The organism is Legionella antarctica, from assembly GCF_011764505.1.
Taxonomy (GTDB): domain Bacteria; phylum Pseudomonadota; class Gammaproteobacteria; order Legionellales; family Legionellaceae; genus Legionella; species Legionella antarctica.
Window position 1 is genome coordinate 3442672 of record NZ_AP022839.1, and the last position, 115343, is coordinate 3558014.

Consider the following 115343-nt stretch of genomic DNA (forward strand, 5'->3'; position numbering starts at 1 on the left):
TTACACGTTAACGTAAAATTATTATGCCTTCTAAAACAACATAAACTTCTTATTGATAATTTGGTCTCTTTATTGACAGATGCAAAAGACATTATTTTTGTTCATCAGATTATTGATACATTAATTTCTGCAAATTCAGGTTTACTTACTCCAGCTAATGTGGCTAAGACCTTGCAACTAAACCATCCTTATTATTTTAGTAAACTGCTTAAAGTGCTACCAGTCACCCAAGAACAATTTGATAATTTGCTGGAAGTAGAGGGTACTCTAGATAAGAGCACATGGTCTGAAGATATTATTAAACAATTTAATATCGCGGGTTGGGAACTCAAGCCGTGGTTAAAGCTGATTTTAACTCCCACTGTACATAGTTTCGAAATAGCCTCAGCTATTCAGAAATTTAAAGAAATTAAAATAAGTCCTGATCTTCTTGTCTTAAGTTTATCGCATGTTTTTAAGTATCCTCATGCAAGTAGAAATTTCGCAGAAGCAGTATCTATCATAAGTGAAGCTGGGTTGGCAGATAAAGAGCTTAATATCCTCTGTGGCGTCATTCCAAATCCGGTTCCTCTAGCAAAAGCAATTGTCGCACTTAGAAAAGAATACTCCTATCGCGAAGAGACTTTAGATGTTGTCAGGGCTTACCCTAAGCACGCGTTTGGACTAGCTTTGGGATTAATTTTCTTTGATAAAGTCAATGCCCCTGATTCGGGAGCGCGTAAATTCATGCTTCAACATCCTGAATGTGCAGAAATGACGACACGAATTTTAGAGTATTTGCGAGAAAACAATTTATGTCAAGAATCCATTACTCTCGCTGTTTGTCAGGCGAAAATATCCCAAGTTGCCTTTCTCAATCTGCTAAGAGCAATGAACAAAGCCTCTCTTTTAAATCAACCCAATCTAAAAAACCTCCTTACCAAAATAGGTTTTATTAAAACCCTGGCTAGTGCAGTAAATTGTTTGGCAAACGCGGATAAACTGGATCAGTGTAATTTTAACTCCCTAATCATCGACCCTGTTAATTCGTTATACTTAGCCCAAAACCTTGGTGGTAAGCCCTACCCTAAATCGCTTAAATTATTAACTGATACGGGAGCAAGAAGTTTTGTCAACATTCACGAAAAAGCAGTCATTCTGGCACAAGGTCAAATGCAAGGGCGCTTTTTTCCTGTGATGACCAAAGAGCAAGAGCTTTCTTTTAAAAAAGCTACCGGCAAAACCGGATCTGCAGCTCAAAATGAGTCATTAATTAAAATTGCATCATATTGCGGAAATGATAGCTTGGAGAGAGAAGCAGAACATCATATTGGGAAAACTGCCTATCTGTCCCGTCCAGGAAACTAGTTTTTCATACTAGAGCGCAAACAGATGCTCCAGCAAACTCTAAAGCTACAACAAACAAACACGCTGGGGCTGTAACTATAGAAAAAACCCTACCCAAAGAGTCTAATTTAGACTGGTAAGGTCGAAAGAAAAATGGTTTTATTGGTGCGGGGTTGTATAGACCACAGGGAGAAATATTTTTTATATATGTGTATTGTAACGCAGCAAAAAGAACATATTAAAATCATTTCAATATGAATTAATTTTATTCTTTTTTGGCAGGTAACACATCTATATCTCAAGTAGGGAAATTGAAATAATAAAGGTGGGGCTATTTTTGTTAACGATTAAAATTTAATCCGTACAATATTGGATCTGAACAAAGATATATAATGCCTTATTTGCGAAATACATAAAATAATGTTTAGATTCATATAGTAAACCATGAAGATTAATTCAATTAATACCTGGAATCGATTAGCAGTAATTTTTCGTGCCATGCCGGTTTCTTAAAAATGGCAGTATATTATGAGTCAGGAGGAGTAATGGGTTATTTAATTAAGGGGCAATGGAAAGATAGCTGGTATGACACGAGTAGTACCGGTGGCGCTTTTAAAAGAGAGTCAGCTCAATTCAGACAGGCAATAACTAAAGAAACAGACTCGTTATTTCCAGCAGAAAAGGGACGCTATCATTTATACGTTTCTCTTGCTTGCCCATGGGCGCATCGTACCGTAATCTTCAGAACATTAAAAAAGTTAGAACCCTATGTTGGACTGTCTGTTGTTCATCCTTATATGTTAGAAAACGGTTGGGAATTTAAGACCGGGATTGATGGCACAACGGGTGATACTCTATATGGACTTCGTTATTTGTATGAGCTTTATTGCAAGGCTGATCAGAACTACTCTGGCAGAGTGACTGTTCCCGTTTTATGGGACAAGAAAAAAGAAACCATTGTGAGTAACGAATCAGCAGAGATTATTCGACAATTCAATCAAGCCTTTAATCATCTCACTGACAATCAAGAAAATTTTTATCCTCAAGCCTTGGCTAAAGAAATTGATGCCATGAATGAAACTATCTACGCAACCGTTAATAATGGTGTTTATAAATGCGGATTTGCCACAACACAAGAAGCCTACGAACAAGCTTTTAACAACCTCTTCGCTACTTTGGACGAGCTTGATAAACATCTGAGTCAAAATGAGTATTTGGTAGGTGGACAATTAACCGAGTCAGACTGGCGTCTATTTACTACTTTAATTCGTTTTGACGCCGTTTATTTTGGCCATTTCAAAACCAATCAGCAGCGAATTAGTGATTATCAACATTTGCAGCCTTACGTGCTAAAGCTCTATCAACATCCAGGTATAAAAGAATCGGTAAATTTTGAACATATTAAACAACATTACTACTACAGCCATAAGAGCATCAATCCAACCCAAATTGTACCCATGGGGCCAAGGATTGATTTTCTGTAGGCGGCACTTACTGAATGAACTGAAGTTGTCGCCATGCTTCAAAAAGGATAATAGCTACTGCATTGGATAAATTCAGACTACGACTTTGCTCTCGCATAGGAATACGAATTGCCGGGTTATTTATCCAAATTTCTTCTGGTAAACCTCGCGTTTCTGGTCCGAATAATAATATATCTTCAGGCTGATACACCACGTCAGTATAAATTTGTTCACTTTTGGTAGTGCAACAAAAAATTCTACGGTTAGCAGTTTGTTCAGCAAAAGCTTGCCAGTTTTCATAATGCAACACAGAGGCCCATTCATGGTAATCAAGTCCCGCACGACGCATGCGCTTGTCATCGAGAGAAAATCCAAGAGGGTGAATCAAATGCAGCTGCGCACCACTATTGGCACACAATCGTATGATGTTTCCTGTATTTGGTGGGATTTCAGGTTGGTAGAGTGCAATATGCAACATATATTAAGTACATTTCATTGATCAAAAGTTGATTCTAGCGGATCAAAGACAGGTTAGGAAGGCTGTCGCAATCAAATGTAATTGATTAGGGGCTTGTCCTTACATATTAGGTGAAAAACTTTTTAACTGCCAAACCTCTTGCAAGTAGATTTTAAACAGTAGCTCAATTAACCCTTTGAATATAAGCGCTTTACTGTCGTGTTGATCAACATAATAATACTTGATCAATTAGAATAAACACCCTACATTTAAAAATGTCATAGGAATATTGTCATTTGATATAAAATACTCCCCCATGCCAGTGTGACCAGGAACTACATAATAGAGCGACAACTAATCGAGGATGATATCATGCTTATAAACCACACCATGAGACGATGCTTAGTCTCTTGTTTACTGCTCTTAATCTCTTTATCAGCCCAATCATCCCCACCTTCATGGAAGATAGTGCCTGCTGAAAGTCAGTTGACTTTTACTGCCACCCAAAATGGTGCCGCTGTATCGGGAGAATTTAAAACGTTTACTGGTACTATTTTAGTTGACCCCAATGATTTAAAAAATAGCAGCATTGAAATTACTGTTGATATCAGTTCAATCAGTGCGTCTTATGCGCAACTAAAAGAAATCCTGGTTAGTCCAGACTGGTTCAATGCCAAACTTTTTCCCAAAGCTGTATTCAAAGCAACTCAAGTTGAGAAAACAGGTGAAAAGGCTTTCCAGGCAAAAGGAACGCTTACCATTCGTGATAAATCAGTATCGGTTACTTTAGTTTTTAGCGGAGAACAGCCAGAGCCGAACAAAGGGATTGTATTGGGTACGACACAAATTAAACGATCTCAATTTGGTGTGGGTCAAGGAGATTGGGCGGGAACTGATGAAATCAAAGACGATGTTGCTATTAGCTTTAAGATAGTAGCGATTAAACAACAGTAACAACCTTAGATCTAATTGTTAAGGCATCAATAGATGAATATTAATGCGGCAACATGAATGTTGCCGTTGTTGCGCATTGCTTTACAGTGGGAAATGGATTAACACTGGTTTTGCAATAGTTAGGTTACCTGGGGTCAAACCGCATGCTTATTTCTTTTTGTTTGATTTTGAATGCGACTCTTTGCCTTGAGTGTTTTCTATTTTATCCTCATGATTTCCAAATTTTTCCTCTGGATGAGTTGCATTGTGTTTATCATGACGACGAGCATCTTGTGATTCATTTTTAAACTTTTTATGGTGGGTCATTTTAATATCTACTCCGTATGTAATCGTAAACGTATTTGTCTACGAGTCCTGTATTAAAGTTAGATTGGCTTTGCTTAAAAAGCAAATTTACCTATCAATCCTTACAGGAGAAATAGTGTTATTAAATTTATAAAACCAGAAAAGGAATTTTTATAACTCAACAATAAATGATTATTAAGTCCATTTGTCACTAGTAACTCTCAAAATCAGCATTTGTTTTATAAATGCGCCACAATGGCAAGATTTTCCTCTAAAATTAGGATATAATTGGCTAATTATATTTCATCTCGACCACAAATAGCCCACCAAAGATCCAGTTGATTTACCGGAGAATAAGATGACCCAGCTCAAACGTTTTCATGAAGCACAACAAAATAAAACGAGTGGCTATGCTCAGGCAAAGAAAGAAATAGCTGCCGGAAAAAAAAACCAGCCATTGGATTTGGTACATTTTTCCACAACTGCAAATACTAGGTTACAGCACTAACGCTCAATACTATGGCATTGTAAATTTTGAAGAAGCCTGTGATTATCTTCGCGATCCCATTCTTTTTGATCACTACCATGAAATGGTTCAGCTTATTGAACAACACCTTTCAAGCAAAAGTATTAATGTTCTGATGGGTACTGAGATAGATGCTTCTAAGTTAACGTCCAGTTTGACCTTATTTCGTGAAGTAGCCTCATTTCTAGACTCAGAAACAGGAGCTCGTTTGCATAACTTCACAGATCTTAAAAAGAGCTGCGACAATATCTTTGCTATGATTGCAAAACAAGGTTTCTTCCCTTGCGAGCAAACCCAATCTTATTTGGAATCGCATATGAGACATGGGCTAGCACGGACAGTAATTACACCTAGTGTGGCTCAGACTTCTCTGTTTGAACCTCCTGTTATTCTTAAAACCAACCATGACGAACCTCCTGTTACCTCCGTTGAAAATAAAAGATCCGCTGAGGTTATTTCACCTCTGATTTCTCAACTTCAGGGATATATTGATATGAGACGAAATGAATGGTCTTTTCATTATAATTTTTTAGGTGTTGTGTCGTTCATCTATTTAATTATGGATACCTTTTCAGGAACCGATCATTTCCATAAAAAAAGTCGTGACGTTAAGATAAATGCTGCTACGAAATTACAACAGCTTCTTGACCCAACAGCCCCCGAACCAAACACGAACCTTACTGATGCTGAAGTGGCCGCCCTAAAAGAAGGACGATTAGGTGTTCTGGTGGCAGGCCATGGTGAACTGGAGTCACTCATAAAAAATGCACCGAAAAAACCGATAGTTGAGGACAGCTCTGCCATGCGCTTTGGCGTTTAAGCAAAATACAGTTTAAAAATAAAGGTTGGGCCAGGAACTATAACGTGAAGTAAAGTGAAACAAATCCCGCCATTGTGAGCTTAGTAACACAGGCCTAATAGTTTCTCCTATCTTAATTTATACGATGCTTGGCTTATCCTCAACTTCCTAAATATGGCGACAATTGGAATTTCACAGTTGTTCTATTTTCTTTTCTTCCCTACTTTAATCATTTTTACCCCTTTAATCGTATTATCACTGATTTTCAAAATCTCAATACGATAATTTTCTATCATCAAACATGAATCTGCCGGAGGTATGTATCCCAGATACTCTATAATCAATCCACTTAATGTTCTTGGTCCGATTGAGGGCAAACTCCAACTCATCATTCGATTTAAATGACGTAAAGTTAAACTGGCGTCCACAATGACTGAACCATCGTCCTGAGGAGTAATATCACGGCTTAGAGCCGCAATATCTGTGGTAAACTCACCGACTATCTCTTCGAGAATATCTTCCATGGTGACTAAACCCTGAATATCACCATACTCATCGACAACGAAACAACTCCGTCTTTTCATTTTCCTGAAATTCAAAATCTGAATATTTAAAGGAGTTGCTTCTGGAATAAAATAGGGAGGATCGGCTATTTTCAATAAACTATCCAGATCCAATTTTTGTTCTAAAGCCAGGTTTAATACATCCCGCGCATGAATCATTCCAACCAAATTATCTATAGACCCACGATATAAAGGTAACCGTGTATGTTGGGCCGTCTCTAATTGCTCAAGTAGTTGCGACCAGGATTGCTCCAAATCAATACCAACAATATCAGCTTTCGGAACCATGATGTCTTCAACTGTCGCCTGCTCCAGATCCAACAGGCTGATCAGCATACTTTTATGTTCTACGGGTAAAAGCCCTCCGGCCTCATGGACCACAGAACGCAACTCTTCGCCAGTTAATGCTTCTTTTTGGATGCGATTAATCGAAATGCCAAACAAACGTAGAATTCCATTTGAAATTAAACTAATTAGATGTACCAAAGGGGCAAAAACCCACTGTAAAATTTTTAAAGGCAGTGAAGAGGCAAACGCAACTTGTTGCGGATAAATAGCCGCCAAAGTTTTGGGAGTCATTTCAGCAAATACCAATACCAGCAGGGTTAAAAGCACCGTGGCAATAGCTACCCCGGCATCGCCATAAAACCGCTGTCCAATTAAGGTGGCTATGGTAGATGCAACAATGTTGGCTAAAGTATTACCAATTAATACCACACTTAACAATCTGTCTGGTCGTGCCAGCATCTGGTTAACCCGTATTGCTTGCTTGTTTTGCTTTTTTACCAGGTATCGCAATTTATATCGATTTATAGACATCATGCCTATCTCAGAGCCTGAAAAAAAAGCTGATAATATAATCAAAAAAATTAATAGAATTAGTAGCGTAGAAAGAGGGTATAGCACTTAATTTCCTTAAGCTTTATTGCTAAAAAATAAATTATCATAAGGTGATCAAGAAAGCGAGATTGATGAAGGTCACCGTGTACAACAGCCCTTCATCAATATTAAAATTATCGGACAATTTTTGGGCACTGTTTACCTATAAACTAAATTTAGACTTAATTCTGATTGAAGCGCTTCACACTGGCCAGAATTTCTTTACGTGCCTCTTCAGGACCTACCCATCCTTCTATTTTGACCCATTTACCCTTTTCCAAGTCTTTATAATGACTAAAAAAGTGTTCTAAGGTTAACAATAAATGCTGTGGTAAATCCAAATGGGTTTGAACATCATGATACATTGTGCTTAATTTATGAGTAGGAACAGCAAGTAATTTCGCATCTACTCCTGCTTCATCGGTCATTTTTAACATACCCACGGGACGACAGGCAATAACAGCACCGCTGATTAAAGGAACAGGGGTTACTACCAATACATCTACTGGATCACCATCTTCAGATAGAGTATTAGGAATATAGCCGTAATTCGCAGGATAAAACATGGCAGTAGCCATAAATCGATCTACAAACAATGCGCCAGACTCTTTATCTACTTCATATTTTACTGGCTCACCATGCATAGGGATTTCAATAATAACGTTAATTTCATTTGGCACATCTTTGCCACTCTTAATTTCCATTAAACTCATTTATTTACCCCTAAACTAAGAAAAAAGAGCTATTATGCGAAAATTTCCGATAAAAGGCAAAGACAAGCTGTCGCTATCTAATGAAGGAAATGTATAATATCTTTTTAGTCGATTAATCAGGTTCCTTATGACTTGTTTGTTTTGCAAAATTGCTCAGGGTGAAATTCCTGCTACTGTGGTTTTTCAAGATAGTGATATAATGGCTTTTCGTGACATTAATCCACAAGCACCCACGCATGTGTTAATCATCCCCAAGCGACATATAGCCACAATTAATGACGCCAATGATGAAGACGCACAACTCTTGGGAAATATGGTTTTGCGAGCAAAGAAATTAGCTCAGGCTGAGGGCTTTAGCGAGATAGGTTACCGGTTAATTTTTAACATTAATTCTGGTGGCGGGCAGGAAGTTTACCACATTCATTTACATTTACTTGGCGGACGTCAAATGACTTGGCCGCCAGGCTAGGAGTTCTAACTATGGAACAACTATACTCTAAACTGCTTAAAGAATTAGGTGAAGATATAACTCGAGAAGGATTAAAAGATACCCCTGCACGTGCAGCTAATGCAATGCGCTATTTAACAAAAGGTTATCTTGAAAATATTGATGACATTATTAATGACGCACTGTTTGATTCCGATATGAATGAACTGGTGATTGTAAAAGATATAGAGCTGTATTCGATGTGTGAACACCATTTATTACCATTTCTTGGCAAATGCCATGTAGGGTATTTACCTAACGGTAAAGTCATCGGGTTATCTAAAATCGCTCGTATCGTTGATTTTTATGCTAGAAGATTGCAGATACAGGAGCGATTGACCAGTGAGATAGCCAATTGTATCGAATCAATAACCGGAGCCCGTGGTGTTTCCGTAGTTATTGAGGCCAAACATCTGTGTATGATGATGCGGGGAGTAGAAAAGCAAAATTCAGTCATGACAACTTCCGTAATGCTTGGAGAGATGCGTACTAACTCGAGTAGCCGCAGTGAGTTTTTGAATTTAATTCGTTAATTAATGTTCCAAATTACAGTTCCCAAAGCGCTCTGTAATATGGAACAGAATAAAAATATAGAGACATTCCTAAAGTCGACAAACCTTTTAATTGAATAAGGTAATTACCAGTATTTAATAGCGTGAAAGAAGTTCTACAAACTTGAGATATCGTTTTTAATAAGCAAAACCCGCAACAAATTGCTTCTTGCGGGTTCAAATTTATGGATAATTTGACGTATTATTCTTCTTCAGAACTATCGCCAGCGTTAGCAACTTCTTGATGTTCTTCGGCAGCAGGGGCAGCAGCTTTAGCTTCTGGAGCAGAAGGCTTATCTTTCCACTCTAATTTCACCCGACCTTGTTTATCAACACCTGCAACAAATACTTCAATATCCTGACCCTCCTTGAGAACATCTTCAACTTTTTGCGCTCTGTCATTACAAATTTGAGAGATGTGAAGCAATCCGTCTTTACCTGGTAAAAGATTAATAAAAGCACCAAAGTCAACGATTTTACTAACTTTACCTTTGTACGTTTGCCCAACTTCAACTTCAGCAATTAAAGCTTTAATTTGTTTTTGAGCTTCTTCTAAAGCGTCAATATCTGGGGAAAACAACTGGATTACTCCGGCATCATCTATATCTATAGAAACCCCTGTACTTTCAATCAGTCCTTTTATTGTAGCGCCACCTTTACCAATGATCGTGCGAATTTTATCTTCAGCTACTTTCATCGTGGTGATTCTTGGAGCATGTTGTGATAACTCAACTCTATGCTCTGCCAATGAATTATTCATTACCCCAAGAATATGTGTACGACCGGCTAAAGCTTGCTCTAAGGCCTGCTCCATAATTTGATTGGTAATACCCGTAATCTTAATATCCATTTGTAATGCAGTGATTCCGTTTTCTGTACCGGCAACTTTGAAATCCATGTCGCCCAAATGATCTTCATCACCCAATATATCAGTCAAGACTGCAAAACGATCACCTTCTTTGATTAAGCCCATCGCCACACCAGCAACTGGGGCTTTCAATGGAACTCCTGCATCCATAAGTGCCAAACTGCTCCCACAAACCGTTGCCATAGAACTTGAACCATTAGACTCAGTAATCTCAGAAACGATACGCAATACATAAGGAAAATCTGCCGTATCAGGAAGTACTGCCATTAAGGCACGTTTGGCCAGGCGACCGTGGCCAATCTCGCGGCGTTTAGGACTACCTACCATTCCTGTCTCGCCCACTGAGTAGGGAGGAAAGTTGTAATGCAGCATGAATCGATCCCGGTTCTCAACGTTGATTCCATCAAGAATTTGCGCATCTCGATCATTACCTAAGGTAGCTACGACAATCGCCTGAGTTTCCCCTCGGGTAAACAGACAAGAACCATGAGTTCGGTCCAAAAATTTGGTACGGATTGAAATAGGACGTACGGTTTTATGATCACGTCCATCAATACGAGGCTCGCCATCGAGAATACGATTACGGACTATGGAACGCTCCAAATCACCAAACATGTTGGCAATATCATCAGCCCTTAACTCACTGTTTTCTACCATCAAGGCAGCAATGGCTTGTTCTTTTAATTCACCTAGTCGTTGATAGCGTTGTTGTTTATCCCTTATCAGGTATGCCGCTTCAACTTCATGTTGCGACATATCTGCAACCCTATCTTTCAGGTTGGTGTCGACAGCCGCTGCTTGCCAATTCCAACGGGCCTTACCTGATTCTCCAGTCATTTCTTCTATGGCTTTTATGACGCTCTTCATCATTTCATGACCATACATTATCGCACCACGCATGATGTCTTCACTTAATTCTTTAGCTTCGGACTCAACCATCAAAATCGCGTCTTTAGTGCCGGCAACAACCAAATCAAGTCTTGATTGCTCGAGCTCTTTTCGACTAGGATTTAACAAATAAACACCTTCTTTATAACCTACACGGGCAGCACCAATTGGCCCATTGAAAGGAACACCAGAGATAGCAAGAGCGGCAGAAGCACCTATCATAGCGAGAATATCTGAAGAAACATCTGGATTTAAAGAAAGCACTGTAGCGATTACCTGTACTTCATTACGGAAATTTTCAGGAAATAAAGGTCGAATCGGCCTGTCTATTAAACGTGAAATGAGCGTTTCGTTATCACTCGGTCTTCCTTCACGCTTATTAAATCCACCGGGAATTTTTCCTACAGCGTAGAATTTTTCCTGATAATTTACTGTAAGGGGGAAAAAGCCATTGTTCTCACCACCCTCTTTCTTCGCAACAACAGTTACCAACACTTGAGTACCATTCATACTCACTAATACAGCACCATCAGCTTGTCTTGCCACTTCACCAGTTTCTAATACTAAGGTGTGGTCACCAAATGCTATTTCTTTTGTAATTTTAGCCACGTAATGTTCCCCATTAAGTAATCAACGAAAAAAAAGGCGCAGAAAAAACTGCGCCTTTTATTTAAACGACTGTATATGTTTAACTGTCTCTACAGAGACCATAACCTCAACAATCAATAAGAATCTCTCAATCCTAAACTTTGAATTAATGTTTGATAGCGAGGAAGATCATTCCGCTTCAAATATTTTAATAACTTACGACGTTTATTAACCAGGCTTTGCAAGCCACGTCTGGAATGAAAATCTTTTTTATGTTCTTTAAAATGGTCAGTCAAATATTTGATTCGGCCAGTAATTAAAGAAACCTGAACTTCAGGCGAGCCAGTATCTTTATCGGCACGTTTGTATTCATTAACAATTTCTGCTTTTTCCGCGCTATTTAGCGACATTATACACTCCTGGAACTAAGCTAAGTATTCATTTAAAGGGGGACATTCTACCAAGGCCTACAAAACGATACAAGTACTGGAAATTAATTTGTGCAAAAAATTTCATCTTTACTCCAAAATATAGATCAAATTAAACAATAATCCGTTTTAATCCTGGAATGCAAGCAATCGCTTTGCTTTTATATCTCCATTGGTTTGCCGCTCTCCTAATCCAATAAACTGTGACGCCTCATTATAGAGACGAACACAATCTGCTACTTCAACATTCATCTTATTTGCAATGACTTTGCCTTGACGAATAGTAAATACCTCATCTTCTGATAAGATAATCATTGTTAAATAATCAACTGCTCTGTCCATGGGGATCAAGCAATCAAGTTTTTGTGCTAATGACATTTCTTGTATTTGATCAAGTGTATACATCGGCATTTGTTCAAATCCCGAGGTATAAAGCCTATGTAATCGTGTCACATGTGCTCCAACATTCAGCTCATCGCCAATATCCTCAACCAAATTACGGATGTACGTTCCTTTACTGCATGTTACTGTTAATGAAAAATGCTTCCCATCAAACTCTTCCAATTGCAGCTGACTGATCAATACTTCTCGGGCCTGTCGCTCTATTTCTATTCCTTTTCTAGCGTAGCGGTATAAAGGAGTACCGTTATGTTTCAACGCCGAAAACATTGAAGGAACCTGTCTAATATGCCCTTGATATTTCGCCAAAATTTTATTTATCTGTTCTTCCGAAATACAAAAAGAATCAACCTGTGACATAATCTCACCAGTGGAGTCTGACGTATTGGTTTTAATTCCTAATAAACCTGTGGCTTCGTAACATTTATCAGCATCAAGTAAATACTGACAAATTTTGGTTGCCTCGCCAAAGCAAACGGGTAGCATGCCAGTGGCTAACGGATCCAGGCTACCTGTATGGCCGGCTTTTTTTGCACCAAACAAGCGCTTTGCTTTTTGTAACGCAGCATTGGATGTGATTCCCTCCGGCTTATTTAGTAATAAAATTCCGTTTATTGATGATTTAGTTTCAATTATTTTCATTATCATCAGAAGCAGGAGAATTTACTTCATCAATTAAACGACTCAAACGCTCGCCATATTCTATTGATTCGTCATAAATAAAATGCAGTTGTGGAACGGTGCGTAACGTGATGCTACGAGCCAAGGCGGTTCGTAAATAGCTTGCGGCAGCATTTAAGATATTAGCAGCCAGCTTTTTATCTTCATCAAATACAGTGAAGTACACTTTAGCATGACCTAAATCAGCAGCCACCTTGACTGCTGAAATAGTAACTAATCCATTTAAACGGGGATCTTTTACTTCCTGGGGAATAATCTGAGCTAATTTTCTTTGAATCATCTCAGCAATTCTATCAGTACGCTTAAAATTATTACTCATTTTTATAAATCACGCTTAATTTCAATTGTTTCATATACTTCTATTAAATCGCCAGGTTTAACATCGTTATAGTTTTTAACCCCAATTCCGCACTCAAATCCCTGACGCACTTCAAGAACATCATCTTTAAATCGTCTTAGAGACTCCAGAGTTCCTTCATAAATTACAACGTTAGAACGCAAGACACGAATAGGATTATTACGTTTAATTGAGCCTTCAACTACCATACAGCCAGCAATTGAACCAATTTTAGGAGATTTAAACACATCACGAACCTCAGCAATACCAATAATTTGCTCTTTAAATTGAGGCGCAAGCATACCGGTTAAAGCACCTTTAATTTGATCAACTATGTCATATATAACACTATAATAATGCAGTGATACCGACTCTTGTTCAGCCAGACGTTTAGCACCACCATCGGCTCTGACGTTAAAGCCTATTAAAATCGCACTTGATGCAATAGCCAGGTGAACATCAGATTCTGTAATGCCACCTACACCGTTCGAAATAACTTCAACATTAACTTCGTCGTTTGATAATTTGACTAATGCATCAGAAATAGCTTCCAGAGAGCCTTGAACATCAGCTTTTAATACAATATTCAATACTTTAGACTCAGTGGCAGTCATGTTTTCCATAATGCCTTCTATAGACGATTTTTGCCGTCGGGCTAATTTAACATCACGGAATTTGCCTTGACGGAATAAAGCCACTTCTCTTGCTTTCTTCTCATCAGGAACAACAACTGCTTCATCCCCTGCGTGAGGTATAGCAGATAAACCAAGAACTTCTACAGGAATTGATGGACCAGCACTATCAACCAGATCTCCATTATCTCCAACTAAAGCCCGTACCCGACCATATTGGAAACCAGCTAATAAAATATCACCTTTGCGTAAGGTTCCACTCTGCACTAATACAGTAGCAACTGGACCTCGACCTTTATCCAGACGTGACTCAATTACCACACCCTTCGCTGCACCATCGGTTAATGCGGTTAATTCCAATACCTCTGACTGCAATAAAATGGCATCAAGAAGATCATCAATACCCATACCAGATTTTGCTGAAATATTGATAAACATGGTATCACCACCCCAACTTTCAGGGATCACTTCATGAACAGATAATTCATTCATGACTTTCTCAGGATCCGCATCTGGTTTATCCATTTTATTAATTGCAACAATAATAGGTACTTTCGCTGCCTTAGCATGTTGTACTGCTTCAATTGTTTGTGGTTTGACCCCATCGTCAGATGCTACTATCAATATAACAATATCAGTTGCCTGTGCTCCACGTGCCCTCATTGCGGTAAACGCAGCGTGTCCTGGAGTATCAAGAAAAGTAATATCCCCTTTTGGAGTACTCACATGATAGGCACCAATATGCTGGGTGATTCCACCAGCCTCGCCTGCGGCAACTTTGGTGCGACGAATATAGTCCAATAAAGAAGTTTTACCATGGTCAACATGCCCCATGATCGTGACCACAGGCGCCCTGGACTCTGTAGTACTTCCTTTAGAAATCGATTCCCCTAAGCCAACCTCTATAGCATCGTCTTTTATAATAACTGCTTTATGACCCATTTCTTCGACAACAATTATAGCTGTTTCCTGATCAATAACCTGATTTATAGTTGCCATAGCACCTAAAGTCATCATTACCTTAATGACTTCAGCCACCTTCACTGACATACGTTTTGCAAGATCTGCAACTGTGATTGTCTCAGGAACAAGAACTTCTCTAATCATTGGAGTAGTGGGTAAAGCGAAACCATGGGTTAGTGATTCCTCTGCCTCTCTGTACTTATCTGACTTGTCTGATCCTTTTCGTTTTTTAAATTTGCTGCGTCCACCACGACGATGGGCATCTTGTTCGTCTTCTTCACGATTAAAAGATTGATATTTGGGTTTTTTCTTGGCTTTTTTAAACTCAGTTGACTCAGCCTCTGGTTTAGCCTGCTCGGTATGTTTCTTTTTACCGGGTTTAGGATCTTCTTTGATTGAGCTTCCAGGAGCAGGCTCTGATGCCGAACTTTCTGGGCCCTTATCAGAAAATATTGCTAATGGATCAACCGGCTCCCCTTCAGCTGCTGGACTATCCACAACTTCAGATATTATTTCATCAATGGGGGCTTTAGCCTCGGCAATACTCTCCACTTGCTCCGTTGGAGATGTTTCAGAAATACTGTCAGTAAGATTGTGTTCCTCGTCAGCAAGAACATCTGCTGCGTCAGTTGTAACTTCTTTGACCTCAGTATGTTCTACAACCGTACTGCGTTTAACAAAGGTCTTTTTCTTGCGAACCTCAATATTAACTTTCTTACCGCTGTGAACATCATGACCAACAGTAACCTGAGATACTTTACGTCTTAAGGTTATTCTTCCAGGTGCATCGGTAATATCACGCGCAGAACTACCCTTTAAATGACTGAGTAAAATTCGCTTTTGATCTTCATTCACTGTCTGTTGATCATCAGTGAAAGACAACCCTGCTTCCTGTAACTGGTTCAATAAGCGTTCAACCGGAATACCAACGACTTGAGCTAATTGTTTAACCGTCACATCCGCCATATTTTAATCCCCTTTCAGCAATTTCTTATAAAACTGCATATATTCTATTTCTACAAGCACCACATTGGTGTGTATATTATCAAAAACCTAGGTTTTAAATAAACCAAGGCTCTCTTGCTTTCATAATTAAAGCACCGGCCCTTTCTTCAGTGATACCTTCAATTTCTAATAATTCATCTACAGATTGCTCTGCTAACTCTTCCATCGAAGTAATGCCTTTACTTGCTAATTTATTAGCAAGATCATCAGTCATTCCTTCCATCGTCAGAAGTGAATCATCTGGAGAACCGGATAATCCCTTTCCAGATGTAAGCGCCATGGTAAGCAAGGTATCATTCGCTCGGTTTCTCAGTTCTTCAATAATTTCTTCGTCAAACTCTTCTATAGCGAGCAGCTCTTCTTTAGGCACATAAGCTACTTCTTCAAGAGTAGAAAATCCATGGGCTACTAGCAATGCTGCAATTTCTTCATCAATTTCAAGCGCCGAAGTAAACAGGTTCACTATTTTACCAGATTCTTCCTGATTTTTATTTTCAAACTCTTCAACGGTCATCACATTCAGAGTCCATCCGGTTAACTGGCTGGCTAATCTTACATTTTGCCCATTTCGTCCAATAGCTTGAGATAGCTGATCTTTTTCAACAGCCAAATCCATTGTGTGACTGTCTTCGTCCACAACGATAGATGATATGTCTGCTGGAGCCATAGCATTGATTACTAACTGTGCAGGATTATCATCCCACAAAATAATATCAACACGTTCCCCGCCAAGTTCGCTTGAAACTGCCTGCACACGTGCACCACGCATACCAACACAGGCACCGATAGGATCAATTCGTCCATCGTTAGTTTTAACGGCTATTTTTGCCCTGTTACCAGGATCGCGAGCAGCTGCCTTCACATCGATAATATTTTCGCCAATTTCAGGAACCTCGATACGAAATAGCTCGATTAGCATCTCGTTTCGTGTACGGCTGACAAAAAGTTGAGGACCACGAGTCTGAGGTGAAATTTCATATAAATAAGCACGTACTCTATCATTTGGTCTAAACATTTCATGAGGCAGCATTTCAGACCGAGGTAAAAATGCTTCTGCCTTTCCACCCAAATCAATAATTATATTATCTCGAGTTACTTTTTTAACTGTACCATATACCAATTGACACAGCTTGTTACGGAACTGATCGATAACTAAATCACGCTCAGCTTCTCTGACTTTTTGCATAATGACTTGGCGAGCAGTTTGCGCTTCAATTCTGCCAAATTCTATAGAGGGAATAAGCTCTTCAATTCGCCCACCAATAGTTACCGATGGATTTCGCTCTTTAGCTTGTTCTAATGATAATTGCGCTTCTGAATTCTCCAGTTCCTCTTCATCGACAACATCCCAGTATCTAAAAGTTTCATACTCTCCAGTACGAGGGTCGAGCTTGATCCTTACACCTATATCTAATCCAAACATCTTCCGGGTTGCAGACTCCAATGCGGCCTGAATGGCAAGTATAATAACTTCTTTACTAACGCCTCTTTCGTTTGATAACGCTTCAGCAACTAATAACAATTCTTTGGTCATTGTTCGCCTCTCTAGACTGTCAAATTTGCTTTCACAATATTTGAAAAAAGTAGTTCATGATGTTCATTATTTATATCCAGTACAACCGCACTCTCTGTTGCTGATACAATAATACCATACACTTTTCGTTTACCATTTACTGGTTTAAAAGTTTTCACCTGAATGGAATCCCCTACATAACGTTGATACTGCAAATAGCTAAACAAGGGCCTGGGTATACCTGGAGATGATATTTCTAAACTATAGTTACCTGGAATTGGATCTTCTACATCGAGTAAGGCACTGACTGCTTTGCTCACTTCTTGACAGTCTTCAATCCCGATTCCATCTGCTTTATCTATATAGATTCTTAATAGCGAGTGCTTACCCTGGGAAAGATATTCACACCCCCAGAGTTCATATCCCATATCAATAATAGTGGGAGAAAGTAATTGTACTAGTTCATCTTGCATCATAATAATAACAAACAAAAAAAGGGCGTACACGCCCAAGTCTGTTAACTGACTTAGATTAGCACAATACCCTATTAAACATAATAAAAAACCCCATAAATGGGGTTCTAATAAAGTGGTAGCGGGGGCAGGATTTGAACCTACGACCTTCGGGTTATGAGCCCGACGAGCTACCAGGCTGCTCCACCCCGCGTCAACTGAGAGGAAGTATACTGGGACTTGTTGATCTTAGCAAGCACTTTTGACAAAGTTTATGAATTAATTAACAAAAGCATTAATACAGGTAGCAATTAAAGCACCAGGAAAAAGTCCTAAGTACAGTAATGAAAGGCAGTTAAGTGAATAGAACAAATTATTACCCTTGCCAATAACAACCGGATCTGAATTCATAGGTTGGTCAAAATACATTATTTTTACTAATCGTAAATAATAATACGCACCTACAACAGTAAATAATAATCCCAAAATTGCCACCCATGTCATCTGAACATCAACCAATGCCTTAAGTACCAATAGTTTGGTAAAAAATCCAACCGTTGGTGGAACACCGGCCATAGAAAACATCACAACGAGCATTAGAAAAGCCAACCAGGGACTTCTCTTGTTAAGGCCTTTCAAATCGTCAACACTGTCTATTTCCATACCATGATTTGACATTAAAACTATCAGTCCAAAACCCGCAGCAGACATAAGGGAATAGACTACAATATAATATAAGGCAGCAGAATATCCTTCAGGAGTAGCCGCTAAAATTCCAAACAATGCATAACCCATGTGGGCGATTGCTGAATAAGCAAATAGACGCTTAATTTTGGATTGAATCACAGCGAGCAGATTACCAATACCGGCAGACAGTAGAGCCATAATTAGAATGATTTGTTGCCACTGCACATTTATATCTATCAAACCAATGGTGAGCAGCCTCAATGCCATTGCTAAAGCTGCAATTTTAGGTGCAGTACTAATAAATAACGTAACGGAGTTTGGTGCGCCTTGGTATACATCAGGCGCCCACATGTGAAAAGGAACAGCGGCTAATTTGAATCCAACGCCGGCGAGAATAAATACAACGGCAAAGGCCAACAGTAAATTTTGTTGTTGACCAGTAGTTGCAATGACATTCGCAATATCTAATAAATTAAGTTTTCCAGTAGCACCATATACCAATGACATGCCATACAGAAGCATACCTGAAGCGATAGCACCCATAACAAAATACTTCATTGCAGCTTCCGATGCGTCACTATCTGTGCGCCTGATTGCAGTCATAGCATATAGAGGTAATGACATTAGCTCCAAACCAAGATACACCGTTAACAAAGAATGTGCAGAGATGAGAATCATCATACCTAATGTAGAAAAAAGACCAAGAACATAGTAATCACCACTTGGCATTTGACGCTCGTCTATGTAATTCCGTGAATAGATAAAACTGAGCAGCACCGTAATATAAACAAAGAACTTCATTAGATGTGCTACATCATCACTAATAAATAAACCGCTAAAAATAATTACTTTAAAACTACCTATATATAAATAACTCACACAGGCAGCTAAAATCAGACCAATACATGCTACAAAAAAAGGTAAAGATTTATATTTGTGACGGAAAAACAAATCCGTAAGCAATGCAAGGCATGCCGTGGCAAGCACAATCATTTCAGGAAATGCTAAGTGTATGTTTTCAAGTAATGCGATCATAATGATTAACCTTGCAATGTTACAATTTTGATTTATCAGCTAATGCTAATGTATGACTTACTGTTTGATGAACATACTCAAGCATTGGCTTTGGATAAACACCCATAGCGATGACCATCAGGGCAAGCAATACATAAGCACTTAACTCAAAACCCGAGATATCTTTTAAGTCAGCCACTTTATCATTGGCAATTGGTCCGAAAATTACGCGCTTGTACATCCAAAGCGTATAAGCTGCGCCGATAATTAAGGTTGAAGCTGCCCAAAAAGCTATCCAGAACCCGGCCTTGATACTCCCCAAAATAACCATAAACTCACCAACAAACCCTGAAGTGCCAGGTAAACCGGCGTTCGCCATAGCAAACAACATAAAAAAGGAAGCAAATATTGGCATGGTATTCACAATTCCACCAAAATCTGCTAGCCGGCGGGTGTGCATGCGATCATAAATAAAACCAACCCCGGCAAACATGGCGCTGGACACAAAGGCATGGGAGATCATAACCACGATAGCACCTTCCAATACCAACCCGGCACTACTTAAACCGCTTTGCTTTGCGATGGCAAATATCGCAAAGCAACCTAAGGTTACAAAACCCATATGTGAAATTGAAGAGTACGCAATCAACCTTTTCATATCTTTCTGAATAATTGCTATTAAGCCAATATAGACTACTGCAATTAACGATAAGGCAACCATTAACACCGCATATTTACTACACGCATCAGGAACAATGGGAAGCGAAAAGCGAATAAATCCGTACGCTCCAAGCTTTAGCAAAATTGCAGCAAGAATAACTGAGCCTCCCGCCGGAGCTTCGGTGTGAGCATCGGGCAACCATGTATGTACGGGAAACATAGGAATTTTTATCGCGAATCCAAGGAAAAATGCAATAAAAATCAATGTTTGTGCCGTCATAGTCAATTTAATAGCGTAAAATGTTTCAATTTTAAATGATCCTGCGATATACCCCATATAAAGGAAACTTGCCAACATCAAAACAGAACCTAAAAATGTATAAAGGAAAAATTTTATTGCAGCATAAACACGATTTTCTGATCCCCAAATACCAATGATTAGGTACATTGGAATTAAGGTGGCCTCCCAGAAGATATAAAACAAAATTGCGTCCATAGCGGAGAATACGCCTACCAATAGTCCCTGCATGATTAAAAATGCAGACAGATATTGGGCAACCCTGTTGTTTATACTGTCCCAGGTTGAAAGGATTACGATCAAGTTAGTAAAAATACTTAAAACAATGAGTAACAGCGATAACCCATCAATCCCAAGACTGTAATTAATACCCAGCGCTGGCATCCAGGGAATCTCTTCTAAATATTGCATGCTGAATGTTTGGAGATCAAAACCCCCGATCAGTGGAACGCAAAGTAATAAACAGAGTAATACCGTAAATAATGATAAGTAACGCGAAATATTAGGATTGCTATCGTCTCCAGTCAGGAGTACAAAAACACCACCTATAATTGGCAACCAAATTAACAAATTGAGCAAATGATGCATAACCTCACCTTATCTTTAGCCCAGTATCAACCAGCACAGAAAACCTAATAATCCAAATATCATTACTGTCGCATAATGATATAGATAGCCACTTTGTATGGTACGACCCTTTGATGAAAACCATCTAACCAGACGCCCACTACCATTTACTACAAAGCCATCAATTAATTTTTGATCGCCGATATTGTAAAAAAATCGACCCATACCTTTGAGCCCTTTTACGAAAACCAAATTATTAAAACGATCGAATCCATATTTGTTGATCAAAATACTATAAATTAATGAGAAGTAACGAACTAAATACGAAGGGATTGTTGGGATGGCAATATAACAAATCCAGGCTATAACCGCACCAGCAATAGTAACCCATAGAGTTAATGAATATATAGAATGAATCATGGTTGCGAATGGAGAGGTCACTTCATGAGCAAGTTCAGCCAGGACATTATGTTCAGGAAGGATAAACAGTGATGAGCTCAGCAAACTGGGGGTGTCAAACAAGATAGGCATATAAAGTATGTACCCTAGAATAACAGAAGGAATGGCAAGTAGCACCAAAGGAAGCCACACTACCCATGGAGACTCGTGAACATGGCTTAGAGTATGCTCATCCATACGAGGTTTACCATGAAAAGTCATGAATAAAGATCTGAATGTATATAGTGCGGTAACCATAGCACCAGCAGTAACACAAAAATAGGCATAACTGCTACCGGGAATCTGGGACAATTGAGTTGCCTCGATAATAGTATCTTTAGAATAAAATCCGGCAAACGGCGGGAATGCACATAGAGCTAAACTACCAATAACAAAGGTTATGTAGGTAATTGGCATTTTATTCCATAAGCCACCCATTTTGCGCATATCCTGTTCATGATGCATACCGATGATAACAGAGCCGGCTCCAAGGAATAATAAAGCTTTAAAACAAGCGTGCGTCAGCAGATGAAACATTCCTGCACTATACGCTGATGCGCCCATCGCAACCATCATATAGCCTAATTGAGATAATGTGGAATATGCAACTACCCTTTTTATATCATTCATTACCAGAGCTAAAATACCAGTGAATAGCGCTCCCGTTGCTCCTATGACCAATACAACTGTCAGAGCAGTAGTTGACAGCTCTATTAATGGAGAAATACGAGCAATCATGAAAACACCTGCTGTAACCATCGTAGCTGCATGGATTAAAGCCGAGATAGGTGTGGGACCTTCCATTGACTCAGGCAACCACACGTGCAAAGGAATTTGTGCTGACTTGCCCATTGCGCCAACATAGAGTAGCAGGCAGGTGACTGTAATCACTGACCAGGGATGACCTGAGAATAACTCTATATTTTGACTGGCAAGATAACTTGCACTTTTAAATACAGTCGCATAGTCAAGACTACCGGTGTATGCAAAAACTAAAGCTATTCCTAAAACGAAACCAAAATCACCGACTCTATTAACCAAAAATGCTTTTAAACTTCCCTCAAGTGCAGACTCTTTTTGAAACCAGAATCCGATGAGCAAGTATGATACGAGACCAACACCTTCCCACCCAAAAAATAATTGCAGAAAATTATTAGCGGTGACAAGCATAAGCATCATGAAGGTAAATAAAGAAATATAGCTAAAGAAACGTTGATAGCCATCATCATCCGCCATATAGCCAATACTGTATATGTGTACCAACAAGGATACGAAATTTACTGTAATGAGCATGACGACACTTAGAGGATCAATTAAAAAACCTAAATTAAACTCATAAGGAATCAATAATCCCCCAGTAGCCCATTGGTAAAACAATACGCTTGTTGATGAAATTGAGCCTGAAAATAACTCATAAGCAATATAGACTGATAGCATTAAAGAGATAGCAACCCCAGTAATGGTTACCGAATGGGCCCCAACCCGACCTATTTGATTGCGAAAAAAACCAGCAATAACTGATCCAATCAAGGGAGCTAAAACAATTATTAGACAAAGTTGTAATATACTCACGATTTTAACCTTTTAAATGATTCATCTTATCTACATCAATATTGCCACGATTTCTGTATAGCAACATAACTATGGCCAAACCTATTGCTGCCTCAGCGGCAGCAACTGTTAAAATATAAAAAACAAAAACCTGCCCACTCAGATCATTGTAATAATGTGAAAAGGTCACGAAATTTGTGTTAACTGCCAACAGCATTAATTCCACGCACACCAGAAGTAAAATGATATTTTTGCGATTTAGCATAATTCCTACAAGGCTCAAACCAAATAGAATCGCACCTAATATCAGATAGTCAGTAACAGGTATCATACAGAATTCCCCAATTGTTATTTCTCTGATTTCATTTTGATTAATTGAACTCGATCTTGGCTTCGAGTCATAATTTGTTTCGTAATATCTTGTCGTTTGGAGCGAACTGAGCCACGATGAGCCAACGTTATTGCAGCTACTATAGAAACCAGCAAAATAACAGCCGCCAATTCGAATGCTAATAAATAATCTGTATAAAGTACCAAACCTAAAGCTTCAGTGTTCGAAACCTGGGGCTCTGAAATGGCTGGATATTTATTCGCTGGGGTATCTAACAATTGGGAGTTCGCTAAAAGTGATACGTTATTCTCTTGTTGCATAGCTGAAACATTAGACTTAAACGAATCCGCAGGAATGGCGACTAATAGCAAACCCGTCAATAAAGCAACCAGAATCAAACCAAAAGGCAAATAGCGTATCAAGTGCATTTTAATGCTTTCTGTATCAATATCCAGCATCATGACCACGAAAAGAAATAATGTCATTACTGCGCCAACGTAAACCAGGACAAGGATTAAAGCGAGAAACTCAGCTTCAATCAATAACCATAATACGGCACTGGCAAAAAAAGTAAGCACCAGAAATAGTACACAGCGAACTGGATTATTTTGGCTTATGACCATCAGAGCAGAGCCGACTGCCAGTGCTGCAAAAATGTAAAAAATCACCTGAATTAATAATTCATGCATAGCTCACCCCGTTATCGGTATTTTTCATCGGCAGCGCGATCTGCTGCTAGTTTTGGTTCCATCATATCACCAATGGCCAGTAGTTTTTCTTTGGTCATTATATTCTGGCCACGTTCACTGATATGGTAATGATGTATTGGGGTTACCACGATGGAATCTACAGGGCAAGACTCTTCGCATAAACCACAATTGATACATTTAAACATATCAATATCATACCGGGTAGTTCGTCTGGATCCATCCTCCCTTTCATCAGATTCGATGGTAATCGCTAATGCCGGACAAACAGCCTCACATAATTTGCAGGCTATACAACGCTCTTCACCATTTGGATATCTTCGTAATGCCAACAAACCTCTAAAGCGTGGTGAGAGAGGAGTCTGCTCTTCTGGAAACTGTACTGTTATCTTTTTTCTAAAAAAGTAACGACCTGTTACTCTTAAGCCAGCTAACAGTTCCAGCAGTAAAAAACTGCGTACATAATGCTTTATATATTGATATACTTTTTTCATCGGCTTCTCTATTAACCATCAAAACCAGGGTTTCAGGTGAGCTACAACCATTAAGGCTGTTACTATAACCCAAACTATGGTGACTGGGATAAGTACTTTCCAACCCAAACGCATCAGTTGGTCATAACGATAGCGGGGAAAAGTCGCTCTTACCCACAAATAAACAAAAAGAAAGAAAGTAATTTTTATAAGTAACCACACAAAGCCCGGTACTACGAAAAATATACTCTCCAGGAAAGGCATTCCTTCAAAAGGTGACATCCACCCGCCCAGGAACAAGATACTTATCAGAGTAGAGATAAGCGCCATGCTCGCGTATTCGGACATGAAAAACACCATAAAACCGATTCCTGAGTATTCAACATGAAATCCAGCTACAATTTCTGACTCACCTTCGGCTAAATCAAAAGGAGCTCTATTCGTTTCAGCGATACCAGCAATCCAAAATACTAAAAATAAGGGAAACAGAGGAACAAACCACCAATGTAGTATTCCACCTTTTTGTGACATGACAATGTCGGTTAAGTTCATGCTCCCAGCCGCTAGTAGGACACCTACAAAAGCAAAACCCATTGCAATTTCATAAGATACCGTTTGAGCTGCACTTCTAAGCGCACCAAACATGGCGTACTTTGAATTAGATGCCCATCCTGCAATCAAGACGCCATAGACACCTAGAGAACTCATAGCAAATGCATACAAAACACCGGCGTTAATGTTGGCCAGTACCAAGCCTTCATCGAAGGGAATCACTGCCCAACCTGCCAATGAGGGCGCTAAAGCGCAAAGGGGCGCTATAACAAAAAGGTACTTGTTTGATTTGGTTGGAATTATTATTTCTTTAGAAATTAATTTAATCAAATCTGCAAAAGGCTGGAGTAAACCTTTAAAGCCAACTCGATTTGGCCCAATTCGAACTTGAATGTATCCAATAACTTTTCGTTCTGCATAAGTTAGATAAGCAACGCAAAGCAGTAATGGAACTACTATCGCGAGTATCTTAAGGATAATCCAAACTAATATGCTAATATTTTGAAGCATTTCTTTACCTGTCTAGCGCTTAATAGTTATTGCAGCAAATGAATGGCCTAAGTCAACTGTCTCCGGCATTGCATTTGCTACCCAGACCACATCAGCCGCAATGCGCTCGTCACGTTTAAGCGGCAATGTTATCTCAATATCACCCTGAGATACAGTGGCAATTTCTTCTAATTTCAATCTATCTGCAGTTGCAGGATGAATACGTATACATGCTGATTCAGAAGCAGCACATAACTGCAACTCCATAGCATTTCTTACAATAGCATCGATACGGTACAGCGGCCACTCGCCAACTCGAACTAATGATTGATTTATAACGGGTAGAGACTCTGGATAGTAAGGCGTGTATTCCTGTTCCATATTCATAGAAGCACTGGTTTTGACTTCTGCCAGAATTTCTTCAGTTGATGTATATTCAAAATTTTTACAATGTAATAAATTACCCAGAACCCTTAATATTTTCCATGCAGGACGAGCTTCTTCATATGGCAATAATGCACCTTTTACGGTTTGCCAGGTATTATCTACATTAATATAGGTACCTGAGGTTTCTGCATATGGGGCTATTGGTAAAATGACATCGGCGTAATCCAGGATTGATTCATGATTATAAGCAGATAGCATCACTACAAACTCTGCTGCAAGCATAGACTGTCGAGCACCGTAGGGATTAGCAAAGTCATACCCTGGCTCTACTGCCATTAACAAATAGCCTTTCAGTTTTGCATCTAGCGATTCCTGGACATCAAGACCTGGCTCTGAAACAGATTTACCTGCAGCAGTTCGGTGAGGTAACATTCCAGCCATCCATGCACCAGCTGTATTTGAACCATTTGTTAGCCTGAGCACTTTTGCGCCACTTAATTTTTGAATCAAAAACACTAAAGTTCTCATTAAAGAAGCTTCGGGATGGTTCTCGCAGAGTGCACCCGTAATGAGGCAAGCCTTATCTTCTTTTAGTGCTTTAGCTGCATGCTTTGTTGTATTATCTACTTCGAGTCCCACCAGCAACTTTTGAACATCTTCTGGCAATTTATTAACATCATTTGCTAATGCTAAAGTCAATTTGGCTAACTGCATCGGCATTTCCAAAGGGGATACAATACTATTTCCTGTAAGTTCAAATCGATAATCAAAATCAACTGGATTTACAGCATATATTTTTGCTCCATTACGGAACGCTTTGCGTACTCTCACGCCCGCCAGAGGTACTTCTCTATCAATGTTACAGCCTATAAGGACAATTGAATTTTGATGTTCTATTTCAGCATATGCCAGAGAACTTTCAGGAGTTGTCGTTTGATTGTGTTGATCCCTGAAATCAGTTTGATGCAATCGATGATCCAGGTTCTGTACCCCAATTTCACGCATTAATTTTTGTAATAAATACAGTTCTTCTAAAGTCGAAGAGCTTGAGGCAAAAGCGGCCATTTGATCCGGACCATTTTGCTTAATAATTCGACTCATTCCTTCTGCAGCAAACTTTAATGCAGTTTCCCAATCAACAGTCTCCCATTGACCATCACGCTTAATTTTTGGCTTGCCTGCGCGAGATGGACTTTTTAGTCCGAGATAGCTGAATCTGTCTCGATCAGATATCCAGGTTTCATTAATAGACTCGTTTTCTTTGGGTACAGCCCTCATCAATTCATTATTTCTAGTATGTAAATAAATGTTTGATCCCAAACAATCATGGGGAGCCACACCATCATGCTGGGTCATTTCCCATGATCGGGCGGTAAATCGATAGGGTTTTGATGTCAATGCACCTACAGGGCATAGGTCAATAATGTTTCCTGAAACTTCTGAAGTCATACTGTGTTTAACAAAGGTGCCAATCTGCATGTGCTCGCCACGACCAGTTGCACCTAACTCTCTGACACCGGCAACCTCTTCGCCAAAACGAACACAACGTGTACAGTGAATGCATCGGGTCATCTCAGTAGATATCAGAACACCCAAATCATCATCTTCGACAGAACGTTTGGCCTCTGTGTACTCTGATTGATCCGCTCCAAAACCCATAGAAATATCTTGTAACTCACACTCACCGCCCTGATCGCATATAGGACAATCCAGGGGGTGATTAATCAGTAAAAACTCCATAACGACTTTTTGAGAGTGCAAAGCCTCTTCCGATTTGGTAAATACCTTCATCCCATTAGTTATTGGTGTTGCACAAGCTGGAACAGGCTTTCTACCATTTTCTACTTCAACCAAGCACATCCGACAGTTTGCCGCAACAGACAGTTTTTTATGGTAACAAAAGCGAGGGATGTATATACCTGCCTCATCCGCAACCTCAATAATCATTTTACCGTTTTCTACTTCAAATGTTTTACCGTCGATTTCAATAGTAGCCATGGTCTAACCTTCTAAATTATGCTGCAACGACCGAGCGTTTATGCGTAATAAAATAATCAAATTCATTATAAAAATGCTTCACGAAACTTTGCACAGGCCAAGCGGCTGCTTCTCCTAATGCGCATATCGTACGCCCTTCGATATTATCAGCGACATTGACTAACTTTTCTATATCTCCAGGCTCTCCATGGCCATGTATAATCCGATGCAATAGCTTTACCATCCAGCCAGTACCTTCACGGCATGGAGTGCATTGACCGCAAGATTCGTCCATATAAAACTCGGAAATACGATGTAAGGCAGTGACCATACACGTGGTTTCATCCATAATAATTACGGCTCCAGAACCAAGGCCTGATCCTGCTTTCTGGATGCTGTCATAATCCATATCTAATCCCATCATTACCTCACCAGGCAATACAGGCATCGATGTTCCACCTGGAATTACAGCTTTTATTTTTCGATTTTGCGTCACCCCACCTGCTAATTCGAGCAATGTTTTAAAGGGTGTACCTAATGGAATTTCAAAGTTACCGGGTTTATTGATATGACCGCTCACACTAAAACACTTGGTGCCACCATTATTCGGCTTTCCTAACTTTAAAAACCACTCGCCACCCTTTTCCAGAATGACAGGAACAGAGGCAAAAGTTTCGGTATTATTGATGGTGGTAGGCTTCCCATATAAGCCATAATTAGCGGGAAACGGTGGTTTAAATCGTGGCTGTCCTTTTTTACCTTCCAGGGAGTTAAGAAGTGCTGTCTCTTCTCCACAAATATAGGCCCCTGCACCCAAGTGGTTGTATAGATCAAAATCAATACCCGATTTTAGTATATCTTTACCCAGGAGTCCTGCTTGATATGCTTCTTTCAAAGCAGCTTCAGTACGTTCAAATGGCAACCAAAATTCACCACGGATGTAGTTGTATCCAACATTTGCCCCCATTACATATCCAGCTATAGCCATACCCTCAATAAGCTGGTGCGGGTTAATAGTCAATATTTCTCTGTCTTTGCAAGTACCTGGCTCACCCTCATCTGAATTGCACACTACATATTTCTGTACGGGAGAATTACGATTCATAAAACTCCATTTAAGACCGGTAGGAAATCCTGCTCCACCCCGCCCCCGTAAAGCAGATGTTTTCAATTCGTCGATAATGTGCTGGGGCGATGTTTGCTCTCCTAGTATTTTACGCCAGGCGCTATATCCACCAATACTTTCATAAGCAGATAGAGTCCAGGGCTCGGATAAATGAGCCGTGCGGTAACAAACTTGATTTAATTCAACCATGGCAACTACCTCTATCTTATTCGTACTGTTCTAATACCGTATCTATTGATTCGGCAGTAAGATTTTCATGATAATCCTTATCCACCTGCATCATTGGCGCGTTGGCACAGGCACCTAAACACTCAACGGATCTTAAAGTAAAGCGACCATCATTGGTTGTTTCACCTAATTTAATACCTAATTTTTTCTCTAGATGAGTTACCACGCCTGCAGAATTCCTTAAAAGACAGGAAATATTGGTGCAGACGTTAACTAAATGTTTACCAATAGGCTTATGCTCATACATTGTATAAAAGCTGGCTACTTCATAAACCGCAATTGGGGCCATATCCAAATATTCAGCTACTGCATCCATTAATACTGTTGTCAAATGACCATGTTCTTCCTGGACAATTCGTAGCGCACTCATTACCGCTGATTGTTTTTGATCGGCGGGATATTTGGCTATCCACTGATTAATCTCGTGCATTCTTTTTACAGACACGAATTGATGTAATATTTTCGCTGAATTCTCAGACATTTCTTAACCTTTATCTCGTTATTATTAGCGCAGTTAATCGCACTAGATTGATTAAATTAACGATCTATCTCACCAAACACGATATCCTGACTTGCTAAAATTGCTACTCCATCAGCGAGCATATGACCTTTTACCATTTCATCAAAGCTGGACAAGTGGGCAAATCCTGGGGCACGAATTTTCAGTCGATATGGTTTATTTGCACCGTCTGAAATCATGTAAATACCGAATTCACCTTTAGGCGCTTCTACAGCAGCGTATACATCCCCACGTGGCAAACAAAACCCTTCTGTAAATAATTTAAAATGATGGATTAATGCTTCCATATCATGTTTCATAACTACCCGACGTGGTGGGGTAATTTTATTATCATCAACCCGTACTGGGCCAGGATTATTTCTTAACCACTCGATACATTGTTTGATGATGCGATTTGATTGCCTGAGCTCTTCTACTCGAACCAGGTAGCGATCATAACAATCTCCAGTTTTACCAACAGGAACATCAAACTCAACTTTATCATAGGCAGCATAGCTTTGTTTTTTGCGTAAGTCCCATGCGATACCAGAACCTCTAAGCATGGGGCCTGTAAATCCCCATTGCAAAGCATCTTCAGGAGATACTATACCGATATCAACAGTTCGTTGTTTCCAAATTCTATTATCCGTTAGGAGTGCTTCGTACTCATCCACACAGTGTGGAAATCGATCTGTAAATGCAGAAAGAAAATCCAGTAAGCTACCTTGTCTGGTGGAGTTCATATTCTCGACTTCACGATCGCTATGCCATCTGGATGCCTTATATTGAGGCATGGTGTCCGGAAGATCTCTTGCTACTCCGCCAGGCCTGTAATAGGTGGCATGCATGCGAGCACCTGATACAGCTTCATAACAATCGAACAAGTCCTCTCTTTCTCTGAAACAATATAAAAAAACAGTCATAGCACCTATATCAAGAGCTATGGCTCCTAGCCAAAGCAGATGATTAAGGATGCGGGTTACTTCATCAAACATGGTACGAATATACTGGGCACGCAGCGGTACTTCAACATCTAGAAACTTTTCAATAGCTCTTACATAAGCATGTTCATTACACATCATGGATACGTAATCCAATCGGTCCATATAACCAATACTTTGTATGTATGGTTTTGTTTCAGCTAATTTTTCTGTAGCTCTATGAAGCAGACCTATATGAGGATCAGCACGAACTATTGTTTCCCCTTCAAGTTCCAATACTAATCGCAACACGCCATGCGCAGCAGGATGTTGAGGTCCAAAATTTAAAGTATAATTCTTTAATTCAATCATTATTCGCCACCCTCATTACCTATATAGCGGTTATCATTACGAATAACCTTGGGTACAAGTATTCTGGGCACAATGTCTACGGGTACATAAATTACTTTTTGTAATTTTGCATCGTAGCGCATTTCAACGTGACCGCTGAGAGGAAAGTCTTTTCGAAATGGATGCCCTATAAAGCCATAATCAGTTAAGATGCGTCTTAAATCAGGATGTCCATTAAACAGGATGCCATATAAATCGTAAGCCTCTCGTTCGAACCAATTAGCACCTTTCCATAAATCATGCACAGATGGAACAATTAGATGTGCTTCATCAATAAATAACTTAACCCGTAACCGGTGATTTTTTTTAGTCGAAAGTAAATGATAGACCACTGCAAAACGAGGTTTATCCATAGCATAAGCTTTTGCTTGTTGACGCTCTACACCGCGGGAAAAACCGCTCTCGGTCGCAGACTCCGTTTCCCAGTCATACTCACCATAGGAGAAGTAATCCACGCCACAAAGGTCTATAAGCTGATCGAAGGAAAATAATTCCTGATCGCGCAATTCAAGCATTAGTGATTTAAGGTTTTGGGCCTGACATTCTATCGTCAACTCACCGTAAGCCAAGTTCAGATCAGTAATATGACTTGCTAATTCAGACTTGAGCTGTTCAACCAAATGATCGTTTTTAGTCATCTAATTTTTACCTTTCATGACCCTATAACACTTAAGCCGTAAATTGACTCATTGATCCCATGCATTATATCCAAGACTCAATGAATCTACCCTCTTAATTTAAGCGCACTAGGCTTCTAATATATTTTTACGCTTGATTTTATTCTGCAACTGAATGATACCATAGAGTAACGCTTCAGCCGTCGGAGGACAGCCTGGCACATAGATATCTACCGGTACGATACGATCACAGCCCCTAACAACTGAATAGGAGTAATGATAATATCCACCGCCGTTGGCGCAAGATCCCATAGAAATAACCCAGCGTGGTTCAGGCATCTGATCGTATACTTTACGCAATGGTGGAGCCATTTTGTTGCATAAAGTGCCCGCAACAATCATCACATCAGATTGACGTGGGCTAGGACGAAAAATAATGCCAAATCTATCCAAATCATAACGCGCAGCACCAACATGCATCATTTCTACTGCACAACATGCTAAACCAAAGGTCATAGGCCACATAGAACCACTACGTGCCCATCCAACAAGTTTATCGACCGTAGTCGTTAAAAAACCATTTTCTTGCAATTCTGCAACCGCCATAGCAAGCCTCTATGCAGTTAAATATTAATAAAAGAAACCCCATGGGATTTCTTGACTATAACGAGATGGATTATTCCCACTCCAATGCGCCTCGTTTCCATTCATAAATAAAACCGATAACCAATAATCCAAGAAATAACATCATGGCGGAAAAACCAAACCAGCCGATTTTGCGTAATGCTAAAGCCCATGGAAAAAAGAAAGCCGTTTCCAAATCAAAAATAATAAATAATATCGCAACCAAATAAAATCGAACATCAAAAGGCATACGCGAACTTTCAAACGCGCCGAAGCCACATTCGTAAGGTGCGTTCTTAGCACTGTCTGGACTGTGCTTCGAAAATAACGAGCCTGCGCCCAGCATAACCATGCCTATAATCAGTCCAATGATAATGAAAACGAGAATGGGTAAATATTGAGATAGCATCAGTTCACCTTGCTCGGATTAAATGGTGCCGAAGGCCGGACTCGAACCGGCACAGCTTTACGCCACCGGCCCCTCAAGACGGCGTGTCTACCAATTCCACCACTTCGGCATATTTTTATAAACAATATTTTTTCTACATCTTGAGAAAATGCACAAAATCTAATGCTTATTTACATTTATTGCTTTTCACTTTTACTATTTTCAACCGGTACCGGAACAGAGTTCACAGGAACATTGGTTTGCTGAGGTATAGCATGTTGCTCTGTTTTTTGATACTGGATCGAGACCAAGTAAGACAGCATTAAACTCGTGACAAAAAATGTCATCGCCAAACCACCGGTTAATTTAAATAAAAAGCCTCCTGTTCCCTGACTGCCAAATAAAGTATTTGAAGCACCCGAACCAAAGGCTGCGCCAATATCAGCGCCTTTACCATGCTGCATGAGCACCAGTCCGATTAAGACCACGGCGATCACCACATGAATCATTAATATCAATTGATACATTTCACAATTTCCACAAACTGTTTAGCGTTCAACGATGCGCCCCCTACCAAACCACCATCAATATCCGGCATGGCAAATAATGCCCTGGCATTATTTTCGTTTACACTGCCTCCATAAAGAAGTGGTAAACGCTCAGCATCACTATTATTTATATCAGCTACCAGCTCTCTAATGAACTGATGTACTTCTTGTGCTTGTTCTGGTGAGGCGGTTTTTCCAGTACCTATTGCCCAAACAGGCTCATATGCAACAACACATTTGTGAAAACATTCTTTACTTTTTTCACTCACTGCGAGTAGCTGCTTGGCAATTACTTGCTCTGTTTGTCTTTTTTCTCGCTCAATAAGTGTTTCACCAACACATAGAACGGGTATCATACCATGATCTTTTACATGGTGGAATTTTTGTGCGACAAAATTTTCATCTTCATGAAAATATTGTCTCCGTTCAGAATGTCCTACCAAAACATAAGAACAATTAAACTCTTTTAGCATAAGTCCAGAAAGCTCTCCTGTATAAGCTCCCTCATCTTTTGGAAACACATTTTGTGCGCCCAAAGCTATTCTGCTGTTACTTAACAACTCAACGGCTAAAGGGAGATAGATAGCAGGTGGCATCACTACAACCTGAGTAGTTGTATCTACGTCAATTAACTCTTTTAACTGATTGGTTAAATGAATCACTTGCTGAGTTTGGCCATTCATTTTCCAATTACCAGCAACTATTTTTTGTCTCATAGTATCTCCCACTGTCTGGAAGCGACTATACCCAAACTTATCTCGGATGTGTAGCACTATTATCTTTTTATTATAAGTAAAGCGATGTACGAAATTATTATTCTTTATTGCCTCTTGCTTAGCGCCTTGATTTAGTTAGAATCGAATAAGGACTATAGAAGGAGTATACACGATGAAACGGATCATACTGCAGTTAATGAGCGAGCTTTCTAATCTAACTTCCCCTTTTAATCCAGTTGATATAAACAAAATATTTGCCAAATACCCTTCTCTTGATGCAACCCAGGTACAACCAGAGTTACAAAATCATCTCGAACAGTTGCTTGCCTTGAATACTTTAACAAAACAATGCTTTGATTTAGCCAATCAAAAGCATTGTTTGAGCTCACAACAAGAACATTTAACTGCACTGAGTGAAGAGCTATATATAACGCAAGAAAATATTGATACTCTTTTGGGGCAGATGCAACTATGTATGAAGTCAGTAAATACATCGTTCCACAATCTCATGCCACAAATTAATGAAAATTTACTCAAGGTTGATAAAATAACCCCTCCTTATAGTGCTACTGTAGATAACAAAACCCAAAAAATAGCAGTAGAGGAATATAGTTTACAACTATCAACAAGGCTTGGTGAAATAGATACTCGTGCTGCCAGACTTAAATTCCTACAGCTAAAAAAGGCCATACATGACCTGCTTGATGAATTACGTACTGATGGGATCAATCTCTCTACCAGGGATGATAAGAATAGTCTTAAAAAATTAATCGCTTCAGTAGCCCTATCTTTGAGCCAGTTAAAAGAAATCAAACCTAAAATGACTGAGCTGCATCAATTATTTTCCAGACAAATATCGGGAATTGATATTCAGGCTAAAGTTCAAGAACTGAAACGGCAAACTGCACATGTAGAAAAACTGCTGGAACCTATTGAATTAGAGCTTTCTATCAATACCTTGGACCCGAAAATAAAGGAACGATTATCAGAAGAATTTCAGTTAAGTTCCAAAAAGTCTGATTTAATTAAAGCGTATCAAAATAAACTTCCGAGTGCTTTAACTTACATTGATCCTTACGCATGGAAGTCATGGGTTCAAGATCAACACCAATATGAGATAGCTCAGCTTAAGGCTGAAAACTCTGTTAGTTATTTGCTGTTACTGGAGCAGGAGCACAAGCTGACATTAGATAAAATCCGTCTGGTTAATGAAATTAAGATACTTGGTTCATTGCTCTCAACAGCTCAGAGTTTCCCTGGCAGCGACTCGGGGATACCTCTGCTGATTAAACAAGCCAACATGTTATTTAGCGAATGCATTTTGCTGCTGCCCCCCCTTGGTGTTTCCTCGATTGCTTCTCCCGCTGATTACTACCTTGCAATATTTTCCTATATACCAGTTATTGAACAAAAGCTGGAGCAAATGGCGGTAATTTTAAATAGACTTCAAACAGTGGATAATTTGCAGATTGAAATAATTCAATTAGAAACTCAACATAAATTTGAGTCAAATATTAACTCTCTGCCTGTAACTCAAAAAGATTTTGAACGATTAACACAGCACATTGAGTCTGAAAAACCTGAGAAAGAACTATTAATGCAACAGTACGAATTATGTAAGTCCTTTCTCGTAAAGGCTAGAAACCTGGAAGAGATAAAGAGGCAACTGCAAGCTTCCATAGTTCGAAAAAAAGATATCGAGAAAACACTGAGTGTTGCAAATCTAGGGGATCCAATTCAAGATCAAATGAGTATTATATCAGGACAATTAGCTGATCTGCGTGTTTTAATTGCCGCAGGTATAAAGCAAATTAGCCTTTTACCGTTACCGATAGAGCAATCTAAAGAACAGCAGGATTCTGCTCTTGAAGTGGTGCAGGAAGCAAAATCAGCTACGCTGGCTCACGAGCAATTAGAACAGGCTGCTCAAGAGAGCTTAAACTTGGATCAATTATCCATGTTGACACCAGAGTGTCAAACAGGACCAATCCTCTCCCCAGATCAAACTGTTTCACTCTCAAAACACCCCATACCCAACGAAGTAATGGATTGTAGCTCATCAACATCTACCTTCTCTTTTCCTGACTACAATGAACCTGATACCCGATTCGATTCTCCTGAATCACTAGATACAAGTTTTATAGTCGAACAACCATTCCGAGAAAGTCTCCCCGATCCAGAAGATACTTCTAACAGGGTGCTCCTTGCTCCAGTAAAGCCAAGATCAATGCAACCTGATGAGCAGTTGGTCTATTTTGTTGCAACCAGTTTGAATTCTGATCCGGCATTACGACCTACAGAGGAGAAGCGCGGAGATCCATTGACAGCCCCAGAAATGATTGTCCTTGCTTCCAAACCACCTTTGCTCTCTGAAGAATCACAAAATGCGATAACGTCTCCCGCTGTTCCGTTAAGCTTAAAATCTGATCAAATAGTCATTATAAATGAATCCCCCTACGAATTAACGTCTTCTGATAACATTGCCTCAACGTCAACCGAGACGTTACTAGCCGCAACTCCTGAACTTGATAAGCAATCAACTTCTCCCTTTCTATCTAAGCTAAAACAGATTAAATTACCTATAACTGCACAAGAGAAGCCCGTCGAACAATTAGCCTCCTCTGGCGAAATTGTTCTGATTATAAAAAAAGCATCTCTTACTCAACCAGTATCCAATCAACAGTCTGCTTCTTCTGTTCCAACAGATTTAAATCCAGATCAACCGTTGACCCCAATACAGGATAACACTGTAAGACAATTATTATCTCTTGATAAAATAGTTATTACTCCAAACTCCTTGTCCACTAAAGCTGCAGGAGATGAGCAGTCTTTTCCTATTATTCCAACAGAATTATTGCCAGACGAAGCATTACCTTGTGCGCATGAAAAACTCGAAACAGATTTGCTTTCATCGAATAAAATTGTTCTTAACCTACAACAGGCATTAACAGTTAAAAATATACCCGAGGAACAATCAATTTCAATTTCCCTACCAGATTTAAAAGTCAGGCAACTAGCAACAGAGGCTTCGGAGGAACTATTAATATCCTCATCACCTCGTACTCAAAAATTCTTTGTTAAATCATTGTATAATGCTGATGGTTTTATACTGGCACCCTCGTCACTAAATCATCCTGAGCTTCAGAAGTGGCAAGACTGTTATCAACAAAGTCTTAACTACCTAAAATATCATTCCATTGACATTCAGCAATGGTACATGGATTTATACAAAGCAATTGAAGCATACTCAAATGATGAAGATACTTATAAAAAATCTCATCTGATAAGAGATATTTTATTTGAATTACAATATAAAAAGGATTTAGGTGTTATTAAGGCCTATATGCGCCTTTGTCCTCATCCTGAAAAAGACCTACACCTACTCTTGTCTTTAAAACCTAATCTGCCATTGGTCGATGAGTCTTTTGGTGACGTATCTGAGCTACAAGATAAGCCGGCTGAGTTAACGTCACTTTATGCTCAATATACCAAATTAAAAAAAGATCATCCCGTTGAAGGTAAATTATTATTACAAGCCATACATTCATTACAAATGGCTAAAATCTTTATAGATACCCATGACTCTAATATTTCAGTAACCCAGATTCCCCATCTTTCCAAGGATCCCCGATATGAGCCATTGAAGAGGCATAGAGGATTTTTTAAACTTTGGGAGGCTATTGAAGACTTCTTTAGAATGCTCATAGGTAAAATTACGGGTCAAGTAGAATTTGAATACACCAATAGACCCTGTTTTTTTAGGACTAAATCAGCACAGTTGGTTGAGGAAGCTGATCTAATAATTCAAAACGATCTGCTGCCTCAAAGCGCAACTTAAGCCGACTCTTTTGTCTCATTTATTTTTGCGTCAATGAGACTGATATCATCGCATAATTGTTGAGCTTGCTGTCTGACAGCAGACTCATTGATTCCCTCGACCATGACTCTTAGTAAGGGTTCCGTGCCAGAAGGTCTGAGTAACACACGGCCTTCGCCTTTCAAACTTTCTTCTAACATTCTCACGGCATGAACTACTAAAGGATTAGTTGCTAATAAAGCAGCGCGATCGGTTTTAAGATTGACCAAAGATTGAGGTAAAAGAGTAATTCCTTCGGTTAATTGCTGCAAGGTCTTATCCTGTTTTACCATTATTGACAATACTTGAAGCGCGGCAACAATACCATCGCCTGTCGTTGTTTTATCTAAACAAACGATATGACCTGAAGCTTCTCCGCCTATTTTCCAGTCCTTGTCGCGAAGGGTTTCTAATACATACCTGTCTCCAACTCTAGAACGTAGAAAAGGGATGCCTAAAGATGAAATTGCTAACTCCAAACCGTAATTACTCATCAAAGTACCTACCACGCCTCCATGTAATACACCTCTTTGATGTCTGTCTTTAGCAATAATATATATAATTTGATCCCCATCTACTATATTACCCTGAGAATCAACTAAAACCAGCCTGTCGCCATCACCATCCAAACCAATACCAATATCCGCACCTGTATTTATTACCTTGTTTTTCAGGTGTTCAGGAGAAGTTGAGCCACACTCTTTATTAATATTAAATCCATTGGGTTTATCTCCTATGGACGTAACATCTGCACCTAATTCAGCAAATACATTAGGCGCTACATGATAAGTAGCTCCATTAGCACAATCCACTACAATTTTCAGGCCAGATAAACGAGACATTGAAGGAATAGTAGATTTACAAAACTCTATATAACGGCCTGTTGCGTCACCAATACGGGTCGCTTTGCCTAATTTTTCAGAAGATACTGTTTCTAATTTTTTTTCCAGCTCCGCTTCTATTGCCAGCTCTACGCTGTCGGGTAACTTTCCACCATCTGCAGAGAAAAATTTAATGCCATTATCTTCAAATAAGTTATGTGAGGCACTAATCACTATACCTGCATTAGCTCTAAGTGTTTGAGTTAGATAGGCTATACCAGGTGTTGGCATTGGGCCAAGCAAGGCCACATCGACACCAGCAGCAGATAAACCTGCTTCCAAAGCAGATTCCAACATATATCCAGATACCCGTGTGTCTTTACCTATTACAACTTTTTTTCTATGCCCATTTGCTAATACCCGCCCAACGGCCCAACCCAATTTTAAAACAAACTCAGGGTTAATGCTTGATAGACCAACATGACCGCGTATGCCATCAGTACCAAAATATTTACGTTGACTCATCCTTACCTACCCCTTTATTAATCATCCAGAAACCACTCTCAAATTATTGTTTCAACCAGCCTGACAAATCGCATCAATCATTTGCAAAGCCTGATTCGTTTCAGTTACATCATGTGTTCTGAGAATCCCCACGCCCTTTAGAGCAGCATATACTGAAACGCCTATGCTTCCAATTAAGCGCTCACTCACCTTTTTATTCAACACCGCTCCAATAGTACTTTTACGAGAAACACCCAAAAGAACAGGTAAATTAAAATGGTTCAAATCATCCAGATGGCAGATTAAATGCAGATTATCGTTTACCAACTTTCCAAAACCAAAACCCGGGTCCAAAATTAGATGTTTTTTTTCAATACCAACCTTAATACAAGCGTTAATACGTTCTACAAAAAACTGCGTCAGCTCCGCCATTACCCCATTTGGATATTGAGGATTTTGTTGCATATCCTGTGGCCGGCCTAACATGTGCATTAAACAGACGGGAACCGCCAATTTTGCAGCCATAGCCAACGATCCTTCTTTGCGCAACGCATAAATATCGTTAATGATATTAGCGCCCGCTTGAACAGCTGCTTTCATTGTTTCAGGTTTATAGGTGTCAATGGAAATACAAATGTCTGAATGGAACCGAATTTGCTCAATAACGGGGATTATTCTACCCAATTCAATATCTAAAGGAATTTGGCTTGCCCCTGGTTTCGTTGACTCACCGCCGATATCAATTATATCAGCCCCTTGAGCGATTAAGTGAAACGCATGTTCGCAGGCTCTGTCAATAGACAGAAATTTACCACCATCAAAAAAAGAGTCTGAAGTGATATTCAGCACGCCCATAATTAACGGTTTTTCAAAGGAATTTTGTATTGTAGGCTGACTTTTTCGTTCTAGCCAGCCGGCAAATAGATCGGGGGTCACCTGGTTCTCTCTGATAACAACTTAATATAAAATCAATGCTCTTCAGCAGGCTTCTCTATCGTCTCGCCATTAACTATTTTGGCAGGTGGTTCTTTAGGGACATCCGTCTTTTCCAAAGGCTTGGAAGAACCCCAATCTTCAGGCGGTGTAGGTTCATTTCCAGACATAATTTCCTGTATTTGTTTGCTATCAATAGTCTCATACTTTATCAGGCTTTCAGCCATCAGATGTAATTTATCCATATTGATAACCAGAATTTCTTTAGCTCTTTGATAATTTCTATCTATAATTGCTCGTACTTCTTCATCAATTTGTTGCGCTGTTCTGTCAGACATTTCCTTATGCTTATTCATCGAACGTCCTATAAATACCTCTTCTTCCTCATCACCAAAAGTAAGGGGGCCTAAAGCAGATAAGCCCCAAGAAGTTACCATCTTACGAGCAATCTCGGTAGATCGCATGATGTCATTCGATGCGCCAGTAGTGACACTTTCAAGGCCGAAAATAAGCTCCTCAGCAATTCGCCCACCGAACAAACTGGATAACTGGCTTTCCAAACGGCGCTTACTATGGCTGTATCTATCTTGTTCTGGCAAGAACATTGTCACACCAAGTGCTCGTCCACGAGGAATAATTGACACTTTATATACCGGGTCATGTTCTGGCACAGACAATCCAACAATTGCATGCCCCGCCTCATGATAAGCAGTCAGTTTTTTCTCATCTTCATCCATCACCATGGAACGTCTTTCAGCCCCCATCATGATCTTATCTTTGGCTTTATCCAGCTCTTGCATGCTTACTTTTCGTTTATTTGCTCTGGCGGCGAATAAAGCAGCTTCATTTACCAAGTTAGACAAGTCAGCACCAGAGAATCCTGGGGTACCTCGAGCAATATCCATCACCTGAACATTAGTATCAACAGGAACTTTCTGCAAATGGACTCTTAAGATTTGTTCCCGACCTCTAATATCCGGCAAAGGAACTACCACTTGACGGTCAAAACGACCAGGACGTAACAAGGCAGGATCTAAAACATCAGGGCGGTTAGTTGCCGCCACAACGATAACCCCTTCACTGCCTTCAAAACCATCCATTTCAACCAATAGTTGGTTAAGCGTTTGTTCACGTTCATCGTGACCACCACCAAGACCCGCGCCACGATGCCTACCTACAGCATCAATTTCATCTATAAAAATGATACATGGTGCATGTTTCTTTGCTTGTTCAAACATATCACGGACCCGTGATGCGCCTACCCCCACAAACATTTCGACAAAATCAGAACCAGAAATAGTGAAAAAAGGTACTTTCGCCTCACCAGCAACCGCTCTGGCTAACAAGGTTTTACCAGTTCCAGGGGAGCCGACCAATAACACGCCACGCGGAATACGCCCCCCCAAACTTTGGAACTTGGTTGGGTCACGCAAAAAGTCAACCAGTTCCTTTACCTCTTCTTTAGCCTCATCAACACCAGCTACATCGGCAAAAGTAACCTTCACTTGATCTTCACCCAACAACCGTGCACGCGAACGACCAAAGGACATTGCTCCTCTGCCACCACCGCCTTGCATTTGACGCATGAAGAATACCCAGACGCCAATTAACAGTAACATGGGGAACCAGTTGATGAATAAATGCAAGAGGAAACTCTCTTGTTGTTTTTCCTGCCCACTGACATCCACTTTGCCTTTGAGCAATTCACCTAATAAGGCATTGTCCTGCATAGGCATGTAGGTGACAAAACGTTTGTTGTTTTTTGTCATCCCTTTGATGATTTTGCTATCCTCAATTGTAACTGAGTTCACCATGCCTTGATCTACGTCTTTCAGAAACTGGCTGTAGGAAACTTTCTCAGCAACAGAGTTACGAGGGCCAAAATTACTGAAAACAGAGACCAGAACAATCGCTATAATCAGCCATAAAAATAAATTCTTAACCATATCGTTCAAAGTATTAACCTCGTTAGTTACTTACAGCCTTGTTGTGAGAACCATAACTACAGCTCTTGTGAATTAAATCACCGAAAACACTGCATATTCATCCAAAAGAGATATCTCTAAAGCTACTATAAATTATAGCCCTTTGCCAGCAAATAGGTTTCTTTTGAACGAGATCGTGAGGCGGATGGTTTACGTATCACCACTTTCTCAAAGGATGCTCGCGCCTGTTTTACCAAATCATCAAAACCAGAGCCATGAAAAATTTTTACTAACATAGTGCCCCCAGGTTTTAACATTTTTTCTGCAAAATCAAAAGCTAACTCTACCAAGTACATGGCTCTTGGTATATCTATTGCGGTACTTCCACTCATATTTGGGGCCATATCTGATAATAACAAGTCCAAGCTTCGCTCAGGAATTAAATTCATTAGTTCTTGCAGAACGTTATCTTCCCTAAAATCCCCATGAATGAACGATACATCCGGCAAAGCATCCATGGGTAAAATATCTAAAGCCACGATAAGCCCTTTGCCTTGAAGTTTTTCAGAAACATATTGCGTCCATCCCCCCGGTGCAGCCCCTAAATCGACCACGGTCATCCCAGGTTTAAGGAGCGACTCTTTGTCGTCCACCTCTTTTAACTTATAAATTGCTCGACTTCTATAGCCTTCAGCTTGTGCTTTTTTTACATAAACGTCATTAAAATGCTCATCTAACCAACGTTTACTACTTTTAGTACGCCTCATAACCATCAAATTTTATAGATTTTTCTTATGATACTGAATTTTACTACCTTTTCCCAGCAAAACGTGCAATAATTTGCCATTTTATCAATCAGGAACCTGAAATTGGATACTTCGTTCAAACAATCACTTAAAGCTCAAGCTCATCATTTAAAACCAGTAATCCTTCTTGGTTCCAAAGGACTCACTGAAGCGGTTGTTGCTGAAACTAACATTGCATTGCTCTCCCATGAGTTAATCAAGGTTAAAATCAACGGTGCAGAAAAGGAAGACCGCTTGGCAATGACAAACGAATTATGTCAACAGGTACAAGCAGAGCTGGTGCAACTGATTGGTAATACAGTAATTTTGTATCGCAAAAATGAAGAAAAACGTTAATCAGTTAATAGCTACATCCTCTCTTTTAAGGACAGGAAACGTCTCTCTATAGGGTCAAGATCCACTTTTTTTAAAATTCTTCATCCAACGATACTACCATTTACCTACGTCCCGTGACTTGCCGATGAAATTCAGAGAGGCTTGTGATTCCTCTGGAAGACAAGCCGAGGGACGTAAGTCAGTGCGTTTAAAGCCTTAGAGTATGGTGTCATTAGGGATTTACTGCCCACTTGTATCTTAAAAATCTAGGTTAATGGATTAGCAAATTTTTGTAAGTATAAAACCCCAAACTGATAGGATGCGTAATCAGTAATATGACCTGCATCACGATATACTGGAACTCCATTGATATCCGCTCTGCAAATATTGTTCTGACATTGCACCTTTTTAGGATCCATTACTATCAACATCGGATATTTAACTTTCATTTTATTAAATAAATATTCAAACCATTTATCTCCCTCTGATGGTGTCAAGTGAAAGCTGCACTGTTTTGAACTATAAGGTTGTCGTAATTTAATATGTTTAAAAAAACAATCATGAAAGTTATCCTGCATCAATGCTGTTGACTTAATCAATATCGGTTTTGCACCAGATTCGCTTATGATGTTTAGCGCGTTATCCAGAGCGATCTCTATCCTTTTTTTTGTTAATGGTAATGAACGCTCATCTCCTAAATAATTTATTATATTTTCAGATAAATAGTTAGTCCAAACCTGTCCAATAATCACATAATTATAATGATTATCTTTTATCATTCGATAATATTTTGCAGTTTGATCGTGACATTCCCCATAAATTTGATTTTTGAAATGCCACCAGTCATAAAGATCAATCCCGGGCAGGGTAAGACAAGATGAAGTCCCTTGGGCTAACATGGAAACATTGGCAGCTTGACCCAGGATATCCATAAACCCCCAATAATGATTTGAAAAAGAATCCCCAATCATCAAACCTGTTTTACTATTCAATTTTTTAGCGCCTATTTTACATTGTGTATCAATATCAGTTTTTTTATTACCAATACACAAAGGTCTTTGCCAACTACTGAATTGGTCCAATTGCTGATAGATGTTAACTAACTCATGATTAAAGCGCTGGGGAAATCCCAAGTTTGCCTTGATAAAATAATCTGCTGTATAGACCGTCAATATGGGTAGCAACAATAAACTACAGACTGTGTATTGGAACTTAATCTGCTTCATCCGTCTTGATGGTATTTCAATGTATTTCCAGGAAAAATAGGCCAAAATAAAAGCAAACACATAAGCCACTATCAAAATTACGGGGGTTTCTACTATGCTTTGGTACCTTAAGGTTGAGAATACAGCCCAATGCCAAATATAGAGTGAATAGGACAGGAGCCCGATAAACACCATTGGACGAAAAGAGAGTAGTCTGATTACCGGCTCGGCTGGATAAAGGTCTCCTAAAACGATTAAAAATCCGGTGGCAGCACAGACAGCAAATGCGTACAAATTGGGATAGCCAAGAAGAATATGATCCAGACTGGCTATGTAAAAAATCGTTATCAGTGCACCTCCTCCGATTCCATTTAAAATATATTTATTAATTGAAATGGGGCGCAATGAAATCAAAGCGATGCTTGCTCCTATTAAAAACTCAAAAATTCGACTGGAAAATTGATAATAAGTTTGTTCTGGAAGGGTTTTTGAATAGTGTAACGAGAACAATAAACTGACAAAGGTAAGAAAATAAATTACTCCAATCAGGTTCCTTCGACTAAAAATCCGGTCTAAACAATACAGGACCAGAGGTAAAATCAAATAACATTGCCATTCTATCGAAAGAGACCAGGTATGTAATAACGGGAGCTGGTGAGTATCAGGGGAAAAATATCCCGTTGTTGTCTGATTAAAAAAAAGATTGGAGATAAATAAACACGTTTTACGTGCACTTCGACTGTATTGAATTAAATCATCTGGTAAATAAAATAATAAGGTAACCAGCATCGTGAAAAAAATCAGGCATATCAACACGGGTTGCAATCGCCATAACCTGCGATTATAAAAATCTATGAAGGAAAAAAAATTATTATTCAAGGAATTATGAATAATACCAGTAATGAGAAATCCGGATATAACAAAAAATATATCTACCCCTATAAATCCGGAGGGGAAAAGTGAAAGACCACCATGATAAATAAGGACCAGTAAAATAGCGATTGCTCTTAATCCATCAATATCAGGTCTGTACGTCATTGAGATAATTTTCGTTTAAAAAGGGAGCTATCTTATCATCTTGCCTCTAGTTCATGAACTGTTTTCATATTAATCTACACATTGCTTTTGCAAGCTGGTTATTATTGCCAGGCTGTTAAAATTATTATCATATCAATCAAAATAAAAGTTAATTTTCATTCGGCAACGTTATACTTTGATGTGTTAAGCCTGGTTGAGAATTTATCCCCGGATTAAAAAATTGATTAGTATTCTTTTTTGAAAGTTCGTCAAGAAATTCGTTCATTAAGGTCAGTTTATTCTTAAATTCAGTATATAAATCTGGATATTGATCTCGTTTTAGTTCGAACATCTCTATGACTTTTTTTAGCGATGCAGCAGGGCTTAAGTCCCCATTATTGTCTAAATAATCGTTAAACTCCGAGCTAATTTCAGTTTCGATCTTAATAAACTCTTTGTGCTTATCAATAGATGATATAACAAGAGAGTTAAAATCTTCTCTAATAATATTTTCGCGTGCCGCATCATTTTGACCAAACTCCTTTACCAGCGCACTTTGCACAGCAGTCAATCCGGCATAATGTTGACCAAGGGAATGATGTATCGATATGAGAGGTCGATGTAAAAATTTACTCTGGCATTCTTTTACAAAAGCATAATAGTCAACCGCCTGACCTTTACGCAACTCATTGACGCCCTCCCCATAAAACCAGTTAGTCAATTCTTCCTTATCAAGAGCAATGTGTGATCTTAGCGTTCTAATGTACTTGCGTACTTCATCTTCATAAATGCTAAAGGTTGAAAATTTTGGCATAAAAATATCCTTTTATAAATCTATTGACTTATTGACTAAGTTGGATCTGGAGCCTTAAAAAACACATGACTGTAATCCATCCTTTTTTCCCCAGTCACACAATTGTATTTTTTTTAGGAGGGTTGTCATTAATACGGTTTATATAACGAGTGACATGGTCAAGACAAATTAAAGTCCAGTTAAATTGACAAGGGCTAAAAATCTCTTTGCCGATCAAAATATCGGGACCACTCAAAGAAAGTGATAACAATTGTTCTGTAAATTGGAGGAAATCGCTCGAGTCTATTAAGCAAAAAAAAATCTTTTAATATAACATTAAGTTTATTTGTGTAGAATGAGGACACTAATTGCCTGGAACTATTTATGCTTGAAAAATATTTAAAACAACTATTGAAAACAGACCTCTGCAGTGAAGATGAATTAGATAACCTTGATGAGTATATTCAAAAAGAGTCGACCTCGTTATTATTGGATTTAATTACTGACGTAGATTTTAGTGGGGTTTTATTTCAATCTACTACTAAAATAATTTATGACGCCTCAACAGTTCCCTTAAGTTTTTATTTTCTTATGATGCTAATAAATTTTGACCCAACCTATTTTAAAAAAATAATAGAAATACCGGATCTTAAAAACATATTTTTAAAAGCCACAGAGGAATATCGAAAAGAACATGATGAAAATCCATTTTTCGAACCTATTTTAACTAACAAATCTGCCGATGAAAATTTAGTTGCTATTTTAGCTGATGGGGCGCTTAATAGGTGTTTTTATACAAGCCGTCACGCAGGAAGAGATCTAACTGCTTTTACCAGAAATCATCCTTCAAAAATAGAGCAAATATTATCTCATCCGGTACTTAAAATAGCAATTATGAATGATAAAGATCATCGCTCCGCAATTGGTGATATTTTATCTTTCAGTCAGAGCAAAAAGGATGCAGATTTGGTGTTTTCTAATCCATTTTTTGGAGCATGGCGTGAGCAGTTGAAAATAGAAATCTATAATAAGATTGCTGAAAACTATCGCGCAAACCTTCCTAACTCACTGGTTAAATGCTGTTTATTTAGTATTAGTGAAAATAAACAGACCCTTTCTGCAATTGATAATTTAACAGAAGAACTACAGGAAGCTATTTACAACTTTTCTAAAACCTGATCACCAATATAGTTAATTTTAACGTAATACTATTTCATCAAATAACAGCACCTCTTGTTCTGTCTAGCAAGCTTTTGCCCAATGTTTTTTGTTGGATACCCGGCTATTTTTATTGCAAAGAATGCAATTAAATCAGTATGTTCCAGTTGAATAAACTTCTTCAGATTTTAAATTGAATGATAGGTTAGAATTACCAGTTACAGTTAAGATGTCGAGTTTTGAAGAGAGATGATAGCGGTTCTTAATGGAATAATTAATTATTCCGCTTTCCTGCTTGCAAATGAGAATCATTATCATTTATATTGATAACATAATTGTTCTTATTTGGGGATCAGCATGGCTTTGGCGTATGGAAATTTTCATGAACTTAGTCACCAATTACGTTTTTTATTATTTGAAATCGGCATAGGGTTGCCGCAAAGCAGCATTGATTATTTTATCGCTCAGGCGCATAAAAATGCCTTGGATCGCCTGCAGCACTCAGCTGTTGCGGAAGGAATAATTACCGCACCTATAGCCAGCCACCATGTCCATGACTTTATCGATCAATTACAGATTACTTTAAAGCACTCAAATCCAGAAAGTCAATTTTATCAATGGAGTAGCATTCGCGATGAATTGGATGAATCAATTGCTAATGATGCTCTAGCCCAAGCCTATAAACAACGCTGGAACGTTCAGATTTGTAATGAAGCATATCAGTATGACAGCCTTTGGTCATGGATAAACAATAACCAGACAGCACACCAGGCGTTTCTATTTCTCGAACAATGGGGAGATCAAGGCCATCCAGATTACCCAGGTTTTCGGGCCAAGATGGGATTCACGCGGCGAGAAGTGTTACAAAAATCTCCTGAATTTCAGGCAAAAATCAGCCTCCACTGGTGTGCTTTAAGTAAACATAAAATCAACACCGCTCCTGACTCAACTAATTTTAATGCTTTGATTGCCCGTGAATTTCCAAATGAACATAAGCTATGGCAAGAAAAGTTACAATTTAACCATTTAAATCCACAAGAATATGTCCCTGTTCCTGTCCATCCCTGGCAATGGCGCAATAAATTACAAATCATGTGCAGTCAACTAACCGATTGCAAATCGCTTATCTTGTTTCCCCATCACCAAACAGTAATGCCATCTATGTCTTTGGACACAATGATGCCAATAGATCATTCAAACACACTCATTAAACTTGCTGTTAATGTATCTACACCTGATCCCTCCAAAACAGCCACATCAGAAGAAGAACAATACAACTGCGCCATGGTGGATTGGATAAATTCTTTATTAACTAAATCAGACCACTATCAGAATACTTTATTTTTAGCCCACGATTTAGCTCGATTGAGAGTAAATAGCTCATCTGTTTCTAATTACTTTCAGAAGGAGCTATCGGTTAACCTTCTTCAACACCCATCAAGTGTAATAAAAGCGGAACAAAAAATAGTCCCATTGATGAGTTTATTTGCTAACTCGCCCTTATCAAATAAACCATTACTTGTTGAAATTATTATGGAGAGTGGCTTAACTCCAATTAATTATTTCAGCCAGTATTGCCATACGGTTTTATTAGGACAACTGCATTTATTATTGAAATACGGGGTCTCGTTAAAAGCAAAGCCTCACAACACTCTGATCATATTTAGTGACCATAGACCTCAAGGTTTAATTCTACAAAGTCTCGAAAAAATTAAAGTTGATTATTCTCCGTCCTTTGAGGAGAGCAAAAAACCTGATTTGCCCGCTACTTCAAGCATAAAATCAACCAGTCTCGATGCAATAAGAACCGTTTTTACTCATGGAACCTTGCAAAATAATCTGGGTCACTGGATAAATTGTCTAAAACAGCAGTACTCACTAGGTGCCAATCAATTATGGCATATTGTATACGATGTGATGCAAACTGTGTTAAATGATCTTTCTATGGAAATTCATCCTCGCCTTTTTTGCTGGCAAAAACATCAATTATTACACGACATATGGCAACATCAATGCCTATTAACTATGCGTTTGAAAGGTGATCTCAGTAAGGATATCTATAGAGCCAAACTCAACCCTCTTAATCCCTGTTATTAGAATACAAATCATTACAAGGCTAACAAACAATCGTCTAATGGAATGCTGCTTAAGGGAAGCGCCCATGGTATTCAGCATCAGATAGCTGACTCAATAGCGTGACAGCGGCAACGGTATTGTATAAACTAGCTCTATCACTGCCACTTGAAACATCCAGGATTGTGGGTGTAACTTTTGGTGCAATATATTCCCTTAACAATTTTTTAAAATTGGGGGATTAAAATTATCGCATGCCACATGATATTAAAACACATACCCAATGCATTAACCTTGATTCGATTAGGACTGATTGTCCCATTTCTGATGTTTCTTTATCATCATGAATACGTCTATGCATTTTACCTTTTTATTATAGCCGGATTTACTGATGGGTTAGATGGCTGGTTGGCCAGATATTTTCATTGGCAAAGCACTTTTGGTTCTTTTGTCGACCCTATGGCCGATAAATTATTAGTTGCTTCCAGCTTTATCTCCTTAGCATTAATAGGATCATTGCCATGGTGGTTGGTAATTCTTGTCTTTCTTAGAGATTTAAGTATTTCTATTGGAGTATTAGTCTGGTATTGGTGTATTCAACGTAAATTGGATTTTGTACCCACTTTATTGAGCAAGCTCAATACTACCTTCCAACTGGTGCTGGTCACTTTATGCTTATTTGAACTAGCCTACTTTCAATTTCCACAATATATAGTTAACGTACTAATCTACTTGACCGCATTTACCACGGCCACCACTTATATCGATTACTTTTGGACTTGGGGCAGAAAAGCATGGCCCAAAAAAGATTTACCCCAATGAACACTCAGTTGGCTTTAACAATAAAACTTAATGATGAAGCAACTCTTTCTGACTTTAACTGGGAAAATAATACGCTTCTACAACAACAACTGCAGAACATGCTCACCCTGAAAGAAGATAGGCTACTTTATTTATGGGGGCATAAGGGCAGTGGAAAATCTCATATATTACAAGCCTGCTGCCAAGCAGTCAATTTAACTCAATCTGCAATCTATCTACCCTTAATCCTTCTTAAGGAATGGGGGCCTCAAACTGTAGAGGGAATAGAAGATCAAACGTTAATTTGTATCGATGATGTCCATGCTATAGGCAATGATTCGGCTTGGGAAGAAGCACTATTTCATTTGTATAACAAAATCAAAGATGAGGAAAAAAGTCTTTTAATTATCTCCGGAAATCAACCGCCAGCAATGCTTGCGATCAATCTTGCTGATTTACGTTCTAGACTTGCCTGGGGATTGGTAATCCAATTGAATGAGTTAAGTGATGAAGAAAAAATTAATACTTTAAAACTGCATGCGTTTAAACGTGGGTTTGATTTGCCTGAAAGTGTTGCTCAATTTTTACTAAACCGCTGTTCGCGAAATATGCATGACTTACATCAACTGCTCAACCGATTGGATGATGCCTCTTTGGCAGCCCATCGTAAAATTACAATCCCATTTGTTAAGGATATCTTAAATATATAATTCTGCTTAAGGTGCTTTGGATGAGCCTCCATTACTAACTGAAGCACAAGGAGATCTGCATATATGAATTGCTGTAAAAAGTGCAAACTGAGAATGCTGGCCTATCACGCTTAACAACTTATTATTTAATACAAAATGAATTTTCTGATGAATAAATCAATGTTTAAAGAGATCGAGATTAATAAAATTCCAATCCATGAAAATAATGAACCTCTAATAGATTTAAAGGATCAACAGCATTTGTTATATGGCTCTTCTCCTGACACGCCATTAACATATAATGATTACACAAAAATGCGAAAATCCGTTTACGAAAAACTGCTTACCGCTCAATACACGAGGAAGCTTTAATAATATCTGATGAAATATCTGCTCGTAGATTTCTGGAATACGTTAATGAACGACCAGAATTAATGATCGTATATGGCCTCATTGGCAGCAATCATCTCAATATGCTCAATCAACTTGGAAAAGTAGTGTCAGAAGATGGTGATTACAAATTAATTACAGTCCAACTGCAAGACAGAACCATCCAGGTACACTTATGTGGTGGTCTTCATGGCGACATAGCTCATTATGAGCTATGAAAAATTAAATACATCAAAGTAAATAATATTAGTGATTCGGGTTCCAATAGAAAGATTTTTTCGTCAAGTTCATTTTAAAAGTTAAGTGTATTTTTCTATCACAATGAATTAGTGTGCACCCTGGATAATGGCATTAAAGGGCTTCTCCCAACGACTAAATCATCAGAGCAATAAAAGTAGGGTTTTCTTTACTGCTCTGCTTTTGCAATCAACAGAAAATCAAGGCAAAATCGGTTAAGAAGTCTGGTTAAGTTTTCAAAATTAATAAATTATCGAGTTTGACGAGATTAATTAACTTTTAAATCAATGAGCAAACATGATGGATAAAATATTTAGAGCTTCATCAGATGATTTGGATTCTAATTTCCCAAGTTTTTTTACAATCCTAGAGCGATCGATTGAACGCAACTGATCCAAAGCAATCTGCCCCTCTTTGCCCTTAAAATCTGTCCTAACTCTCGTTGGAAATGACTCGCGAATAGTACTGGTTAGGGGAGCGATGATAACTGTTTTAAGACGACTTAAATTCATTGAATCAGGCGATATAATTACCACTGGTCTTGTTTTCCTTATTTCAGATCCAATTGTTGGATCTAAATTTACCAAGCAAACATCGAACCTTTTTATATTTACCATGTCCAGTCATCTTCGTCGAATTGATTAGATAAATCGATTATTTCGCCTTCCTGTTCAGCATCAGCAATCGCATTAAATTTTTCCATCCAGCCTTCCTGCTTACGTTTAGATGGTGTTAATAGAATAGCCCCATCTTCATTAACAGTAATTTCCATTACTTCCCCTGGCTCTAAATGAGCGTCTTTTAACAGCGTCGAAGGTATACGAATTCCAACGGAATTTCCCCATTTTTTTAGTGAGACTGTTGACATAATAATTCAACCATAGTTCATACACACTATAATTATACTATGTATAAACATAAATTTCAAGTAAAGAGAAAACCGTCTACTAAATCACTTCAAAGGAGGATTAAAACAATACTTTTATTAATCGGTTTAATAGACTTAACAACCAAGCTATGTTGTAAAGTTAGATAACCTCATTAAGAACAAAATTGGTTTCTATTAGGACTTACGAAAAACCCCTTGCTTAGGTAAATAGATCAATCATACAGGAGAAATTTCTCAAATAGCGGAGGTCGATTAGATTACCGCCAATATCTGTGTAGTAGTTCAAATGTGATCTGACAGTTCTCTGTTTTTTTAAAGGTATTAATTTGTAAAACACATTCTAATTTTAAACAGAATTCGCTACATAATTTTAAATGATATGCAATAACAGTAGTCGTTATTCCTACCAAGGTGGCCCCAGGTGAAGCAATGAACAAAGATAGCGCCTCTTCAGGGATAAACTTCAGGGACAAGGAAATTAGTTTTTTGCCAACATGTTACCGTTTGAGATGCTGTTGCTTATGAATTATCTGAGAGTTAAAAAAAACCACACTGGAACAAAAAAGAACCAAGGGGTATAACAAAGCCCATCCTGATGAAAACAGTAGTAACGTAAATAGCAACAGCATACCTGCTGCTAAAATTCTTGGAAAGCCATTTTTTTTAAATCGTATGTATGAAGATAAACATAATGCGTAGATAAATACAAAATTAGTGCTTACCAAAGTGACTATTGATTCAAAATGTCTTTGAATACAAGATAACACGATTAAAGCTAACGTAAATAGTATCATCAATAACAGGATAGCTCTTGCTGGTATTTGCTGATTATTTAATTCTGAAAAAAACAAAGGGAGCTTTCTCTGTTTAGCACTTGAATAAATCAACCTGGATATTCCCCAAATCCAGCTATTAAAATTAATTTGAACTGCAAAGTAGGCAAAAAGAGTAATGATTAATGTAGGTAAAAAATGATTACCCAAGGTCTCAACCAACTGATATAAGCCAGACATCCCATTAATTTCTTCACGCGGAATAACAGATAAACAACTCAATGATAGTAACAGATACAATAAGCCACATAATACTAGTGCAATGATCATACTCAATTTAAAATCTTTGGCTGGATTTTTAAATTCACAAGCTATAAAAGTTAAATTTTCAAAGCCTGCATAGGCCCAAAATGCAACTATAATTCCAGGAAAAAAAGTAGCTGCTGACGCAACAGAGAAAGAAAAAGAACTATGCCAGGGAATTTGAGCAGGAATAAGAAAATACAGAAACAAACCCACCAAAAAAGTTAAAAAAGCAATAGAAAGCTGTACCAACGCTCCTATTTTGATACCGACGAAATTGATTAAAATACCCGTATAAACAAGACTAAGAGCAGTAATAAATTGTGTTAGTTCACCGCCACCTAAAAAATTTTTAACGTACTCCCCCACAATAAGGGCTGAAATCGGCATTCCAATAGTTACTGTTCCAAGAAATATAATTGGGATAGATGCGCCAATACTTTCACCCAAACCCAATGAGACGAAACCCTCAATTCCACTTTCTGTTGCTACACTAACAACCATATCATTAAACAGATATAAAAGAGGAAAACAAAGTAGAGTTGTAGCAATCCATACCCAAGCAGTATTAGGTCCACTCACTGCTGCAGTCAAAGACGGCAAAAACAATAATCCTGAGCCCATAATTGAGCCCAGCGCTAAAGAAACTCCATCTTTTAGAGTGAGTTGACGTTTTAGTGACATAATAACTTTATATCCTTAGTTACTAGAAGCTCTTAATTTTAAAGTTAATTGAGCAAGTCCACTCCAAAACTCAACCCAAAATTGAATACCTTGATCGAAACCTTTAATAAAGTCTTTTTTGGACACTTCATCGCTATTAAATCTTAAGAAATTAGATACAGCAAGGCGTATATGCTCACATTCGATAGCTCGATGAATTCTAAAAAAAATAGACTTAAGTAATTGAGCCTTGATTTCCGGAGTCAGAGCCAGACCTAGAAAAAGCGTCTCAACGTTTTCTTCTGCTGGACATTCAAGGCCTAGGAGAATACCCATAACTTCTGCGTCAGTTTTGCTTGTTGTTAGACTTTTTACAAGCTTATCTAAACTATCATTTACGCGAGAAAAGCCTTGATGCTTTTCAAAAAGACTTTCATCTACTCCTGCATCAATAGCTGCTTCACGAAATCGCTCCGGATGGATTTCATTAACATCACGCATCCCTAACTCTTCATAAGCACCTTGAATGACATAATGTCGCTTGATGTTGTTGGAAACAACAGTTGCTGCTTTGCAGAGAATCCAAGGCATAATACTGGAAAATCGATACCATTGAGTGGCTATAGCAACCGCCTTATGGATATCATTTCCACTAGTTTGTTCTTCAAATTGCTCAAAAATTTTTCGTTCTTTGAAACGATTTTGGAAAAAACCAGTCCAGAAAACAACCTCTGGATGATCAGAGGTATAAAGAGCTTCTTTTACTCCTGTATAACCATACTGATTTGCAAATTTAAGCTCGTCTTTTTTTGAATCATTAACTATTTTGCTTACCGCTGATTGCATAAACACTCCTCAAAACTCCATGTTTAAAATTATGTTTCAGTTATATGGCTCTTATCTTACTACCTGATTTTTCTACACATAAAATGTGTAAAAACAGATATGTTATATTCATTTTGCATTTTATCAACATGTTTTTTATATTGTCATGTTGATAATAATATTTTTTATGATAAATTTCATGCCTGTATTTTTTCGAGAACTTTGAATCATCTGGATGAAAGACTCAACTGGAGGGAACTATGGGAAAACATATACACAGCACTGATTTTCAGCGCAAAGAAGTATTCGTAGTCGTTGATGGGATATCGACGGGGAGACATATTGCCCCCTCCCTAAGAGGAAACGGGTATAGCGTAGTGCATGTTTGTTCTAAAAATGCCCAATCTCTTGGCATAGAACACAATCAGCACGACTATATTGCTAATCTGAAGGAAACAGACTCTATTCATGACCTCGTAGGAAGTTTTTCGGCTTTTCACGTTCGAGCTGTTATTCCAGGTGCTGAGGCAGGTGTGGAGTTAGCGGATCAATTGGGTGAGGCATTAGAACTGCCAACACGTAATGATTTTAGTAAAACAAAGGCAAGGAAAAGTAAATTTTTAATGCAGGAAACTATTCGTGAGAAAGGCTTACTTGCAGCCAATCAAACTAAAACAGATAACCTGTTTGCTTTGCTTGATTGGGTTAATAAAAACGGATTGCCAGTTGTACTAAAACCAGAAGAAAGTGCAGGTACTGACGGCGTACATTTTTGTTATAAATTGAATGATGTCATTGATGCCTTTGGAGTCATTATGGGAAGTGACAATATTTTTAAAGCAAAAAACAAAAATGTTGTAGCCCAAGAAATGTTAGTGGGTGATGAATTTATGGTAAATACTGTATCTTTCGGAGAAGCCATTTCAATTACTGATATTATTTTTGTACACAAGAAGGTTATTAACGGTTCACCTTTGTATGATTACTCTACAATTATTGGTCCTGAGGATAAGAGGTTCCAACTTATTTCCGATTATGTGAAGCAAGTATTACCCATACTTGGACTCAATTATGGAGCTGCTCATACTGAAGTTATTTTAACTCAGAAAGGACCTACTCTTGTGGAGGTTAATCCCAGACTAACAGGTGCTTTTGATATGTCAGCTACAAATGATGCAGTCGGTGTAAACCATGTTTCAGTTTTAGTTCGTGCATATACTCGAAACGGTTACCTGGAAAAAAGGGCAGGTATGGATAAACCCCACCAAAAACATACCTTAACTTCCTTTTTTATTGCAGAAAAAGAGGGCATATTAATCAACGATCCGGATTTGGCACCCTTTCGCAATATTCCAGGATTTCATAGTATAAAATTTGGATATGGAAAGGGAGGAGACCTCCCAAAAACTACTAATTTGATGAATTCACCAGGTATGGTAAATTTTGTTAGTAAAAGTATGGATAAATTATTAAGCGCACATGGTATTTTTCGAAAACAAGAAAAGCAGTTTTTTGAAGAAGTATTGCCAGCAGAAGAAAGCGTGGCAAATTATAAACTTTAATTAGCTCTCATAATCTAGTTGATCAAGCTCATCAACACGATAGTAAACGTGCGAGCTTGGTTTCTGGTAAACCATATAAGATAGTTTTCATCATTACAGGTATTGCTCCACTATCAAACATCACAGAAATTCCACGACTCGTATTTATTTCTTCAGTTTGCTCAATTTATTGCAGGTGCTTTCATCTATCTTAGGACCATCCTGGAACTAGACAAACATGATTTTAACAGATTACCAAGGCGATAACAGCATATAGTTTTATTGTGACAAATAGCAAAATGCATCATTATGTAGCATAACATATTAAAACGTAGTATTATGCCCAAAAATCACTTCAGGGCTTATTTCATGGGTATTGTTAAAATTTCGGATGAATTGCATGATGCGGCTAAAATTATGGCTAAAGCAATGAGCCGATCCGTTAATTCGCAAGCAGAGTATTGGCTACGCATTGGAAAAGTAATTGAAGAAAATCCAACGTTTACTTACGCCGATGCAATTATTTTTTTGGTTAATCAAGCAGCAATGGAGACAAATGACGATGTTTGCGAAAACTCATGATGAAATTCAAAAAATGAGGGTTGCTGGACGCCTCGCCTCCTCCGTATTAGAAATGATCAAAGCTTTTGTTCTTCCTGGAATAACTACTGGAGAACTGGAACAAATCTGTAGAAGATATATAGTTGACAATTTACAGGCTATTCCCTCTTCATTAAATCATCATGGATTTCCAGGTTGCATTTGCACGTCTTTAAATCATGTAGTATGTCATGGTATTCCTTCGAATAAGAAAAAATTAAATGACGGCGATATTCTTAATATTGATGTCACGGTAAAAAAAGACGGCTTTATCGCGGATACCAGTAAAATGTTTTTTGTTGGTAAAACCAAACCTTTTGCCGAACGACTGGTAAACGTAGCTCAAGAATGTCTTTACAAAGCAATCCATATTGTTCGTCCAGGAGTGCACCTTGGAAATATTGGACATATTATCCAGCAACATGCTGAATTACATAATTACTCTGTAGTTCGTGAATTTGGTGGCCATGGAATAGGTCGCGAAATGTGGGAAGAGCCTTATGTTTCTCACTTTGGTAAATCTGATTCAGGATTGCAACTATGCGCTGGAATGACCTTCACAATAGAGCCTATGATTAACCAGGGTAAAAAAGAGGTCCGCACTTTGTCGGATAATTGGACCGTGGTCACGAAAGATCATCAATTGTCTGCTCAGTGGGAGCACACTATACTAGTGACTGAAACAGGTTTTGAGGTTCTGACCGCCAGGCAAGAAGAGTTTTTCCTCTAATGGCTGGGAATATAAGTAGTAGAGTATTCAACTGCTTCTATTTTATGTTCGTCCTTAGCAGTATTGGAACAAATATAGCGACTCAAGCGTGGTGAGAGAAGCCACATACACAAAGCAATAATCAGAGTCACAATACCTATCCAGGCAAACACATCAGTATAAATCAGCAGTGATTCAACTCCAGGTTTGATGTTGGTGGGCAGAGCGGTATAAGACGCTACTGTGGCTCCGATAAAACCAGCAACCGCTGAAGTTAAAAACCACATACCCATTACGAAGCCAGCAATTCGCTGTGGAACCAACTCAGCAACCATTGCCACGCCCAAAGCAGAGACTAGTAACTCACCAAGACTTTGAAATAAATAACTGGAGATTAGCCACCATGATGAAACCATCCCATTTCCTGTATAAAAATAACGGGCAAAATAGAGCATGAGAAAACTCACGGCACACATGGTCATACCTAAAGCAAATTTATATGGAATAGAAAATAAAATACCTTTTTGATTAAGCTTGCCGTAAACATAAGCCAAGACCGGACTCATCAAAATGATCCAGATTGGATTTAAAGCCTGAAAACTCTGAGCATCAATAGTAATGCCAAAAAAAGTCGGTATTACATTATTTACTGCAAATAAATTAATTGAAGTAGGCATCTGTTGATATAAGGTGAAAAAGATGACCGCCTCTAGCATTAGAGCAAAAGCAACCAACATCCGCATATAGGATGCCTTACATTCCTTACGCATCAAATAAGCGTAAATACTAACTACAATGAATGTAATAACCCATAATAAATTTTTAGCGAGCATGACGTGTTGTAATAAATAGGCAGCCAATTCCGTAAAAACAAACACCCCAGCCAAAACAACAATCCAATAAGGCAAACTAATAATTCGCTTATCCGCCAAGGTGTTGATATGAGCAACATGTTGATGTTGAAACCAATAATTGGCAAGGCCGATAACGAGGCCCACTGCACTAATGAAATAGGCATAAGAATAGCCGTAGCGGCTCGAAATAGCTGGACCTACAAATAAAGCCACCATACTCCCTAAATTAATTGCCATATAATACAGAGTAAATCCACCATGCAAGCGAGGATCATGTGCTTCATAACATTTAGACAATAAATTTGATGGATTCGCTTTAAACAAACCATTACCAACACATATTAATCCCAATGCAAAAAAAACATGTTGTTTGTCAGTCAACGCCAGTGAACAATAGCCCACCGCTAGTACAATCAGTCCTAAAACTATAGTCCGCTTCGTACCAAGTACCCTGTCCCCCAAATAACCACCAATGACCACCATACCATAAACCAAGGCCGAATAAGCACCAAAAGTGTAGTAAGATGCCACATCACTGTAACCCAGAAAGCGAATAAAATAGAGAGCCAGAACTCCTTGCACCGTATAAAAACCAAACCGCTCCCATAGTTCTAACATAAAAATCATCTGAAATGCGCGTGGTTGCTCACGGAAAAGGGTCAGCATGAGTTTTATCCTTGGAGGCTAAATTTTTAAATTAAAGGAATTTGTTATTTTTTGCAATGAGCTTTTAAATATATGATGCTGACCTTACAGACCTGCCACTCAGTTAAGAACCGCATCCCGAACAAAGTGAGAAATCTCTATGATGTTGTACAATACCATGCAAGAGAGAGTGCTCACTTGTTCGGCATGGGGTGTTAAGGGGAACGAGTTAACTTCAGCCATTAGGCCTTAAGGAGGACTTTCTTGCTCAGCATTGTCGTTATTTTCTTTTTTAGCATCTTTTTCACCATTAGGAAGTGACTTGATAAAAAGATGAGTTATTCTACTTAACTCCTTCTCTTTCACCTCAACCTCATTTCCGGGTTGCACCCTTTCAGCCAAAACCTTATCCCCCATTAAACCTGTCAATACCCCCACGGTTGAATTAAACTTCTGCTCTACAGTTCTTTTTTGGGAGTCCGGAGAACGTTCTTTATCAGTAACCTTCACATTACTTTCCACTGCCGCTGCATCTGGGCCCAACGATGAGTCATGCTGCTGTTCTTTAGAATTTGTAAGACTTTTTTTATTTTCCGGGCTTTCAATGTCTGTGTTGTTTCCTGGAAATCTCTTTATTTTATTAGTAAGCCAATTACCAAAAAGCTTGAATAAAGGAGCGGTGAGTCTTGCCGCTAAATAGACACCACCGGTGACGGCAACTCCGGTTAATATTCCTAAACCTACAGCCGGAAAAAACAATGCCAAAATCATACCCAGGATGGTAATTGATGACAAACAAACCCCTATTCCTCTATCAAGGACTTGCATCACACCTGCTTCGGCCATTTTTTGTTCTAAATGTAATTCTTTATTTTTTAACTGTTCCAACTTTGCGTATTGTACATCATAACGCTCACCTAATAATGCAATATCTTTATAGATTTCTATTAACTCATCTTCTTGTGTAGCCTTGTTGATACGTTCTTCTAAATACTTTGCTTGTTGCTGAATCGAAAGCATTTCCTCTTCTTCCAGGTCTATCATTTTTCTTGTTTTTTTATATTCTTTTCCTAACTGATAGCGCTCATAGAGGGTTCTCCCCAATAAAAACAAACCAGCAGTAAGACCAATACTGGCAGCTACAAACCCAATTACAGTCGCAGCCACAGGAACCGTTATTGCAGTAATTGCAAGGGCTAATAAGACCCCTGAATACAACCATCTGGCATTATTATCCAGAGTAATTGGAATTTTCTCGTTCAACATATAAGCAGCGATATAAATAGTGGGTATACGGATAAAATAAAAAGCAGCCATTGCAACCGCACCAAAGTGAAATGCATGCCCAATGGTTTGATTGCTTGGAGTATCGTGTAAGCTGTCTTGTAAGCTACTAATTCGATCGCCTATCTTAAAGAATGCATCACCTGTATCATCAACACTTTCTAAAAATCTTGAGAGCCAGGGAATTTTTTTTGCTGCAGCACGTAACAACGTCTGTTGAGTTAAAGCGGTTAATTTATACTCAACAGGGTCCTTTATCTTGCTTAATAACGCTAAAGCATATTCCTTTGTATGTTTTGCAGTAATTTCATCCTGATTAAAGGTCATTATTGCTGCTCAAAAAATAGGGGTTACTATAACTATATCAATTAAATATTAAGAAAATATGATGCGCCCATTGCTTTCTTGCTAATTAGCCCCATATTCAGCTATATTTTCTTATATAAGCATTAAAAATTAGGTCATCATGGTTAAAAAAGCTCTATATCTGGCAGGTGGTGGTGCTCGAGGCGCATATCAAGCGGGTGTCTTAAAAGCAATTGGCCACATTTTACAAACAAAAACACTCCCTTTTAATATGGTGAGCGGCGTGAGTGTCGGCAGTATCAACGCAGCCATCCTTGCGGAAAATGCCAATGATTTCCCTGCTGCTCTGGATAAACTGGAGTCTATGTGGGGAGAAATTCATTGCCATCAAATTTATAAAGCAAGTAATTATGAGTTAGGCAAATCAGTGATGAGAAATTTGAGCACCCTGATTATTAAACAACGTCAATCAGGCCATTTGCTTGACACCTCTCCGCTGAGACAGTTTCTTGATGAGAATATTGATTTTTCACGCATTCAAGAAAATATAAACACAGGCCACCTCAATACACTGGAAATAATAAGTCTTTGTTACGAAACCCATCAAACTGTCTCTTTCTATAATCACAATAACTCTGAGTTTCAAGATTGGAATTACCCGCGTCATGGTAGTCAACGGGCCAATATCAGTGCAGAACATGTATTAGCTTCCAGTGCCCTACCGTTATTCTTCCCTACCATTCCAGTGGATGGTTTTCATTATGGGGACGGCAGTATTGGTTTAGTCGCTCCCTTGCGAGGGGCCATACGCTTTGAAGTTGATAAAATTCTAATTTTAGGAACACGCGAACTGCCAGAGTTTACTGATTATGAAAACTTGCGTAATGGAGAAGTTCCATTTGCTAGCATTTTAGGCAATATGATGAATGGCTTATTTCTAGATAATCTTGACAGAGACATCGAAATGGTCAATCGCATGAACGAAATAGCCACTCTTCTCTCAATGTGGAAAAAACGCCGCTCTCCATGGCGTCCCATAACCACACTCCATTTGCGCCCAAGCAGAGGCATGGCGTTTCTGGCTCAAAATCATTATAAAACGATGTCGGCTTTACTAAGATACTTATTAAATATTCTAGGAGCTAAAAGCCATTCGGGGGATCTTTTGAGCTTTTTAATGTTTGAAAAAGAGTTTACTCGAGAACTCCTCGATCTGGGCTTTCAAGACACCATCGCCAGGGCCAAGGAAGTAACTGCATTCTTTTCTTAATTTTGCCGCAACAATTTCAATACAGGCTCTGTTTCAGGCATTGCTCCATTCCAGATGAAGAAAGCCTCGGCAGCTTGCTCGACCAGCATACCCATGCCGTCAATTGCATCACATCCCCAGTTTTTAGCATAGTTAACAAAGGGCGTTGCTTCTTTTTTCTTATAAGCCAAATCATAGCAGACTGGTTTAGGGGACATTACATATTTAGGTAAAGAAATATTTTTTCCATCCAAACTAGCAGAGGTAGCATTGATTATTAAATCAAAGTCCCCAGATAAATTATCGAGTCCAGAGCATTTTATCTGGGGAAAACTGCCCAGAAGCTCGGTGACTTTTTCAACAGTACGATTGGCAACGGTCAGGGAGGATGGATTCGCTTCCAGCAAGGGATGAATAATACCTCGCGCAGCCCCCCCAGCACCCAATATCAAAATATTTTTTCCCTGAAGTTCAATGTAGCGGTTCAAATCACGAATCAATCCAATACCATCAGTATTGTCAGCATTTATTTGCTTCTCATCCAGCCACAAAGTATTAGCCGCTCCCGCTAACTGACAGCGAAAAGTCTTCTTTTGAGCGAGGGCAAAGGCTCTTTGTTTGAATGGTAAAGTAACATTTAGCCCCTTGCCATCCTGGATAAAAAAATCAGATACTTGCTGTTCAAATCGGTGTTCATTGCCGCGAATTTTTTTATACTCTAATTCGACATTCATTTGATGGGCAAAATACTGATGAATAACAGGAGATAGGCTATGTGTTATTGGACTGCCGATAACCGCAAATTGTTTCAACATCGTATGCTCCTCTATTTCACAGGTTTAATAGCGTATCTTATTACATATTCAACTCAGGCAAACACTTTATCGATTAACGTTTATCTTAAATTAAAATCTGAGAATCAAGTTGTTTTTTTAATCAAGGATTTTAACCAATTCTTACAGCAAAAAGGACTATTTCATACTTATAACATTAGCCCTTTTATCTACGAGCATCCGCTGCATATTACTTTATATCTGGCAACATATAAAAAACAACACCTTCTAGAGATCATGAAACAAACTCAATTGATAGCCAAACAACAAAAACAAGTAATTATATCAACCCGTCTATTTCTGGCCAGCCCAAATGGTTATGTCATGTTATCAGTAAAGCGTACCAATAAATTACAAGAATTAAGTAACAAAATATTAAACTCCCTGGCTGGATTACGCGATCCGACAGCACTTGTTCCAGAATGGGCTGCTGCAGATACAAAACGGGTTGCACTCTTTACCCAATCGATAGTGTCGCTAAGCTCGTGATTGATTTTAGCCATCCATGGCTGAAATCGACTCGCAAACGCGACAAGTATGCCTCCGGCGGCCCTGGCCGTCCTGTGTCCGCTTGTTTTTTCACCCCATTCGGGGTTCAAAAACAACGCTACCCCAATGACTGACGCCTTTTCGGATGCCTTATATTTTGCCTGCGGCAAAACATCCGGCTCTAAGGCTACCAGGGACTACCAGCCTCGCTCGTTCCTCGCTTCCTTGGCTGGCAGCGGGGGTAGTACTAGCGTTAAGAGCTTTTTCAAACCTCACTTTTCTCTCTTTGATCCAGAACATCTAACCTCAGAACAACATATTCAGTTATATAAAAGACTGCAGCTATTGCTCGTTCAATTCAGCAAGACTCATCAAATTAAGGTTAAAGCAACAGCATACGCTATAGGCGTTGGTATTGCAGATAAACAAGGACAAATTGTAAAAGAGCTAGACACCTTTGAGTTAACTGAGGGCTATCGACAACCCTCAAAATTATTAAACTAAAATAAAGATGACTTTCACTCCATCTGACCGGTTAAACTTTTGAAGACTACCTCGCTTAAATCTCGCGATAACTTCAGTTTAGCAAGCTGCTCCAACTGTTGTTTCATCAAAACCTGGCGAGGTTTATCATAACTCTGCCAGCGGGTAAACGGTGTTGCCAGGCGTGCAGCAATTTGTGAGTTCAATGTATCTACCTTCGCCAACATCTCACCTAAAAATACATAGCCACTTCCATCTATGGCATGAAAATTACGTGGATTACCAAGGCAAAAGGCCCCGACAATAGCACGAACTTTATTAGGATTTTTGATATTAAATGCTGGATGTTGTAATAAGTGTTTCACATGATTTAAAGTTCCAGGCAGTTCAGAAGCGGCCTGTATTGCAAACCACTTGTCAACCACCAACTCGTCTTTGGACCATTGCTGGTAAAACTCTTTAATTGATTGCTCCCGGCTCCCACTATCGGTGCAATCAACCAATAAGCCGAAACTGGCAAGTTGATCAGTCATCGTCCTCCCGGCGGCAAATTGCTGTTTACAGGTTTCTATAGTTGCAGCCTCGTTTGCCTTCATCATCAAACGCAAACAGACGTTACGTAATTCCCGATGCTCATAATCCTGATAGTTCTTAATGCTACTCTCTTCTTGCCATAGTTTTTTATACACTTGCGACAACTCTGAAAACAAATTTAAACCCAACTGCTCGCGAAAATAATCTCGAGCTGCTTCAACACGTGCTACATCCACTAAATCGATGGTTGCCGCGACTTCTTCAAAACCGGGGGGAGAAAGCAATTTAGCACGCAAGTCCGTGTCCAAAGACTCATCCAGCAACACGTGTTTAAAAGCGGCGATTAGCGCAGCTGGTATCTGCCAATCATCAGAAGATGATTTTAAACAATTCGTTAAACAATTAAGTACTATCCGCTGAGCAGCGTCCCATTTAGCGTAGCCATCCGTTTCATAGCGTAATAAAAATAATAAATCATCCTGACTGAGCTCGTCTTTAATGCGAACAGGAGCGGAAAACTCTCGTAATACAGAAACAACTGGCTTCTCACTTAGTCCTTCAAAAACAAAATTTTGCTCACTTTGTCTTAACTGCAAAATATCCTTATCTACAGGCATCATTTGACCTTTTGAGTCAAATAAGGCAATGCGAACAGGAATATGAAATGGTTGTTTAGCTTCGCCATCGGGAGTAATGGGGCAGCTTTGTTGTAAAGTCAGTGTTAAACGACCTGGTGAATAGGCGCTTTTAACATGCACTACAGGTGTACCGGCCTGACTATACCACAATTTAAATTGAGTTAAATCAGCGCTATTGGCATCCTCCATAGCCGCAACGAAATCATCTATAGTTACTGCCTGACCATCGTGGCGGTCAAAATACAAATCCATACCACGTCTAAATCCTTCCTTGCCAAGCAAGGTGTGTTGCATGCGAATAACTTCCGCACCTTTGTTATAAATGGTTGCAGTATAAAAATTATTAATCTCCTGATAGGATTCGGGTCTTACTGGATGCGCCATGGCTCCAGAGTCTTCTGGAAATTGCGAACTGCGTAATCCATCCACATCAACAATCCGAAAGACATCCCGCGAATTCATATCGCGAGAAAACTCCTGATCACGAAATACCGTTAATCCTTCTTTCAGACTTAGTTGAAACCAATCGCGACAGGTTACTCGGTTGCCTGTCCAATTATGAAAATATTCATGAGCCACCACACTCTCAACACCAACGAAATCAGCATCGGTTGCTGTATCAGGTCGTGCAAGAATGTATTTGGAATTAAAAATATTTAATCCTTTGTTTTCCATAGCCCCCATATTAAAGTCACTTACTGCTACTATCATAAATACATCCAAATCATATTCTCGGCCATAAACTTCCTCATCCCACCGCATAGCCTTTTTCAATGACTCCATGGCATACAAACATTTATCTTCATTGCCAGGTTCAACATAAATTCGCAAAGCAACGGTCCGTCCAGAACAGGTAGTGAACTCATCACTGACACAAGCCAAATTACCAGCCACTAAAGCAAACAAATACGAAGGCTTTTTAAAAGGGTCTTGCCAAACTGCCCAGTGACGGCCATCAGATGTGGATCCTGAATCCATTAAATTTCCATTGGATAAAAGAACAGGGTAGTGTTTTTTTTCAGCAGAAATACGCGTGGTATAAGTCCCTAATACATCGGGTCTATCGAGAAAATAGGTAATTCGCCTGAAACCCTCGGCTTCACATTGAGTACAAAATAAATGATTGGAGCGATAAAGTCCTGATAATTTGGTATTATCTTGCGGGCGAATGCGGGTAACAAGTTCAAGCGTCATTGCATCAGGACAATTTTCAATAATGAGATCGCCCTGTTCGAGTTTGTATGCAGAAAGCCCCAGTTTCGAGCCATTCAGATGCACACTGATAAGCTCCAACTCATCCCCATACAAATGCAAAGCCCCTTCATGCTGACGATTTAATTTAATTTTACTGTGAACCAATGCATGATCATCATACAAGTCAAAACTTAAATCTACGGTATCCACTGTAAACGACGGGGGTTGGTAATTTTTCAAGTAAATGGTAGTGTCTGGCATAATCGATGCATTCCTTAAAAAAACAATTAAATTTATTGAGTTAAATATAAAATTAATTTGTGAAGATACTATTTAGCTACTAGTTTAACTACTATACTAAGAAATAAAAGATGTAATTTGTCGCTTTTCCCATGAAAAGCAAGAAATAAAAAAAAGAATCACGTTATATCCTTCTCAGGGATAAGTAAAAGGGGATGACACATGAATACACAAGATTTTTTAACCAGTTATACCAAACGCTTTGTGGAGAACAAAGAAGAGGATTTGAGTTTGGATGAGTATCTGGAGCTATGTAAAACTGACCCTTCAGCTTATGCTAATCCAGCAGAGCGTCTATTAATGGCTATAGGCGAACCTGAAATGATAGATACCCGTCATGACCCGGTTTTGTCCCGTATATTCTCCAATAAAGTTATTCAGCACTATTCGGTATTCAAAGATTTTTACGGCATGGAAGAGCCCATTGAACAGATCGTCGGCTTTTTAAAGCATGCCGCTCAGGGATTAGAAGAAACAAAACAAGTGCTTTACCTCTTGGGGCCCGTAGGCGGAGGTAAATCATCTGTTGCTGAAAAATTAAAAGACTTAATGGAAAAAGTGCCCTTCTATGCAATCAAAGGTTCCCCGGTATTTGAATCGCCATTGTCTTTATTTAATCCTGATGAAGACGGAGAGTTACTTCAGGAGCGTTTTGGCATTCCCACTCGTTACCTACGTTATTTAATGTCACCATGGGCAGTCAAACGATTACAGGAATTTAACGGCGATATCAGCAAATTCAGAGTCATAAAGATCAAACCTTCTCGCTTAAAACAAATTGCTATTGCGAAAACTGAACCCGGCGATGAAAACAATCAGGATATTTCTTCACTGGTCGGCAAGGTGGATATTCGTAAATTAGAGGAATTTTCTCAAGATGATCCTGATGCTTATAGCTTTTCAGGGGGTCTTTGCCGTGCCAACCGTGGTCTTTTAGAGTTTGTGGAAATGTTTAAAGCCCCAATTAAGGTGCTTCATCCATTGCTCACCGCCACTCAAGAGGGCAATTATAATGCTACTGAAGGATTATCCGCCATCCCATTTGAGGGAATCATTTTAGCTCACTCAAACGAGTCTGAATGGCAAACATTCAGAAACAATAAAAATAATGAGGCCTTTATTGACAGGATTAATATAGTAAAAGTCCCCTATTGTCTGCGAGTTTCGGAAGAGTTAAAAATTTATCAAAAATTGATCGATAACAGCTCTTTAGCTAAAGCTCATTGCGCACCAGGAACGCTCGATATGCTGGCGCAATTTTCTGTGTTAACACGTTTAAAAGAACCTCAAAACTCAAGTATTTATTCTAAAATGCGCGTATACAACGGTGAAAGCTTAAAAGATACCGATCCTAAAGCTAAATCCTATCAGGAATATCGAGATTTTGCCGGTGTTGATGAAGGAATGAGCGGGGTTTCAACGCGTTTTGCCTTTAAAATCCTATCCAAGGTATTCAACTTTGATCACAGTGAAATCGCGGCTAATCCCGTTCATTTGATGTATGTTCTGGAGCGACAAATTGAACAAGAGCAATTTCCTCAGGAACTACATGAAAATTATCTGGCGTTCATCAAAGAATACTTATCAGCAAAATATGTCGAATTTATCGGCAAAGAAATTCAAACCGCTTATCTGGAGTCCTACTCTGAGTATGGACAAAATATTTTTGACCGGTACATCACTTATGCAGATTTCTGGATTCAGGATCAAGACTATCGTGATCCAGATACAGGTGAGATTTTTGATCGCGGTTTATTAAATCTGGAGCTGGAAAAAATAGAAAAGCCAGCTGGGATTTCTAACCCTAAAGACTTCCGAAATGAAGTGGTTAATTTTGTCTTACGTGCCAGAGCAAATAACAGAGGCAAAAATCCAGTTTGGAATAGCTATGAAAAACTAAAATCGGTCATTGAGAAAAAAATGTTTACTAATACCGAAGATTTATTACCTGTTATTTCCTTCAATGCGAAATCATCTGAAGATGATAAGAAAAAACATGAAGAGTTTATCTCTCGGATGGTAGAGAAAGGCTACACACGCAAACAGGTTCGGTTACTTTGCGAATGGTACTTGCGAGTACGTAAATCGCAATAATGTCATTATAACCATAATGCAAGGTGCTAATACAGTCAGGGTTGTGTCTGTGAATAACGGTGATGATTTAACCCAACCCTGACATATATCTTACCTATGCAAGGTGTGGAGCTAATAATTATGTCGCAATTAATAGATAGACGACAAAATGCAGGTAAAAAAAGTACGGTTAATCGCCAACGCTTTCTTCGCCGCTATAAAAATCAAATCAAACGTGCTGTTTCTGATGCAGTAGGTAAACGCAGTATTACCGAAATTGATCAGGGCGAACAAATAACGATACCGGCAAAAGATATTTCCGAACCGAGGTTTCATCGTGGATATGGGGGGGACATTGAACGTATCTTACCTGGAAATGATAACTTCATTGCTGGCGACAGAGTAAGAAGACCAAGTGGAGAGGGTGCTGGAGGAGATGGAGGTAGTGCCAGCGATAGTGGTGAGGGTGAAGACAATTTTATTTTCGAACTGTCACGAGAAGAGTTTTTAGAACTCTATTTTGAAGACCTGGAATTACCAGATTTGGTTAAAAAAGAATTAGCTCGGCTCAGTACTTATAAAACCGTCAGAGCAGGAGTATCCACAAGCGGTATCCCCAATAACATTAATGTCTTGCGCTCAATGAAACAGGCTACCGGACGTCGAGTCGCATTAGCCTCACCTTATAAAAAACAACTAAAAGAGGCCGAAGATGCATTAACTCGACTACTTGAATCTCCTGATCCTGATAGGGCTGTTGTTTTAAAATTGCAAACAGATATTGAATTTTTAAAAAAGAAAATTCAAACCGTTCCTTTTATAGATACGATTGACCTGCGATATAACCACCGAGTGCGCATTTCTGCCCCTTCAACTCAGGCAGTGATGTTTTGTGTGATGGATGTTTCCGGCTCTATGGATGAAGCAAAAAAAGACATTGCAAAACGCTTTTTTATATTGCTTTATATGTTTCTCACCAAGAACTATGAAAAAATAGAATTGGTTTTTATTCGTCATCATACCTCGGCAAAAGAAGTCAACGAGGAAGAATTTTTTTATTCCCGCGAAACTGGAGGGACTGTAGTTTCAAGTGCCCTGGAGTTGTTGAATACTGTTATAGAAGCTCGCTACCCCCCCCAGGCATGGAATATTTATGTAGCTCAGGCCTCAGATGGAGATAATTGGAATGCGGACTCACCATACTGTCAGGAGTTGCTTCAGGAAAAAATTATGCCTTTATTGCAGTATTTTGCCTACATTGAAATTATGCCTCGTCATCATCAAAGCTTATGGGAAGTATATCAACAAATAAAAGAACACCATCACAACTTTGCCATGGAAAACATTGATACAGTAGCCGATATTTATCCGGTATTTCGCGAATTATTTAAAAGGAAAACCGTATGAAAAAAAAGCCTTTATCAACTGGCGCAGAATGGACTTTTGAGTTAATACAAGCTTATGACCTCGAAATAGCTCGCATCGCCAAAAACTTTAAACTTGATACTTATCCCAATCAAATTGAAGTTATCACAGCTGAACAAATGATGGATGCATACGCCTCCGTTGGAATGCCTATTGGATATCACCACTGGTCTTTTGGAAAACACTTTGTTGGAGTTGAAAAAAGTTATAAACGAGGACAAATGGGGCTAGCCTATGAGCTGGTTATTAATTCAGATCCCTGTATTTCCTATTTAATGGAAGAAAACACCATGGCTATGCAAGCGCTGGTTATAGCACATGCCTGTTATGGTCATAATTCTTTTTTTAAAAATAACTACTTATTTAAAATGTGGACCTCTGCCGATGCGATCATTGATTATTTGGTTTTTGCTAAAAAATACATCAGTGACTGCGAGCAACGTCATGGTATCGATGAAGTTGAAGCAGTCCTTGATGCCTGTCACGCCTTAATGAATTATGGAGTGGATCGCTATAAGCATCCTACAGCGCTCTCTATCCAGGAAGAGAAAATAAGACAACAAAACCGTGAAATTTATTTACAATCCCAAATCAATGAATTATGGCGAACCATACCCCATAGCAAACCTGATGATGAGAAACAAAAAGTACGTTTTCCAGATGAGCCCCAGGAAAATATTTTATATTTTATTGAAAAAAATGCTCCCCTGCTGGAGCCCTGGCAACGAGAACTTGTCCGTATAGTTAGAAAAATAGCCCAATATTTTTATCCCCAGGGCCAGACTAAAGTAATGAATGAAGGTTGGGCGTGTTTTTGGCATTATACTATCTTACATGCCTTATACGATGAAGGTTTGGTCACTGACGAATTTATGTTGGAAATCTTGCAAAATCATACCAATGTAATTATGCAATTACCTTATAACAGCCCCTATTATAACGGAATTAATCCGTACACCTTGGGCTACCATATGATGCAAGACATCAAGCGAATTTGCGAAAATCCTACTGAAGAAGATAAAAAATGGTTCCCCTATTTAGCAAATACAGATTGGCTTACCAGCCTGGATACTGCAATGCGCAATTATAAAGATGAGAGTTTCATTGCCCAATATTTGTCTCCGAAATTAATTCGTGATTTAAAATTATTCCATATAATTGATGATGATCGTAGCCCAGAATTATATATTAATGCAATTCATGACGAATTCGGATACCAACAGATACGAGAGGCGTTATCCAGACAATATAATTTAGGATATCTGGAGCCGGACATTCAGGTTTATTCGGTCGATTTACAAGGAGACCGCTCCCTCACTTTACGCTACACGCAACAAAATCGAGTGCCTTTGGGAGAGACTACAGCCGATGTTTTAAAACATCTCCACACCCTATGGAAATTTCCCGTCATTTTACAAGCTGTGGATACAGAAAACAAAGTGACGGCGGAATTTGTTTGCCCGCCATTAACGAGTCCTAAAGCGGGCGACAATGAGCTGTAGCAAATTAAACGATTAGCAATTAAATTGGTTGTTCCTGATCAAGTTATCTTCGTTGGGTTCTACAACCATTACGTCATGAGCAACATACAAATTATCCAATACATTTTGATAAAAATCTTTAGTGCTTTGCTTTTGTCCTGTCCGTGGATTATCTAAAGCATCTTGAGCTTTTTTTCTAATATCTGCATATAATTTGTATACATCTTTAACTTCGGAGCAGTTATATTCCTTAATCAACCCAACTATATCAGCAACTCGATGCGGTACTCTTATTGTTTCGCCCTGAAAATCAATTGCAACTCCTCCCTTAAAAATATTTAAACAAAAAAGCTCCATACCACCCAATTGCCATTCTTCACCCTGGATTAAGTCTATTTATCATCCTCAGGAGTATTCATTTTTAGCGCACCCATTTGCGTTTCATCTTGAATTCGCTTGATTTAAATCGAAAGAATGCTTTATTGCTTCACTGAAATAAAATTCTTTACTCTATCGGCAATAATAAGCTTCATTACAATAATGAGGTTGTGGATCAGACTTAGCCCTCTTATACCTACAAATAGTTCTGGGAACAGATTGTATTTTTGCATACATATCGTTACTTGAATTTATCTGCAAATAACTCACTGTACACTAATCAACCCGATCTAATAAATATTTTATTTAAGACTATAGCTGCCATGAACCTGTAAAGATTCAAAGCAGCATTAAGAAAGATTACTCAGAAGCTAATTCCATTGCAAAAGCTAATGCTAACTTGGAAAAATTAGTCATATGCTCTAGACTTAACAGATCCATAGTGTCAGAAGAGCTATGTATATAAGGGTTATGATCTTCAAAGTTAGACTCACAAGGGAAAGCTGCAGGAACACCTTGCTCTGTCCAGGATGCATGGTCACTGCAACCATAGCCACAACGGGAATAATCGACTGGAACTTGAACATAGGTATCAATTAATTTTGCTACATAATTACTCAAGCCTTTATCTGTATAATCCGTAAATACCCACATAGTTGGATCTTTGGGGTCAACTCGATAACCGGTCATGTCAAACTGTATCGCAGCTTTAACGGGTATCGAATGGTCAACAAAATGTTGCACTACATACTGAGACCCCACTAAACCTCGCTCCTCAGCCGCATACCAAATGATATAAATGGGACGCTTGAAGGTTGTTTTAGAAGCCAATAAAACTCGAGCTGCTTCCATCACGCTAGAAGAGCCACTACCATCATCACCAGCTCCAGGCATACGACCATCCAGAGTATCCATATGAGCACCAAGCACCACAGCAGGAGCATTTATATCTTTCCCAATAACCGTCACCAATGAGGGTTGTTTATACCATCCGGTGTTCACAAAAAATGTTGCAGTATCATCACGACCATACTCAACTGCCATTGCCTCAAAGGTAGATTTCAACCAATTAGCGACCTCAAGACCAGTATTTTTGGTTGCAGAACGGTTATGATAAGTCGTTAAATGAGTCAAAGTTTGCCAAATATTATCAGCAACAACTTCCTTTAATGCGGCATTTACTTCCTTCTGATGTTTAATCTCGTAAACCTCTGCCCTTAATTTGCCTGCTTTCAGTGATTTAGCACCTCTGTTTTCAAGTATATTTAGTGCAGATTGTTTCTTTATCAATAAAGAGGCGCCAAATAGTTTGTGACTTACATTCACAAAGCGACCACACTGAACTTGATCGGCTAAAACAGTCAAATTATCTATTTCACTGGAAGGGACATCGATAATTTTAAATTGCTTATTCTCTGCCAAAACTTCATATGGTGTAGTGATTTTGGAAACAAGGCACTGTGGCACCTGCAATTGTTCATGCACAGCAGGACTTGCTGCAAAAGCAGAATTACCAGCAAGTATTAGACCTGCGGTAATACAGGACCTCCATTGATTTAAATGCATTTCCTCTCCTAAGTTTTATTTGCCATCATTCACGATACTACATGATGAAGAAAATCATGCAAGTAAACTTTCCTGGAAAAACAAGCAACAATGTTCTATTTTTGTTCTTTTTGTTATTGATAATCATTTTCATTTAGGGTAAAGTTTTACTTCCAATGTTCATGGGCAAATATACTACAATGAATACAAAAAACAAACCTGTCAACCCCAGAAAAATTCCTTATAACCTTGCTATTTTACTCCTTACTGTAGGCGCCAGTTTGATTCTTGGTTTTTTAAGCTTTGGTGGAATGTTTGCTCTATTTCCAGTTCTACCTTTAGCATTTGCCGCTTTTGGTTTATCTGTTGCTTATGAAGGGGAAATTTATTTACAGAATATTAAAGGTGCATTAAAGAAACTGCTTAAGAAAAATTATCTTGAAAATTATATGGCGAAAGAATACCTCCTTGAGAACTTCCCGGAGGATACCGTTGATCCTGATTGCCCCCAGTTTTTCAAAGACTACAAAAATCAACTTGAATTATTAAGTGCCTTTGGTCACAAAGAATTAAATAAAGATAGTAAAAAAAGAAAAAAACAAGTAGAGAAAACCTTGGGCGACATGGAGAAATGGTTTGCCCTGCAATTATTTTCAGCCAAAGATAAAATAACGGAGCATGAATCAAAATACGCCCAACAAGTACAGGTCTGGCTTGAACAACACGAACAACAAGAATGGCAGAAGCGTATTGAGGCACGCCGCGTCAAGTTTAATATAGCCAAGGGTTTTAGTGTTTTAGCGGGACTATTCATGGGTCTTGGAAGTACTTACCTTATTGTGGAGGCATTTAGTGTTATCCCTTTTTTTGCCATCATTCCCTTCACCTTCTGGCCGATAATAATCGTACCCATGGCCCTAATTGCAGGAGCTGCTTATGGCATGCTGACCTTCAACGCCATTACAGATTTGATTAACAATAATACCGTAATCAAATGGTACAACAGACTCCGTTATGACTTAAGTAAGGGGCTAACCCCTCGCAATATCTTTATGGCAACGACTGCTGTTCTACTTGTCGGACTGGCTATCGCTCTGACTATTTGTACGGCCGGCACCTGGTGGACAGTGGCTACCCATGCTCGTCCATTGTTTGAGTGGATGAAAAAAATTCCCAGTTTTGTTATGGGTGTAATCAATCCAGCCATTACCGGTTTATCCGCCATATTTTTTAATATTCAAAATACAGCAGAATCTTTGGACTTGGTAGACGAGGCAACCCAAAGTGAAGAAAACCTCTTCCAAAGAATTTATAAATCCATAACTGATGGTCTCACTTATGTGCGTGAGACTGAAAATTGGCTCCAGATAGTAAATCCTTTCCGTCTCATTTTAAAACTGACCATCACCCCACTGCGCCTGCTACTCTTTTTAGGGCATCTAATCAGCATCGCCGTAACTGCCGATCGAATGCCTGGCATACCTCAAATTTTGGCTGCTCTGATAGCGATGATCAGTGAGGGTTTTGAAGACGCGCATTACTTTATAGGCCATGATGAAGAGCATAATGACCACGATAACCATCATGATTTCCAATCGCTGAAGAAAGAACGTCTGGATGTGAATGCAGGTCACAATCACGATGGAGATATCCCTACCTGGATTCTTAAAACTATTGCTATACCTTTATACGCCTTAGCCGCACTCTGGGACTCCAGTGCCAGCAAGCTAAATCACTCTCCCAGCCATAAGCAAACAGAAGAGTCGACCCAGCAACGCCCACATACGCCTCAACGGCGGGTTCTTTCTTTCCAGGAAGCCTGGAATAAACAAAGAGGCATCAAAGCACAGGAGCATGTTGAATTACCATCTGATGCACAACGTCCTTTAAAAGATTGGCAAGTAGAACATACTGCTTTTCTTATCGAAAAATATCAAACCAAGCATTTTGAAAACACCCACATTGCTCCAGAATTGGCTGCAGAAAAAGTACGTGAATTGGATGTTTTGAAAAATAAGGTACGGACAACAACCTCGAGTGAAACATTAGCTGATACATTGATTCAAGCTAGAAGCCAAACAGTTTATAATCAACATCGCTGGTTTGCTAAAGCAGATAAAACCAGTACACAAATGTTTATCGAGGAGCTGCCAGAGCGCGTCAATGTAATCTGATACAAGAATTATTGATGAATTAAGGAAGAAGGTTGGGCTTAAGGAGCATAGCAGTCAGGCTAACTGACTTAAGCCCAGCTGACAGTTTAAAAGGGAGGCTTTCAGATGCAGTGCGGATATTTCAACCTAATTCTGTTTCATTAAACGGGTCAGAACAGTTCCCGGACCAATTTCGATAAACTCTGATTCCCCTTTATTTTTCAAATAACTAATGGTTTCCGCCCATCGTACCGGACTTGTTAATTGTTTTACCAAATACTCTTTAATGGTTTTTTGAACATAGGGTTGAGCCGTCACAGTAGATATAACTTCAGTATGAAGTGGCATCAGTTCAACCGGGGCTATATAATGTTCAAATTCATTAGCCATTGATTGCATGTATCTCGAATGAAAAGCACCACTGACTCTAAGTGGAATACAAATTGATGCCTCATTTTCAAGAACGTCATAAGCGGAATTAATCTCATCCACCACGCCTGAAATAACAATTTGATTGCTTGAATTAAAATTGGCGTAATCAATTGCATCCAATCCATTTTGCTGGAGTAACGATTTGATTCGTTCCAAGGGTAAACCGATTACTGCCAGCATTGCCCCACCCCTTACCTGAGCCATGAGTTCACCACGTTTTTTAACCAGCTTTAAACCCGTAATAAAATCAAAAGCACCCGCTGCAAACAATGCAGAATACTCACCCAGGCTATGTCCGATACAATATTTAGGCTTAAGACCCTCTGTGTTTTTTGCTAAAAAAGCTAACCCCTCTACAACATACAAGGCAGGTTGAGTGAACTCAGTATTCTCTAATTGTTGTTTGGGATCATTAATACATAACTCGTCTATCGAGTATCCGAGTAATTCATTTGCTTGTTTTACCTGCTGGGGAAATTGACGAAATAAATCCACGCCCATTCCTTTTATTTGAGAGCCTTGCCCTGGAAACATGTAAATCGTCATAAATGCCCTTCATTATGGTTAAATGAAATGCCCATACAAATCTAGTATAGATATTATAGTATATGAACAAATTATTTTGTTTCAAGAAGTAGGTTCACACAACATATTCTTTAATCCCGCTAAGTGTGATTTGGCTAAATTCCTGGATTTTTCTTCACAACGTTCGCTACCCTTCCCAAACCACTCGAGACTGTCCTGGGGAAGCTCTTCTAAAAATCGACTTGGGAGACAGTCCTGCAGCTCCCCCCCACGACGCCTTTGTTTCGCCAGGGAAAAACACAACCCTTTTTGTGCCCGTGTTACCCCTACATAGGCCAACCGTCTTTCTTCTTCAATTTGGTCTTCATCAATACTTACACGATGAGGTAATAACTCTTCTTCCATCCCCACCAGGTAAACATAGGGAAATTCCAAACCTTTTGATGCATGCAAAGTCATTAATTGAAGCGTATCCGCATCCTGTTCATCTGACTGTTCGAGTATATCAATTAAGATTAATTTATTGACCACATCAGCCAGTGTTTGCCCGGGTTTTTTGGCTAGCAAACGCCCCACCCATTCAAGCAATTCCCAGACATTATCCATTCTTTTTTGAGCCTTTGCAGGAGTATCACTCTGTTCATAAATATGCGCTTCATAACCACTGTCTTCGACCATTTGTCTTAAATACTCCAGTACTGCCCCCGAAGCTAACGATTTTTTAATTTCATCAATCCACTTTTTAAATGACTGCAATGCTGCCCTTGGTTTATCGGAAATTACCTCGGTTAATGCCAAATGATCCGCCCCAGCATAAAGACTTATCCCCCTGGTTTGCGCGTAACGCCCCAGAACATCGAGACTTGCATCACCGATACCTCGCTTGGGGGTATTAATGACCCGCAAAAATGCGGCATCATCGGCCTCATTACACAATAATTTTAAATAGGCAAAAATATCTTTAACCTCTGCTTTGGCGAACCATGATTGACCGCCACTGATACGATAAGGAATCCCATAATGCCTTAATATTTTTTCAAATATTCGGGATTGATGATTGCCTCTATATAAGATGGCATAGTCACCGTAGTTTGTTCTGGCACGCATTTTATGACTGATTAAATCCGTCACCACATGTTCGGCTTCATCATTTTCATCCCTACAGCTAATAACCCGTAACAATTCACCACAGCCCAGCTCACTCCACAATTTCTTTTCAAACAAATGTTGATTATGAGAAATTAAATGATTGGCAGCATGTAAAATTCTACTGGTCGATCGGTAATTTTGCTCCAGCTTTATCACTTTTAATTGGGGATAATCTTTTTGTAATTGCCCTAAATTTTCTGGCTTAGCACCCCTCCAGGCATAAATTGACTGGTCATCATCACCAACAACGGTAAAATGGGCACGAACCCCAACCAGTTTTTTGACCAAGAGATACTGGCTGGTATTTGAGTCCTGGTACTCATCAACTAATAAATGACGAATTTTATTTTGCCAGTATTCTAAAACCTCAGGATGCTCGCTCAACAAACTAACAGGAAGTCGAATCAGATCATCAAAGTCTACCGCATTATATGCTTTAAGTGCCTGTTGGTAACGGGGGTAGATTATTGCTGCTTCTTCGAATAAAGGTGTACGGTTCAGAACTGACTCAGGGGATAAGAAATCATTTTTCCAACGTGAAATTTGTTGCTGAATCTGTAAAATAAAATCGCGTTCATTGGCTTTGTTCGCAGGAAGAAAGCCACGTAGAATCTGTAAGCAGTCCTCACTATCAAAAATAGAAAATCCTTTTTTCAGATTACACAAAGCCAGATTACGTTTTATCATACTTAAACCAAGAGTATGAAAAGTAGCAACTTTCAGGCCCCTGCGGCTCGCAGCAGGTAAAAGTGCAGCAATACGTGCCCGCATTTCATTAGCTGCTTTGTTAGTAAAAGTGACAGCACAAACCGATTTTGCAGCATAACCGCAAGTATTAATTAAATAGCCGATTTTTTGGGTTATAACTCGAGTTTTACCACTTCCAGCACCGGCAAGAACCAACAAGGGCCCATCTATATAATGTACTGCGGCCGTTTGTTGGCTATTTAACATTCTTGGTTCTCGTTCAAAAAAGAGGCATTATCACCCGCGCGCACTTTTCTATGCAACTGTTAATTTATCGAGCGTTGTACATCAAACTCTTCATCATTATCAGACTCGATAGACTCTGGTTGTTTGTCAATCTCATTTATCTCTTCAATACCGAACAGTATTTTATCTATTTTTTTAAATAGAGGAATAAGTATGCCTGAATTTTTCATGAAAGTTCCTTGTTTTTTTTGGGGGGATGTTTTAAAAGGATAGTTCAAGAACTTTATTTCTCCAGTTAATCGGCGAAATAAATTCTGATTCACTCTGACCTTGAATATAAAAAATAGGAGTACAATAAATACCTGGTAAGTGAGTTATATTCACCTGACTATCAAATAAAACTGCTCAATAACTTCGGAAGAATCGAAAATTTCGTCGTACCAAGGGACGTAGGAGAAGCACTTTTACCAAACTTATTCAGCGGTTTGGGAGCAACGAGACAATAGACCGTTAAAGGAACAATGCTCGATTAATTTTATAAAAACTGATATCACCGAAAATCAGCAATGTGTTTCTTAAATCAGCCACTGATAGCAGATAAAAGTCCTCAACAATGAGGAAAAAAGAAGCTATGATCCTGAAACCCTCAATCAGCTATCGGATTCTGACTGGAATTATGAATGTTCTTGTAACGAGTGTTTGTATTTAATTATTTACTACGAGGTATCAATTCATCAAATACTGCAGCTCCTCCGTTAACAATATTGCTAACTGCATTATTAATTTCAGTACTGGTAGTACCTGTTTGGGGTGAAAAAAAGTGATTGGCCTGGTTTAGAGCATTAGGGACAGGTCGCCTGCTCTTACCTAATTCATGGAGCTGGTATAAGGCAGCACTTGTAAGAGCAAGGGAAGCAGTAAAACCTATTTTGGCGTTCAATGCATAAAGAGGTGCCAATATTATATTTCCAATCCCGAGGACAACGGCTGTCTTTTTAGTATCCTCAGTACTTACCTCTTCTTTTGGCATACCAGCTCCTTTGATCTGTTACTTACTATAGTACTTCTTACAGACTAAGTGAGGATAGATAAAATTGCAAGCAACGAATCAGCTGCATGCGCCTTTAAACTCCAAGAATTCGTTCAAGGTACTTGCACTGTTTTCTAATCAATTAACCCCCGAAAAAATGGTTTCGGTTTGGTATATCGTCACCCTAAGCCCGGATCGCTTTACTTATGCAAGATATGTTTAAAATCAGACATATCTCGATTGTAACGTGTTACATTGTTGCGTTTAAAAGATATCACAGAGCCCAACAATAAGTTAAATTAAATGAAATACTGCATCTATGGGAGACTTTCTTAAATGATTCAATCCATCTTACATCTATATAAGGCCTTCAAAAACTCATGGAAGGGGCTAAAAAACGCCTGGTGCTTACAATGGGCTTTTAGAGTTGAAGTGGCTCTTTTATTAATTGCTTTTCCTTGTGCATTTTTATTAGGCAACAATACTGTCGAGTATATCCTTCTGCTTGGTTCTGTTTTTTTGCTTCTTATCATGGAGTTAATCAACTCCGCCATAGAAACAATCGTTAATCGTATTGGATTGGAGTATCATGAATTATCTGGTCTTGCCAAAGATCTGGCTTCATCAGCCATACTGCTTTCAATCCTTAACATGCTCATGACTTGGGGTATAATTTTTATTCACCAGATTTAATTCTACTTGTCAAAGCACAGAGAATCTGATTGGGAAAAAATATCTTCAAAACACGACTATATTTCGTGTACACTTCGCTTTTTTAGATAATTTCTGCGACCTTGTCTGATTCCTGACACCTCGCAAGAAGTCTAGTGAGTTTCCAATGAAAGAATCAGATACCTTACAACGTTTTATTTTTGAACATGCCAATATTCGTGGTGAAATTGTTCACATTGAACAGACCTATCAAACGATAATGAATCAACGTGATTACCCCCCTATGGTTAAAAATTTGCTGGGCGAAGCAATGGTCTCCTGTTTGCTACTGGCTAGCAGTATTAAATTTGAAGGTAAATTAAATTTACAGTTTCAGGGGGATGAGCGTCTGCCCCTGTTATTGGTGCAATGTGATCATGAGTTTAACATCAGAGCATTTGCCAAATATATGGAGCATCTTGAAATTATCGATTACGCCACCGCGTTTCTTAAAGGTCAGATGGTGCTTACGATTAGTCCAGACAATCAAACTCAGATCTATCAAAGTACAGTGCCGATTCAAGCGACTTCGATGAGTGAAAATTTAATGACTTATTTTGCGCAATCAGAACAAATTGCGACTAGAGTCTGGCTTGCAGCTAATGAAGAGATGGCTGCAGGAATGCTACTTCAGTTGATGCCTGGACAAGATACTCTTCAAAAAGAACAATTTTGGGAATATGCAGTGCAATTGGGGCAAACGGTTAGTGAAGAAGAGTTACTTACTTTAGATAATAAAAGCCTGCTTTATCGTCTGTATAATGAAACGGAAGTAAGAGTATTTGAAAGTCGTTCTACCCGTTTTCAATGCCGCTGTAACCCGGAAAAAATGAATCAGGTCATCACTATTCTCGGTGAACAGGAGGCAAAAGAATTATTAAAAGAACAGGGGGGCATCACGGTCAATTGTGATTTTTGTAACCAAAAATACACTCTTGATTCGATAGACGTGACCATGCTGTTTCATAAGTAGCGTCTTTTTTAGCTGTCGTGCAGGGCAAACGATAATTTGATAATTTATTGTAATGTTAAATCCGGTGAAGATAAGACCCCCCCATCTACCTGACTAAATTGCAAATACTCACCTCGCATCGCCTGTAATATTTGCTGTAAGGTGACAAATTGTGCGCTTAATTGAAAATATAAATCCGCTGTCTGGCTATCTTGCAACTCGCCAACGGTCAAATAGGCGGCCTGCCCCATATCAGAAAAATAACTAAGACTGACATGCCGTTGCTCTGCGATTCCTGGAAAAAGACCACAAAACAACAGACTTTTATCGCCAACATCCCGTAACAACTCTACTTGCACCTGGCGAGGTTTACGCATTGACTCTAAAAAATCCTGGGCGATTATTGATTCAATGAGCTTGGGACCTTGAGAAAAACGCATTAATAAAAAAACCAGATAACTTTCCGTATTTTCATTCAAAATAAGCCGCGTAGAAGCTTGTGCTTCGTTAACTAAAGCATGCCATTGGCTGATATCCGTGGGATGTAAAATCAGTTGCTTCATAAATACCCCCATTTTTTATCCCTCACTATTAGTCTAGCAAAGCCTGTACCAATTACGATCTTTATTTTTAAATAATTTCAAGATCTTTCGGGATTTCCTTAATTTGTATCCTATTGTCGTCAATGGAAGCAGGTGTAGGCGGGGGCATTTTTTAGATCTACTTTAAGTTAAATAATCACTTACTAGCCAATAGGATTTAGTTGGCAATTCGTGTATAATGTCGAATCTATGAACAAATGCCTAGCTTTTGCCTATAATAATTAAATCTCGCTATTCCCAACTAAAGGTTATTTATGATTGAACAGATTCGCAATATTGCCATCATCGCACACGTTGACCATGGCAAAACAACTCTGGTAGATAAATTGCTCCAGCAAACAGGCACTTTAAACGAAAGAGCGCCCACCGTGGAGCGACTGATGGACTCCAATGCTCTTGAAAAAGAACGTGGGATCACCATTCTGGCCAAAAACACCTGCGTTTACTGGAAAGATCATCAAATTAACATTGTTGACACTCCAGGGCATGCTGATTTTGGTGGAGAAGTTGAACGTATCCTCTCGATGGTTGATAGTGTTCTTCTTCTGGTAGATGCCGTAGACGGTCCTATGCCCCAAACCCGTTTTGTTACTCAAAAAGCATTTGCCCGCGGTTTAAATCCTATCGTAGTCATCAATAAAATCGATAGGCCAGGGGCCAGACCAGATTGGGTGATGGATCAGGTATTTGATTTATTTGATAATTTAGGTGCTAACGATACCCAACTCGATTTTCCGGTTGTTTATGCTTCAGCCTTAAATGGATATGCGAAACTGAGTTTAGAAGATGAAGCTACGGATATGACCGCATTACTGCAAACCATCATTGATAAAGTGCCCCCACCGGAGGTTGATTCTAATGGACCTTTCCAAATGCAAATCAGCTCTCTGGCATATTCTTCCTATGTAGGCACTATAGGCATAGGTCGAGTCAGTCGAGGACAAATCAAAGCAAAATCTGCAGTCAAAATTATTGATAAAGATGGCAATATCCGTACTGGTCGTTTATTACAATTATTAGGCTTTAAAGGTCTTGAGCGTGTGGAGATTGATGAAGCGGGTGCAGGTAATATCATTGCGATTACTGGTATTGAGAATCTGAACATTTCTGATACAGTCTGTGACCCTGGTATGGTTGAAGGCCTACCTGCACTGACTGTTGATGAACCAACCATTAGTATGACTTTTCAGGTTAATGATTCACCTTTTGCAGGACAAGAGGGTAAATTTGTTACATCTCGAAAAATTCGTGAACGTTTAGATACTGAATTATTACATAACGTTGCACTTCGTGTAGAAGACAATGAAGATCCAGACAAATTCAGAGTATCAGGACGTGGCGAATTGCATTTATCTATTCTGATTGAAACGATGCGTCGTGAAGGCTATGAGTTGGCTATTTGCAAGCCCGAAGTAATCATTAAAGAAGTTGAAGGTGTTAAACAAGAACCCTATGAGCGCCTGACGGTAGATGTTGAGGAAACGCATCAAGGTACCATCATGGAAAAATTAGGTGAGCGTCGAGGCGACATGCAAAACATGGTTCCAGACGGTAAAGGACGTGTTCGTTTGGATTACATTATCCCCACTCGCGGCTTAATCGGTTTCCATAATGAGTTTTTATCGTGTACTTCGGGTACAGGCTTGATGTACCACGTCTATGATCATTACGGTCCAGCAATTAAAGGACGCATAGGCAAACGCGCCAATGGAGTTCTGATAGCAAACTGCCAAGGTACTGCACGCGGCTTTGCTCTCTTTAATTTACAAGATCGTGGACGTTTGTTTCTTGGGCCACAATCCGTATGCTATGAAGGAATGATTGTAGGTATCCATGCCCGTGATAATGACTTGGTCGTGAACGTCACCAAAGAAAAACAATTGACCAACATGCGCGCCTCTGGCACTGATGAAAACATCATTTTGACCCCTGCCATAAAATTGACTTTAGAGCAGGCACTCGAATTTATTGATGATGATGAATTAGTAGAAGTCACCCCTCAATCTATTCGCTTGCGAAAAAAAGCATTAAAAGAGCATGATAGAAAAAAAGCATCACGGGCAGATAAAAGTGAAGACTAATACCTACCATGAAACAAAAATTTAAGAGAGTCATCCTATACGCTCGACAACATAGAGCCAACCAAGGGGTCAGCGAAAGTGTGCACCGCTTGGTTGATTTTTTAAAAACCCAACACATTAAAATCTTCCAGGATATAGAGACCTCCACCGGTTTTGATATGAACATACCGGTGTTAGATCTGGATGGCATGGGTGAGGCAAATGATTTAATTATTGTGGTTGGTGGTGACGGAAGTTTACTCTCTGCGGCTCGAATGGCCATTAAAGTGAATACTCCTGTCATTGGAATTAACCGAGGACGTTTAGGTTTTCTTACTGATATTTTACCCCAGGATATTGAAACGCAACTTAGTGCAGTTCTAGGTGGACACTACGCAGAAGAAAAACGTTTCTTGCTGCAAACCCGGATTTTTGATGATGAAAACACCTATTTTGAGGGCGATGCCTTAAATGATGTAGTGTTAGGTCGTGGTAGCGAAACCCACCTAATTGAATTTGATGTCTATGTCAATCAACAATTGGTGAGTCATTTTCGCTCGGATGGCATGATTTTATCAACACCAACAGGCTCTACCGCTTATGCCTTATCTGCTGGTGGACCAATTATGCACCCACAGTTAAATGCTATAGTTTTAGTTCCTATGTTTTCTCATAGTTTAAGTTCAAGACCCTTGGTAGTTGATGGGGAAGCGAAAATTGAATTGCGCATCAGTTCTTTTAACGAGAATGAATTACGAATAAGCTGTGATGGTCATGAATCAAGAATGGTGAAACCGGGGCAAAAAGTTTCCATTAAAAAAAATGACACTCAGCTACGCTTGTTACATCCCCTCGATTACCATTATTATGATACATTACGCAGTAAACTTGGCTGGGAATCTAAACATCAGGGATAAATCATGCTCACAAACTTGTGCATTGAACATTTCGCCATTGTTAAACACCTGGAAATAGATTTCACGCAAGGCATGACTGCCTTCACCGGGGAAACGGGTGCCGGTAAATCAATTATGATAGATGCCCTAATGCTCGCATTGGGTGGGCGGGCAGATGCTTCAGTGATACGTCCTGGTGAAGATAAGTGTGATATAACCGCCGGATTTAACTTTGATAAAGCATCCGAACCGGCGCAATGGTTAGCCGAACATGATATTCACTGTGATGAAGGAGAAATCTATTTAAGACGTATTATTTATGCAGAAGGTCGATCTAAATCGTCTATTAATGGTCAACCTTTCCCCTTGCAGAAAATAAAAGAATTAAGTGAAAAACTTGTGCATATTCATGGTCAGCATCAGCACCAAACACTCATGCAACACCCTACTCACAGACAACAACTGGATCAATATGCCAATCACCTCGATTTACTGGTGGACGTGGCAAAACTATACAAGCAATGCCAGTCCATCAAACATGAAATGGACACCCTGCGAAATCAGGAGCAACAAATAGATAGAATAGAATTATTACAGTTTCAAATTGAAGAATTGGCCGCGCTAAATCTTCAAGAGGATGAAATTCAATCCTTACATCAAGAACATCAAATGCTGCATCATGCCAAAGAATATTTGGAACACAGTCAGCAAATTAATGAGCTTTTAAACGGGGATGATCAACCTAATATTTGCTCCGGTTTAAATCATGTAATGCAATTAATTGGTCAACTACCTCGAGAGCAAGCCCAAATTAAGAATGCCTGTGAGCTTATAAATGGAGCATTGATTCAATGTGAAGAAGCAATAGCTGAAATGCAGCAGTTTGCTGATCGCATCCAAATTGAACCTGAGCGTTTGCACGAAGTGGAGGCAAGAATGAGCGCCATCCATCATTTGGCACGTAAATATCATCTTGATGGATCGTTACTCCCAGCTCATGAACAAAAACTACAAAAGGAGCTGACCTGTCTTCAAGATGCAGACTGTCGATTAGCCTACCTTGAATTACAATTGAGCCATCTCACCAAAGCCTATAATATCGCAGCCTTAAAACTCAGTAAATCAAGAAAAACACATGCCCAAAAATTAGCTAAAGAGTTAACATCCAGTATTCAGCAACTTGGAATGCCTAAAGGCTGGATAGATATAGAAATCGCCCCTCTCGATAAAATGCAAACACATGGATTGGATAAAGTAGAATATAAAGTATGTACTAACCCGGGCATGGAACCGGACTCGCTCAATAAAGTTGCATCAGGCGGAGAATTATCACGTATTGGACTTGCCATCCAAATGATTACAGCGCAAAGGGGTGCCACTCCCACTTTATTATTTGACGAGGTCGATGTGGGCATAGGAGGTGCTACAGCAGCGTTGGTAGGCCAAATGCTCCGTAAATTGGGCGAACGCCTGCAAGTTTTTTGTGTCACTCATCAGCCACAGGTGGCAGCTGCAGCTCATAGCCATTTTATGGTAGAAAAGCAAAGTGATCACAAACAAACGGTTACTCGCATTACCAAGCTAAATCCTGTAGAGAAAATTAATGAAATTTCACGTATGTTGGGTGGATTAACTGTGACCGAACAAACCCGTTCCCATGCCAAAGAGCTGTTAGATCAAAGCAATGAATAGTTATTTAGATGAAAATTTTGTTAGTCTGCTTGATTTTCATACCAATTAGAATTAAATTTAAAAGGATTTAAAAATAATTAATAAAAAAACAGCACAATTAATAAAATAATGCTATAATGGTCTGGTAACAATTTAGGAAATTAAAATGTCAGATAAAATACGCGGTACAGTAAAATGGTTTAATGAGTCCAAAGGTTTCGGTTTTTTAGAAAGTGGCGGTAAAGATTATTTTGTGCATTTCAGCGCAATCCAAAGCAGTGGTTTCAAAACTCTTGCTGAAGGTGCAACTGTAATGTTCAAAGCTAGCAACGGACAAAAAGGTCCTCAAGCTGAAGAAGTTGAAGTAGTCTAATCATTTATTTTCGCCCTATTATTTTTAAGATAGCAATGTCTTAGGATAAATAGGGTGTTTTTTTACCTGAAATTCCTTGCGACACCATTCTTGTGTCCCTAATTCCACTGATAAAATTTGATCCTAAGCTAATGAAATTTTAAAGATATACAATATCAGGTCGACTTTTGCTCTTCCCTGACTATAATCAAATGTAATTCATCAAAAAAAATAAATTTAAGTTCCAATCAAATAAATCAAGAGTAAGCAGCATACTTATTTTAGTCGCTATAAATTTACAAGGAATCGTATGATGAGTAAAAAAATTGCAGTTATCGTTGGGAGCATACGCAAAGATTCACTCAATATTAAAATGGCCAAAGTACTTATCTCACTTGCACCCGAATCAATAAAACCCGAAATAATTGCCATTGATGAGCTGCCAGTATACAACCCGGATCTGGATGATGAGGAACCAATACCTGCCTCCTGGACAACATTCCGGAAGCAGATAAAATCATGTCAAGGGGTCTTGTTTGTAACTCCAGAGTATAATCGCTCCGTTCCTGGTGTTCTGAAGAATGCTATTGATGTAGGTTCTCGGCCTTATGGTCAGAGCGTCTGGGGAGGAAAACCAGGGGCGATAATCAGCGTTTCACCCAGCGCAATTGGGGGATTTGGAGCAAATCAACATTTAAGACAATGCATGGTATTTTTAGATGTGCCCCTTCTCCAGCAACCCGAAGCCTATATAGGACAGGCAGCAAATTTATTTAATGACAAAGGGGAAATTACCAATGAGGACACACGAAAGTTTTTACGTAAGTTTATAGATAGCTATGCAAAATGGGTGGCAACAAACGCTTCATCTTGATGAATCGTAAAGACCCTTGAGGAGTGCGTCTATAAACACAATTGAAATTGTACCGGCAAGTCTGCCTAGTGTGTACGTAGACCCTGTTTCCGGTCAACATTAGTTCCCACTTCAAGAATGTAGTTGTCATTAACGTGCTTTTCATTTAATATCGCTATCAACTCTATGCCTAAAACCGCCTTATCACCAATAAGTAGTTCCGCCTCTATGCATTATGGGAACTATTAAAGGAAATAAAAATGAATGATAACAAAATGACTCACAAAATAGACTCCGTTGTTGTGACTCATAATACCCCTGATTTGCTAATCAAAGATATTAGTACGCTCATTGATGAAGCAAGAAATCATATTGCCCGTGAATATAATTCAACTCAAGCACTTCTTTGCTGGTTAATTGGCAAACGTATTGATGATGAAATACTAAAGTCGGAGCGTGCTGAATATGGGGAGACTATTGTTGTTACTTTAGCCAATCATCTTGCCCTCAGTTATGGCAAGGGTTACAGTCGGCCGAACCTGTTCAGAATGATCAAATTTGCTAAATCATTCCCTGATCGTGAGATTGTCTCAACACTGTCGAGACAATTGTCCTGGTCTCATTTTGTTCTAATTTGTGCTATCGAAGATACTTTGAAGCGAGATTTTTATGCTGAAATGTGTCGTGTTCAGCGCTGGAGCGTTCGTACATTACAAAAACAAATGAATGGTATGTTATACGAGCGGATAGCCCTTAGTAAGCAGCCTGAAAGTGTCATAAAACTGCAATTAGATAAATTAAAAAAGACTGATGAAATGACAGCGGATCTTACGTTTAAAGAACCCTATTTTCTGAATTTTATTGGTGCTCATGAATGTCAATCAGAAGAAGATCTTGAAAATTTAATTCTGAATAATATTACGGATTTTCTTCAAGAATTAGGCACTGACTTTTGTTTTGTCGCTCGTCAAAAAAGAATGAGCACGGGTAAAAAGGATCGTTATTTAGATCTGTTGTTTTTCAATCGGCGATTGTCTCGATTGATTGCGATAGAACTAAAGTTAGGTGACTTCGATCCGGCCTATAAAGGCCAAATGGAATGGTATCTTAACTGGCTTGATAAAAATGAACGCTTTCAACATGAAGGTAAGCCAATGGGGATTATTCTTTGTGCAGGGAAAGATCATGACGACATTGAATACCTTGAAATGGATAAAACAGGCATTCATGTTGCTCAATATTTAACTGAAATGCCACCAAAAGAAATTTTAGAAGCCCATTTACGCAAGGCTATAGCTATAGCGAAAGAAAATCATCTTAAAAAATCTCTGCTTAAAGATTAAGTCATGTTGACTCAAGAATTTTTAGATATAGAGCCTAATGATTTTTGGCAGGTACTTCCACATGAGAAGCGATTACTTCAAAAAAAACGAGGATTGTCGCGCTTAGCATATCTATTGCTGTTCAGATGGTTTGAGAAAACAGCTAGTTATCCAAAAGACATCAAAACGCTGCCCTTTGATTTAATCGAAAAAGGTATTGTTTTATCAAAAGAGATAATTTCGCATGAGAAATTGTTTGCTTTTTTTGGACAAGAGCGAATTATTAATCGATATAAACAAGAAATCAGAGCGTATTTTGGATTTAATAATTTTGATAAAGAGTGCCCTTTGCTTCATGAGTTTTTAATAACGAACATTTTTAAAGAAAAAAATGATGAGGCATTAAAATTTAAACTTTGCGCCTACCTTAAAGCAATGAAAGTTGAGATTCCATTTGAAGCAATCTTACTTGATGTAATCAAAAATGCCAAAACAGATAAAGAGCAACAAATATTTTCTCAAATTGAACGTTTATTATCAGATAAAGATAAAAACTACATCGATGACTACCTGTTAACTAGCGATGATTTCGATGGGGTTTGCCAATTTTTACGACAAGACTCTAGCGATTCAAGCAAAAAAGGCGTTGCGAATGAAATTAAACGCCTTGAAATATTAAATCAATTGTCAGTTACATCATTTGGATTTATTAGTGATATCAATATAAAACAACGGAACATTTATAAACGACGGTTTTACACAGACACCCCTGAAAGGACTAAACGCAGAACAGATATAAGTCGTTACTCTCTGGCAATAATATTTTGTATTCAGCGCCATCAAGAAGCTATCGATAGCTTAATTGACCATTTGCTCTATTTTATCCATCAAATAAAGAAAACTGCAGATAAAAAACAAGAAAAGCTGAATAAAGAGATTGGTCAGCGACTAGGAGATTTAGATTCATTATATTCACTAGCCGAAATAAACCGAGACTTTCCCCAAGGGATTATTGAACAGGTTGTATATCCATCTGTTTCTCAAGAAACAATAGAGCATATAATTAAAACAAGAGACTTTGCTCGTCAAATCAAAAAAAAGGTAAGAGAGTCAGTTATCAAAAGATACTCTAACTCGTATCGCTATACTATTTTTAACATTATTAATTGTTTAAAGTTTCATTCTAATAACACGGCATTTTTAGAGGCATTAACATTAATAAAGCGGTATCAGAAGAGTAAACTTAAATACTACCCGATTGAAGCAGAAGTACCAATTGATGGCTTGATTAGTAAACAGCAGCAAAAAGAAATATACGAGAGGGATGAACTTAATAATTCAAGAGTTTTGAGAAAAAACTATGAATGCGCTATTTTCAAACTCTTACGACTTAAATTGAAGCATAAAGAAGTATGGGTGAGTGGTGCTTTTAAATACCGTGACCCTGTTGATGATTTGCCGAAAGACTTTGACGAGAAACGCGAGGAATATTTTGCCTTGATGGATGCTCCATTATTAGCAAAAGACTTTATCGATAAAATTAAAGATGAGATGAGCAAAAATATTCGGCAGCTCGATAATGGATATCCTAAGAATGAATTAGTTAATATTGTTAAAAAGAAAGGTAAACCCTGGATTATGCTCACACCTTTAGTAAAGGTTGATGAGCCTAAGTTTATTCAACGACTCAAAGAAGCCGTTCTTGCCAAGTGGGGTGTTATTGATCTTTTAGATATTTTAAAAGAAGTCGATTTACGTGAAAACTTCACAGACTGTTTTAGTACAGCGGGCAATCGTGAAATTTTAGACCGTGAAACAATTCGAAAGCGACTATTGTTATGTAACTTCGCTATTGGTACTAATGCTGGGCTTAAACGAACAGCTGGCGCATCTAAAGGTGCGGTTACTTTTGAAGAGCTGCGCCATATTAAAAATTTTTTTCTCAATAAAGATGATTTGCGTGAAGCAATAAATACAATTGTTAACGCTATTTTTAGAATAAGAAATCCTCAAATATGGAGATCAGTTTCTACAGCTTGTGCCGCAGACTCTAAGCAGTTTGGGTGTTTCACCAAAAATTTGCTAACAGAATGGAGTCCGCGTCACCACAGTAGTGGAGTCATGATTTACTGGCATGTCAGTGATCAATACATCTGCGTTTACTCACAAATGAAAACATGTACCTCATCTGAAGTAGCATCAATGTTACAAGGAATTATGGATCAAGAAACTGAGATGGAGATTGAATCACAATATGTGGATAGCCATGGACAAAGCGAGCTTGGTTTTGCTTTAAGCTATCTTGAGCAATTCGATCTACTCCCAAGATACAAAACTATTGGTAATCAAAAACTTTACCTTCCTGAAGATGATTTCCAAATTAAAAATATCAAAGAAATTACTACACGTACCATTAATTGGGAACTCATAGAAGAACAATATAATGAAATGATCAAACATGGAGTTGCTCTAAAATTAGGTACGGCAACTGCAGAAACGATTATCAGAAAATTTGCCAGAAGCAACTATCAACACCCGACATTTAAAGCCTTTATGGAGCTTGGAAAAGCAGTCAAAACCACCTTTTTATGTCGCTATCTCCATTCAGTTGAACTCAGACAACAAATTAATGCTGGCCTAAATGTTGTAGAAAATTGGAATGGTGCCAATGATTTTGTGTATTACGGTAAAAGTGGCGAAATTACATCAAACTCTCGTGATGATCAAGAAATCTCAATGCTTTGTTTGCACTTACTTCAGACGAGTATTTCGTACATTAATACCTTGCTCATTGAAGAATTATTACATGATGAATATTGGATAGGCCTGTTAGGGGAAGATGATTATAGAGCGCTAACAGCCTTATTCTATTTACACATTAATCCATATGGCAGCTTTGAAGTGGATCTAACAAAGCGCTTAATCATTAAACTGATATCGGCAGGAGCCATGGCATGAGAACACCAACCAAAGAGATTGTAAAAAAAATAAGTAAAATTCTACGTGACGAACGGCCTGATTATATTTATCTAAGGGATTTATTTAAAAAAATTCGGGAAGAATTTGATATTGTAGTCACAACGCAAACTAAACGATTGCCTTATGTTCCTACAGAAGAAGAGTTGAAGCGGTATTACAATATTATATGGCAAACCAGGAATACGAAGCACATGATCCTGATAAAAACACTACTCTATACGGGGATTCGAGTTCAAGAGTTGGTTAATGTAAAAATGGAGGACATTGATTTTGATCGATGCCAAATCAGAATTAATCAAGGAAAAGGCAATAAAGATCGTATTGTACCATTCCCACATGATTTTAGAGAAATACTCATCCTGTTTGTGAGTACTGAACAAGCTAATGGGGCGGTTTATCTTTTTGAATCGAATCGCAAAAAGCCTTTTACTACACGTGGAATAAGAAAAATTCTAGCAGACTATGCCACGGAGGCAGGAATACAACAATCTATCTCGCCACATAAGTTGCGACATTTTTTATTTACCTGGCTCAAAAAACAGGGTGTGGATGATGCTTTAATTCAACCCTATTCAGGCCATGAAACCAGACAGTCTCTGGAGGTGTACTCAAAACTGTCGCTTGCAGATGCTCAAGAAGTGTATAATGAAAAAATTGATAAATTTCCAATTTAATCACTTTGAAAACAATAGAGGTATAATTGATTATGGTAGGATATAAGCAAATTCTTGTAGTTAAAGAAACACATGAAGGTGAAAGCCGTGTTGCTTTAACACCTACAACTGTTGCTGTGTTAGTTAAAAAACACTATCAAGTGCTGGTTGAAACAGATGCTGGATTGAAAGCAGGATTTACTAATGATGAGTATATAAATGCAGGTGCTAAAATTTTTTCATTAACATCGTCAGGATTTCCAAGTAATACGTTCATTGTTAGGATTCACCGTCCGAGTAAGGCACGAAGGTTAATAGAAAATAAGAATTTTCACGAAAATATAGCTATGTTAGGATTTTTATCTCCATTTGTAGCCGATGATCATATTGCTGCTTGGCAAGAATTAGGAATTACAACACTGTCATTTGATTTATTCAAAAGCTTATCTATCAATGATCCAAAAAATGCACAGTCGGCAATGAGCCGGATTGCAGGAAGATTAGCATTTCAGGATGCATTTAAGCGCTATAGAGGTGAACAGCCAGTCAAACTAACAGTAATTGGTACTGGTCCCGCAGCGATCAGTGCTGCGCTTGAAGCGTTAAAACATCAAGTGCCCGTTCAGGTTTTTGGTAGAAAAGTGCAACATAAGGCTGAGTTAGAGGCGTCAGGAATGACGTATTATGTCTTACCGGACGCGGATGAAGAGGTGAATTTTATTAAGCCACATTTAGCTGAAGAAACAATAGTAATTACAGCAGCAAGAACATCTGGCAAAAAGGCTCCCTTATTAATCGATGAAGAAAGCATCCGTCTTTTACCACACAATGCTGTTGTTGTTGATCTTGCAGTGAGTAACGGAGGAAATGTTACTGGTAGTAAAAGTGATCAAGTGATTAATATAGCAAAAGGGATCTCCATTATAAACGTCTCCGGTTATCCAAAAGCAGAACCTAGATTTTCGAGTGAAGCATATGCACAATGTGTGGTTAGCTTAATTATTGAAATTATGTCCCCAGAGGGAGATATGCTATTTGAAAATGATCTGGTACAAGAAATTTGGGTCACTCATGAGGGACAAAGACATGATTCACTATATGAGAAATTTGATGAATCTGAAGCAAGTAGTTTGAAACTGATGGCTAAATTATAACATTGACTTTGCTTAGAGGCGGAACTATTTATTGATGATAAGGCGGTTTTAGGGGCTCTGTCGAAAATTTTCTAAGAAGTTAAGTGCGACCTTTTTCTGGACGCAACTAGGCAGCCAACTCATAAAACTGTTTCCAGGCCGGAGTATCTCCACTATTTTTCATCTGTTCTTTTTTCAACATTCGATGCAATTCTATTCCTGCAATGGTCGCCGCGGCTGATTCAAAGGATTTAAAACCAAGCGTGTATTTGGTAACATTTTTAATGCCACGATGGTCTTGTTCTACCATGTTATTTAGATATTTTATCCGTCTTATTTCAATCAATAAATGCCATAATCCATGAATAAAAAGTAAGGTATTGATTCGTTCCAGTGCTGCTGTATTGGATCCGGATTTATCAATATTTACTTTCTCTGGAACCCCACTAGAACCAATGGCTTTTTTGAAAAACTTCAATACAGCAGGCCGATCTCTCTTTTCTGAAAGCATGAAATCAATGGTGCTTCCCTCTTTATCTACAGCGCGGTAAAGATAAACCCACGTGCCATTCACTTTGATATACGTTTCATCCATTTTCCAGCTTCGACCCACGGGCTTCTTCCTTTTTCTGAATGCCTGCTCCAGTTGCGGCGCATAATGAACAACCCATTTTTGCACCGTGGAATGATCTAAGTCAGCCCCCCTTTCTTCCATTAATTCTTCAATCGCACGATAACTTAATGGATGGGCAACTTTCCATCTGACTGCCATTAATATTAAATCTTTTGGGAAATGACGTCCTTTAAAACTAATCATTGGATTGCCTTTTTTCCGCGCATAATAACTTAAGCATGCTATTTTCGACAGAGCCTTTATCTTTACCGCGCTGTAGATAAAGAGGGAAGCACCATTGATTTCATGCTTTCAGAAAAGAGAGATCGGCCTGCTGTATTGAAGTTTTTCAAAAAAGCCATTGGTTCTAGTGGGGTTCCAGAGAAAGTAAATATTGATAAATCCGGATCCAATACAGCAGCACTGGAACGAATCAATACCTTACTTTTTATTCATGGATTATGGCATTTATTGATTGAAATAAGACGGATAAAATATCTAAATAACATGGTAGAACAAGACCATCGTGGCATTAAAAATGTTACCAAATACACGCTTGGTTTTAAATCCTTTGAATCAGCCGCGGCGACCATTAATATAGGCGCGGTTTTCTGGACACAAAAAAAGGTTTTTTAAGAGCTATTCTTCTTAATACAAAGAGGAGAATAAAATGTCTAAAAAGCGAGCTTATTATACGGCGGCCAAGAAGGCAAAAATAACGCTAGCTGCGATTGAGGGGAAACTCACACAAGCGCAAATTACCAGTGAATACGGTGTTCACGCAACGCAGGTAAAAACTTGGAAGCAATCGGCCATCAAAGCCATTAACGATTTATTCTCTGGGGCTAATGAAAAAGAAGCCAAGTCCCAAGAGCAGCTTGTTGAGGCATTATATCAAGAAATTGGTCGACTTCAAGCGCAGCTATCTTGGCTAAAAAAAAAGCATGAACTTTAGTCTGGATGAAAAGCGCGTCATGATTGATCCTCTTGCCGAGCTCACCATTCGTGAACAATGCTTGCTATTAGACTTGCCTGTTTCAAGTTATTATTATAGTGCCAAGCCCATTTCTGTCGAAGATGAAGCGCTTATGGCGCTACTTGATGAGCACTATCTGCAGTATCCATGTGAAGGTAAAATTAAGCGGGCAAGATGGCTGTCAAAAGAAGTAGGCTATCCTGTTGGTAAACGTCGAGTAAAAAAGTTGATGGAAATGATGGGGTTATCGACTGTTTACCCAAAGCCAAATACAAGCGTTCCCAATAAGGAGCATGAGGTGTTCCCTTATTTATTAAAAGAGGTGGATATCACCAAACCAAATCAGGTTTGGGCCGCAGATATCACCTACATCCGCATGAAAGGAAAGCATGTGTATTTAGTAGCTATTATGGACTGGTATAGTCGTTATGTGATTGGATGGGCTATTTCACCTACTATGGAGGCTGAATTTTGTATTGAGGCGCTTAGAAACGCTTTGCTGCATTCGCGTTGTGAGATCTTTAACACGGATCAGGGTTCTCAATTTACCTCAAAAGATTGGATAAATACGCTAAAATCTCACCACATTTCTATCAGCATGGATGGGCGAGGACGTTATTTAGATAATATATTTATCGAGCGATTGTGGCGTAGTGTTAAGCAAGAAAAAATCTACCGGTATGATTTTGATACAATTGAAGAGGTTGAGCTGGCCTTAACGGAGTATTTTGAGTATTATAATAACCGAAGGCTTCACCAGTCCTTTAATTATTTAACGCCCGCAGAGGTGTATTATGGCCGGAAAAGACCATAAACCCTAAATGAGAGCGTCATGACTTACCCACAAGGCCCACAGGCCTATACGAGAAAGTGAAGCTCTCCTGACCTGTGGACTTGTGGATAAGTCATTCTGATAGAGTTGTGGTAAAATGACCTAAGACAATTCGTAGTAGCAATCACTATTCATACGGTATTGAGTAGGTTTAAATAGGTTAATTTGAGTGAATTTTTAACTATAAATGATGGATGAATAGCTCTTATTTTTCCTTAATTTTGTTCCAGACATGCGGACCCATATCACATTGCAGGAATAGAATTGCATCGAATGTTGAAAAAAGAACAGATGAAAAATAGTGGAGATACTCCGGCCTGGAAACAGTTTTATGAGTTGGCTGCCTAGTTGCGTCCAGAAAAAGGTCGCACTTAACTTCTTAGAAAATTTTCGACAGAGCCCAAGTGAGCAGTCTCAATTTTTACTATCCATATTAACACAACTTTAAGTGTAACCAATTCCTTCATGTTTTAGAGGCAATTTTTGTAACAATCGCAAATCTTGCCTTTGTTAATGATGCTATATATACCTTCTTATCCCTAATACTATCCCTGTATCTTACTATTATTAGTATTTGTAGGAATGAAAAATTTTCAAAGTGGATTATTTCTTGCTAGAGAACATATTGGTGTATTTTAACTGATCAGTCTCTTTTTTTTTACATTAGGTATCAAGAACTAATCGGAGGTCTTATGTGACCATCAAATAACTGGATGATCAGGTTTAGATACTATGGGAAATAACCTACAACATGGAAGAAATCATCATGACGGATCAAAAAAAAATATCACATATAATAATGATGGGAGATAGCTTAAGCGATAGAGGTACAGCGAATGAAGCCTTCGTTTTGGGTTGTATTCCTATGAAATTTCTTGCTGGTTTATATAAAAACTCATCAAGGGGAAGATTTACCAACGGTTATGTTTGGGCTGATGTTATTGCGTCATTCTTTGCCAGTGACTTTATGATTTCCGAGATAAAAAAGAAATACAGATACACTAATGATGACATAGCTGACGCTATCGTAAATAAAGAAAAAAGAATACTTGATGAAATTATGTATGATTACGATCTGGATAATGATCTCATTGTAAAATATGAAGGGCATGATTTTGTTCGCTCATACGATCAAGGAGGATTAAGTTCATATGATTATTCATGGAGATTAAGCTCAAGCATTAGCCGTTTTTTCAGCAGAATCATCCTCCCAACCTTAAAAACAATGCGCGATAAAGTTCTTGCTTATGATGAGCAGAATAAAATACCGGCTCATAGGAAAAATGAAACCTTAGTGATTGAATGGTCGGGAGCTAATGATTTAATCACTGTTAATGAAAAACCATCTATTGATGAGGTTGATAAAGCCATCAAAGAACGAATAAAAAACGTGGAAATCCTGATCCAAAATGGATATCGGAATTTTATCTGGTTTAATCTTCCAGATCTGTCCCTGACTCCTCGTTTTCAAAATATGAAGGGTGTTAAAGGAGAGGAAGCTCGTAAAAATGCTCATGACTGCATTGAATACTTTAATCAGCAGCTGATTAATGCGTGTGAACAATTTAAAGTCATGTACCCAAACTGCTCCTTTGATGTATGTGATATTAATAGTGTTTTTGTTGAGGCTTATCGAAATCCCGATGCTTATGGGTTAGATGCTGATAAATTAAAACAGCCGTACATTAGCTCTGATGATTTCAAAATACTATCGAACAATACATCACCAGCTAAAGGATATACTTTTTGGGATGATATTCACCCAACAGCCAATGTCCACGCGCTCTTAGCTAATAAATTTTATGAGAAATACACTATTGAATACCATTTTACTGAACCTGGTAGCCAAGAAACGCCCTGTCACATCCCTAGAGAAAAATTGGAAAAAGCTTTTTGTATGCGTTATGAAATGAGATTACAACAAGAAGCAAATCGCTTCTTTGGTTTAAAAGAAAAGACAACCATTGATTATAAAAACACATGCCTTGAAAAAATTATAGAATTTGCTCTTTATGAGCAGGGTAAAATTGCCCGTAAGGTCCTTGAAGAGTTGCAATGGATTGATCATGATGGAAATCTTAAATTGAATATTCCAGAGCTAGAAGATGCTGTAAGCAAGGTGTCATCTTATCATGATAATCCACAAATTTTGACTTCACTGGATGCTAGAGAAGGTTAAAACTTCGTCACTAACCACTAACTCTATGAGCCGCTGCATGCCAGCGGTTCCAGAAGAATCAAGACCTGACCTTACCAAAAGTTCCGTTTGTTTTTCTATCTTAAGGTGAGCCAATAAACTATTGATGCAATATTTATGGATTAATTGAATCTATAAAGCTTTTTTTAACCATGCTCCTACTTCTTCTATACTTTTATAAATAATATTTGCATTAGTAGGAAGATGCCCCTGATTAGGTAACATTAACATTTTTACAGATTTATGTTGTTGTTCCAGGGCCGTATATAATTCATATCCTTGAGAGCTTGGTACCCGAACATCATTTTCCCCATGGATAATCAAAAGAGGAGTGGTGATCTTTTCAACGTGTGAGATAGGAGCCCTTTCTATATATAGCTTGTCAGCGCTCCAAAAAGTATTTCCTAAATATTCCACGTAATAATCAGGGATATCACTTGTACCGGAAAATGAAATGAAATCAGTATTTCCAGCACCCGAAATCGCCGCTTTAAAACGATCTGTCTGAGTAATAATCCATGCAGTCATATAGCCACCAAAACTCCAGCCCCCTACAGCAAGATGATTTGGATCTGCAATATTTTTTTTTATCAAATGATTAACCCCTGATATAATGTCTTGGTAATCACCACCACCAAAATCAGCAAAATTAGCGAGACGAAATGTTTTTCCATAACCTGTACTGCCTCGTGGATTAGGCTGAAAAACAATGAATCCTAAATTCAGTAAATTACTAAGGCATGTAGTTGGATCAATCATTTGACCATACTCATCACACCCTTCAAGGTAACGTTTAGCCCAAGCTTGAGCAGGTCCACCATGAACCGCAACAAATAAGGGGTATTTCTTCTCTTCATTATAATTAATTGGGGTAACCAACAGTCCTTCAATCACTTTTCCATCCGACGAATTCCAATGAATTACAGAGGTTGTTCCTGTATTTTTTTTAACTGAACTTTGAAAATGGCTGACTTGTTGCAGTTTAAATGGAACTGATTTACTAATAAATGCCTCAGGCGCAGCAGATACTGTTTCATATCCAAAGCCAAAAACTTCGTGGCTACGGTTAAGAGTGATAGTTAGCGGTTCAATAAAACCATCCATATTTGAAATAATTTTAGAAGGGATATTTTGATTAATATTCAATGCATAAATTAAATATCCTAATGTTTTATAGGCATCTAGAACAAAAATCTGATCACTTGATGCACTCCAACCCATTATCCCGGGATTTTCATTAGGCGTATTTGCCAAACAGTGAGTGCGCATAGATCTGTTATTTAAAATACAAATACGATTATTTAGATTCACATCATTATTTAATTGTGTTGCAAATTCAGATGGCTCAACATTAGATGAAAATGCGATCCATTTACCGTCAGGAGAATATGAAGGTTGGGTTCCTGTATGATTTATTGTATAGGGAACATTTTTAATGGCATGAGTTCGTAAGTTGAGAATGCTGATTTTATTTTGATTGGAATAACGTGCGCCTATCTGTGGTTGAAAAGAAAAGACAATTGATTGACTGTCTGGGGCCCAATCAAAATCAGTTACCTCATAATTTGCCTGGGTTAGTAGGTCTACGGTATTCGTCTTACCTAAAAAAAATCGGTATAGTCTATGATTCCTATAGTTCTTGCTAATATCAATGGGACTCAAAGATTTTTCTGACTTTGTAGTATTTTCTTCAGCAGTAAATGCAATAGATAATCCATCTGGAGACCACTTAAATGAACTAATATCTGCTTTGAATTCAATTAGCTTTTGGGTGGTATGTGTTTTAACATCTTCAATCCAAATGCTTTGAAAAACTTTGCCATCTGAAAGATAAGCAATAGCTTTGCCATCAGGGGACCAATTTAAAGATGAGATTGCATTAATTTTATTAGAAATAGAAACATGACCAACCTTATCTATAATATGTAAGGAATAGTCCCATTTTTTTTCCAAGCTATCTGGCTTTGACTGAAAGACATTGATTGCAACTTGCTGACCATCAGGTGAAGCCAAAACCTGAGAAATACGTTTAAATGAAAAAATATTATTTTGTTTTCCATAAAATTTCTGGTTTTCATTAGCATTTGCTATGGATAGAATTAAAATAAGTAATAGTAAAATTAATTGTCTGTTCATCTATAATTTTCCTCATTGATCTGATTTTACTTAGTCCTATTCCCAATAGTTTTTTTGGTGGTATCAAATGATTTGAATCCGAACGTATATTACTTGAATGAGACGGTTAAATAATTCTATTCTGGCCTACCATTTGTTTGGTTAATTATACTTATTGTTTCATAATCCGGGTTAATGTCGCATGAATAATTGACGGGTTAAGAGCAAGTATGCAACCAGTTAACTGTCTTTTATTAATCCATATTTGATTTGTTAGGACATAAAAAAGCTCCATCAGAGCAAACTGACAGAGCCTTTTAAAAGTGTTGATAACTAGCTTACTTGGCAGCAGCGGCTTTCTTTTCCTTTTCTTTGGCAATCACTGCTTCAGCTACACTGTTTGGGCAAGGAGCATAGTGAGAGAACTCCATAGAAAATTGTCCACGACCAGAGGTAAGGGTGCGTAAAGTGCTAATGTATCCAAACATTTCTGAAAGAGGGACATCGGCCTTAATGCGAACACCTCCGGCACTTGGCTCCTGGCCAGAGATCATGCCGCGACGGCGGTTTAAGTCACCAATAACATTACCTACATCATCTTCGGTACTGTAAACGTCAACTTTCATAATTGGCTCAAGCAATTGTGGTGCGGCTTTTGGTATGGATTGACGAAAAGCACCTTTTGCTGCAATTTCAAATGCAATCGCCGAGGAGTCAACGGGATGGAAACCACCATCGGAAAGGTTAACTACCACATCCAACACAGGGAAGCCTGCCAATGTACCTGTGCCCATCATGGAACGGAACCCTTTTTCAATTGCAGGGAAATATTCTTTAGGAACGTTCCCACCCACAACGGATGTGACGAAAGTGAATCCAGTGTTTGGCTCACCCGGTTCAATAGTATAGTCAATCTTACCATATTGACCAGAACCACCTGATTGTTTCTTGTGGGTATAACTGTCTTGAATCGATTTGGTTATGGTTTCCCGGTAGGCAACCTGGGGTTGACCTACTATTAATTCAACATCATAAGTACGCTTAAGAATATCCACTTTAATATCAAGATGTAATTCACCCATACCACGAAGAATGGTTTCGCCAGAATCCACATCAGTTTCAACCCTGAATGTTGGGTCTTCTGCAACCATTTTACCAATAGCAATACTCATTTTTTCAGTTGAGCCTTTGTCTTTTGGAGTAACAGCAATAGAGATAACTGGCTCAGGGAACACCATCGCTTCAAGTGTACATTCTTGTTTGGGATCACAAAGCGTGTGACCGGTTCGAACGTTTTTCATGCCTACGATAGCTATAATGTCGCCTGCTTCAGCACTTTGCAATTCATTACGTTCATTGGCCTGCATCTCAACCATACGGCCGACACGCTCACTTTTACCGGTAAAGGAATTTAGGATGGTATCACCTTTATTAAGTTTTCCTGAGTAGATACGTACGAACGTTAGCGCACCAAAACGGTCATCCATGATTTTAAATGCCAGAGCGCGGAATGGTTCATCGGGAGAAACGACAGCGAATTGGCCATTTGGTTTACCTTCAGCATCTGTTAAAGGCTGAGGGTTAACTTCGTGAGGAGCAGGCAAATAATCAACTACTGCATCAAGTAAGAGTTGCATTCCCTTGTTTTTAAAGGCAGAGCCGCAATAAGTTGGAAAGAAAGCTAATTCGAGTGTACCTTTGCGGATACAACGCTTAATGTCTTCTATTGAAGGTTCTTCCCCTTCCAGATAAGCCATCAGCAATTCATCATCCATTTCAAGCGCTGTTTCGATTAGTTGATTGCGGTACGTTTCAACATCGTCAAGCATATTGGCTGGTACGTCGGTAATGGTATAGTTTTCTGGCTGGCCAGTTTCGTCCCAAACATAGGCTTTACGAGTTAGCAAATCGACAACACCTATGAAGTTATCTTCAATACCGATGGGTAAGGTCATAATTAACGGATTTGCACCTAATACCTTTTGCACCTGTGTGGTGACTTTCAAAAAATCAGCGCCAATACGGTCAAGTTTGTTTACGAAGATTAAACGAGATACTTTTGAATTGTTTGCATAGCGCCAGTTGGTTTCTGACTGAGGCTCAACCCCGCCAGAACCGCAGAATACGCCGATGCCGCCATCGAGTACCTTCAGGGAACGATAAACTTCTACGGTGAAGTCAACGTGTCCAGGGGTATCGATTACGTTGAATCGAGTACCTTTCCAGAAGCAACTTACCGCTGCTGACTGGATGGTGATACCGCGCTCCGCTTCCTGTTCCATGAAGTCAGTTGTTGATTCACCTTCGTGAACTTCACCGATTTTGTGGATTTTACCAGTTAACTTAAGAATACGTTCGGTAGTGGTGGTTTTTCCGGCATCTACGTGGGCGAAGATACCAATATTTCTGTATAGGTTTAAATCAGTCATAGCGCTCTTAATAAATTTATAATGGATTAAAAAATAGTCACGAAGTATACAGCATATTATCAGGATTTGCAGCATATCCGTGTATGGAGGTAAAAAAATTAGTGAGTACTCTAATCAGTCGGTAATACGGTAGATTTTATTTGTCTCATAAGCCTAATACTATTTCAGCTAAACGCTTTCTAAATAAGAGCGTTCAGGCAGTTCACCCTGTTGTAGGTAGACTCTGTTTTCGAATATAATTAGTTTCTGTTTGGCAGATTTATTGGCTCAGGTACAGAACCGACATTTTAAAAATTAATCGACTATATTATCTCATCTACGGCACAATAAGGTGTACTCGAATTACACCATCAATGCTTTCAATAAGTCGGGTTAATAAATCGGAGTCCTTCCTAACACCTGATATGTCAAGGAGATTAACTGCTATATTGTCACGGGATGTATTAACCATGCGTTCAATGTTATAGCCTGACTGTGAAATTTTCTGGGTAAAATGAGCAATAACACCAGGCTTATTGTTGTTAATAATTAACAGACGATTAACGTTCGGCATGCCCATTGCAGGAAGAAAGGTGTCAGGAAAATTAATCGAATGCTCTATAATGCCAAATTCCAGATAGTTACGGATATTACGGATCACCATTTCTGCTGAGTTTGCCTCTGCCTCAGCTGTACTTGCTCCTAAATGAGGAAAGCTTAAAACGCCAGGGTTCTTCGCCAGATCCGGGGTTGGGAAGTCGGTGATATAACCTAACATGCTACCTCTTTTTAACTGATCCAGAATTGCTGTTTCATTGACTACCTGTTCCCGGGAAAAATTCAGTAATAAAGAGTGGGGTTTGAGCTGATGGATATTATCTTTATTGATTAAATTAGTAGTATCAGCAACTAATGGTACATGCAAGGTAATCATATCTGCATTGGACAATACTGTATTCAAGTCCACTACGCACTCTATAGTTGGCATTAAGGCCAAAGCGTTATATAGAGTCATGTGCGGATCATAGGCTATGACCTTCATACCCAATGCAAGTGCTGCATTGGCTACTTTAACTCCAATATTTCCCAAACCAATAACACCGAGTGTTTTCCCTGAAATTTCATGTCCAACAAACTTCTTTTTTTGCGTTTCTATTTCACGACACAGTGATTCTTTATTGTGTTCTCCTATATGTGATAGAAAGTTTCTTGCTTCATCCAGGTGACGATAGCCAATTAACATGGCAGCCAATACCAGCTCCTTAACCGCATTGGCATTAGCACCAGGAGCATAAAATACGGGGACTCCAAGCTGGGTAAGATAAGCCACAGGGATGTTATCGGTACCGATACCTGCACGCCCAATCGCTTTTAATTTATCTGCAAAACAATGTTTATGTAATTGACGGGAACGAACTAATATCACATCAGGGTTATCAAAATCAGTAGCGATTTGATATTCGGGGGACTCCAGTAATTTAATGGCTTTTTCGGATATATTATCAAGAATTTGGATGGTGAACATTATCAGGCTCCTTAATTAATACCAGACCTTTTTTAATCGCATCTAATCCTGCCGCGTAACTGGCCTTGTCTTCCCCTGTAAGATTTTGTTGTTCTTCATTTGTCAAGCCCAAGGCAAGTACTGGCATTATATTGGTTTGTAAAATATAAAAATCAGAATGTGTCTGCACCCAGGCTTTAGGATTTAGTCCGGCATAGCCAACAAACCGGGTCACGAAGTCTTGTGCTTCCCAATCACTAAAACCATCTCCTAATAACAAAGATCGCTCATTTTCTTTTAAAACATTTGCAATGCATATGCTTTTACCGTTGGCTTGAGTTAATTCATTTTTCTGGTCAAATCCCTGGTAAGAACCATCATCATTAAAATATATATCAACGGCAAGTACCCTGTCCGGTTGAATACCCAGATCTTTTGCCATAGGAACTATGGCAGACTTAATACCTCCGGAAATTATAAATATTTTTTTATCAAGGCTATGAAAAAGTCTGATAACCTCTTTAACCCCAGGGGTAAGGTGGGTACTGTAGTTTGCAGCCAGTTGCTTAATTTGCATTTTGTTTGGCCTAATATAATCCAGGCGTTTCCTATAATCCGCCAGATTTAAGCCTGTTGTCGACATACAGCGTTTAGTAATTGCCTTCACTGGCTCTGCCACATCATTCATACTTGCTAGTAAATCGATTCCTTCAATGAGTGACAACGTACTGTCACAATCAAAAAAAAAGACATCTATAGGAGACTTGGGCATCCATGATTCAGGTCTAATATGAAGCATAAAAAAAACTCCATTAATGTGCCAACAGATTGTGAGCGAATAATTTTCAGCAGGGACATATCCTATGACCGAGGGCTGATTGCATCATCGTAGATTACAGCTGCATCCAGTAGGCGTTAGAAAAATCCAGTTTTATCTATTCATTTTATAATTAGCTCCGCATCCTGTGGTGATGACACGAATATCCAATTGTGAAACTATTATAGTATAGTAGACTTTGTTCGCAGACCGTTGGGTACTTGTCAAATGACTGCGTTTTTTATTGACCGAAGTATCCTTATAAATGGCCGCGGATTACCTGGTGCTTTATCGCCAGGATTTAGTGCCCATCCAGTTAGGTAAGGCTCTACAGTTTTTGCTTGAATGTGTGGGCCAATAGCATAGTCCTCAGCAGATCACTCACGATGAGGTATATGCAATTCCCTTTAAATTTAATGCGTTAATATAGCGGAAGCTAATTTATTCTTGACTCAAATGGGTTCTTCGTTCCTGCATCGTTTCAACACTATTAATCACGGTTTGGTGACAAATTTCCATCATCACCGGAATCTCTTTTAATGGGGTTCCTTCGTGAATAGTATAAGCAATTAAAAAACTGTCCTGCCAAACCTTCTCATTCTTTCGTGTTTTGGCTTTAGCCCAGAGAGCTACCCATAAAAAATGAAACTCCCATTTATCTCTGTTACGTTCCATTTCTTCCACAAAAACAGCATCCATAGCATTTTCTAAACGACACACTTTCACTCCATCAATAAAGCTGCTGTTATGATTGACAATTTTATCGATAGTAGGGTTTTCTATATACCAGGACTCTGTGAACGATTTATTCTTAAGCCAGGATTTCGAACGGTGTAACGATTCCTGAATCATTTCTTGAGTAAAGGGAGTGATTTGAACGCTTAATTGATCAAAAAGATATTGTATATCTAGTTTGTTGGGTCTTAAACGTATCCCTAACAATTCCTGAACTTCCAGAAAGTGCAAGTAAGGAACATCACCACGTTCCACAGTTACTGCTAAATAATGCTCGACCATTAACTCAAAATAATTAATATCTACTTCTCGTAAGGTCACACTTTCTTCAAATGCTTGCCTGTAATAATCAGCTACTTCAGCTGCGGGTATAATGGGAGTTATCCATGCATCTTTTAAGCCTAAATTATCTTTTAATAGCAAGCCGCAAAGCCTGTTCTTTCTGTTTTTACGTACATGAATAAAAATACCTTGAGACCCTGTTCCATCTACTTCCGTAGCCTTGATGTCCATTTTGGCAAGGATCGGTTCTGGCTCAAATACAACCCCCTTTTTACGTTGATTTTTTATCCATCGGTCAAACATTCCATAATAAGATTGTGCGTACCAGTATTTAATGACTTGTAATCGGGATAATGAAATGGATGACAAAGTAACTTTATCCATCAACTGATCCAGAGTAGCCAATGCTATCTCTCTAACTTCTGCTTTAGGATGCAAAAGGGTAAGGAGTGCAATATCCTGTCCTTCTTCGATACTGTACAAGTCAAGTATTAAATCAGCAAAAAATTCGGGAGGCATTGCATAGCTTTGGGCAAAAAAATTCTCAGCTATGTCAAAAATAGAGAGATCGGATAACTCATGAATTAAATCTCTAATGGATTCTAAATGAGAAATCTGATCGACCTCATCTTCAGTATCTTCTTCCTGGCTCGCCAATTCAAAATAAGCATCTTTTAACTCTGGAGTTAATTCAACATGTACTTCATAAAATGCATTTAAAACAGGCAACCAAAAGCTTAAGGTATGTTTATTGGTATTGATAATTTCTGCCAAACGATTCATTAATAGAATGAGTGACTTGGCAGTTATTTTATTGTTAGCTTCTGTTGCAGCTTGCAATTGAGCAACACAAATATCTAAACCAAAAATACAGGCGGAATAGATTGGAGGACCATCATTTATTAACTGCTCATCTAAATTGTTAATAAGCTCTATCAACTGAAAAGCAAATTCCGGGTGTTGGAAAAAAAGAGCATATAATTGAGGGTCGGGATCATCATTTTGTTCAATTAATACTGCCATTTCGGCAACCAGGCGATTCAATTCTGCAGGATCATGTGTCATACTTTTATAGATACCTGTCTTGGTTTCCGATTTTCATCTATGGCAACAAAAACAAAGACACCCTCAGTCACTTGATAGCGCTCAGCTTGAGTTGTTGGAAGTGCCCATACCTCAACCCCTATAGTCAGCGATGTATTGCCCTGTTTGATTAACTCGACGTGACAGCTGATTACATCACCAACATGAACTGGCTTTAGAAAGGTCATTGAATTAATTGCAACTGTTGCAACTCGCCCCTGAGATAATCGTTTTGCCAAAACCCCAGCGGCCAGATCCATTTGGGAGACTATCCATCCCCCAAATATATCTCCATTTGCATTTGTACTTAAAGGCATTGCCAAGGTTTGAATTGTCAACTCTCCTTTAGGCACTCTTGTCATTTTTAACCACCCCGTTTAAGTCTGGACAAAGCATCTGCCATAGCAGTATTAAAAACAGTTTTCTTAACAGGCTCAGCCTTTTTAGACGGCTCCGGTTTTTTCTTAACTTCCATTTTTTTAGCTTGAGGTTTCTTTTTGGCTGGCTGGTGCCTGGCTGTTTGTTTCTGATCGGGTGATGAGGCGTTTTCTTCACCTAACTTCATACTCAGACCAATACGTTTCCGCTCTTTATCCACTTCAACTACTTTAACTTTTACTATGTCACCGGCCTTTACTACAGCACGTGGATCAGTGATGAAGCGATTAGTCATGGCTGAAATATGTACTAATCCATCCTGATGCACACCTATATCTATAAAAGCACCAAAATTAGTAACATTACTTACCACGCCTTCAAGAATCATCCCTTCATGCAAATGGTTGATGTCCTCAACACCTTCTTTAAATTGTGCTGTCTTAAATTCAGGTCGTGGATCTCGTCCTGGTTTTTCCAGTTCACGCAGAACATCTCTGATCGTAGGCAACCCAAAGTTTTCATCAACATATTGATCCGCATTTACGCTGTGCAATATTTCTTTATTGCCTATAACTTGAGAAATACCTACTTTCTTATCTGCAACAATTTTTTCTACCAGAGAATAAGCCTCGGGATGAACGCAAGATGCATCCAAGGGGTTATCCCCATTCATAATGCGAAGAAAACCAGCAGCCTGTTGAAAAGCTTTTTCACCCATTCTATTGATATTTTTTAACTGATTTCTGTTCTCAAAGGCGCCGTGTTCGTCTCGATATTGCACTATATTCTTGGCCAGCGTATCGTTAAGACCAGAAACATGAGTAAGTAAGGCAGCTGAAGCCGTATTAATATCAACCCCTACCGCATTCACACAGTCCTCAACAACTCCATCAAGGCATCGAGCAAGCCGTGTCTGATTGACATCATGTTGATACTGACCTACCCCGATGGATTTTGCCTCTATTTTGACCAACTCAGCCAATGGATCCTGTAACCTACGGGCAATTGATACAGCTCCTCTTAAAGTAACATCTAAATCGGGGAATTCATTAGCTGCTATTTCAGAGGCTGAATAAACGGATGCACCAGCTTCACTAACAATAATTTTGCTAAGCTGCAAATCAGGGTACATTTTTATCATGTCAGTAACCAGACGCTCTGTTTCACGTGAACCAGTGCCATTACCTATACTGATTAAGTTTACCTGATGTTTCACGGCAAGCTTCGCCAGCTCAGCAAGCGATTGGTGCCATTCATTTTGTGGAGCGAAGGGAAAAATAACTGTGTAATCAAGTAACTTACCGGTAGCATCAACGACCACAACTTTCACGCCAGTCCGAATTCCAGGATCAAGTCCTATAGTTATTTGGGGACCAGCTGGAGCAGCTAGCAATAAATCTCGCAAGTTTCGGGAGAATACTTTAATTGCTTCTTCATCTGCCATTTCGCGTAAGCGCGTCAATAGCTCCAGCTCTAACTTGGTGAATAATTTTACTTTCCAGGTCATGCGGACTGTATCATATAACCAGCTATCGGCTCTTCTTTGCTGATCCTCAATTTTGAAATAGGCTGCTGTCTTGTTTTCACCATAATTTACATCAGTTTCTGGTAAAATAAGATTTACTTGCAAAATACTCTCACGTCGTCCACGAAATAGAGCCAGTGCACGGTGAGAAGGAATTTTTTTAATAGCTTCGGAGTAAGCAAAATAATCCGAAAACTTGTTGACTGCTTCTTTTTTCTTGCTACTACCCACTGATTTAACTAGAGCGTGTTGCCATAGGTATTCCCGCAATTCATTTATCAGCTCAGGATCCTCAGCAAAATGCTCCATTAAAATGTGTCTGGCCCCTTCAAGAGCTGCTTTTGTATCGTCAAAACCTGACTCTGAATTGATGTACTTGGTTGCCTCTTCCTCTGGATCCAGATCAGGATTGTTCCATAGTGCAAGAGCCAAGGGCTCTAACCCTGCCTCAATTGCTATTTGCGCCTTAGTGCGTCGTTTAGGCCTGAAGGGTAAATATAAGTCCTCCAGACGCGTTTTAGTATCTGCTGCCAGAATACTTTGCTCTAACTCGGGAGTTAATTTTTCTTGTTCACGAATTGATTGTAAGACAACAGTTCGTCTCTCATCCAGTTCACGCAAATAAATTAATCTCTCGGCGAGAAAACGTAACTGCACATCATCGAGGCCTTCAGTTGCTTCTTTACGATAACGAGCAATAAAAGGAACTGTTGCTCCCTCATCCAGCATACGAATAGCAGTCTCTACCTGCGAGACTTTGACCTTAAGTTCCTGTGCAATAATCGCAGCTGACGCCAACATCTCTTGAGCCATTCACATCCCCGTAAAACATGATAAAAAACCGCCACATTATATACTCATCGCAGTCCATATTGCGATATAAAATATGTCCAAACTACAAACAACAATGCTACTTCATCCCGATTATACCGAATTTACGCCTTTCTAACACACCATACACTATCTTTAATCGCCTTCAAACCTCTTTGAAACAAGAGATCATGAGGGTCTTGTAGCCGCTCAGAAATTTTTAAGCACTTAATTTCTGAACACTGCTTTTTATATAGGTTGGATACATCTTCACCAGAGATGCTATAGGGAGGGCCTTCTAATTTTTCTTGGTTGTAACTTAATGTTTTTAACAAGATAGCTCCACGTGGCTTAAGCCATTGGAGGCACCTGTCTACATAATCTGGTCTCATTTTAGCTGGAAGGGCAATTAAAGCCGCTCTATCATAAATGGCATCGACTGGTGCGATTAAAGAAGACTCCAGGGCAAAAATATCGCCAACCCATAAACTAATAGCGTCAGTGTAATAATGATATATTTCCCCTGTTTTTTCTTTCTTGAAATGCAGTTGATGTTCTGCAGCAAACTGGATTACAGCCTGCTCGCTCAGCTCGATACCAACCACTTTAAATCCTTGCTGGGAGAGCCAAAGCATATCAAGACTTTTTCCACACAAAGGAACAAGTACACGCATCCCTGGCACCATATGTAATTCGGGCCAATAGGTGATTAAATCTCGATTAATCTCTTCCTTGTGAAAGAAGGTTCGCCCTTCACGCCAAATATCAGCCCAAAATTGTTGCCCTTTATTCACTCAACGGTCACCGATTTAGCAAGATTACGAGGCTGATCCACGTCGGTGCCTTTGGCAACAGCCACATGATAAGCTAATAGCTGCAGGGGAATGGTATAAACTATGGGCGCAATCCATGTTCCACAAAAAGGTACCTTGATTAATCGAGCCCCATTAGGCTCCCACACTTGTCCATCATCAACAAAAACAAGTAACTGCCCACCACGAGCACTCACTTCATGTAAATTAGATTTTAATTTATCCAAAAGCTCATCATTGGGTGCCACCGCAATGACCGGCATGTCCTTATCAACCAGAGCTAAAGGACCATGTTTTAACTCTCCTGCTGGATATGCTTCCGCATGAATATAAGAAATTTCCTTTAATTTTAAAGCACCTTCCAGTGCTACAGGATACTGCACGCCACGACCTAGAAATAATGCATGAGACTTATTAACAAATAAAGCAGCCAGGGACTCAATTTCCCCATTCATCTTTAATACTCGCTCACAGCAAGCCGGCAATTCTTGTAGTTGTTTTAATACTTCTTGCGAACGCTCATCGGGACAAAGAGCAGCGGCTAACATCAAAAATGATGCGAGTTGAGTAGTAAATGCTTTGGTTGATGCCACACCAATTTCAATACCTGCACGGGTCAAAAAGACACAGTCTGCTTCCCTTACCATGGTACTTGTTGCCACATTACAAATGGCTAAGCTAGCCAAATAATTCATGTTTTTTGCTTTATATAAAGCAGCTAAGGTGTCTGCTGTTTCACCTGATTGAGAAATAGTGATAAACAAAGTCCCATTGGGAACAACCACATCGCGGTAACGATATTCACTGGCAATTTCAACCTGTGTCGGAAATCCAGCCAAAGATTCAAGCCAATACTTAGCAATCATCCCCGCATGATAACTGGTTCCACAAGCCACAATATGAATTTGTTTTACCAAAGGAAACACATGCGAGGCCCGTTCACCAAAACTGGCTTTAAGTACTTCTGGGCTGCTAATACGACCTTCTATGGTATCACTCAATACTCTGGACTGTTCAAATATCTCCTTAAGCATAAAGTGCCTGTAGGGGCCTTTACTGACGATTTCAGAATCATTAGTTAACGGATGCGAAAGTCGTTCAACAATTTTACGAGAAGAGTCATAGAGCTTTATCTCATGTGCCGTGATAGTAGCACTATCACCCTCTTCTAAATAAATAACCGATTGGGCAAATGCCCTTAAAGCCAGAGCATCAGAAGCAATAAAATTCTCTCCGATACCAAGTCCCAGAACCAAAGGACTGCCTTTTCTAATTGCAACTAAATCGAGGGGTCGTTGTTGATGAATGACCCCCAAGGCAAAAGCACCGTGCATCTCGGCTGCCGCGGTCTGAACGGCCAATAATAAATCTTCATGCTGCAGGTAATGAAAGTGAATTAAATGAGCGGCTACTTCAGTATCTGTTTCAGAGGTGAACTGATAACCACTTGAAATAAGGCGCTGGCGTAAATTATCATGATTTTCAATGATGCCGTTATGAACTAAAGCAATCTGGCCATGAGATAAATGAGGGTGAGCGTTTTGCTCTGAGGGTTTGCCGTGTGTCGCCCAACGGGTATGAGCAATCCCGGTATTTCCAGCAACCGCAGTTTCCTGCATTGCATTAGCCAGGTTTTGTACCTTCCCCTGCATCCTCACTCGCTTTAAACGGGAGTGATTATCAATTACAGCGATACCCGCTGAGTCATAACCTCTATATTCCAGTCGGCGTAATCCTTCCAGCAAAATTTTGCTAATATCGCGTTCTGAAACACCACCCATAATCCCGCACATAATCACTCCTAATTAGCAACAACTCTGTAAATTGACTATTTTTTTCTCCAGGACAAAAAACCAACTCTTTGTCACCTTGGAAATCTTAAGTCTTATTTTGTCGATACCAGTTAAATTCAGAACAGATAAAGGTTGTGATAACCACCTATCTGACATCACGTATGTGGCTCATAGACATCACTATTCTGAAGTGTATCAATAGAAAAAAAGAATTATGCCATAAACCTTCGTAAATCACTAAAGCAAACGATAAATTTGCCTGAACAACTGTAAAAAGCTGTCCAGACCATTAAACTGTTCATTAACTGGAAGAATCAGGTGCCTCACAGTTCACTGAATATCCATGATCTTTCATCGCCGTACAAATTTCAAATGCCAGATAATTATGCGCTCTGGTGGTTGGATGAATTTCATCCCAGAATAAATAATCTTGTGGAAAATCACATAGATGATAATTGCTCTCGCCAACTAAAAACTGAGGGTCTCTATACTGCAATAAATGAGCATAGGTTAACACGTAGTTTCTGGCGAACGGAGTGTGAGCTAAAGCACCCAGCATAGGGAACTTCACATCAATGCATGCCTCAGAAATATTGGAAAATCCATATTGCTCAGGATTATTTAATGCCTTTGCCAAGTATCGTTCCGTATCTATAAATAAGAAATCAGCTTTGGGATATTGTTTTTGCCATTCATCCATGCGTATTGCCAAACGTTGGTTGTGCTGATCCACCGCATCATTTAATACCTGTCTGTCTGTTGTTTTGACAAATTTGGGTGTTTCTCCAATGTGGGGAACCCCCATAATAACAAAACGTTTAGCCCCTGCCTGCTCTAATTTCAAAACAGCGGCAGTTAAATTTTCAAGCACATTATCTACATAATTGCTCATGATGGTGGTGTTATAATTATCTTCAAACAACAAAACATTTAAATAATCATTACTACCAGAGAACACAAAATATACCGTTTCGCTATCTAGCTGAGTATGCTCCAATAAGTACCCTTGAACGGTAAAGCCTAGGCTTGGAGGAATCAATTTACCTATAATTAATGTTTTGATTGTTCCCAAAGGATGGCGAATCAAATTCCATACCGTCAATTGGTAGTCGTATGTAGCAGCCCACCCCCCACCAAACGCCACATTAATATAAACATCTTCATCACTTTTTTGTATCGCCCACATTTGGGCTAAGTATTCATTCCATACTCGGCCATTGGAAAATCTTGAGTTCCAATATGGAGCACCAGGTAATATGGGTACCCGTTTGATTTTACCTACTAAATTAGCAATATAAGGAGCTAATTCATTATCAAAAAAATTAGTTACAACATTGATGCCTGCATCAAGTACCATTTGAGGAACATAATAATCATTAGCAAAATCAATCATTTTATTGAGTACGAATACTTTAAACGGAGCAACAATAAAAGCCGGGTTTTCCTGTTGCCGCAGACTTCTAAGTAGACGAGTGGTATTACCTGTATCTGAAAGACTATCACCAAAAACAACCATTGACTTTACTGAGGTAGAAGCAAAGCTGGATAAGGGTATTATAAGTAAAATGAGACACAAAAAAAGACACATCCGTTTGTAATTGAGCATAATTCCTCCTTGAATTATCATGAAGCTAATAAAAAATTCTATAGCTTGATCAATAATCATACGACCGCAATTCAAGAATTGTCAATTTTCGCGCCACAAATAAAACGAGACCGGCTTTCCATATTGAATTTACATCCATAATTTCTGACTAAGTTCTGGATGACTTTATTGCCCGTAAGTGACGCACTAGCTCATAGGCAAGAGTGCATTTAATTCATTCCTATTGATTAAATTGTGAGTAAATGGTAATTTTTACCAAATATTTTTGTTGATTTTAGGTAATAATAAAGTGAAAGAAATAGTCATTGCCTCCTTTTATAAATTCGTTCCTCTATCCGAGTTAGAAACCATGCGCGAGTTCATGCTTGCCAAAATGCGTGACATGAGCGTTAAAGGAACCATTATTTTAGCTGCAGAAGGTATTAATGGAGGGTTTGCAAGCAGGCGTGAAGAAGTGGAGCTTTTTTATCAATTTATGCGCAGTGATTCTCGCTTTGCGGATTTGAATTTTAAAGAAACTTACGACGAAAAAAATCCCTTCGATAAAGCGAAAGTAAAACTTCGTAAAGAAATTGTCACCATGGGAATAACCAATGTAGACCCAACTAAATCAGCAGGTACCTATCTTAATCCCGATGAGTGGCATGAGTTTATCAAAGATCCTGATGTTATTCTGATTGATACTCGTAATGATTACGAATTTGAACTGGGCACTTTTAAAAACGCCATAAATCCATGTACAGAAAACTTCAGGGAGTTTCCTGAATATGTTGAGAAACATTTGCAGGATAAAAAAGGAAAAAAAATCGCCATGTTTTGTACCGGTGGTATCCGTTGTGAAAAATCAACTGCTTATTTAAAAGAACACGGATTTGAAAATGTCTACCACCTGCAAGACGGAATCCTTAATTACATCCAATCCATACCAGAGAATGAATCCCTCTGGGAA

At 38.9% G+C, this 115343-nt stretch carries 96 protein-coding genes, 2 tRNA genes and 4 pseudogenes (2 of these 102 only partly in view); 40 read left to right on the forward strand and 62 right to left on the reverse strand.

All coding sequences use genetic code 11. The features are described 5' to 3' along the window. Together HRS36_RS16235 and HRS36_RS16240 are read left to right on the forward strand one after the other, a co-directional pair. Positions 1-1347, forward strand: the 3' portion of a protein-coding gene (locus HRS36_RS16235; RefSeq protein WP_173238135.1) for a hypothetical protein. 555 nt of this gene lie to the left of the window's left edge; the window shows 1347 of its 1902 coding nt (coding positions 556-1902); its start codon lies beyond the left edge, outside the window; the stop codon is at positions 1345-1347. Between the two features lie 524 nt (positions 1348-1871). Beyond that, positions 1872-2810 carry a glutathione S-transferase family protein gene (locus HRS36_RS16240; RefSeq protein ID WP_173238136.1) on the forward strand — a complete coding sequence of 313 codons (939 nt, stop codon included), beginning with the start codon at positions 1872-1874 and terminating at the stop codon, positions 2808-2810. A 7-nt stretch (positions 2811-2817) separates the two neighbouring features. On the opposite strand, the gene trmL is transcribed toward HRS36_RS16240, so the two are convergent. Beyond that, a complete protein-coding gene (gene trmL / locus HRS36_RS16245) occupies positions 2818-3267 on the reverse strand; it encodes a tRNA (uridine(34)/cytosine(34)/5-carboxymethylaminomethyluridine(34)-2'-O)-methyltransferase TrmL (RefSeq protein WP_173238137.1) in 450 nt (149 codons plus the stop codon). 351 nt (positions 3268-3618) lie between these two features. Here trmL and HRS36_RS16250 point away from each other — a divergent pair, with 351 nt between their 5' ends. After that, positions 3619-4200 carry a YceI family protein gene (locus HRS36_RS16250; RefSeq protein ID WP_173238138.1) on the forward strand — a complete coding sequence of 194 codons (582 nt, stop codon included), beginning with the start codon at positions 3619-3621 and terminating at the stop codon, positions 4198-4200. Positions 4201-4347: 147 nt separating this feature from the next. On the opposite strand, the gene HRS36_RS16255 is transcribed toward HRS36_RS16250, so the two are convergent. Then, on the reverse strand, positions 4348-4506 hold the full coding sequence (locus HRS36_RS16255) for a hypothetical protein (protein ID WP_173238139.1): 159 nt from the start codon (positions 4504-4506) through the stop codon (positions 4348-4350). A 337-nt stretch (positions 4507-4843) separates the two neighbouring features. Between HRS36_RS16255 and HRS36_RS18770 the strand changes: the two genes are divergently transcribed. Together HRS36_RS18770 and HRS36_RS16260 are read left to right on the forward strand one after the other, a co-directional pair. Continuing rightward, entirely contained in the window at positions 4844-4993 is a 150-nt protein-coding gene (locus HRS36_RS18770; RefSeq protein WP_226905508.1) for a hypothetical protein, read from the forward strand. Then, the gene (locus HRS36_RS16260) at positions 4974-5831 is read left to right on the forward strand and encodes a DUF1810 family protein (RefSeq protein WP_267313970.1); all 858 of its coding nucleotides are present in this window, start codon (positions 4974-4976) and stop codon (positions 5829-5831) included. The genes HRS36_RS18770 and HRS36_RS16260 overlap by 20 nt, the downstream gene beginning before the upstream one ends. A 182-nt stretch (positions 5832-6013) precedes the next feature. Here HRS36_RS16260 and HRS36_RS16265 read toward each other — a convergent pair whose 3' ends face one another. Continuing rightward, positions 6014-7279 carry an HlyC/CorC family transporter gene (locus HRS36_RS16265; RefSeq protein ID WP_173238140.1) on the reverse strand — a complete coding sequence of 422 codons (1266 nt, stop codon included), beginning with the start codon at positions 7277-7279 and terminating at the stop codon, positions 6014-6016. Positions 7280-7434: 155 nt separating this feature from the next. Further along, the gene (ppa, locus tag HRS36_RS16270) at positions 7435-7965 is read right to left on the reverse strand and encodes an inorganic diphosphatase (RefSeq protein ID WP_173238141.1); all 531 of its coding nucleotides are present in this window, start codon (positions 7963-7965) and stop codon (positions 7435-7437) included. Positions 7966-8092: 127 nt separating this feature from the next. Between ppa and HRS36_RS16275 the strand changes: the two genes are divergently transcribed. After that, positions 8093-8434 (forward strand): histidine triad nucleotide-binding protein, encoded by a 342-nt coding sequence (locus tag HRS36_RS16275; RefSeq protein WP_173238142.1) that lies wholly within the window; start codon positions 8093-8095, stop codon positions 8432-8434. 11 nt (positions 8435-8445) lie between these two features. Then, positions 8446-8985 (forward strand): GTP cyclohydrolase I FolE, encoded by a 540-nt coding sequence (folE, locus tag HRS36_RS16280; RefSeq protein ID WP_173238143.1) that lies wholly within the window; start codon positions 8446-8448, stop codon positions 8983-8985. A gap of 220 nt (positions 8986-9205) precedes the next feature. Here folE and pnp read toward each other — a convergent pair whose 3' ends face one another. The 26 genes and pseudogenes from pnp to tpiA all read right to left on the reverse strand — a co-directional run bounded on the left by pnp (position 9206) and on the right by tpiA (position 33965). Next, on the reverse strand, positions 9206-11368 hold the full coding sequence (pnp, locus tag HRS36_RS16285; protein ID WP_173238144.1) for a polyribonucleotide nucleotidyltransferase: 2163 nt from the start codon (positions 11366-11368) through the stop codon (positions 9206-9208). Positions 11369-11481: 113 nt separating this feature from the next. Next, positions 11482-11757, reverse strand: coding sequence for a 30S ribosomal protein S15 (gene rpsO / locus HRS36_RS16290; RefSeq protein ID WP_173238145.1), 276 nt, complete (start codon positions 11755-11757; stop codon positions 11482-11484). Between the two features lie 147 nt (positions 11758-11904). Continuing rightward, positions 11905-12816: a tRNA pseudouridine(55) synthase TruB gene (gene truB / locus HRS36_RS16295; RefSeq protein ID WP_173238146.1), complete on the reverse strand. Its 912-nt coding sequence runs from the start codon at positions 12814-12816 to the stop codon at positions 11905-11907. After that, positions 12803-13174, reverse strand: a complete 372-nt coding sequence (gene rbfA, locus HRS36_RS16300) for a 30S ribosome-binding factor RbfA (RefSeq protein ID WP_173238147.1) — start codon at positions 13172-13174, stop codon at positions 12803-12805. Before rbfA ends, truB begins: the two co-directional genes overlap by 14 nt. A 2-nt stretch (positions 13175-13176) precedes the next feature. Beyond that, a pseudogene (gene infB / locus HRS36_RS16305) lies at positions 13177-15189 on the reverse strand (translation initiation factor IF-2); the annotation flags it as partial. Positions 15190-15419: 230 nt separating this feature from the next. Further along, positions 15420-15753: pseudogene (locus HRS36_RS19095) on the reverse strand (translation initiation factor IF-2 associated domain-containing protein); the annotation flags it as partial. A 94-nt stretch (positions 15754-15847) separates the two neighbouring features. Then, positions 15848-17326, reverse strand: a complete 1479-nt coding sequence (nusA, locus tag HRS36_RS16310; RefSeq protein WP_173238149.1) for a transcription termination factor NusA — start codon at positions 17324-17326, stop codon at positions 15848-15850. Between the two features lie 11 nt (positions 17327-17337). Further along, positions 17338-17781 (reverse strand): ribosome maturation factor RimP, encoded by a 444-nt coding sequence (gene rimP, locus HRS36_RS16315; RefSeq protein ID WP_173238150.1) that lies wholly within the window; start codon positions 17779-17781, stop codon positions 17338-17340. Between the two features lie 113 nt (positions 17782-17894). Continuing rightward, positions 17895-17971: transfer RNA gene (locus HRS36_RS16320), tRNA-Met, on the reverse strand. 65 nt (positions 17972-18036) lie between these two features. Beyond that, entirely contained in the window at positions 18037-19479 is a 1443-nt protein-coding gene (nuoN, locus tag HRS36_RS16325; RefSeq protein ID WP_173238151.1) for an NADH-quinone oxidoreductase subunit NuoN, read from the reverse strand. Positions 19480-19498: 19 nt separating this feature from the next. Further along, the gene (locus tag HRS36_RS16330) at positions 19499-21004 is read right to left on the reverse strand and encodes a complex I subunit 4 family protein (RefSeq protein ID WP_173238152.1); all 1506 of its coding nucleotides are present in this window, start codon (positions 21002-21004) and stop codon (positions 19499-19501) included. A 15-nt stretch (positions 21005-21019) separates the two neighbouring features. Next, a complete protein-coding gene (gene nuoL, locus HRS36_RS16335; protein WP_173238153.1) occupies positions 21020-22993 on the reverse strand; it encodes an NADH-quinone oxidoreductase subunit L in 1974 nt (657 codons plus the stop codon). A 4-nt stretch (positions 22994-22997) separates the two neighbouring features. Then, the gene (gene nuoK, locus HRS36_RS16340; protein ID WP_173238154.1) at positions 22998-23303 is read right to left on the reverse strand and encodes an NADH-quinone oxidoreductase subunit NuoK; all 306 of its coding nucleotides are present in this window, start codon (positions 23301-23303) and stop codon (positions 22998-23000) included. Between the two features lie 17 nt (positions 23304-23320). Then, the gene (locus HRS36_RS16345; RefSeq protein ID WP_173238155.1) at positions 23321-23992 is read right to left on the reverse strand and encodes an NADH-quinone oxidoreductase subunit J; all 672 of its coding nucleotides are present in this window, start codon (positions 23990-23992) and stop codon (positions 23321-23323) included. An 11-nt stretch (positions 23993-24003) separates the two neighbouring features. Next, positions 24004-24504 carry an NADH-quinone oxidoreductase subunit NuoI gene (nuoI, locus tag HRS36_RS16350; RefSeq protein WP_173238156.1) on the reverse strand — a complete coding sequence of 167 codons (501 nt, stop codon included), beginning with the start codon at positions 24502-24504 and terminating at the stop codon, positions 24004-24006. An 18-nt stretch (positions 24505-24522) separates the two neighbouring features. After that, a complete protein-coding gene (gene nuoH, locus HRS36_RS16355; protein ID WP_173238157.1) occupies positions 24523-25545 on the reverse strand; it encodes an NADH-quinone oxidoreductase subunit NuoH in 1023 nt (340 codons plus the stop codon). A gap of 12 nt (positions 25546-25557) precedes the next feature. Then, entirely contained in the window at positions 25558-27909 is a 2352-nt protein-coding gene (gene nuoG / locus HRS36_RS16360) for an NADH-quinone oxidoreductase subunit NuoG (protein WP_173238158.1), read from the reverse strand. 16 nt (positions 27910-27925) lie between these two features. Then, the gene (gene nuoF / locus HRS36_RS16365; RefSeq protein WP_173238159.1) at positions 27926-29203 is read right to left on the reverse strand and encodes an NADH-quinone oxidoreductase subunit NuoF; all 1278 of its coding nucleotides are present in this window, start codon (positions 29201-29203) and stop codon (positions 27926-27928) included. Positions 29204-29219: 16 nt separating this feature from the next. Next, positions 29220-29723 (reverse strand): NADH-quinone oxidoreductase subunit NuoE, encoded by a 504-nt coding sequence (nuoE, locus tag HRS36_RS16370; protein ID WP_173238160.1) that lies wholly within the window; start codon positions 29721-29723, stop codon positions 29220-29222. 56 nt (positions 29724-29779) lie between these two features. Next, positions 29780-31033: an NADH-quinone oxidoreductase subunit D gene (locus HRS36_RS16375; RefSeq protein WP_173238161.1), complete on the reverse strand. Its 1254-nt coding sequence runs from the start codon at positions 31031-31033 to the stop codon at positions 29780-29782. Beyond that, positions 31033-31710: an NADH-quinone oxidoreductase subunit C gene (locus HRS36_RS16380; RefSeq protein ID WP_173238162.1), complete on the reverse strand. Its 678-nt coding sequence runs from the start codon at positions 31708-31710 to the stop codon at positions 31033-31035. The genes HRS36_RS16375 and HRS36_RS16380 overlap by 1 nt, the downstream gene beginning before the upstream one ends. 108 nt (positions 31711-31818) lie before the next feature. Continuing rightward, positions 31819-32295 carry a NuoB/complex I 20 kDa subunit family protein gene (locus HRS36_RS16385; protein WP_173238163.1) on the reverse strand — a complete coding sequence of 159 codons (477 nt, stop codon included), beginning with the start codon at positions 32293-32295 and terminating at the stop codon, positions 31819-31821. Positions 32296-32365: 70 nt separating this feature from the next. After that, entirely contained in the window at positions 32366-32722 is a 357-nt protein-coding gene (locus HRS36_RS16390) for an NADH-quinone oxidoreductase subunit A (protein WP_173238164.1), read from the reverse strand. A gap of 23 nt (positions 32723-32745) precedes the next feature. Then, a tRNA-Leu gene (locus HRS36_RS16395) sits at positions 32746-32831 on the reverse strand. Positions 32832-32898: 67 nt separating this feature from the next. Next, on the reverse strand, positions 32899-33228 hold the full coding sequence (gene secG, locus HRS36_RS16400) for a preprotein translocase subunit SecG (protein WP_173238165.1): 330 nt from the start codon (positions 33226-33228) through the stop codon (positions 32899-32901). After that, on the reverse strand, positions 33216-33965 hold the full coding sequence (gene tpiA, locus HRS36_RS16405; protein WP_173238166.1) for a triose-phosphate isomerase: 750 nt from the start codon (positions 33963-33965) through the stop codon (positions 33216-33218). Before tpiA ends, secG begins: the two co-directional genes overlap by 13 nt. 172 nt (positions 33966-34137) lie before the next feature. On the opposite strand from tpiA, the gene HRS36_RS16410 reads away from it, so the two are divergent. Continuing rightward, positions 34138-37803 (forward strand): hypothetical protein, encoded by a 3666-nt coding sequence (locus HRS36_RS16410; protein WP_173238167.1) that lies wholly within the window; start codon positions 34138-34140, stop codon positions 37801-37803. Here the strand turns inward: HRS36_RS16410 and glmM are convergent. From glmM to rlmE, 4 genes are all read right to left on the reverse strand, one after another. After that, positions 37800-39167 carry a phosphoglucosamine mutase gene (gene glmM, locus HRS36_RS16415; RefSeq protein WP_173238168.1) on the reverse strand — a complete coding sequence of 456 codons (1368 nt, stop codon included), beginning with the start codon at positions 39165-39167 and terminating at the stop codon, positions 37800-37802. The two genes, HRS36_RS16410 and glmM, sit on opposite strands and share 4 nt — an antisense overlap. 51 nt (positions 39168-39218) lie before the next feature. Continuing rightward, positions 39219-40082 (reverse strand): dihydropteroate synthase, encoded by an 864-nt coding sequence (gene folP, locus HRS36_RS16420; protein ID WP_197933198.1) that lies wholly within the window; start codon positions 40080-40082, stop codon positions 39219-39221. Positions 40083-40114: 32 nt separating this feature from the next. Next, positions 40115-42025, reverse strand: coding sequence for an ATP-dependent zinc metalloprotease FtsH (gene ftsH / locus HRS36_RS16425; protein ID WP_173238575.1), 1911 nt, complete (start codon positions 42023-42025; stop codon positions 40115-40117). 125 nt (positions 42026-42150) lie between these two features. After that, positions 42151-42771: a 23S rRNA (uridine(2552)-2'-O)-methyltransferase RlmE gene (gene rlmE, locus HRS36_RS16430; protein WP_173238169.1), complete on the reverse strand. Its 621-nt coding sequence runs from the start codon at positions 42769-42771 to the stop codon at positions 42151-42153. A gap of 102 nt (positions 42772-42873) precedes the next feature. Here rlmE and yhbY point away from each other — a divergent pair, with 102 nt between their 5' ends. Further along, positions 42874-43146 carry a ribosome assembly RNA-binding protein YhbY gene (yhbY, locus tag HRS36_RS16435; RefSeq protein ID WP_173238170.1) on the forward strand — a complete coding sequence of 91 codons (273 nt, stop codon included), beginning with the start codon at positions 42874-42876 and terminating at the stop codon, positions 43144-43146. A 245-nt stretch (positions 43147-43391) separates the two neighbouring features. On the opposite strand, the gene HRS36_RS16440 is transcribed toward yhbY, so the two are convergent. Further along, the gene (locus HRS36_RS16440; RefSeq protein WP_173238171.1) at positions 43392-45368 is read right to left on the reverse strand and encodes an acyltransferase family protein; all 1977 of its coding nucleotides are present in this window, start codon (positions 45366-45368) and stop codon (positions 43392-43394) included. Positions 45369-45516: 148 nt separating this feature from the next. After that, positions 45517-46161, reverse strand: a complete 645-nt coding sequence (locus HRS36_RS16445) for a hypothetical protein (protein ID WP_173238172.1) — start codon at positions 46159-46161, stop codon at positions 45517-45519. Positions 46162-46524: 363 nt separating this feature from the next. Here HRS36_RS16445 and HRS36_RS16450 point away from each other — a divergent pair, with 363 nt between their 5' ends. The 5 genes and pseudogenes from HRS36_RS16450 to HRS36_RS19100 form a co-directional block, all read left to right on the forward strand. After that, complete coding sequence (locus HRS36_RS16450) at positions 46525-47319, forward strand: hypothetical protein (protein WP_173238173.1); 795 nt, start codon at positions 46525-46527, stop codon at positions 47317-47319. 336 nt (positions 47320-47655) lie between these two features. Continuing rightward, positions 47656-49395, forward strand: a complete 1740-nt coding sequence (locus tag HRS36_RS16455; RefSeq protein WP_173238174.1) for an IucA/IucC family siderophore biosynthesis protein — start codon at positions 47656-47658, stop codon at positions 49393-49395. A gap of 237 nt (positions 49396-49632) precedes the next feature. Next, on the forward strand, positions 49633-50193 hold the full coding sequence (locus HRS36_RS16460; RefSeq protein WP_173238175.1) for a CDP-alcohol phosphatidyltransferase family protein: 561 nt from the start codon (positions 49633-49635) through the stop codon (positions 50191-50193). Beyond that, positions 50190-50882, forward strand: coding sequence for a DnaA regulatory inactivator Hda (hda, locus tag HRS36_RS16465; RefSeq protein WP_173238576.1), 693 nt, complete (start codon positions 50190-50192; stop codon positions 50880-50882). The genes HRS36_RS16460 and hda overlap by 4 nt, the downstream gene beginning before the upstream one ends. 147 nt (positions 50883-51029) lie before the next feature. After that, positions 51030-51215 (forward strand): annotated as a pseudogene (locus HRS36_RS19100) (M15 family metallopeptidase); the annotation flags it as partial. A 557-nt stretch (positions 51216-51772) separates the two neighbouring features. On the opposite strand, the gene HRS36_RS16470 reads toward HRS36_RS19100, so the two are convergent. From HRS36_RS16470 to HRS36_RS16485, 4 genes are all read right to left on the reverse strand, one after another. After that, entirely contained in the window at positions 51773-52105 is a 333-nt protein-coding gene (locus HRS36_RS16470) for a type II toxin-antitoxin system PemK/MazF family toxin (protein ID WP_173238176.1), read from the reverse strand. After that, entirely contained in the window at positions 52099-52356 is a 258-nt protein-coding gene (locus HRS36_RS16475; RefSeq protein ID WP_173238177.1) for an AbrB/MazE/SpoVT family DNA-binding domain-containing protein, read from the reverse strand. Before HRS36_RS16475 ends, HRS36_RS16470 begins: the two co-directional genes overlap by 7 nt. A 518-nt stretch (positions 52357-52874) precedes the next feature. After that, positions 52875-54137: an APC family permease gene (locus HRS36_RS16480; RefSeq protein ID WP_173238178.1), complete on the reverse strand. Its 1263-nt coding sequence runs from the start codon at positions 54135-54137 to the stop codon at positions 52875-52877. A gap of 15 nt (positions 54138-54152) precedes the next feature. Continuing rightward, positions 54153-54962 carry a hypothetical protein gene (locus HRS36_RS16485; RefSeq protein ID WP_173238179.1) on the reverse strand — a complete coding sequence of 270 codons (810 nt, stop codon included), beginning with the start codon at positions 54960-54962 and terminating at the stop codon, positions 54153-54155. A gap of 239 nt (positions 54963-55201) precedes the next feature. Here HRS36_RS16485 and HRS36_RS16490 point away from each other — a divergent pair, with 239 nt between their 5' ends. From HRS36_RS16490 to map, 3 genes are all read left to right on the forward strand, one after another. Beyond that, the gene (locus HRS36_RS16490) at positions 55202-56503 is read left to right on the forward strand and encodes an ATP-grasp domain-containing protein (protein WP_173238180.1); all 1302 of its coding nucleotides are present in this window, start codon (positions 55202-55204) and stop codon (positions 56501-56503) included. Positions 56504-56851: 348 nt separating this feature from the next. Then, a complete protein-coding gene (locus tag HRS36_RS16495) occupies positions 56852-57064 on the forward strand; it encodes a ParD-like family protein (protein WP_173238181.1) in 213 nt (70 codons plus the stop codon). After that, positions 57045-57812, forward strand: a complete 768-nt coding sequence (map, locus tag HRS36_RS16500) for a type I methionyl aminopeptidase (RefSeq protein ID WP_173238182.1) — start codon at positions 57045-57047, stop codon at positions 57810-57812. The genes HRS36_RS16495 and map overlap by 20 nt, the downstream gene beginning before the upstream one ends. On the opposite strand, the gene HRS36_RS16505 is transcribed toward map, so the two are convergent. Together HRS36_RS16505 and HRS36_RS16510 are read right to left on the reverse strand one after the other, a co-directional pair. After that, a complete protein-coding gene (locus HRS36_RS16505) occupies positions 57809-59311 on the reverse strand; it encodes an oligopeptide:H+ symporter (protein WP_173238183.1) in 1503 nt (500 codons plus the stop codon). The genes map and HRS36_RS16505 overlap by 4 nt on opposite strands. A gap of 228 nt (positions 59312-59539) precedes the next feature. Further along, positions 59540-60901 (reverse strand): hypothetical protein, encoded by a 1362-nt coding sequence (locus HRS36_RS16510; RefSeq protein WP_173238184.1) that lies wholly within the window; start codon positions 60899-60901, stop codon positions 59540-59542. Positions 60902-61037: 136 nt separating this feature from the next. Between HRS36_RS16510 and HRS36_RS16515 the strand changes: the two genes are divergently transcribed. Then, entirely contained in the window at positions 61038-62150 is a 1113-nt protein-coding gene (locus HRS36_RS16515; protein WP_173238577.1) for a patatin-like phospholipase family protein, read from the forward strand. Here HRS36_RS16515 and aroE read toward each other — a convergent pair. Next, on the reverse strand, positions 62147-62944 hold the full coding sequence (aroE, locus tag HRS36_RS16520; RefSeq protein ID WP_173238185.1) for a shikimate dehydrogenase: 798 nt from the start codon (positions 62942-62944) through the stop codon (positions 62147-62149). The genes HRS36_RS16515 and aroE overlap by 4 nt on opposite strands. Between aroE and HRS36_RS16525 the strand changes: the two genes are divergently transcribed. Then, complete coding sequence (locus HRS36_RS16525; RefSeq protein WP_173238186.1) at positions 62903-63451, forward strand: hypothetical protein; 549 nt, start codon at positions 62903-62905, stop codon at positions 63449-63451. The genes aroE and HRS36_RS16525 overlap by 42 nt on opposite strands. A gap of 126 nt (positions 63452-63577) precedes the next feature. After that, positions 63578-63955, forward strand: coding sequence for a hypothetical protein (locus HRS36_RS16530; RefSeq protein WP_173238187.1), 378 nt, complete (start codon positions 63578-63580; stop codon positions 63953-63955). A 14-nt stretch (positions 63956-63969) separates the two neighbouring features. On the opposite strand, the gene pepN is transcribed toward HRS36_RS16530, so the two are convergent. Then, positions 63970-66561, reverse strand: a complete 2592-nt coding sequence (gene pepN, locus HRS36_RS16535) for an aminopeptidase N (RefSeq protein ID WP_173238188.1) — start codon at positions 66559-66561, stop codon at positions 63970-63972. A 201-nt stretch (positions 66562-66762) separates the two neighbouring features. Between pepN and HRS36_RS16540 the strand changes: the two genes are divergently transcribed. The 3 genes from HRS36_RS16540 (at position 66763) to HRS36_RS16550 (ending at position 71600) form a co-directional block, all read left to right on the forward strand. Continuing rightward, entirely contained in the window at positions 66763-68694 is a 1932-nt protein-coding gene (locus tag HRS36_RS16540) for a PrkA family serine protein kinase (protein ID WP_173238189.1), read from the forward strand. A 120-nt stretch (positions 68695-68814) separates the two neighbouring features. Next, positions 68815-70080, forward strand: a complete 1266-nt coding sequence (locus HRS36_RS16545) for a YeaH/YhbH family protein (protein ID WP_173238190.1) — start codon at positions 68815-68817, stop codon at positions 70078-70080. Beyond that, positions 70077-71600 carry a SpoVR family protein gene (locus HRS36_RS16550; RefSeq protein ID WP_173238191.1) on the forward strand — a complete coding sequence of 508 codons (1524 nt, stop codon included), beginning with the start codon at positions 70077-70079 and terminating at the stop codon, positions 71598-71600. The genes HRS36_RS16545 and HRS36_RS16550 overlap by 4 nt, the downstream gene beginning before the upstream one ends. A gap of 12 nt (positions 71601-71612) precedes the next feature. On the opposite strand, the gene HRS36_RS16555 is transcribed toward HRS36_RS16550, so the two are convergent. Together HRS36_RS16555 and lapA are read right to left on the reverse strand one after the other, a co-directional pair. Then, entirely contained in the window at positions 71613-71945 is a 333-nt protein-coding gene (locus HRS36_RS16555; RefSeq protein ID WP_173238192.1) for a hypothetical protein, read from the reverse strand. Between the two features lie 372 nt (positions 71946-72317). Beyond that, a complete protein-coding gene (gene lapA, locus HRS36_RS16560; protein WP_173238193.1) occupies positions 72318-73523 on the reverse strand; it encodes an aminopeptidase LapA in 1206 nt (401 codons plus the stop codon). Between the two features lie 179 nt (positions 73524-73702). Here lapA and HRS36_RS16565 point away from each other — a divergent pair, with 179 nt between their 5' ends. Continuing rightward, on the forward strand, positions 73703-75676 hold the full coding sequence (locus HRS36_RS16565; protein WP_173238194.1) for a hypothetical protein: 1974 nt from the start codon (positions 73703-73705) through the stop codon (positions 75674-75676). Positions 75677-75802: 126 nt separating this feature from the next. On the opposite strand, the gene fabD is transcribed toward HRS36_RS16565, so the two are convergent. From fabD to HRS36_RS16585, 4 genes are all read right to left on the reverse strand, one after another. Further along, positions 75803-76633, reverse strand: a complete 831-nt coding sequence (gene fabD / locus HRS36_RS16570) for an ACP S-malonyltransferase (protein WP_173238195.1) — start codon at positions 76631-76633, stop codon at positions 75803-75805. Positions 76634-76714: 81 nt separating this feature from the next. After that, positions 76715-78715 carry a UvrD-helicase domain-containing protein gene (locus HRS36_RS16575; RefSeq protein WP_173238196.1) on the reverse strand — a complete coding sequence of 667 codons (2001 nt, stop codon included), beginning with the start codon at positions 78713-78715 and terminating at the stop codon, positions 76715-76717. A gap of 59 nt (positions 78716-78774) precedes the next feature. Further along, the gene (locus HRS36_RS16580; RefSeq protein ID WP_173235402.1) at positions 78775-78972 is read right to left on the reverse strand and encodes a hypothetical protein; all 198 of its coding nucleotides are present in this window, start codon (positions 78970-78972) and stop codon (positions 78775-78777) included. A 431-nt stretch (positions 78973-79403) separates the two neighbouring features. After that, on the reverse strand, positions 79404-79724 hold the full coding sequence (locus HRS36_RS16585; protein WP_173238197.1) for a hypothetical protein: 321 nt from the start codon (positions 79722-79724) through the stop codon (positions 79404-79406). 336 nt (positions 79725-80060) lie between these two features. Between HRS36_RS16585 and HRS36_RS16590 the strand changes: the two genes are divergently transcribed. Both HRS36_RS16590 and hslO read left to right on the forward strand, forming a co-directional pair. Next, positions 80061-80417, forward strand: coding sequence for a diacylglycerol kinase (locus tag HRS36_RS16590; RefSeq protein ID WP_173238198.1), 357 nt, complete (start codon positions 80061-80063; stop codon positions 80415-80417). A gap of 145 nt (positions 80418-80562) precedes the next feature. Beyond that, positions 80563-81408: an Hsp33 family molecular chaperone HslO gene (gene hslO, locus HRS36_RS16595; RefSeq protein WP_173238199.1), complete on the forward strand. Its 846-nt coding sequence runs from the start codon at positions 80563-80565 to the stop codon at positions 81406-81408. Positions 81409-81452: 44 nt separating this feature from the next. Here the strand turns inward: hslO and HRS36_RS16600 are convergent, their stop codons facing one another. After that, on the reverse strand, positions 81453-81950 hold the full coding sequence (locus HRS36_RS16600; protein ID WP_173238200.1) for a hypothetical protein: 498 nt from the start codon (positions 81948-81950) through the stop codon (positions 81453-81455). Between the two features lie 293 nt (positions 81951-82243). Between HRS36_RS16600 and typA the strand changes: the two genes are divergently transcribed. From typA to HRS36_RS16645, 9 genes are all read left to right on the forward strand, one after another. Next, a complete protein-coding gene (gene typA / locus HRS36_RS16605) occupies positions 82244-84070 on the forward strand; it encodes a translational GTPase TypA (protein WP_173238201.1) in 1827 nt (608 codons plus the stop codon). 8 nt (positions 84071-84078) lie between these two features. Beyond that, on the forward strand, positions 84079-84966 hold the full coding sequence (locus tag HRS36_RS16610; protein WP_173238202.1) for an NAD(+) kinase: 888 nt from the start codon (positions 84079-84081) through the stop codon (positions 84964-84966). 3 nt (positions 84967-84969) lie between these two features. Then, complete coding sequence (recN, locus tag HRS36_RS16615; protein ID WP_173238203.1) at positions 84970-86637, forward strand: DNA repair protein RecN; 1668 nt, start codon at positions 84970-84972, stop codon at positions 86635-86637. Between the two features lie 145 nt (positions 86638-86782). Further along, complete coding sequence (locus HRS36_RS16620) at positions 86783-86989, forward strand: cold-shock protein (protein ID WP_028382754.1); 207 nt, start codon at positions 86783-86785, stop codon at positions 86987-86989. Between the two features lie 292 nt (positions 86990-87281). Continuing rightward, complete coding sequence (locus HRS36_RS16625; RefSeq protein ID WP_173238204.1) at positions 87282-87842, forward strand: NADPH-dependent FMN reductase; 561 nt, start codon at positions 87282-87284, stop codon at positions 87840-87842. A gap of 239 nt (positions 87843-88081) precedes the next feature. Beyond that, positions 88082-89164 carry a PDDEXK nuclease domain-containing protein gene (locus HRS36_RS16630; RefSeq protein WP_226905511.1) on the forward strand — a complete coding sequence of 361 codons (1083 nt, stop codon included), beginning with the start codon at positions 88082-88084 and terminating at the stop codon, positions 89162-89164. A 3-nt stretch (positions 89165-89167) separates the two neighbouring features. Beyond that, entirely contained in the window at positions 89168-92101 is a 2934-nt protein-coding gene (locus HRS36_RS16635) for a Tn3 family transposase (protein ID WP_173238205.1), read from the forward strand. Next, positions 92098-92796, forward strand: coding sequence for a tyrosine-type recombinase/integrase (locus tag HRS36_RS16640; RefSeq protein WP_173238206.1), 699 nt, complete (start codon positions 92098-92100; stop codon positions 92794-92796). Before HRS36_RS16635 ends, HRS36_RS16640 begins: the two co-directional genes overlap by 4 nt. Before the next feature lie 32 nt (positions 92797-92828). Then, positions 92829-93929 (forward strand): Rossmann-fold NAD(P)-binding domain-containing protein, encoded by a 1101-nt coding sequence (locus HRS36_RS16645; RefSeq protein WP_226905661.1) that lies wholly within the window; start codon positions 92829-92831, stop codon positions 93927-93929. A 106-nt stretch (positions 93930-94035) separates the two neighbouring features. Here the strand turns inward: HRS36_RS16645 and HRS36_RS16650 are convergent, their stop codons facing one another. Beyond that, positions 94036-94725: an IS6 family transposase gene (locus HRS36_RS16650; RefSeq protein ID WP_173238208.1), complete on the reverse strand. Its 690-nt coding sequence runs from the start codon at positions 94723-94725 to the stop codon at positions 94036-94038. Between the two features lie 54 nt (positions 94726-94779). Here HRS36_RS16650 and HRS36_RS16655 point away from each other — a divergent pair. The 4 genes and pseudogenes from HRS36_RS16655 to HRS36_RS16670 all read left to right on the forward strand — a co-directional run. Continuing rightward, positions 94780-95115: pseudogene (locus tag HRS36_RS16655) on the forward strand (DDE-type integrase/transposase/recombinase); the annotation flags it as partial. 76 nt (positions 95116-95191) lie between these two features. After that, positions 95192-95476 (forward strand): transposase, encoded by a 285-nt coding sequence (locus tag HRS36_RS16660; protein ID WP_173235475.1) that lies wholly within the window; start codon positions 95192-95194, stop codon positions 95474-95476. Further along, positions 95466-96311, forward strand: a complete 846-nt coding sequence (locus HRS36_RS16665; protein WP_173235473.1) for an IS3 family transposase — start codon at positions 95466-95468, stop codon at positions 96309-96311. The genes HRS36_RS16660 and HRS36_RS16665 overlap by 11 nt, the downstream gene beginning before the upstream one ends. Before the next feature lie 769 nt (positions 96312-97080). Beyond that, positions 97081-98508 (forward strand): SGNH/GDSL hydrolase family protein, encoded by a 1428-nt coding sequence (locus tag HRS36_RS16670; protein WP_226905512.1) that lies wholly within the window; start codon positions 97081-97083, stop codon positions 98506-98508. Positions 98509-98658: 150 nt separating this feature from the next. Here HRS36_RS16670 and HRS36_RS16675 read toward each other — a convergent pair whose 3' ends face one another. The 10 genes from HRS36_RS16675 to plaC all read right to left on the reverse strand — a co-directional run bounded on the left by HRS36_RS16675 (position 98659) and on the right by plaC (position 114394). Next, a complete protein-coding gene (locus tag HRS36_RS16675; RefSeq protein ID WP_173238209.1) occupies positions 98659-100662 on the reverse strand; it encodes an alpha/beta hydrolase family protein in 2004 nt (667 codons plus the stop codon). 317 nt (positions 100663-100979) lie between these two features. Continuing rightward, positions 100980-103070 carry an elongation factor G gene (gene fusA / locus HRS36_RS16680; RefSeq protein ID WP_173238210.1) on the reverse strand — a complete coding sequence of 697 codons (2091 nt, stop codon included), beginning with the start codon at positions 103068-103070 and terminating at the stop codon, positions 100980-100982. Between the two features lie 316 nt (positions 103071-103386). Continuing rightward, a complete protein-coding gene (locus tag HRS36_RS16685; protein WP_173238211.1) occupies positions 103387-104574 on the reverse strand; it encodes a 3-phosphoglycerate dehydrogenase family protein in 1188 nt (395 codons plus the stop codon). Continuing rightward, on the reverse strand, positions 104552-105352 hold the full coding sequence (locus HRS36_RS16690; protein ID WP_173238212.1) for an HAD-IB family phosphatase: 801 nt from the start codon (positions 105350-105352) through the stop codon (positions 104552-104554). The genes HRS36_RS16685 and HRS36_RS16690 overlap by 23 nt, the downstream gene beginning before the upstream one ends. A gap of 459 nt (positions 105353-105811) precedes the next feature. After that, positions 105812-107452 carry a hypothetical protein gene (locus HRS36_RS16695; protein WP_173238213.1) on the reverse strand — a complete coding sequence of 547 codons (1641 nt, stop codon included), beginning with the start codon at positions 107450-107452 and terminating at the stop codon, positions 105812-105814. Next, positions 107449-107832: an acyl-CoA thioesterase gene (locus HRS36_RS16700; protein ID WP_173238214.1), complete on the reverse strand. Its 384-nt coding sequence runs from the start codon at positions 107830-107832 to the stop codon at positions 107449-107451. The genes HRS36_RS16695 and HRS36_RS16700 overlap by 4 nt, the downstream gene beginning before the upstream one ends. Before the next feature lie 2 nt (positions 107833-107834). Further along, entirely contained in the window at positions 107835-110186 is a 2352-nt protein-coding gene (locus HRS36_RS16705; RefSeq protein ID WP_173238215.1) for a Tex family protein, read from the reverse strand. 122 nt (positions 110187-110308) lie between these two features. Then, positions 110309-110977, reverse strand: a complete 669-nt coding sequence (locus tag HRS36_RS16710) for a thiopurine S-methyltransferase (protein ID WP_173238216.1) — start codon at positions 110975-110977, stop codon at positions 110309-110311. Further along, positions 110974-112788, reverse strand: coding sequence for a glutamine--fructose-6-phosphate transaminase (isomerizing) (gene glmS / locus HRS36_RS16715; RefSeq protein ID WP_173238217.1), 1815 nt, complete (start codon positions 112786-112788; stop codon positions 110974-110976). Before glmS ends, HRS36_RS16710 begins: the two co-directional genes overlap by 4 nt. Positions 112789-113089: 301 nt before the next feature. Continuing rightward, a complete protein-coding gene (gene plaC, locus HRS36_RS16720) occupies positions 113090-114394 on the reverse strand; it encodes a lysophospholipase/glycerophospholipid:cholesterol acyltransferase PlaC (RefSeq protein ID WP_173238218.1) in 1305 nt (434 codons plus the stop codon). Between the two features lie 289 nt (positions 114395-114683). Between plaC and trhO the strand changes: the two genes are divergently transcribed. Further along, a protein-coding gene (gene trhO, locus HRS36_RS16725) for an oxygen-dependent tRNA uridine(34) hydroxylase TrhO (RefSeq protein ID WP_173238219.1) crosses the window boundary here: on the forward strand, positions 114684-115343 show its 5' portion. Its footprint extends 105 nt past the window's final position; the window shows 660 of its 765 coding nt (coding positions 1-660); its start codon is at positions 114684-114686; its stop codon lies off the right edge, out of view.

Bases quoted from the DNA above. Each gene is read 5' to 3' on its own strand.
- glmS (WP_173238217.1), bottom strand. From the start codon at position 112,788: ATGTGCGGGATTATGGGTGGTGTTTCAGAACGCGATATTAGCAAAATT.
- HRS36_RS16490 (WP_173238180.1), top strand. From the start codon at position 55,202: ATGGGAAAACATATACACAGCACTGATTTTCAGCGCAAAGAAGTATTC.
- truB (WP_173238146.1), bottom strand. From the start codon at position 12,816: ATGAAAATAATTGAAACTAAATCATCAATAAACGGAATTTTATTACTA.
- HRS36_RS16275 (WP_173238142.1), top strand. From the start codon at position 8,093: ATGACTTGTTTGTTTTGCAAAATTGCTCAGGGTGAAATTCCTGCTACT.
- HRS36_RS16610 (WP_173238202.1), top strand. From the start codon at position 84,079: ATGAAACAAAAATTTAAGAGAGTCATCCTATACGCTCGACAACATAGA.
- HRS36_RS18770 (WP_226905508.1), top strand. From the start codon at position 4,844: ATGACCCAGCTCAAACGTTTTCATGAAGCACAACAAAATAAAACGAGT.
- HRS36_RS16695 (WP_173238213.1), bottom strand. From the start codon at position 107,452: ATGACACATGATCCTGCAGAATTGAATCGCCTGGTTGCCGAAATGGCA.
- hda (WP_173238576.1), top strand. From the start codon at position 50,190: ATGAACACTCAGTTGGCTTTAACAATAAAACTTAATGATGAAGCAACT.
- HRS36_RS16665 (WP_173235473.1), top strand. From the start codon at position 95,466: ATGAACTTTAGTCTGGATGAAAAGCGCGTCATGATTGATCCTCTTGCC.
- HRS36_RS16450 (WP_173238173.1), top strand. From the start codon at position 46,525: ATGCTTGAAAAATATTTAAAACAACTATTGAAAACAGACCTCTGCAGT.
- nuoE (WP_173238160.1), bottom strand. From the start codon at position 29,723: ATGTCTGAGAATTCAGCGAAAATATTACATCAATTCGTGTCTGTAAAA.
- HRS36_RS16590 (WP_173238198.1), top strand. From the start codon at position 80,061: ATGATTCAATCCATCTTACATCTATATAAGGCCTTCAAAAACTCATGG.
- HRS36_RS16690 (WP_173238212.1), bottom strand. From the start codon at position 105,352: ATGCTTCATATTAGACCTGAATCATGGATGCCCAAGTCTCCTATAGAT.
- rbfA (WP_173238147.1), bottom strand. From the start codon at position 13,174: ATGAGTAATAATTTTAAGCGTACTGATAGAATTGCTGAGATGATTCAA.
- HRS36_RS16495 (WP_173238181.1), top strand. From the start codon at position 56,852: ATGGGTATTGTTAAAATTTCGGATGAATTGCATGATGCGGCTAAAATT.
- lapA (WP_173238193.1), bottom strand. From the start codon at position 73,523: ATGCATTTAAATCAATGGAGGTCCTGTATTACCGCAGGTCTAATACTT.
- map (WP_173238182.1), top strand. From the start codon at position 57,045: ATGTTTGCGAAAACTCATGATGAAATTCAAAAAATGAGGGTTGCTGGA.
- rimP (WP_173238150.1), bottom strand. From the start codon at position 17,781: ATGATGCAAGATGAACTAGTACAATTACTTTCTCCCACTATTATTGAT.
- rlmE (WP_173238169.1), bottom strand. From the start codon at position 42,771: ATGAGGCGTACTAAAAGTAGTAAACGTTGGTTAGATGAGCATTTTAAT.
- HRS36_RS16470 (WP_173238176.1), bottom strand. From the start codon at position 52,105: ATGGTAAATATAAAAAGGTTCGATGTTTGCTTGGTAAATTTAGATCCA.
- HRS36_RS16480 (WP_173238178.1), bottom strand. From the start codon at position 54,137: ATGTCACTAAAACGTCAACTCACTCTAAAAGATGGAGTTTCTTTAGCG.
- recN (WP_173238203.1), top strand. From the start codon at position 84,970: ATGCTCACAAACTTGTGCATTGAACATTTCGCCATTGTTAAACACCTG.
- secG (WP_173238165.1), bottom strand. From the start codon at position 33,228: ATGTATCAATTGATATTAATGATTCATGTGGTGATCGCCGTGGTCTTA.
- nuoF (WP_173238159.1), bottom strand. From the start codon at position 29,203: ATGGTTGAATTAAATCAAGTTTGTTACCGCACGGCTCATTTATCCGAG.
- folE (WP_173238143.1), top strand. From the start codon at position 8,446: ATGGAACAACTATACTCTAAACTGCTTAAAGAATTAGGTGAAGATATA.
- HRS36_RS16645 (WP_226905661.1), top strand. From the start codon at position 92,829: ATGGTAGGATATAAGCAAATTCTTGTAGTTAAAGAAACACATGAAGGT.
- HRS36_RS16670 (WP_226905512.1), top strand. From the start codon at position 97,081: ATGGAAGAAATCATCATGACGGATCAAAAAAAAATATCACATATAATA.
- rpsO (WP_173238145.1), bottom strand. From the start codon at position 11,757: ATGTCGCTAAATAGCGCGGAAAAAGCAGAAATTGTTAATGAATACAAA.
- HRS36_RS16485 (WP_173238179.1), bottom strand. From the start codon at position 54,962: ATGCAATCAGCGGTAAGCAAAATAGTTAATGATTCAAAAAAAGACGAG.
- HRS36_RS16255 (WP_173238139.1), bottom strand. From the start codon at position 4,506: ATGACCCACCATAAAAAGTTTAAAAATGAATCACAAGATGCTCGTCGT.
- HRS36_RS16700 (WP_173238214.1), bottom strand. From the start codon at position 107,832: ATGACAAGAGTGCCTAAAGGAGAGTTGACAATTCAAACCTTGGCAATG.
- HRS36_RS16600 (WP_173238200.1), bottom strand. From the start codon at position 81,950: ATGAAGCAACTGATTTTACATCCCACGGATATCAGCCAATGGCATGCT.
- HRS36_RS16625 (WP_173238204.1), top strand. From the start codon at position 87,282: ATGAGTAAAAAAATTGCAGTTATCGTTGGGAGCATACGCAAAGATTCA.
- HRS36_RS16585 (WP_173238197.1), bottom strand. From the start codon at position 79,724: ATGCCAAAAGAAGAGGTAAGTACTGAGGATACTAAAAAGACAGCCGTT.
- nuoG (WP_173238158.1), bottom strand. From the start codon at position 27,909: ATGGCTACTATTGAAATCGACGGTAAAACATTTGAAGTAGAAAACGGT.
- aroE (WP_173238185.1), bottom strand. From the start codon at position 62,944: ATGTTGAAACAATTTGCGGTTATCGGCAGTCCAATAACACATAGCCTA.
- HRS36_RS16330 (WP_173238152.1), bottom strand. From the start codon at position 21,004: ATGCATCATTTGCTCAATTTGTTAATTTGGTTGCCAATTATAGGTGGT.
- nuoH (WP_173238157.1), bottom strand. From the start codon at position 25,545: ATGCTTCAAAATATTAGCATATTAGTTTGGATTATCCTTAAGATACTC.
- HRS36_RS16455 (WP_173238174.1), top strand. From the start codon at position 47,656: ATGGCTTTGGCGTATGGAAATTTTCATGAACTTAGTCACCAATTACGT.
- HRS36_RS16390 (WP_173238164.1), bottom strand. From the start codon at position 32,722: ATGCTATCTCAATATTTACCCATTCTCGTTTTCATTATCATTGGACTG.
- HRS36_RS16565 (WP_173238194.1), top strand. From the start codon at position 73,703: ATGAATACAAAAAACAAACCTGTCAACCCCAGAAAAATTCCTTATAAC.
- HRS36_RS16440 (WP_173238171.1), bottom strand. From the start codon at position 45,368: ATGACGTACAGACCTGATATTGATGGATTAAGAGCAATCGCTATTTTA.
- glmM (WP_173238168.1), bottom strand. From the start codon at position 39,167: ATGAGTCAACGTAAATATTTTGGTACTGATGGCATACGCGGTCATGTT.
- HRS36_RS16675 (WP_173238209.1), bottom strand. From the start codon at position 100,662: ATGAACAGACAATTAATTTTACTATTACTTATTTTAATTCTATCCATA.
- hslO (WP_173238199.1), top strand. From the start codon at position 80,563: ATGAAAGAATCAGATACCTTACAACGTTTTATTTTTGAACATGCCAAT.
- HRS36_RS16375 (WP_173238161.1), bottom strand. From the start codon at position 31,033: ATGATTGAATTAAAGAATTATACTTTAAATTTTGGACCTCAACATCCT.
- HRS36_RS16410 (WP_173238167.1), top strand. From the start codon at position 34,138: ATGAAACGGATCATACTGCAGTTAATGAGCGAGCTTTCTAATCTAACT.
- HRS36_RS16650 (WP_173238208.1), bottom strand. From the start codon at position 94,725: ATGATTAGTTTTAAAGGACGTCATTTCCCAAAAGATTTAATATTAATG.
- HRS36_RS16345 (WP_173238155.1), bottom strand. From the start codon at position 23,992: ATGCATGAATTATTAATTCAGGTGATTTTTTACATTTTTGCAGCACTG.
- HRS36_RS16250 (WP_173238138.1), top strand. From the start codon at position 3,619: ATGCTTATAAACCACACCATGAGACGATGCTTAGTCTCTTGTTTACTG.
- tpiA (WP_173238166.1), bottom strand. From the start codon at position 33,965: ATGAGACAAAAAATAGTTGCTGGTAATTGGAAAATGAATGGCCAAACT.
- HRS36_RS16380 (WP_173238162.1), bottom strand. From the start codon at position 31,710: ATGACTAAAAACGATCATTTGGTTGAACAGCTCAAGTCTGAATTAGCA.
- HRS36_RS16540 (WP_173238189.1), top strand. From the start codon at position 66,763: ATGAATACACAAGATTTTTTAACCAGTTATACCAAACGCTTTGTGGAG.
- HRS36_RS16705 (WP_173238215.1), bottom strand. From the start codon at position 110,186: ATGGCTCAAGAGATGTTGGCGTCAGCTGCGATTATTGCACAGGAACTT.
- nuoK (WP_173238154.1), bottom strand. From the start codon at position 23,303: ATGATACCTGTTACTGACTATCTGATATTAGGTGCGATTCTATTTGGT.
- HRS36_RS16385 (WP_173238163.1), bottom strand. From the start codon at position 32,295: ATGGCGGTTGCAGAATTGCAAGAAAATGGTTTTTTAACGACTACGGTC.
- HRS36_RS16630 (WP_226905511.1), top strand. From the start codon at position 88,082: ATGAATGATAACAAAATGACTCACAAAATAGACTCCGTTGTTGTGACT.
- plaC (WP_173238218.1), bottom strand. From the start codon at position 114,394: ATGCTCAATTACAAACGGATGTGTCTTTTTTTGTGTCTCATTTTACTT.
- HRS36_RS16530 (WP_173238187.1), top strand. From the start codon at position 63,578: ATGACTGACGCCTTTTCGGATGCCTTATATTTTGCCTGCGGCAAAACA.
- nuoI (WP_173238156.1), bottom strand. From the start codon at position 24,504: ATGAAAAAAGTATATCAATATATAAAGCATTATGTACGCAGTTTTTTA.
- HRS36_RS16505 (WP_173238183.1), bottom strand. From the start codon at position 59,311: ATGCTGACCCTTTTCCGTGAGCAACCACGCGCATTTCAGATGATTTTT.
- ppa (WP_173238141.1), bottom strand. From the start codon at position 7,965: ATGAGTTTAATGGAAATTAAGAGTGGCAAAGATGTGCCAAATGAAATT.
- HRS36_RS16620 (WP_028382754.1), top strand. From the start codon at position 86,783: ATGTCAGATAAAATACGCGGTACAGTAAAATGGTTTAATGAGTCCAAA.
- HRS36_RS16460 (WP_173238175.1), top strand. From the start codon at position 49,633: ATGATATTAAAACACATACCCAATGCATTAACCTTGATTCGATTAGGA.
- trmL (WP_173238137.1), bottom strand. From the start codon at position 3,267: ATGTTGCATATTGCACTCTACCAACCTGAAATCCCACCAAATACAGGA.
- HRS36_RS16240 (WP_173238136.1), top strand. From the start codon at position 1,872: ATGGGTTATTTAATTAAGGGGCAATGGAAAGATAGCTGGTATGACACG.
- HRS36_RS16545 (WP_173238190.1), top strand. From the start codon at position 68,815: ATGTCGCAATTAATAGATAGACGACAAAATGCAGGTAAAAAAAGTACG.
- HRS36_RS16475 (WP_173238177.1), bottom strand. From the start codon at position 52,356: ATGTCAACAGTCTCACTAAAAAAATGGGGAAATTCCGTTGGAATTCGT.
- pepN (WP_173238188.1), bottom strand. From the start codon at position 66,561: ATGCCAGACACTACCATTTACTTGAAAAATTACCAACCCCCGTCGTTT.
- ftsH (WP_173238575.1), bottom strand. From the start codon at position 42,025: ATGGTTAAGAATTTATTTTTATGGCTGATTATAGCGATTGTTCTGGTC.
- HRS36_RS16685 (WP_173238211.1), bottom strand. From the start codon at position 104,574: ATGTTCACCATCCAAATTCTTGATAATATATCCGAAAAAGCCATTAAA.
- nuoN (WP_173238151.1), bottom strand. From the start codon at position 19,479: ATGATCGCATTACTTGAAAACATACACTTAGCATTTCCTGAAATGATT.
- HRS36_RS16510 (WP_173238184.1), bottom strand. From the start codon at position 60,901: ATGACCTTTAATCAGGATGAAATTACTGCAAAACATACAAAGGAATAT.
- HRS36_RS16525 (WP_173238186.1), top strand. From the start codon at position 62,903: ATGTGTTATTGGACTGCCGATAACCGCAAATTGTTTCAACATCGTATG.
- typA (WP_173238201.1), top strand. From the start codon at position 82,244: ATGATTGAACAGATTCGCAATATTGCCATCATCGCACACGTTGACCAT.
- HRS36_RS16660 (WP_173235475.1), top strand. From the start codon at position 95,192: ATGTCTAAAAAGCGAGCTTATTATACGGCGGCCAAGAAGGCAAAAATA.
- HRS36_RS16635 (WP_173238205.1), top strand. From the start codon at position 89,168: ATGTTGACTCAAGAATTTTTAGATATAGAGCCTAATGATTTTTGGCAG.
- nusA (WP_173238149.1), bottom strand. From the start codon at position 17,326: ATGACCAAAGAATTGTTATTAGTTGCTGAAGCGTTATCAAACGAAAGA.
- fusA (WP_173238210.1), bottom strand. From the start codon at position 103,070: ATGACTGATTTAAACCTATACAGAAATATTGGTATCTTCGCCCACGTA.
- HRS36_RS16640 (WP_173238206.1), top strand. From the start codon at position 92,098: ATGAGAACACCAACCAAAGAGATTGTAAAAAAAATAAGTAAAATTCTA.
- fabD (WP_173238195.1), bottom strand. From the start codon at position 76,633: ATGACGATTTACATGTTTCCAGGGCAAGGCTCTCAAATAAAAGGAATG.
- HRS36_RS16550 (WP_173238191.1), top strand. From the start codon at position 70,077: ATGAAAAAAAAGCCTTTATCAACTGGCGCAGAATGGACTTTTGAGTTA.
- HRS36_RS16445 (WP_173238172.1), bottom strand. From the start codon at position 46,161: ATGCCAAAATTTTCAACCTTTAGCATTTATGAAGATGAAGTACGCAAG.
- HRS36_RS16575 (WP_173238196.1), bottom strand. From the start codon at position 78,715: ATGTTAAATAGCCAACAAACGGCCGCAGTACATTATATAGATGGGCCC.